The following is an 88,298-nucleotide window of genomic DNA, read 5'->3' as shown; positions in this document are numbered from 1 at the left end:
GACCTCGACTTCGCGGCGGGCGGGCTGACGAGCCCCCTCACCGCGAGCCTGCTGGCGCGCGGCTACGCGGTCGGCTGACCGCCCTGAACACTCACGACCGAGCCAGCCACTCCTCGCGGGTGATGGCGTACTCGACCTCGCCGTGCTCGCTGCCGGGGGCGCGCTCGTGCTCCGGGAACTCCTCGGAGTACGAGCGGATGAACCGCATCCCCAGTTTCTCCATCACCCGGCGCGACGGCTTGTTCACCGCCATGGTGGACGCCGTCACGCGGGTGACCCCCAGTTCGGTGAAGCCCTTGGCGAGCAGGGCCGCCGAGCCTTCGGTTCCGTAGCCCTTGCCCCACGCCTTCCGGTGCAGCCGGTACCCCAGTTCCGGCTCGTCGGGCGGGTCGTGCGGGCGCGGGCGGAAATGGAACCACCCCAGGAAATCGCCGGTGCTCTTCTCGATCGCCGCCCAGAACCCGTAACCGGGGAAACGCTCGTAGTAACCGAGGAACGCGGGGAGATCCAGGGTGACGATCTCGGTGCGGTCCGCCGGCCGTCCCCCATTGAGGTACTTCATCACGGCCGGGTCGTCGTAGAGCTCGAAGAGTGCGTCGGCGTCGTTCTCGGTGAACCGGCGGAAGATCAGGCGCTCGGTTTCGAGGAATACGTGCATCGGGTGATGCTGGCAGTAACCCCAGTGCGTGGCAACGCGATTACGCGGCGACGGCGAGGACCTCGCCCAGCGCCAGCGAGCCGGCCTCGGTGAGGACGGCGGGGACGCGCTCGCCGCACTTGCCGGGGCTGGCGGGTGCGATCAGGCCGAGCCGCGCGAGACGGTGCACGGTGGACTGGTCGCAGCAGCTCAGGCCGTCGATGAACAGGTCGGGCTCGCAGCTGCAGCTGATCTCGGCGTGGCCCTCGGCCACGGCTCTCAACGTGGCCCGCTCACGGTGGTTCAGTTCGGTGATCATGGCGGAGCCTCCTTCCCGTCGTGACCCATTAGACCGCCGACCACCGACAGTTTTCGCCTCTCAGCGTGCGAACAGGGGGATTTCGAGGGTTTCACTTAGGGGTGTGTCGCGTCCTTTCCGGGTGATACCCCGGGATACCCCGGGGCGAGCGGTTCAATCGTCGTCTTGCGCAGGTGCCGGAAAACGATCGACGTGCGGAAGCCGACGATCTCCCGGCGCAACGCCAGCCGGTCGGCGAGAAACGCGTGGAGCGCGTCGATGTCCGGGGTCGTGACTTCGATCAGGAAATCGTCACTCCCCGCGGTCACGTACACCGAGAGCACCTCCGGCAGTTCCGCGATCGAGCGCTGGAACTCGTCGATGACGGCCCGGCTCAACGGCCGCACCTGCGCCGCGACGAGCGCCCGAACGCCGCGGTTGAGGCTCGGCAGGTCGATGTCGGCGTGGTAGCCGCGGATCACGCCGCGTTCGCGCAGCAACCGGATGCGCTCGAGGCACGTCGAGGGCGCGATGCCGACCTTCCTGGCGATGTCCCGGTTGGTCTGGCGCGCGTCCTCCTGCAGGTGCCGCACGATCGCCGAATCAAGTTCGTCCAGCACCGCGTCCTCCGCGTCGTCGCCGAATTTCGTTCGGCGGTGCGCCGGTACCGCCGATGTTCACTCTAACTTCGGTCGGTATGACCGCACATGAGCAGCTCGTAGCCCGTCGAGGCCGTCGATCCGGCGTCACCACCATGGTCGCGATCCATTCGACCGCGCTCGGCCCCGCCGTCGGCGGCTGCCGCTTCAAGCCCTACGCCACGCTCGACGAAGCCGTCGGCGACGTCCTGCGCCTGTCCGAGGCCATGACGGCGAAGTGCGCCGTCGCGGGGCTCGCGTTCGGTGGCGGCAAGAGCGTCATCGCGCCGGAGCCCGGGCGCGTCCTGTCGCCCGAGGAGCGCCGGGACGTCCTGCTCGACCACGCCGACCTGATCGCCGACTTCGGCGGCACCTACCTGGCCGGGCCGGACGTCGGCACCGGCCCGGCCGACATGCTGGTGCTGCGCGAGGTCTCGGCGTTCGCGTTCTGCACGCCCGAGTCGGCGGGCGGAACCGGTTCCTCCAGCGGCCCGACGGCGGTGGGCGTGCTCGCCGCGCTCCGGGCGGCGCTCGGCACGGCGGACGTGACCGGCCGCCGGGTGGTGATCAGCGGCTACGGCTCGGTCGGCGCCCACCTCGCGGCGAGCCTGCACGCCGGCGGCGCCGACGTCGTGGTGTCCGACATCGACCCGGCCAAGCGGGCCGGCGCGGAGAGCCAGGGCCTGACGTGGGCCGAGCCGGAGAAAGCGCTCACGCTGACGGCCGACGTGCTGATCCCGGCGGCGGTCGGCGGCGTGCTGAGCCCCGAAACGGTGGCCCGCCTCGACACGCCGCTGGTCGTCGGCCCGGCGAACAACCAGCTGACCGACGCCGGCGTCGCGGACGAACTGGCGGCGCGCGGGATCCTGTGGGTCCCGGACTACGTGGCGAGCGCGGGCGGGATCCTGTACACGCTGTCCCGCGAGGCGGAGGGCCTCGACCACGAAGCCGCGCTGGCCCGCGTCGAGACGATCGAGCGGACGGTCCGGGACCTGTTGACCGCGGCGAAGGCCAACGCGACCACCCCGCTGCAGGAGGCGGCCGCGCTGGCCGGACGTCGGCTCACTTCTGGTGCGGCGCCACGTACTCCTTGGCCTCCGGTGCCTCGAACAGCGGCTTGACGTACTTGACGCCGCCCTCGGCCGACGCGTCCGGGGTGGCCGCGTACACCTGGCGCGTCGCCGGCGTTCCCGGCTTCGAGAAGTCGAGCGCCGCGACCAGGTTGTCCGTGTTCGCCGATGTCGTCTGCTTCAGCGCCGCGGAGATGCCGTCGCGGGTGAGGTCCTTGTTCTCGCACGCCTTCTTCAGCACCGCGCCCCACACTTCGCCCACCGCGTAGCCGTACGGGACCCCGCCGTTCGGGGTTTCCTTGTACGCCGCCTTGTACTTCGCCGCGACATCCTTGGCCTTCGGCAGATCCGCCGAGAACGGCACGCTGCTCGCGACGACCGTGAGCTTGTCCAGCGCGCCCGCGGCGGGGCTCTTCAGCAGCGCCGGGTCGAACGTCGGGTTGTTGCCCAGCACCGGCACGTTCAGCCCGAGCGCCTTGTTCGCCGCGACCGCCGACCCGGTCTGGGCGGGCGTGGTGGTCAGTGCGATCAGCTTGACCCCGGCGCCCTTGAGGCCGGTGACGACGTTCGTGAGGTCGCTGTCGGTCGAGGTGATCTTCACTTCCTTGACCGTCAGGTTGTGCTTCTTCGCGTAGAACTGCGAGCCGCGCAGGCCGTTCTTGCCGTACTCGCCGTCGATGTAGACGTGCCCGATCGTGTCGCCGTCCTTGAGCAGCCCCTGCTCCTGCAGGTACGAGAGGCCGTCGATCATCTCCACGTCGTAGGTGGTGCCGACGATCATCACGTACGGGTTGTCCAGCAGCTCCGAGGACCACGACGCGGGCGCGGCGACGGCCTTGTCGGTGGCCAGGTTCTGCTTCAGCGCGGCCACCACCGGCGAGCCGAGCAGCTGCACGAACCCGAGCACCTTCGGCTCGATCTGCGGGTACAGCGTCTTCGCCGTGTCGGCCTTGTAGCCGTGGTCGACCTCTTCGAGCTTGACCTGGCGCCCGCAGACGCCGCCGGCGGCGTTGAAGTCCTTGGCCCACAGCTCGTTGCCCTGCGTGACGCCGAGGCCGAGGTTCTTGAAGACGCCGGACTTGTCGGTCATCACGCCGAGCGTCACCTCGCTCGCCGTGACCCCCTTGCCGGTCTTGACGCCGGAGCTGTCCGCGCCCGAGGAGCCCGAGTCGCCCGCTTTCGTGCTGCACGCGGAGAGGAAGACGACGGCCGCCAGCGCCGCCGCCAGGTGTGTGCGTTTCATGGTTCCTCCGGGGGTTGACGGCGAGAACGGGTGATCCGGCGGCCGATCGCGGCGAGCCCGCCCGGCTCGAACAGCACTACGAGGATGATCGCGGCGCCGTAGACGAACGAGCTGACCAGGATCGGGGTCAGCGCGCCGTCGCCGGTGCCGGAGAACCAGCCCAGGTCGGCCGAGTACAGGGCGAGGACCTGCGGCAGCCCGTTGACGATCAGCGCGCCGACCAGCGCGCCGGGGACCGAGCCGAGCCCGCCGATGATGACCATCGCGAGGTAGGCGATGGACACGTTGATGCCGTACGTGCCGTATTCGCTCTCGTCCGGCTTGAGGATGTCGAACCACAGCACGGTCATCGCGCCGGCGAGGCCGCCGTAGGCCGACGAGACGGCGAACGCGCCCGCCTTCGCGCGCAGCACGCTGACGCCCATCACCGCGGCCGCGGCCTCGTTGTCGCGCACCGCCCGCCACGAGCGGCCGACGCGACCGCGGACGGCACCGCGCGCGATCACGAACGCCAGCACGGTCAGCAGCAGGAACAGGTACCACGTGCGTTCGGCCTGCCGGATCGGCACGCCGAGCAGGGTGATTTCGGGGCTGTCGCCCGCGAACGGGAAGCCGAACAGCGAGAACGGCGCCGGCGCGCGCCCGGTCGACGTCCCGCCGGTCAGCTCCTCCGCGGACTGTCCGAAGTAGAGGCCGAGGAACACCAGGGCCAGCGAGGCGACGCCGAGGTAGATCCCGCGCAGCCGGCCGGCGACCGGCGCGAAGGCCAGGCCCAGCAGGGCCGCCACGACGACCGCGCCGAGCAGCGACAACCCCGGGTCGAGGCCGAAACCGACCACGCGGTCGTCGCCGGTCGGTCCGGACAGGACGGTGTAGGCGGTGCCGCCGGCGAGCAGGAAGAACGCGTGGGCCAGGGAAAGCTGCCCGGCCTGCCCGACCACCAGGGTCAGCCCGATCGCGCCGACCGCGCCGATCATCATGTACTGCCCGGCTTTCAGCCAGGCGGCGTCGAGGTAGAGCGGCAGGGCGAGCAGGACGACCAGGAGGGCGAGCCAGGCCGCGGTCCGCACGAGCTTCCCCCAGTCGCGGCGCGGCGGCGGCGTCGCCGCGACCGCCGGTCGGCTGTCCACTTCGGACACGGCGCTGTCAGACACGGGTTCGCTCCCTCGTGCCGAACAGGCCCGAGGGCCGCACCACCAGGACCACCAGCATCACCAGGAACACCGCGCTCTTGGAGAAGTCGAACGAGACGTACTGCGCGGACAGCGCTTCCACGATCCCGACGACCAGGCCGCCGACCACCGCGCCCGCCGTCGAGTCGAGGCCGCCGAGGATCGCCGCGGGGAACGCGGCCAGCGCGATCGAGTGCGTCCCGCGCGACAGCCCGGCGCCGGAGAAGTCCTGTGTCGCGATGAACAGCACGGCCACCCCGGCCAGCAGCCCCGCGACCAGCCAGGCGGTCGCGGTGACCCGCGAACTGCGGATGCCCATCAGCGCGGCGGCCTCGCGGTTCTCCGCCTGCGCCCGCATGGCCACGCCCCAGTTCGAGTACTTGAAGGCCAGCCAGAACGCCGTGATGAGCACCGCGGCCACCACGAGCGCGACCAGGTGCGTGCGGAACAGCGTGATCCCGCCCAGCTGGAACGGCTTCGCGTCCCAGGCGTCGCCGAGGAAGGGCAGCGTGACGCCGAGGCGGCGGACGATCTCCTCGGTGACGATCACGTCGACGCCGATGGTGAGCAGCGCCAGGCTGTTCGCGTCGGCGTGCCGGGACCGCGACAGCAGCAGCCGCTCGACGACCAGGCCGAGCACCCCCGCCGAGACGATGCCGACCAGCGACGCGCCCACCCAGCCCAGCGCGTCCCGCGTCACGACGACGAGGTAGCCGCCGAAGAGCACGAGCGAGCCGTGCGCGAAGTTGACCACCTCGGTGGCCTTGAAGATGATCACGAACCCCAGCGCGAGCAACGCGAACACCGCGCCCTTGCCGAGGCCGTTGACCGTGAGCTGCAGGAAGGTGTTCACGCCGCCTCCGTGCCCAGGTAGGCCTTGATGACGTCCGGGTCGGCCTGGACCTGCGCCGGCGTGCCGTCGGCGATGCGGCGGCCGAAGTCGAGCACCGTCACGCGGTCGGCGATGCCCATCACCAGGCCCATGTCGTGCTCGACGAGCAGGATCGAGATGCCCAGCTCGGCGCGGATCCCGCTGATGGTGCCGGCCAGCTCCGCGGTCTCGGCCGCGTTCATCCCGGCCGCGGGCTCGTCGAGCAGGAGCAGCACCGGCTCGACGGCGAGCGCGCGGGCCAGGTCGACGCGCTTGACGACGCCGTAGGGCAGCGCGCCCACCGGGGCGTCGACGACCGCCCCGAGGCCGAGGAACGCGCAGATCTCGCGGGCGCGTTCGGCGTGCCGCCGTTCGGCGCGGACCGTCCACGGCAGCCGCAGCCCGACCTCGAGGAACCCGCCGCGGGTCAGCGCGTGCCTGCCGAGCATGACGTTGTCCAGCACGGTCGAGCCCACCGACAGCGCGGCGTTCTGGAACGACCGGCCGACGCCGAGGCGGGCGAGCTTGTGCGGCGCGAGCCCGGTGAGGTCGGTGTCCCCGAGCCGCACGCGCCCGGCGTTGGCCCGGTAGAGGCCGCTGATCACGTTGAAGCAGCTGGACTTCCCGGCGCCGTTGGGCCCGATCAGCGCGTGCAGCGACCCGGGCGCGACGGTGAAGCTCACTTCGTCGAGTGCCCGGATGCCGCCGAACCGCAGGGAAACGTTCTCGACACGCAGTTCCGGCGGCGTCATCCGGCCCACCTCGACAGCGTCCGGCCGGCCAGCTGCTTGCGCGCCTGCTCGGCTTCCGCGTCCGCGGTCTCCTGCGACTCGGCGTGCCCGCCGAGGTACAGCCGCCGGACGTCCTCGCTGGCGGCCAGCTCGGCGGCCGTCCCGGCCAGCGCCACCCGGCCGACCTCCAGCACCACGGCGTGGTCGGCGACGTTCAGCGCCATCACGGCGTTCTGCTCGACCAGCACCACGGCGGTGCCCTGCTCGTGGATCTCCCGGATGGTCCGGCCGATCTGTTCGACGATCTTCGGCGCGAGTCCGAGCGACGGCTCGTCGAGCAGCAGCAGCTTCGGCGCGGACATCAGCGCCCGGCCGATCGCGAGCATCTGCTGTTCGCCGCCGGACAGGAGGCCGGCCCGCTGCTTGGCGCGTTCGTTGAGGACGGGGAACAGCTCGTCGACCCGCGCGCGTGCTTCGGTCCGCTCGGCGGCGGTCCGGGCGCCGATGCCGCCGGCCCGCAGGTTCTCCTCGACGGTCATCCGCGCGAAGACCTGCCGCCCCTCGGGCACGCCGACGACGCCGAGCCGGACGATCCGAGCGGGGTCGAGCTTGCCGAGCGCGTGGCCGTCGTAGCGGATCTCGCCGGCGTCGACGGCTCCCCGGTGCATCCGGAGCGTGCCCGAGACGGCCCGCAGCAGGGTGGACTTCCCGGCGCCGTTGCTGCCGAGCACGGCGAGGACGCCGTCGGCGGAAACGTCGAGGTCGACGCCGTGCAGGGCGGGGGTCGACCGGCCGTAGCGCACCCGCAGGCCACGCACGGTCAGCACGGACTCGCTCCAGGACGCAAGAGGCCTCCTCCACTCGTGTGACGTGAGTCACGGTCGGTGGCGGTCATCCTGCGTTCGGCGGGAGTGATCCGATACCCCCACGTGGAGACCCCGCGGGCTACGAAACGGACACGGCGGAGCGGAGGGCGGCCAGGACCTCGGGGGAAGTCGTGCATTCGCCCAGCCGGACCGGCTTGCGGTCGCCGTGGAAGTCGCTCGATCCCGTCGCGAGCAGCCCCAGGCCCGCGGCCACTTCCCGGAGCCGGGCGCGGACGTCGGGTGCCTGCTCCGGGTGGTCGGCCTCGATCCCGGCGAGCCCGGCCGAAGCGAGCGCGGCCAGCTGCGAGTCGGAGACCGAAGCCCGCCGCTTGACCGACCGCGGGTGCGCCAGCACCGCGACCCCGCCTGCCGCGCGGACCAGCGCGATCGCGTCCACAGTGGACAGGACGTGTTTCGGCACGTCCGCCCGGCCGCCGTCGGCGATCCAGTCGGCGGTGAAGGCGTCGGTGATGCCCACCGCGGCCAGCGCCGCCGCGATGTGCGGGCGCCCGAGCGGCGCGCCCGCGGCGATCTCCCGCACCCGCGCGAGGCTGATCGGCGCGCCCAGCTCCCGGCAGCGCTCGACCATCCGCACCGCGCGCCGCTCCCGGTCGGTGCGGATCAGCTCCAGCTCGGCCGCCAGCGGGGCGAACAGCGGGTCGACGAAGAGGCCGAGCAGGTGCACCTCGGCGTCGTCGAGCCGGCACGAGATCTCGACGCCGGGGACGATCTCGATGTCCGAGGCGGCGGTGGCGGCCGCCAGGCCCGCGAAGGTGTCGTGGTCGGTGAGGGCCAGCACGGTCAGCCCGGCTTCGGCGGCCAGCCGGGGCAGCTCCGAAGGCGGCGTCGTCCCGTCGGAGGCCGTGCTGTGCGCGTGCAGGTCGATGGTCACCCGGCCGAGGATCTCACAGCAGCCCGGCCTCGCTGGCCTTCCCGATCGCCTCGACGCGGTTGCGCGCGCCCAGCTTGTGCAGCGCCGACTGCAGGTACGTCTTGACGGTGTTGCGCGCGAGTCCCGTCGACTCCGCGATCTCCGGGTTCGTCTGGCCCTGCGCGGCCAGCCGCAGCACCTCGTACTCGCGGCGGGTCAGGCCGCTGCGGGCCAGCGCGTCCGACCGCCGGCCGGCGTCGGGCAGGATCCGCGGGTCGACGACGCGCTCGCCGCGCAGCACCCGCCGCAGCTCGGTCACCAGCTGCGCGCCGGCGGCGTCCTTGAGCAGGCACCCGTGCGCCCCCGACTCCAGTGCGGCCAGCACGCCCTGGTGGTCGCCGTGCGCGGTGAACACGACGATCTTGCCGTCCGGGTGCACCCGGCGCAGCTCGGTGACGACCTCCGGCGCGAGCATGTCCGGCAGGCGCAGGTCGAGCAGGATCACGTCCGGCGCCAGCGCCGCGACCCGCTCGATCGCCAGCCGCCCGGACTCCGCGGAGCCGACCACGCTCAGGCACGGGTCCGAGCGCAGCAGCAGCGTCACGCCGTCGCGGACCACCGGGTGGTCGTCGACGACGAACACGGTCGCGGGCGTCGTGGGGGTCACCGTCGCACCAGCGGCACCCACGCGCGCAGCGTGCAGCCGTCGTCCTCGTCCCGGACCAGGCTGATCCGCCCGCCGAGCCGCAAGGCCCTCCCGCTCAGCGTCCGCAGGCCCATCCCGGTGCCCGGGACCGGCTCGCCGCCGGTGCCGTCGTCGGCGACGACCACCTGGACGCCGTCTTCGCTGGGCAGCAGGCTGACGATCACCGACGACGCCCCCGCGTGCTTCTCGACGTTGAGCAGCCCTTCGCGCACCGCGGCGACCAGCAGCGCGGTCCGTTCGGCGTCCAGCGGCGGCACCGCCGCGAGCTGCACGAACCGGGCCGGGACGCCGCAGCGGGCCTGGAACGAGCGGCAGTGCTCGGCCAGCTCCACCGGCAGCGCCCGCTCCGGGCTCGACTCCGACAGCGCCAGCAGCGACTCCCGCAGCGCGCCGGCCGCCGCCGAGACGTCGCCCTCCAGCCGGCGCAGCCGCGCCTCCAGCGCGGGGTTGCCGTGGGCGTCGGCGTGCAGGTCGCGCACCTGGACGCCGATGGAGAACAGCAGCGCGCCGACCGAGTCGTGCAGCGCGCTCTGCATCCGCAGGCGTTCGCCGGCCACCGCGGCCGTCCGGTCGGTCTCGGCGACCTTAGCCAGCTGCAACGCCGTCCCGGCCTCGCAGGCGACCTCCTCCATCCGCCGGACGGCGTCGTCGCCGAAGTCGGCGGGCTCGCGCATGGCCGCGTAGGCGATGGCGACGGTTTCGCCGCGCGCGACGATCGGGACGGCGAGCATCGCGGCCAGGCCTTCGCCGCGCACCTGGGCGTCGAACTGGTGGGTGATCGCGGGCGAGCTGACGTAGTCGGTGACCCGCACCGGGCGGCCCAGTGCCAGCACCCGCCCGCCGATGCCCTGGCCGACGGGCACTTCGAGGTCCTGCAGCGAGTCGGTCCGGGTGCCCGACATCCAGCGGATCACCGCCAGCCCCGGCTGGTCGAGCTCGGCGACGAACCCGGCCTTCGCCCCGACGGTCTCCCGGACCAGGCGCGCGGTCCCGTGCAGCGCGGCGACGCGGTCGAGCGTGCCGAGCAGCTTCTCCCGCTCGCGCAGCAGCTCGCCCAGCACGGCGCTGTACTCGGCGACGTGCTCTTTCGCCGTCACGCGCCCACGATCGCACACGGACTGTGGTTTCGGACATACCCGGCTGGAGAGGTACGGGAGCGCCCGGTCGACTTGAATGGGGTCGTGGAGATCCTCACCGACGCCGCCACGCTCGCGCTGTACACGACCGACGCGTCCAACTACCGGCACGTGCCCCGCGGGGTCGTGCTGCCGGAGAGCGTCGACGACGTCGTCGCCGCGGTGGCGGCCGCCCGAGACCGTGACCTGCCGGTGATCGCCCGCGGTGGCGGCACGAGCGTCGCCGGGAACGCGTGCGGGCCGGGCCTGGTGATCGACACCTCCCGCCACGTCGGCGGCGTGCTCTCGCTGGACCCGGCCACGCGGCTCGCCCGCGTGCTGCCCGGGACCGTGCTCGACGACCTGCAGGCGGTCGCGGCGCCGCACGGGCTGCGGTTCGGGCCGGACCCGTCGACACACAGCCGCTGCACCATCGGCGGGATGATCGGCAACAACGCCTGCGGGTCGCACTCGGTGGCGTGGGGGCGCACGGTCGACGTCGTCCGCTCGCTGGACGTGCTGCTCTACGACGGCACGCGGCTGCGGGTGGGCCGGGACGAGCCCACCGAGGGCCGGATCTTCGACGAGCTGCGCGCGCTCGTGCGCGACAACCTGGCGTTGCTGCGCAAGGAACTTTCGACGTGGCCGCGGCGCGTGTCCGGCTACGGGCTGGAACACCTGCTGCCGGAGAACGGGTTCGACGTCGCGAAGGCACTCGTCGGCTCGGAGGGCACCTGCGTCACCGTGCTCGAAGCGGAGGTCGAGCTGGCGGAGCTGCCCCGGCGCCGGGTGCTGGCGGTGCTGGGCTTTCCGTCGGACATCGCCGCCGCGGACGCCGTGCCGGCCATCCTGCCGTGGTCGCCGCTGACCGTCGAAGGCGTGGACGCCGAGCTGGTCGCGATGCTGCCCGGCCGCGCGGGCGACCTGCCGCCGGGCGGGGCGTGGCTGTTCGTCGAGCTGGCGGGGGACGACCCCGCTTCGCGCGCAAGGGACCTGGCCGCGTCCCTGGAGCTGACCGGCTTCACGATCGTCGACGACCCCGCCGCGCAACGCGGGCTGTGGCGCATCCGCGAGGAGGGCGCGGGGCTGGCGACCCGGCTCGCGGACGGCTCGGAAGCCTGGCCCGGCTGGGAGGACGCCGCCGTCCCGCCCGAACGGCTCGGCGCGTACCTGCGCGAGTTCAAGGACCTCATGCGGGCGCACGGCCGGCGCAGCGTCGTCTACGGCCACTACGGCGAAGGCTGCCTGCACCTGCGGCTGGACTTCGATCTGCTGTCCGGTTCCGGCGTGGCGGACTTCCGGCGGTTCCTGGAGGAGGCGGCGGACCTCGTGGCCGCGCACGGCGGATCGCTCTCCGGCGAGCACGGCGACGGTCAGGCGCGGTCGGAGCTGCTGTCCCGGATGTACAGCCCGGAGATGCTGGCCGTCTTCGCCCGGTTCAAGGCGATCTTCGACCCGGCGGGCCGGATGAACCCCGGCATCCTGGTGGCGCCGCGGGCGATCGACGCGGACCTGCGCGTCCGGGCCACGTCGAAGTCCTTTGAGGACAGCGTGTTCCTCGGCTACCCGGAGGACCGGGGGAGTTTCGGCCAGGCGATGCGGCGCTGCGTCGGCGTGGGGAAGTGCCGCAACACCAGCGGCGGCGGCGTGATGTGCCCGAGCTACCGCGCCACCCGCGAAGAGCAGCACTCGACGCGGGGGCGCGCCCACTTGCTCGCCGAGATGATCAACGGCGAGGTCGTCACCGACGGCTGGCGCTCGTCCGAAGTGCACGACGCCCTGGATTTGTGCCTGTCCTGCAAGGGATGCCTGTCGGACTGCCCGGTCGACGTCGACATGGCGACGTACAAGGCGGAGTTCCTGCACCAGCACTACCGGCGGCGGCTGCGACCGGCGTCGCACTACTCGATGGGCTGGCTGCCGCTGTGGCTGCGGGTCAGCGCGCGGATGCCGCGGCTGGCCAATCTGGTGGGACGGTCCCGCCTGGCGGGTCTGGTGAAACGGCTCGGCGGGATCGCGCCGGAGCGTTCGCTGCCCTCGTTCGCCCCTTCGCCGTTCACGTCGTCGCGGGCGGATCTCCGGCGGAAGGCGTCGGGGGAGCGCCGGGTCGTGTTGTGGCCGGACTCGTTCAACAACTACCTGACGCCGTCGGTGCTGGAGGCCGCCCACGAAGTCCTGACGGCGGCGGGCTACGACGTCGTGCTGCCGGACCGCGGAGTCTGCTGTGGACTGACGTGGGTGTCGACGGGCCAGCTCGGCGTCGCGCGCCGCGTCCTGGAGCGGACGCTTTCCGTGCTGGCGCCGTACCTCGAGGAAGGCTACGAGGTGGCGGGGCTGGAACCGAGCTGCACGGCGCTGTTCCGCGGCGATCTCCCGGCACTCATGCCCGGCGACGCGCGCGCGGAACTGCTGGCGTCTCGGACGTTCACGTTCGCGGAGCTGCTGGCGCACGCACCGATCCCGTTCGCGGCCTTGGACGTCGACGCGATCACCCAGGTCCACTGCCACCAGCACGCGGTCCTCGGTTTCGGCGCGGACGAGTCGGCCCTCGCGGCGGCCGGGGTGCGCAACACGACGCTGGACTCGGGGTGCTGCGGTCTGGCGGGCAACTTCGGCTTCGAACGCGGCCACTACGCGGTGTCGAAGGCGGTGGCGGAGGACCGGATGCTCCCGGCGATCCGCGCGGCGGCTCCGGAGACGATCGTGGTTTCCGACGGCTTCAGCTGCCGGACCCAGATCGAGCAGGAGTCCGGGCGCCGGCCGGTGCACCTGGCCGAGCTACTGCGCCGCGCGTTGCCCTGAGCCCCACCAGGCGGTCGCGAGGGCGTCGAGGGTCGGTTCCGATGGCGCGGGTCGATCGACCGCCCGTAACCGTCCAGGGAGCGGCGTAGGAGGTCGCCGTCGGCGCGCGAGACGAACAGGCCGACCGCGACGAAGTCGTACTCCGCCGCGCCGCGCATCGCGGGCTCGAAGTCGAACACGCCAGCGATGCGGCCTTCGGCGATCATGACGTGCTCGCGCATGAACTCCGTGTGCAGCGGCACGACCGGGGGCGTCCCGAGGTCGACGGCGTCGAGGAACGCCGGGATCTGCTTGATCCAAGCCTCGTCCAGGCCGGTCTTCCGGTGGTGCTCCACGACCTTTTCGCGTTGCGCCGCCACGAACTCCGCCCAGTCCGCGGGCGCCAGGGCGGCCAGCCGCGGGTCGTCGACCGCGTGCAGGGTGGCCAGCAGCTCGCCCAGCTCGCGCACCAGCCGCCGGCTGTCCTCTGTGGACAGTGCGGGCCACGCCTCGGCGAGCGTCCGCCCGGGCAGGCGTTCCATGAGCAGCCAGGCCCAGCCGTCCCGCTCGCCCGCGTCCTTCACCGCCGGCGTCGGCAGGGTGCCGTGCAGTGCTTCGAGGACCGTGCGCTCGGTCGCGCTCTCGGCGCGGTACACCGGCGGGTACCGCTTGAGCACCAGGTCGTCCCGACGGCGTACACCGGCAGCGAACCCTCGGCGAACGGGACGACGTCGGCCCGCCCCAGGAGGGTGGTGACGGCGGGGAGCAGCGCCGCGCGGGTGAGCGCGCGAAACTCCGCCTCGGTCGCCGCGGACGGGAAGGTCGCCATGACCCCGACCGTAGGGCGGGTGTCGAGCGGTTATTCCGTGCGCTCCAGCAGCGTCCTGGTCGCGGTGACGACGAGCCGGCAGATGTCGTCGGGGTCCGCGCTGGCCAGCGGTTCCTTGCCGCTGACCTCGCGGACCAGCGCGATCCCCATCAGCCAGGCGAGCGCGAGGTCCGCGCGCAGCTCGGCGTCCGGGGCGTCGGTCAGCGTGGCCAGCACGCGCGCGTACTCCTCGCCGATCTCCTGGCGGATCGCGGCGGCGGCGCCGTCGCTGCCCGAGGAGCGCAGGTAGGTTTCGAGCGTCCGGTTCCGCGGCCCCTCGGGGGCCAGCATGCTGCGCAAGGACGCGCTGAACAGCCGCTCGGGCGGCGTGCCGGCCAGCTGCTCGCGCCCGTCACGGGCGATCACCGCTTCGAACAGCGCTTCCTTGCTGCCGAAGTAGCGGAACAGCAGCGCCTGGTTGACCCCCGCCTCGCCCGCGATGTCGCGCACCGTGGTCCGGTCGAAGCCGCGCTCGGCGAACAGCTTCGCGGCGGCGTCCAGCAACGCCTGCTGCGTCGCCGCCGCGTCCCGCCGCCGGCCGGCCTGTTCCGTCATCGGTGCAGGCTAACCCGGCAAACGGGACGCGGCGCGGCGGCCCTAGGCGCCGGTGACCCGGATCGCCGCGGCCGGGCAGGTCAGCTCGGCCTGGCGGACCGCGTCCTCCTCGCCCGCCGCCGGTTCCGCGGCGAGGAGGACGACCGTGCCGGAGTCCTCGTCCTGGTCGAACGTCCCCGGCGCGAGCAGGACGCACTGTCCGGACGCGACGCAGGCTTCGGTGTCGGCGGTGATCTTCACGGGGCTCACCACGTCACCGGAACGGCGTCGACCCCGCCGGCGACGCGGTTGACGCGCACCGGGATCTCGTCGATCCCGGTCGCCAGCCGCAGGCCGGGGAACCGGCGGAACAGCTTGGGGAACACCGTCCGCAGCTCGGTCCGGGCGAGGTTCGCGCCGATGCAGACGTGCGCGCCGGTGCCGAAGGCCAGGTGGACGTTCGGCGTGCGGCCCGGGTCGAACTCGTCCGGGTCGGCGAACACCGACGCGTCGCGGTTGGCCGCGTCGCTGGAGATGAGCACGGCGTCGCCGCGCCGGATCCGCGTGCCGGCGATCTCGACGTCCTCGTGGGCGTAGCGCAGCAGGCCGGTGCCGCTGGTCGCGGTCAGCCGCAGGATCTCCTCGACCGTCTGGTTGACCTCGCCGTCGGGGTCGGCGGCGAAGCGGTCGCGGCGGGCGGTGTCGCTGAGCAGGAACAGCGTGCCCATCGCGATCCGGGTGGACGTCGTCTCGTGGCCGGCGAACAGCAGGCCCGCGCCCATCCGCGCGAGGTCGTCGTCGGTGAACGCCGGGTCGTCGGCCTGCACGGCGACCATGTCGGAAATGACGTCCTGTTGCGGGTCCGCGCGCTTCGCCTCGGCCAGCTTCAGCATGTAGGCCTTGAACTCGGCCATCGCCGCCTGCGCGTCCTCGCCGCCGTCCATCAGCGCGATCCGCTCGGACAGGCCGCGGAAGTGCTCGCGGTCGGCGTAGGGCACGCCGAGCAGCTCGCAGATCACCAGTACCGGCAACGGAAAGGCGAGGAAATCGGTGAGGTCGACCGGTTCGCCGGGGTTCGCGTCGTGGGCGGCCTGCAGGTCGTCGAGGCAGCGGTCGGTCAGCTCGGCGATCCGGTCGCCGAGGGCGCGCATGCGGGGCGCTGAGAACGCGGGCGCGAGCATCCGGCGCATCCGCTTGTGCTCGGCCTCTTCGGTTTCGAAGTCCCCGCTCGGGCCGTCCTGGATCGCGGCGTTCGAGATCCGCGACGCCTGCTCGGGCGCGGGGTGCGATCGGCCGAAGCGCCTGTCGCGGAACACTTCCTTGGCCTCTTCGTACGACGTCACCAGCCACGCCGGATCACCGGCCGGGGTCAGCACCCGGCTGATCGGCGCCCGGCTGCGGAGTGCTTCGTAGTCCGGGGCGATGGCGAGCGCGTTCGCCCGGGCGAACGGGAGGCGAGGCGTCTCTTCGGTGGTGGTCATGCGTCTCTCCTCAGTTCGGTTTCGAGGTCGGCGAGCCAGCGGAGCTCGGCGTCGAGCCGGCCGATGGCGTGGTTCAGCGCCGTGCGGCCCCACGGGTCGGCCTGCTCGGCGGCGAGCGCGGTGAGCCGCGCGTGCTCGGCGGTGAGCGCGCGTTTTCGCACGTCGAGCACGCGGGCGCGCTCAGCCGCGGACAGCCGGCTGAAGCTGCCGACGCGCGCGAGGAACTCCTCCGCGCTGAGCGCCAGCTCGGCCGGGAAGTCCGCGAGCATGTCGTGCAGCAGCTCCCGCCCGACGTCGGTGATCGTGTAGACGTGCCGCGGTGGTTTGGCCTCCTGCTCCTCCGCGCTGCGGCTCACCGCGCCGGCGTCGACGAAGCGCCGCAGGGTCGGGTAGAGCGAGTTGTTCGACAAGGTGTGCCCGGTCGACGCTTCGACCGCTTTGCGCAGCTCGTAGCCGTGCATCGGTTCGCGGTCCAGCCTCGACAGCAAGAGGATCTCGATCCACACCTAGGTCACCGTAACCTAGTATTCGGTGACCGGGCAATGGCGGATCGTGACAGGTGGGAAGAAACTGTGTAGCGTTGTAAGCAGCTGCTTACAACCGAGCACGGGGGTTCCGCATGACCGTCACCCACACCGAGCCGCTCTCGTACCCCTTCAACGAGGAGGCGGGCCTCGACCTCAACGAGGCCTACGCGGCGGCCCGCGAAGCCGAGGGCATGGTCCGGGTCAAGATGGCGTACGGGGAGCCGGCGTGGCTGGCCACCCGCTACGCCGACGCCCGGCTCGTGCTCGGCGACCGCCGGTTCTCGCGGGCGATGGAAAAGGAGAAGGACGCGCCGCGCCGCTCGCCCGTGCAGCGCGAGGGCGGCATCCTGCAGATGGACCCGCCCGACCACACGCGGCTGCGCACGCTGGTGGCCAAGGCGTTCACCATGCGCCGCGTCGAGCTGCTCCGCCCGCGCGTCGCTTCCCTGGCCTCGGGCCTGATCGCGGACATGAAGGCCGCCGGCCCGCCCGCCGACCTCGTCGACCGCTACGCGCTGCCGATCCCGGTCGCGGTGATCTGCGAGCTGCTCGGCGTCCCGGTCGCCGACCGGCCGAAGTTCCGCGTCTGGAGCGACGCCGCGCTGTCCACCAGCGGACTGACACCGGAGGAGTTCGAGCGCAACCGCGAAGAGCTGCGCGACTACATGCGCGGCCTGATCGCCGAGCACCGGGCGCAGCCCCAGGACGATCTGATGACGGCGCTGATCGAGGCGCGCGACACGCGCGACCGGCTCACCGAACTGGAGCTGGTCGACCTGTGCGTCGGCATCCTCGTCGCCGGCCACGAGACCACCGCGAGCCAGATCCCCAACTTCGTCTACGCGTTGCTCGACCAGCCCGGCCAGTGGCAGCGGCTGGTCGACGACCCGGACCTGATCCCGGCGGCCGTCGAGGAACTGCTGCGGTTCGTGCCGCTGGGCGCCGGCGCCGGCTTCGCGCGCTACGCGACCGAAGACGTCGAGGTCGGCGGGGTGCTCGTGAAGGCGGGGGAGCCGGTGCTGGTGGCGGTCGGCGCGGCCAACCGCGACCGGCTGCAGTTCGACGACGCCGACAAGCTGCGGTTCGACCGCGGCGACATCCACCACCTCGGCTTCGGCCACGGCGTCCACCACTGCCTGGGCGCGCCGCTGGCCCGGCTCGAGCTGCAGGAGGCGCTGCGCGCGTTGGTCACCGAGCTGCCCGGCATCCACCTGGCCGGCGATATCGTGTGGAAGACGCAGATGCTCGTCCGCGGACCGCGGTCGATGCCGATCGGATGGTGAGCATGACCTGGCACGTGGAAGTCGACGAACACACCTGCATCGGCTCGGGGATGTGCGCCGCGCTGATGCCGGAGGTGTTCGTCCTGGAGGGCGCGGTCGCGCAGACGGCGGTACCGGACGTGGAAGCCGACGAGACGGTGCTGGACGCGGCGGACTCGTGCCCGGCGATGGCGATCACGGTGACCGACGGCGGCCGCGAGATCGGCCCGCGTCCCTAGGGCGCGAAGCGGCCGTGTTCGGTGACCACGGCCGTGACGAGCTCGTACGGGGTGACGTCGAACGCGGGGTTGAAGACGTGCGCTCCCTCCGGCGTGGTCGGGGTGCCGGCGTAGGCGGTGAGTTCGCGGGCGTCGCGCTCTTCGATGGCGATGCCCGCGCCCGTCTCGAGGGTGTTGTCCACAGTGGACGAAGGGGCGACGACGACAAACGGCACCCCGTGGTGCTTCGCGGCGATGGCGAGGCCGTAGGTCCCGATCTTGTTGGCGACGTCGCCGTTGGCGGCGATCCGATCGGCCCCGACGAGCACGCAGTCGACCATCCCCCTGGCCATGGCGGCCGCGGCGGCGCCGTCGGGCTGGACGCGGTAGGGGATCCTTTCCTGGGCGAGTTCCCACGCCGTCAGCCGGGCGCCCTGGAGGAGCGGGCGGGTCTCGTCGACGAGGACTTCCTCGACGAGCCCGCGCTCGTTCAGGTGCCAGACGACACCGAGGGCGCTGCCCCACCCGACGGTGGCGAGCCGCCCGGCGTTGCAGTGGCTGAGCAGCCTCAGCGGCCGGCGCGGGCACGCTCCGAGGACGACTTCGGCGGCGTGCTTCGAGGCGGCCTTGTTGAGTTCTTCGTCCTCGGCGAGCAAGGCCATCGCTTCCGCCAGGACGGCGTCGGCGCCTTGGCCGAGTTTCGCGAGGGCGCGCTCGACGCCCCAGGCGAGGTTGACGGCGGTGGGCCGGGCGGTGGCGATCAGCCGGGCATCGGCCTCGACGTCCCCGCCGGTCCGGGCCGCGAGGGCGACCCCGAGGGCACCGGCGGCCCCGAGGGCGGGCGCCCCGCGGACGGCGAGCCGCTTGATGGCGTCGACGAGCTCACCGACGGTTCGCAGGTGCAGCAGCCGGAACTCCCCGGGCAAGGCGGTCTGGTCGATGACGACGACGGCGCCACCGTCCCAGTCGATGGTCCTGCGCACGTGCCCTCCCTGGCTAATCGGGTTGCGCGCCCGGCGAAGATGCGGTGGTGACCATTGAACGGCAGAACCCGCCCGGCCTGCACACCCCACCGGGCTACCACCACGTGGTGTCGGTGACGGCGGGACGCACGGTGTACCTGGCGGGCCAGTGCCCGCTGAAGCCGGACGGCACGGTGGCAGAGGGGTTGCTGCCCCAGGTCGACCAGGTAGCGGCCAACACGGCGGAGGCGTTGAAGTTCGCGGGAGCCACGCCGGCGGACGTGGTCCGAACGGTGATCTACGTGGCAACGAACGACCGCTCGAAGCTGGCCGAGGTATGGGACCGGTTGACGGGTTCGGAGATCGCCGAGGCATTCACCTCGGCAAGCACGCTGCTGGGGGTGGCCCAGCTGGGGTTCGAAGGTCAGCTGGTGGAACTGGACGTAACGGCAGCTCTGGACTGAGAGGGCACCGGCGAAAACGGAGAGCCGGCAACCGAACAGAACCCCCCGCGAGCCATCCTCTCCCCGGCCCCCGGCCCCCGGCCCCCGGCCCCCGGCCCCCGGCCCCCGGCCCCCGGCCCCCGGCCCCCGGCCCCCGGCCCCCGGCCCCCGGCCCCCGGCAGCCCCTACAACCCAGCCATCAAGTCCGTCTCCGTGATCCCCGGCCCCTGCCCCGCCCGGATGAACCACTCGGTCCCGAAGGCGAAAGCGAAAGCGTCATCGGGCATGGCCAGCATGAACATGTCCTCGCTGATCTGGCTCGGGTGGGCCCGCATGGCCGCCCGCTTCAGCCCCAGGTACTTCGACACGTCGACCGCCGCCGTGATCTCGGCTTCCGGCTTCCCGAACTCGACGTTCTCCGGTGGCTTCGGCGCCGCCTCCTCGGGCATCAGCCCCTGCTCCACCGCCTCCTCGAAGCCGCGCTGCATGAACTCGCGGTTGAACGTCGCCTGGAACACCCGCTTGGTGCCCGCCAGCTCGGCCGCGCGCATGCCGACCCGGTGGACCTGGATGTGGTCCGGGTGGCCGTAGTCGCCGTTGTCGTCGTACACCGTCAGCACGTCGGCCGACTCCGCGCGCAGGATCTCCGCCAGCTGCGCGGCCGCCTTTTCGACGTCCGCCTGCCAGAAGCACGCCGGGTCGTCGTTCGTGGGCTCGCCCATCATCCCGGAGTCGCGGTAGCCCAGGAACTCGACGCGGGCCACGCCGAGGATCTCCGCGGCCGCGTGCGACTCCCGCACGCGCCGCTCCCACAGCTGCTCGCCCTCGGCGAGGAAGCCGTCGGGGACCTCGCCGACCTCGCCCTTGGTGGCGACGACGAGCACGACGCGGTGTCCCTCGGCGACGGCTTTGGCCATCACACCGGCGGTGCGCAGGCATTCGTCGTCCGGGTGGGCGTGGAAGGTGACCAATGTTGCCATGTCCGCCAAGCTACCGAACACCACCGACAAAAACCGCCCGCCAAGGTGCGCACCTGCCGCTAGGGTCCCCGGTCGTGGCCGACGAGAAGAGCACCCTGCTGTCGTTCCTGCACGCCCAGCGCGCGGTGGTCCTGGCGATCCTCGACGGGCTCGGCGAAGCCGCGCTGACCACCGCGGTCCTGCCGTCCGGCTGGACGCCGCTGGGCATGGTCGAGCACCTCGGGTACGCCGAGCGGCACTGGTTCCAGGAGATCGTCACCGGCAGCGCGGACCCGGTGTCCTGGCCGGACGACGACCACGAGCCGCTGCGGACACCGCGTTCCCCCGAAGTCGTCTTCGCCTTCTACCGCGACCAGTGCCGCCGCTCCGACGAGATCTTCGCCGCGACGCCGTTGTCCGCGCCACCGAAGCTGCGCCACTCCTCACCGCTCGCGGACGAGATCGCCGACCTGCGCGGGGTGGTCCTGCACATGATCGAAGAGACGGCCCGGCACGCCGGCCACCTCGACGTCGCCCGCGAGCTGATCGACGGGCGCACCGGGCTCGGGCCGCGCTAGGCCTGTTCCTTCGCGCACCACCAGGTCGACCGGCCGCCGACCGTGCCGTGCGCCATCTCCGCGCCGCAGCGCGGGCAGTGGTCGCCCGCGCGGCGGTGGCCGATGATCTCGCCGGTGTGCACGCCGCCGTGCCTGATCGCCGCGCGCAACGACTTCCGCAGCGCCTTGTGCAGGTCCGTGAGCTCCGCTTCGGTCAGCTCGTGCACCGGGCGGGCCGGGCTCACCGCCGCCTGCCACAGGGTTTCGTCGGCCAGCAGGTTCCCGATCCCGGCCAGCACGGACTGGTCCAGCAGCCGCGCCTTCACCGGGGCCCGGCCGCGGCCGACGCGCTCGCGGAAGTCCCGGCGCGACACCTCGCCCGCGTCCGGGCCCAGCGCGTCGAGGTCGGGGTCGAGCCGCACCCGGCTGAGCCGGCGCGTGTCGAAGAGGCGCAGCTGTTCGCCGTCGGCGAAGGTGATGCCGAACCGGAACCACTCGGGCTTTTCGTCGCGGCCGCGGAACCGCCGCGGCCCGGGCGGCCCGCTGCGGCCCGCGAACCGCAGCTGCCCGGCCATCCCCAGGTGCAGGCCGAGGTTCGGGCCGGGCTCGCCGTCGCCGTTCTCCGTCTCGCACCACAGCGTCTTGCCCCGCCGGTGCGCCTCGGTGAGCCGGCCGCCCCGCAGCGCGGCGGCGATGTCCCCGGGTGCGTGCGGGCGGCAGACCCAGTCGTCGTGGTCGTCGACGTCCCGGATCTCCCGGCCGAGCGCGTCGGCGAGGACCTGGCGGGCGAGCTCCACTTCGGGCAGTTCCGGCACGCCGACCAGTCTGACTCCTCCGGTGCCCGGCCGCAGATCACTCCGGCCGCACCCATTCGTAGAGCCGGTGCTCCGGGTTGGTGAGGTCCGGCGGGGCCACCATCCGGTCCATGACGATCGCCCTCGCAACGAACCCGAAGTGGAGATTTGCGCCGACCGTGCGGCGCAGGTAAGCCTGGTTCGCCGGTCCGAGTGCCGGATGGGTCAGGCACCGGGCGGCGGCCAGGGTGCCGCGGGCGTACATGCCGGCACAGATCGTGATGGTGCGCCGCCGGTCGGCCGGGTTGACGCCGCGAAAGAACAGGATCACGTCCTCGTGGAGGATGCGCGCCCCGTATTCGTGGCCGAGAACGGGGCTGAACCGCTGCGTCTCGTCCCCGTTGGCGACCTCCATGCCGAGCCAATCCGTCTCCGGCAGCCGTGGCGACATCTTCACCGGCAGGTGCAGGGCCGAGAACAAGTCACGCGTCAGCATGTTGAAGTCCGATCCGCCGATCACCACCAGATGGCTGGCGTAGTCCCCGGGTTGCAGCTCGTTCGTCGTCGCGAACTTCACCTCGTTTTCCGGGTTCAGGGCGCGAATGTGACCGAACAGGTGGATCAGCGCGTCGGGATCGGCGTACGTCGCCAAATCGACGTAGTCGGGATCTCGGGGATCGCTCGGCGTGAGTTCGCTGATCTCCGATTCCGGGATCCGTCCGCAAGTGATCATCACCGGCTCGTCCGGCGGGAAGCGCCAGATATCGTCGTCCGGCTCGGCGGCGAATTCGGCGGGCTCCCCGGCGACGGCTCTTTCCCAGGCATTCGTCCACGCCGCCCGGTCTTCTTCGGGAATGCCGAACGCGGTCAGCAGGGCCAGGAAAAGATCGCGCCGCGGCCCGCGCCGGCCGGCCAGGACCCCGGCCACGGTGGAGCGGGGCAGCACGTGTCCCTGTTTCTCGCCGAGCCGCTCGATGTCGCGCAGCGACGGGTTCCCGGCGCGCACCCGGCATTGCCGGAGCAGCGCGGCCAACTGGGTGAGCGTCGTGACCCCGGACGGGTCAAGGTCACCGAATGGTCCGGATCGGGAAAGCGGCATGAAGACATCGTGTCCCATCCCGGCCGGTTTTGTCCCACATCGTCTCATCCCTTCGCGTTCGTCTTCGTGTGTCCGCGAACGTGGTGCGTAAACGGCGCGCGCCTGTTCAATCGGCTCAGGGACATCGGCTCTGCCGAGGGGACGGACAATGCTTCACGAAGGTCAGCTCGTTTACGGGCTCGTCATGGCCGTGGACGTCGAAGGGTTCTCGCGCCTGGGGATCCTCGACCAGACCGCGGTGCTGTTCCGGCTGGCGGAGGTGCTCGACCGGGCCGCCGAACGCGCCGGGCTCGTCCGCGCGGAATGGCTCCGGCAACCGCGGGGCGACGGGGAACTGGCGGTGCTGCCCGCCGATTCCGACGTTTCCCGCGTCGTCGCGGATTTCGCCCACGAGGTCGCGGAAGAACTGCGCCGGGGGAGCCGGCCCCGGCTGCGGTTGCGGATTTCGATGCACCACGGCGCCCTGACCGCGGGCGTGTTCGGGCCGATCGGGGACGCGTTGATCGTCGCCTGCCGGTTGCTCGACGCGGAGGCCGCGCGGGAAGCGCTGGCCCGGCACGCCGGTGAAGACGTCGTGGTGGTCGTTTCGCAGCGGTTGTACGAAGACGTCGTCGCCACGCGGTTCCGCGGGCTGCGCCCCGACCGGTTCCGGCCGGTGACCGAGCAGGTGAAGGGGCGCACCTACCGCGGCTACCTCTGCGTCGGCAGCCCCAAAGCCGTGCCCGAACCGGACGACGCGGTCGCGGTCGGGCACGGCACCCTGATCGAGCTGCCGGGCGGCTGACCCGCGCTCAAGCGTCGAGTGACTCGTGCGTGGTGACTTCCCAGGCGAACCCGTCCGGGTCCGTGAACGCCCCGGCCGCGTGGTTGACGGCGATCCGGTGCGCCCCACTGCCTTCGGGTGCGACGCCGGCCTGCTTGGCGAGCGCCTTGCGCCGGTAGAGCGCCAGCTTGACGGGGCTCTCGCCGCCCTCGAACTCGACGTACATGCGGCCGAAGCTCTTCGCGACGGCGAGCCCGTGCTCGACGTAGAACTTCTTGCTGGCGGCCACGTCGGCGACGCCGAGCAGCAGCACGATGGCGTCGAACTCCCGCGTGACGGGGCCGGTGTCCTTCTTGTTCGAGGTGGCGAGGGTCCAGATCGCGCCGTCGGGGGCCTGGACGGCGCCGCCGTAGCCCCACATGGACTTGGCGGCCGGCTTGAGGGTGGTGGCCCCGGCCTCGACGGCGCTGGCCATGAGCGAGTCGACGTCGCCGGGCTGGGCGACGGTGAGGGAGAGGGTGTAGCCCCGGAACCCGCTGGACGGCTGCTGTGCGGTCCGGAAGCGGAGCCGGCCGGTGAGGCCGAAGGCGTCGGCGTAGAAGCGCTCGGCCGCCGCGGTGTCGGTGACCTCGAGGGTGAGGGAGTCGATGTTCGTCATGCCGGTAACGCTAGGTCCGGCGCGATGACCAGCGCTTCTCGATTCCTGATCGGTTCGGGCGGGTGCGCGCTAGCCGGCGGCGCGGGCGGCCCGCCGCTTCGCCAGCGCCATCCGGGCCAGGTACTTCGGGGTGGGCGGGATCCAGCCCAGCTGCTCGGCCAGGCCCAGGTCGTCGCGGTTCGCCCAGTGCTCGACGACCTTGCCGTCCGCCACCCGGAACCAGTGGGACTGCGTGACGCTGAAGGGCTTTCCGTTGGGCGGCATCGCCTGCTTGACCGCGGCGCGCTCGTCGTAGGTCACGAACGGCCCGGTCTGCCGGCCGGCCATGCTGGTGTGCAGCACCACCAGGTCGCCGGCGTGGACGGCGTCGTGGATTTCCCAGTGCAGGTCCGAGTAGGCGGCGCGCAGCCACAACGCCGTCGCGTAGAACGCTTCGGCACCGCGTCCGCGGCAGGCCGCGGGCTCGTCCTTGCCCTCCCGGTTGGTGGCGTCGGGGTGGATGACGGTGCGGAGGTCGGCGAGGCTGCCGGTGCCCATCAGGTGCATGGCGCGGACGCAGACCGCGATGGCCTCGTCTTCGGAGGTGGTGGATCTTTCGGCGGAACCGCGGGTCGTGGTGTCCATGACACCCCTCCTTGGTTATAGTGGAGATAGATTGAATCTAAGGGGACTATAAGCAATGTCACACGAGGGCGTCAAGCCACGCCGCTACGACAACTCGACGCGCGCTGAGCAGGCGAGAGCCACCCGGCGGCGGATCCTCGACGCGACCTACCGCCTGCTGCTGGAGAACGGCTACGCGGCCACCACGATCAAGGCCGTCGCGGGCGCGGCCGGGGTGTCGATCGACACGGTGTACAAGGCCTTCGGCACCAAGGGAAACCTGATCAAGGGCGTCTACGACGTGGTGCTCGCGGGCGACGACGAGCCGACCCCGCTCATGGAGCGTCCGGTCTGGCGTGAGTTCGCCGCCGAGACCTCGGCCGTGGAGAAGCTGCACAAGTACGCGGCGGTGTGCCGCATGCTGTCGGCCCGCCTCAGCCCCCTGCTGGCGCTGCTGCTGTCGGCGGCGCGCTCGGGAAACCCCGAGCTGGCGGCGTTCGCCGACACGATCGAGGGCGAACGGCTCGTGGGCGCCGGTGCGGTGGTCCGGGCGCTCACCGAGATCGGCGGGCTGCGCCCCGGCCTCGGCTTCGAGCGCGCCCGGGACATCGTGTGGACGTTGAACTCGCCGCAGGTCTACCAGCTGCTGGCGGGCGGGCGCGGGTGGACCGACGACGAGTACGAGGAGTGGCTCGCGCACACTCTGACCACGCAGCTGCTCGGCCCGTCACCCCGGTAGGAAGCCGGTGATCGCCTCGTCCGGAACGGAACCCGGCACGCGTGGTCGCGCCCGCCGCCCGCGAAGGCTGACGCGGCTACAGCTCCATCAGTGCGAGGCTCGCCGCGGTGTTCCGCTCGCCGATGACCTCGCCGGGGTGGATGGCCTCGTCGAGTTCCTTGATCTGCGCCGCCGACAGCACGACGTCGACCGCCGCGGCGTTCTCCTCGACGTGCCGGCGCCTCGTCGTGCCGGGGATGGGCACGATCCCGTCGTCCTTCGCGAGCAGCCAGGCCAGGGCGAGCTGCGCGGTGGTGCAGCCCGCCTCCCGCGCGACCGCGCGCACCCGCTCGACGAGCGCGAGGTTGCGGTCGAGGTTGCCCCGCTGGAACCGGGGCTGCACCCGGCGCAGGTCGTGCGGTTCCAGACCGTCCAATGTGGTCAGTCCGCCGGTGAGCAGCCCGCGTCCGATCGGCGCGTACGCGACGACACCGACGCCGAGTTCCTTCGCCGTGGGCAGGATCTTGGCCTCGAGCTGGCGGCTGAGCAACGAGTACTCGCTCTGCAGCGCGGTGATCGGATGGACTTCACCGGCTCGCCGCAACGTCTCGGCGCTGACCTCCGACAGGCCGAGGTGCCGCACCTTGCCGGCCTGGACCAGGTCCTTCATCGTGAGGATGACGTCCTCGATCGGCACGTGCGGGCTGCGCCGGTGGAGGTAGTACAGATCGATGTGGTCCGTTCCGAGGCGGGCCAGCGACTCGTCGACCGAGCGGCGGATGTACCCGGGCGAGTTGTCCACGACGCGCTCGTTCCCGCTGCGGACGAAGCCGCACTTGGTCGCCAGGACGACCGAGTCCCGCCGGCCGCGCAGGGCCCGGCCGACGAGCCTTTCGTTGGCGGACTCGCCGTGGTGTGGCGCGCCGAAGGAAGGCGCCGTGTCGATCAGGGTCATCCCGCGGTCGATCGCCCGCCGGATGGTGTCCACGGTCGCCGGTTCGTCGGCCCGGCCGTAGAACTCCGACATGCCCATGCAGCCGAGCCCGATGGCGGAAACCTTGAGGCCCGACTCCCCGAGTTCACGTCTCTGCATCGACCGCGTCCTCAGCGGTTCGCCGCGCGCTCGATGAAGGCGCGCGACTCGTCCGGGTCCAGCGCCATCGAGCTGAGCAGTTCGAACTCCTGCACGTACTGGTGCACCTCGGTTTCGGTGTCGATGAAGAAGAACCGGGTCTTGTTCTCCAGGTAGGCGACGTCCGGCGTGTTGGTCGCCAGCGATTCCAGGATGGAGAACGAGCCGGAGGTCACCGGCGGGATCCCGGACTTGAAGAGCAGCACCTGGATGGTGATGTGCGGCCACGCCGAAAGGTCGGCCAGCCGCCGGAACTGCGCGCGGGTGACGCTGTTGTCGATCCGCCCGTCGGGGGTCCGGATGTGCCGCCGGAACGCGCCCTCGTCGATCACGGCCGACAGCCGCATCGGCGGGTTCTCCCGCCGCAGGACCGCCTGCCGGCGGCGGGCGATGTCGATGCGCCGGTCGATCTCGGTCGGCGCGGGGACCTGCAGGGTCGACTGGATGACGTGCCGCGAGTATTCCGGCGTCTGCAGCAGCGCGTGGGGGACCAGTGCGCAGTAGCACCGGAGCGCGGCGGAGCCCGCTTCCAGCTTGATCAGGCTCGAATAGCCGGAGGACAGGTTGTTCGCGTACGCGTCCCACCAGCCTTGCGCCCGGGCCGAGGCGGCCAGCCTGCGCAGGTATTCGGCCTTGTCGTCCAGCACCTCGTAGAGGCCGAACAGCGACTCGAGGTCGTCCTGGCCGATGCCGATCCGGCCCGTCTCGATCCGGGAGACCTTCGACGTCGACCAGCCGAGCCGCTCGGCGACGTCCTTGCCCGTGAGGCCGACCGTCGAACGGAGCAGCCGGAGCTCGCGCGCCAGCTGACGCTCGCGCGCCGACGGTGCGTCCTGCGTCATGGGCCGGCCGTCCCCTTCTCCGGAATGCTGCACGTCGAGTTTCGCGGCACTCTTCGCGAGATCATACGGCAGATCCTGCACGGTGTTTCCCGTGCAATATTGCAATCCCGCTATCCCGCCTCCGGGCCCTGACCCATCCTGTTAGAGGAAACCCCCGGTACCCCGAAGTCCCGCAGGCCCGCGCGGGCCGTTGATCGTTCCTCGGGAGGAGGCCCGCTCATGGTCGAAGGCTGTCCGGAGGTCGTCGAAACGCGGGAAGCGGTCTTCGGCGCGTCGTCGCCGGTACGGGCCATCCGGTCGGTGGGCCCGCGGCCGGCGGTGCACCGCACGATCCTCATCGTGGACGTCGAGGGGTTCGGGCACCCGCAGCGGACCAACGGCGACCAGGTCGCGGTGCGGAGCGGGATGTACCGGGCGCTGCGGGTCGCCTTCGAGGCGGCCGGCATCCCGTGGGACAGCTGCGACGTCGAGGACCGCGGCGACGGCGTGTTCGTCCTCGCCGGGGCGGAGGTGCCCAAGGCCGCGTTCGTCGAATCGCTGCCGCGGGCCCTGGCGACCGCCCTGCGCCGCCACAACAGCACGCACCTGGGCCCGGAGCGGATCCGGCTGCGGATGGCGCTGCACGCCGGTGAGATCACCTACGACGACTTCGGGGTCACCGCGAAGTCGATCAACCTCGCCTTCCGCCTCCTCGACGCACCGCCGCTGAAGTCGGCGCTGGCCGGCTCGCCGGGCGTGCTGGCGCTCATCGTCTCGTCCTGGTTCTTCACCGAGGTCGTCCGGCACAGCTCGATCGAGGACGCGACCACCTACCGGCAGGCCGACGTCACCGTCAAGGAGTCCGCCGTCCGGGCGTGGATCTGCCTGCCCGATCGCCCCTACACGCCGGACGAAGCGCCCGGTGCGGCCGCCGTGCCGGTGCCCCGGCTGCCCGCCCGGCCGCGGTCGTTCAGCGGGCGGAGCCGGGAACTGGCCGCGCTCACGAAGTCGTTGCCCGCCGAGGACGGCGCCGGCGCGATCATCGCCGTCGTCGGCATGGGGGGCATCGGGAAGACGTGGCTCGCGCTGCAGTGGGCGCACGAGAACGCCCACCGGTTCCCCGACGGGCAGCTGTACGTGAACCTGCGCGGGTTCGACCCGTCCGGCGCGCCGGTGGAACCCGCCGAGGCGATCCGCGGGTTCCTCGACGCGCTGGGGCTGCCACCGGGGCCGGCCCCGCTCGACGCCGAGGGGCAGGCGGCCCGGTACCGGGCGGCGGTGGCGGACCGGCGGATGCTGATCGTGCTGGACAACGCCAGGGACAGCGTCCAGGTGGCGGCGCTGCTGCCCGGCAGCCCGGCCTGCACCGTGCTGATCACCAGCCGCAACCAGCTGACCGGGCTCATCACCACCCACGACGCCAGGCCGCTGACCTTGGACGTGCTGGACGTCCCGGAAGCGACCGAACTGCTCGCCAAGCGCCTCGACCCCGAGCGGGTCGCGACCGAACGGGCGGCGGTGGACGAGCTGGTGACCTCCTGTGCCGGCCTCCCGCTCGCGCTGGGGATCGTGGCGGCGTACGCGGCGACCTACTCGCACCTCCCGCTGGCATCGCTGGCCGCCGAGCTCGGTGAAGCGTCGGCCAGGCTGGACGCGCTCGACGGCGGCGAGCTCACCGCCAACCTGCGCGCCGCGCTGTCGTGGTCCTACGAGACGCTCGAACCCGAAGCCGCCCAGGTGTTCCGGCTGCTCGGCACGGCGCCGGGCCCGGACATCGGGTTGCCCGCGATCGCGGCGCTGACCGGGCTGCCCGCCGGCCGGGTCACGGCGCTGGTCCGGCAGCTCGAGAACGCCCACCTGGTGCAGCGCCAAGGCGCGGCCCGCTACCGCATGCACGACCTCATCCGGCTCTACGCGGGTGAGCGGGCGGCCGAGCCGCACTCCGGCGCGATCCCGGCGTTGCGGCGGTTGGTCTGCTACTACGTGCACGCCAGCCACGCGGGCGAGCGGCTCCTGTACCCGGACCGGAAACCGATCGACGTCGGAGGCGGGCAGCGTCCGGCCGCCCTCCCCGACTTCGCCGACGACGCCTCGATCCTCGGCTGGTTCGACACCGAGCACGCCGGTCTGCTCGCCGCGCAGCAGGCGGCGGTCCGGCACGACTGGCCGGAGCTCGCCTGGCAGCTCGCCTGGACGTTGCACGGCTACCTGCTGCGGCGGGGGCACCTGCACGAGCAGCTGACGACCTGGGGTGTCGCGCTCACCGCCGCGGAGGAACTGGAGGACCCCGAACTCGAAGGGCACGCGCACCGCCTGCTCGGCCAGGCCCACGCGCGTGCCGGACGGCGGGCCGAGGCGTCCTGCCACCTGTACCGCGCGCTCAGCCTGGCCAGGGAGACCGGTGACACGCACGGCGAAGCCCGCGCGTACTACGACCTCAGCGGGGTCTGGCGGCAGCTGGACGCCCGGCTGGCCTTGGACTACGCCGACCTGGCGCTGCGCCTCTTCCGGATGCTGGGCAACCCGGTGTGGGAAGGGGAAGCGCTCGGCACGATGGGCTGGTACCAGGCGCTGCTGGGCGACTTCCGGGAGTCCACGACTTCCTGCGAAGAGGCACTCGCCCTCTTCGTCCGGCACGGCAACCGGCAGGGCCAGGCCGTCACGCTGGACTGCCTGGGCTACATCGAGCACCACCGGGGGCGGCACGACCGGGCGCTGGCGTGCTTCCGCGAGTCCCTCGACCTGTGCCGCGACCTTGGTGCCACCTACTACGAGGCGGACACCCTGGACCACCTGGCCCGCACCCACGCCGCGCTGGGGCAGCGCGCCGAGGCGCGGGCGGCCTGGCGGCGCGCGCTGGCCCTGAACCGCGCCCAGCACCGGGTCGCCGACGTCGACCGCATCACGCGGCAGCTGGCGGACCTCGACGACGCGACGGCCTGGAGCCTGACGTCCTGAACCCGCCCGGGGTTCAGTACTCGCCCTTGATGACGAAGTACGAGCCGCGGATGGTGCCGGCCAGTTTGGACTTCTGGCGGGCGAACTTGAACGCGGACAGTTCCGCCGGCACCTCCATCCCGTCGGACAGCTTGAACCCGACCGCGCGCTTCCCGCCGTCGTCCACTGTGTACATCACGTTGACCGACAGGCCGCTCTCGTAGAACACGTACGCCATCCGGATGTTCTCGACCTGGAACGCCGTCGCCTCGAGCGGGCGGGACGCGATGACGATCCCGCGTTCCTCCTCGAGGATCCGGTGCACCCAGTCGACGGTCTGTTGCGCGTCGCCGGCGGGCTCGACGGTGAACACGTGGTCGTACTTGTTCTTGAAGTACCGGGCCTCGTTCGCCCGCAGGCCGGCGAGCGCGGCCGCGACCGGCGACGACTCCAGGCCCGCGGTCGAAACGGTGGTGAAGTCCACGGCGTGGGACATGGCGTTACTCCTTCGTGGGTGGCCCGGCTTCGCGGCGACCGGAGCGCAGGGTAACCCAGGGAACGCGCAACCGCACCGGCTCGCCACGGCGATCGAAACGGCCAGCAGCACGACGCTGCCCACGACGTCGAGCACGTAGTGGTTCCCCGTCGTGAGCACGACCGCCGCCATGACCAACGGGAACACCCACGGCACCAGCGCCCATCGCGAGCCCCGCAGCGCGGTCCACGCCGCATACGCGCACCACAGCGACCAGGCCACGTGCATGCTCGGCATCGCCGTGTAGTGGGTCGGATGCACCCAGCTCTCCTGGTGGAACAGGTCGTACCGGGCCACGATGTCCACCGCACCGGGCAACGCCGACCGCGGTGGCGCCATCGGCACCGCCCAGTACACCGGCAGGACCAGGACCATCATCGCGACCATCACTCGCCGGACCCGGCGGTACATCTCGGCGTGCCGGACGAACACCCACACCAGCACGCCCGCGACCACCAGGTAGTACCCGCGGTACACGTACACCGCCGGCCGGGCGAGGACCGGATGCCCGGCCAGCCACCGGTTAGCGCTCAGCTCGACGTCGAGGTGCACCGCGTGTTCCGCCGACTGGAGGGCCGAAGCATGCGCGTCGGCGGCCGCCAAGTCCGTGCCCAGCAGAGCCGCGATGCGGGCGAAGAGCACGAACCACAGCAGCAGGAGGACTACCTCGACGACCACCGCACGCCGCCCGCCGAAGGTCACGCCGGCAGGGTGCGCCGCAGGAACTCCGTGGTCAGGTCCCAGGCGCGGGCCGCCGCTTCCGGGTGGTGGAACATCGGGGCCACGTTGTTGTGGAACGCGTGCCCCGCCTCCTCCTGCACGTGGATCTCCGCCCCCGGGTGCCCGGCCACCGCCGCCTCGACGACGGCCACGTCCGCACGCGGGATGTACGGGTCCCGCCCACCGAAGTGGAACTGGATCGGGCACCTCACCCGCGCCAGGTCCGCGATCTGCCCGGCGACCGTCGAGCCGTAGAACGACACCGCCACGTCGGGGTCGCCCGCGGCCGCCGCCGCGAACGCCAGCGACCCGCCCAGGCAGAAGCCGAGCACGCCCACCCCGCCCGTGACCTCGGGCGAAGACCGGAGGTGGGCCACGGTTTCCAGCACGTCGGAAAGCCCGAGCGCCGGGTCGAACTTCGCCGACACCTCCATCGACGCCGCCACCCCGGCCTCGTCGTGCGTCGACGACCAGCCGGGTGCGGTGCGCCAGAACAGCTCCGGGATCGCCACCACGTACCCCGCCGAAGCGAGGTCCGCCGCCACCGAGCGCAGGTAGTCGTCCAGGCCGAAGATCTCCTGGATCAGCACCAGGCCCGGGCCGCGACCGGACGGCGGGTGCCACACCGGGAGGTCCGTCAGCACGCTCTTCATCGGAAGGTCCTTTCCACGATGTCGGCGACCGGCCCGGGACTGTCCACACCAGACACGTAGGCCGGGTCGCGGCCGGTCATGATCGCCGGGTCTTCACCCGGTCACCGTACTGGCTCCGCGGCCCGGAGCGTCCTAAGTTGAGGTGCCGACCAAGGAGGCTCGATGGCTGAGAAGACCAAGTACGTCCTGGACGAAGACGATCTGCCGACCCAGTGGTACAACGTCATCCCCGACCTGCCGGAGCCGCCGCCACCACCGCTGCACCCCGGCACCCGGGAGCCGGTCGGGCCGGACGACCTGGCGCCGCTCTTCCCGCAGGCGCTCATCGCCCAGGAAGTGACGACTGATCGGTATGTCGACATCCCGGAGGAGGTCCGGGAGGTCTACCGGCTCTGGCGGCCGTCGCCGCTGTTCCGGGCGCGCCGGCTGGAGAAGGCGCTCGGCACGCCGGCGCGGATCTACTACAAGTACGAAGGCGTCAGCCCGGTCGGCTCGCACAAGCCGAACACCGCCGTGCCGCAGGCGTTCTACAACGCGGCCGAAGGCGTCACCCGGCTGACCACCGAGACGGGCGCCGGCCAGTGGGGGAGCGCGCTCGCGTTCGCCTGCGCCCAATACGGGCTGGAGTGCGAGGTCTGGCAGGTCCGGGCCTCCTACGACCAGAAGCCCTACCGCAAGCTGATGATGGAGACCTTCGGTGCGACCGTCCACCCGAGCCCGTCCGAGCTGACCGAGTCCGGCAAGGCGATCCTCGCCGAGCACCCCGACTCCACCGGCAGCCTCGGCATCGCGATCAGCGAGGCCGTCGAGCAGGCGGCGCAGGACCCGGACGCGCGGTACGCGTTGGGCAGCGTGCTCAACCACGTCCTGCTGCACCAGACGATCATCGGCGAAGAGGCGCTCAAGCAGTTCGAGCTGGCCGGGGACACCCCGGACGTGCTGGTCGGCTGCACCGGCGGTGGCTCGAACTTCGGCGGGCTGGCGTTCCCGTTCCTGCGGGAGAAGCTGGCCGGCCGGATGGACCCGGTGATCCGCGCGGTCGAGCCGGCCGCGTGCCCGTCACTCACGCGGGGGAAGTACGCCTACGACTTCGGCGACACGGCCGGGCTCACGCCGCTGCTCAAGATGCACACGCTCGGCCACGAGTTCATCCCGGACCCGATCCACGCGGGCGGCCTGCGCTACCACGGGATGTCCCCGCTGATCTCGCACATCTACGAGCTCGGCCTGATCGAGGCGATCGCGATCGGGCAGCAGGAGTGCTTCGCGGCGGGCGTGCGGTTCGCGCGGGCCGAGGGCATCATCCCGGCACCGGAGCCGACGCACGCGCTCGCGGCGTGCATCCAGGAAGCGTTGCGGTGCAAGGAAACCGGTGAGGAGAAGGTGATCCTCACGGCGCTGTGCGGGCACGCGCACCTGGACCTGCCGGCCTACGGCGCCTACCTGGCCGGCGACATGGTGGACAACGAGCTGTCCGCCGCCACGCTGGAGAATTCGCTGGCGACGCTGCCGTAGAACCCGGCCCGCCCGGAGCTCAGAGGACGTCCGGGATCTCCGGGCGGGCCAGCTCGGTCCGCGCCCCCGCCAGGACGACCCGGTCGCGGCCGGCCGCCTTCGCCGCGAACACCGCGTCGTCCGCCGCCTGCAGCAGGATCGTGTACTCCTGCGCCGTTTCCGGGTACACCGCCGCGCCGATCGACGCCGTCAGGCCGTCGATCACCTCGGGCTTGCCCGGGCGGACCACCGGGACCGGCACCTCGATGCGGGCGATCGCCGCGCGGATGCGGTCGGCGATGGACACGATCTCCGCGCTCGTCGCGCCCGGCAGCAGGACCACGAACTCGTCGCCGCCGAAGCGGCCCACGTAGTCGCCGCCGCGGACCGAGTGCTGGATCGCCGCCGCGATCGCGCGCAGGACCTCGTCGCCCGCCAGGTGGCCGTTGCCGTCGTCGATGGCCTTGAAGTGGTCGATGTCGATCATCAGCACGCCCGCCGTCGACGCCAGCTCGGCGGCGCGGGCCAGCTCGTTGCGCGCCAGCTGCACCCAGAACTCCGGCGCCAGCAGCGCCGTCTTGGAGTCGGTGCGCGCGGCGGCCTGGAACTGCGGCAGCAGCAGGCCGATGTGCAGCGCCACCGGGGTCACCATGAGCACCGGCAGCAGCCACGGCCGGACGGTCATCACCAGCGCGATCCCGCAGCCCACGCCGACCGCGGCCAGCACGATCAGCACGTCCGACGGGTTCCCGAACGCCTGCCGCGGCGGCTTGCCCGGGTTGCTCATCAGGATCGCCAGGATCACCAGCACGTAGTTGAGTCCGAAGTAGACGATCCCGGACAGCAGCAGCGCGGTCATGCCGCCGAACCCGTCCAGGTACGGCACGTACGGCGCCAGGTGCCCGGTGCCTGCCGACAGCACGGCGCCCGCGGCGAAACAGGCGAGGATGACGGTGGCGCCGGAGAACACTTTCCGGTGAATCACGCCGCGTCGTTTGTAGACGCGCACCCAGGAATGGGCATAGCTGACGACGATGACGAGCGTGGCCAGCGGCGGGGGCAGCAGGAGCAGCCCGGCGAAGATCCAGATCGACTGCAGGTGCATGTGCGGCCGGCCGTCCGCGGCCAGCTCGCGGATGCGCTCGATGCGTTGCGCCGCTTCGAGGTGCACGATCTCGCCCGCGAGGATCAGTCCACACCAGAGCACCGCCTGGGTGGTCACGGGCACGAGCGCGGCCGTGGCGACGACCGCGATCACCGCCAGCGCGTCGACGATGAGGACGTAGCCCAGCACCGGAGTGCCGAGCTTCCACATCGCCCACGTACGGAGACCTGATCGTGGACGTTCTGAGCTGGGCTTTCGCCCTGGGGACCCGGACAATCCCACGAAACGCCCCTCTTCTCAGGACGGAACTCTTCGCGGAAATCGTCACTGTAATCGAATGAACGCGGTGTGTCACTAGGCTGGTCGGGCTACCGTCCGGTCACGCACCGTGCAAGATCCCTCACGAACAGGAGAAACCATGTCGCACTTCCTGCCCACCGCGAACATCGTCCCGTCCCGGCGTCGCGCGCAGCGGCCGACCGACTGGACCCGGCAGCTCCCCACCGACTGGACCCGCGCGATCCCGACGGACTGGACCCCGCGGCGGCTGCCGACCGACTGGACGGCCCGCGAACTGCCGACCGACTGGACCGTCCGCGAGCTCCCGACCGATTGGACCCGCCCCGGCGTCTCGCCAGCGCTGCCGCAGTGCCCGACCGACTGAGGCTTGTTCTGGTCAGGCCGCCGTGGCCCGACCGCACGCCGCCGGGTTCGAGCGAAAGGCATACGGCGGCCGACGGCTGAACAAGCCTCACCGGACCCAGTCCTGACCAGTGCCCGGTGACCGGCCGGCAAAGCCGGTCACCGGGACTCCGGTTGCGCCCGCCGCCACAGCAATCCCGCCCCCGAGGCGGCCACCACGCCGATCGCGCCCGCGCCGGCGACGACGCCGTGCGGAGCCACGCGCTCGGCCGCGAGCCCGGCCAGCACGACCCCCAGCCCCTGCGACACCCGCAACGCCGTCAGCGCGAACCCGAACGCCTGCGCGCGCTGGGCCTCCGGGGTCAGCTGGACGAACGTCGTGTTCGCGATCAGGTTGTACGAACCGGCCACTCCGGACAGCGTCAGCAGCGCCAGCGTGCCCTCCAGGTTCGGCCGCAGCGCGCAGCCGAGCAGCGCCGCGCACGCCAGCACTGCCAGCGGCCCGAGCAGACGCGCCCGCTGAGAAGAGGGGATCCGCGACAACGCCGCCATCCCCACCACGTTCCCCAGCGCGTACGCCCCGAGCAGCAGGCCGACGACCACTGCGCCGCCACCCAGCTCCGCCGCGTACGGCGCCGCGATCGCTTCGCCCGCGATGTAGATCCCCGACACGCACCCCAGCGCGACCAGCGCGAGCCGGCGCCGGTCGCCGGCGACCACCGTCCAGCCCGCCCGCACGTGCCGCCACCAGCGGACGCCGGACGACTCGCGCGGCGGCCGGGACCGGACGCCGGCCGCCAGCAGCAGCGCCGACACCGCGAAGCTCGCCGCGTCCACGAGCAGGGCGCCGCCGGTACCGGTGGCCGCCACCAGGAGCCCGCCCAGCGCGAACCCGGCGATCTGGCCCGCCTGCACCAGCATCATCAGCAGGCCCATCCCGGGCACGAACGCCTCGCCGGGCAGCACCTGCGGCAGCAGGGCCGCGCGGGCGGAGTTCCACACCGGGTTGAGCAGCTGGACGCCGATCAGCAGCGCCGCGACCGACGGCAGCGGCAGGCCCGGCCACGCCATCACGGCGACCGCCGGCGCGCGCAGCACGTCGGCGGCGACCAGCACCGCCCGCGGCGGGTGCCGGTCGGCCAGCCCGGACAGCAGCGGCCCGCCCACGAGGTCCGGCAGGAACGTGAGCGCGTACGTCAGCGCGGCCCAGCCCGGTGAGTTCGTGCGGTCGTAGACCAGGATCGACAGCGCGACGCGCGCGAGCTGGTCACCGGTGACCGAGACCAGCTGCGCGGAGAACAGCGCCCGGAACTCGGCCACCGCGAGGACGTCCCGGAAGCCCGCCGCGCGCGTCGCCACGGTAACCCACGGTACCTCCGCGGGCGCGTTGCGTGAACGGCCGTTAGGAGGGGCCGCAGGTGATTTTCGGCTGCGGGTTGTAGTGGACGGTCCGGGTCGAGCGGCTCACCTCGCGGCCGGTGGCGACGTCCTTCAGCACGCGGGTGTCGGTCGTGGTGAACCCCGGCGCGCCGTTCGACGCGTGGCAGTTCTCCGCCGGGCCCGGCTTCGGCTGCGGGTCGCTCGGGTTCGAGCGGGCGCCGGGGATCGACTCGACGGTGTAGCGCTTGGTGCCCCACAGCTTCACGGTGATCGACGACGGCGTCCAGATCGCCTGGATCGCGATGCCGGTCGGCGCGTCGTTGGTGAACTTGAGGTCGATGACGCTGGCGCCGTTGGGGTTCTGGAACACCGTCGCCTCGCGCGCGGCGGGGTAGCGGCTGATGTAGTAGCTGTGTTCCTTGTGCCCGGCGTCCTTCATGCCCGCGAAGTAGGCCGCGTTGTACAGCGTCGTCGCGAACTGCGAGATGCCGCCGCCGACTTCCCGGCCGGGGGCGCCGTCCTTGATCACGCCCGCCTCGACGTACCCCTGCGCCTTGCCGCGCGGGCCGGTGAACCCGTTGAGGCTGAAGGTTTCCCCCGGCTTCACGATGGCGCCGTTGACCTTCTGCGCCACCACGCGGATGTTGGTGCCGGAGTCGGGCGCGAAGCCGCCGGTGGTGAACTCGCCGACGACCTCCTTGACGCCCAGCTGGTTCGCCTGCTCGGTCGTCACCTTCGCCGGGGCGTCCTTGTAGATCGCCGGCACCTCGCGGCCGTCGGTCTTCTTGAGGACCTCGGGCAGCGGTTTGAGGCTCGGGTCCCAGTCGATCGTCCGGCCGTCGGTGGAGGGGTCGACCGTGGGCTTGCCGCCCTCGAAGACGATCGTCGCCTCCTTGCCCTCCTTCTCGGTGGACTTCAGCTGCGGCCCGGCGGCTTCGGCGATCTTGGCGTTGTCGATCTTCGGGGTCAGCCCGCCGCCCTCGGCGGGCTCGAAGCTCAGAGCGGCGGCGATCGCCTCCGGTTTCACGGTGGCGTTCTTGCCTTCGCCCTTGACGACCAGCGGGCCGGAGACGGCGGGGCGCGCGAACTGGTCCAGCGCGGCCTGGACGCCTTCGGGGGTCGTGCGGACCGGCGTGCCGGTCACCGGCAGGGACAGGGTGCCGCCGCTCGCCCACTTCTCGACGACCGCGGCCCTGGCGGCGCCGACGTCGAGCTTCTGCCCGGGCTTCGGCGGCACGGCGACCGGGTTCGCGCCCTCGAACTTCACGGTGCCCTCGGCCGGCTCGCGGTCGACCTGACCGCGCAGGCCCTCGAGGGCGGCGGCCAGCTTGGCTTCGTCGGCGTGGCTGACGACGCCGACTTCGCGGCTGGAGAACAGCGACGCCAGGCGCGTGAACGGGTTCAGCGGCTGCTCGCCGGCCTGGTCGAGGGTCTTCGGCCAGTCGAGGCCCAGCCCGGCGGCCGTCGGCGAGAGCGTGCCCTGGACGTCGCCCGCGGTGACGGCGAGGGGCCGCGTCAGCCGCGGCTCGATCTGCCCGCGCAGCTCCTGCTCGGCCGCGGCGCGGTCCATCCCGCCGACGTCGACGCCGGCGACGGTCACGCCGCGCGGGACGCTGCCCTGGCTCACCAGCAGGTCGACGCCGTAGACCACGACGAGCAGGCCGAAGACCCCGCCCGCGATCCAGCCGGCCTTGCGCAGGTCGCGCTTCTTGGGGGGTCGCGGGTCCGGTTCGGGCCGGACGACCGGCAGGACGTCCGTCTGCTCACCGTGTGACTCGGGCCAGCGCGGTTCGTACGGCAACTCTCCACCCCTTCAACGCGGCACCGGAGCGCGCCGGTGACGGCCTCAGCGTACGGGGCACCCGGACAAGCCGTACGACTCGCCCTAACGGGGGATGAACCGGTCACGCTGTGGTCATCGGGCGTCGGGTTCCGGGTTGTGGCCGGCCCGCGCGAGGAAGTCGAAGTCGCAGCCGACGTCGGCCTGCGTGATGTGTTCGCTGTAGAGCGCGCCGTAACCGCGCTCGAACCGCGGCGCCGGCGGAGTCCACCCGGCACGCCGTCGCGCCAGTTCCTCGTCGGGCACCTCGAGCCGCAGGGTCCGCGAAGGAACGTCCAACGTGATCGGATCGCCGTCGCGGACCAGTGCCAGCGGGCCGCCGACGTGGGACTCCGGGGCCACGTGCAGCACGCACGCGCCGTAGCTCGTGCCGCTCATCCGGGCGTCGGAGATCCGGACCATGTCGCGCACGCCCTGTTCGAGCAGGTGCTTCGGGATCGGCAGCATCCCGTACTCGGGCATGCCGGGGCCGCCGAGCGGGCCGGAGCCGCGCAGCACCAGCACCGAGTCCGCGGTGATCGACGGGTTCTCGATCCGCTTCTTGAGGTCCGCGTAGTCCTCGAACACCACGGCCGGGCCCGTGTGCGTCAGCAGGTGCCGCTCGGCGGCGATGTGCTTGATCACCGCGCCCGACGGCGCCAGGTTCCCGTGCAGCACCGCGACCCCGCCCTCGGCTGCGACCGGGTTGTCGCGCGGCCGGATGACGTCGTCGTTGTGCACCCGCGCGGCCTCGAGGTCGGCGCCGAGCGTGCGGCCGGTGACGGTCACCCGATCGGTGTGCAGCAGGTCGGTCAGCCGCGACAGCAGGCCGGGCAGGCCGCCCGCGTAGTAGAAGTCCTCCATCAGCCAGTCGCCGCCCGGACGGACGTTCGCGAGCACCGGCACGCGCCGCGCGATCGCGTCGAAGTCGGCCAGGCTCACCGGGATCCCGCTGCGCCCGGCCATCGCGATCAGGTGGATCACGGCGTTGGTCGAGCCGCCCAGTGCCAGGACGGTGGTGATCGCGTCTTCGTAGGCGGTCTTGTCCAGGATCCGGCCCGCCGTCAGGTCCTCCCAGACCATGCCGACGATCCGCGCGCCGCTCGCCGCGGCCATCCGGTGGTGGGCCGAGTCGACGGCCGGGATCGACGCCGCGCCCGGCAGCGTCATGCCGAGCACCTCGGCGGCGGACGTCATCGTGGACGCCGTCCCCATCGTCATGCAGTGCCCCGGCGAGCGGGCCAGGCCGCGCTCCAGTTCGGACATTTCGGCGTCGCCGATCAGCCCCGCGCGCTTGTCGTCCCAGTACTTCCACATGTCGGTGCCGCTGCCGAGCACCTCGTCGCGCCAGTGGCCCCGCAGCATCGGCCCGGCCGGCACGAAGATCGCGGGCAGGTCCGCGCTCGCCGCGCCCATCAGCAGCGCCGGGGTCGTCTTGTCGCAGCCGCCCATCAGGACGGCGCCGTCGATCGGGTAGGACCGCAGGATCTCCTCGGTCTCCATGGCGAGGAGGTTGCGGTAGAGCATCGGCGTCGGCTTCTGGTAGGTCTCCGACAGCGTCGCGACCGGGAACTCCAGCGGGAACCCGCCGGCCTGCCAGACGCCGCGCTTGACCTGCTCGGCGCGTTCGCGCAGGTGCATGTGGCACGGGTTGATGTCCGACCAGGTGTTGAGGATGCCGATGACCGGCTTGCCGAGGTGCTCTTCCGGGTTGTAGCCGAGCTGGCGGCTGCGGGCGCGGTGGCTGAAATTGCGCAGTTCGTCGCCGCCGAACCACCGGTGGCTGCGGAGTTCCTCGGGAGTTTTCATGGGATCCAGTATGGCATCTGATATACGATCGGAGCGGCCTGGTTGAATGGTCTCGAAAAGAGTGAGGGAGCGCATCATGACCGGGACGTTCAGCCTGCCCGCTTCCCGGACCGAAGTGGTCCTGGAGGAGATCCGCCGCGGCATCCTGACCCGGGAGCTGGTGCCCGGCCAGCCGCTCGTCGAAGCGGAGCTGGCCGCGCGGCTCGGCGTGTCGAAGACGCCGGTGCGCGAGGCGCTCAAGGTGCTGTCCAATTCGGGCCTGGTGACGTTCAGCCCGTACAAGGGCGCCTCGGTGGTCACGGTCGACGCCGAACTCGCGAAGTCCGTCTACGACGTGCGGACGGTCCTGGAGCCGGAAGCCGTCCGGCGGACCGTCGAGCGCCGCGACCCCGAACTGCTGGAAGACGCCGCCGAGGCGCTGAAAGAGGCGTCGACGGCGATCGCGGACAAGGACCAGGCCGCCCTGAGCCTGCTCAACCGCCGGTTCCACCGCGCCCTCTACCGCGGCTGCGGCAACCCGCTGCTGGTCAGCATCCTCGACGACCTCAAGGACCGCGCGGCCCTGATCAGCGTCGTCGGCTGGGAGGCCAACCCCAGCTGGAAGAAGGAGTGGACCGAGCACAAGGCGGTCCTCGCGGCGGCGAAGAAGGGCGACGCCGAGGGCGCCGCGGCGCTGCTGAAGGACCACATCGGCGGCTTCCTCGAGCGGGTGCTCAAGGCCATCGGATGAAGCTGCTGCTCATCTCCGACACCCACTTGCCCGCGCGTGCCCGCGAGCTGCCCGCGCAGGTGTGGGCCGAGGTCGACGCGGCGGACGTCGTCGTGCACGCCGGCGACTGGGTCGAGGCCGGCCTCCTGGACGAGCTGGAGAAGCGCAGCAAGCGCCTGATCGGCGTCTACGGCAACAACGACGGCGCGGACCTGCGGGCGCGGCTGCCCGAGATCGCACGCGCGGACCTCGACGGCGTCCGGCTGGCCGTGATCCACGAGACCGGCTCGAAGCAGGGCCGCGAACAGCGGTGCGACGCGCGGTTCCCGGACACCGACGTGCTCGTCTTCGGGCACAGCCACATCCCGTGGGACACCACGACCCCGGCCGGGCTGCGGCTGCTCAACCCCGGCTCGCCGACCGATCGCCGCCGGCAGCCGTACTGCACGTACCAGACGGCCCGCGTCGAGAACGGCACGCTGACGGACGTCGAGCTGCACGAACTGCCCCGGAGGGGGTAGGAAGAGTCCATGGATCCGGCATGGGCGTTGCGGGAGATCGCGTTCCAGCTCGAACGCGCGGGGGAACCGACCTACCGCGTCCGCGCGTTCCGGAACGCGGCCGCGACCGTCGACAAGACCGACGCTTCGCAGCTGGCCTCGATGGCGGAGAACGGCACGCTGACCTCGTTGCCCGGCATCGGGAAGGCCACCGCCGGCGTCATCGAGGACGCGCTGGCCGGCCGCGATCCCGCGTACCGGTCGAAGATCGTCGAGAAGAAGCTGCCGGACGGCGAACCGCTGCGGTCGGCGCTGCGCGGGGACTGCCACACCCATTCGGACTGGTCGGACGGTGGCAGCTCGATCGGCGAGATGGCGGTCGCGGGCCGGGACGTCGGGCACGAGTGGATGGTGCTGACCGACCACTCGCCGCGGCTGACCGTCGCGAACGGGCTCTCGCCGGACCGGCTGCGGACGCAGATGCAGATCGTCGCCAAGGCCAACGAGCTGATGGCGCCCTTCCGGCTGCTGCACGGCATCGAGGTCGACATCCTCGACGACGGCGCCCTCGACCAGGAAGAGCAGCTGCTGGGGCAGCTGGACCTCGTCGTCGCGAGCGTGCACTCGAAGCTGCGGATGCCGGCTCGCGATATGACCCGGCGGATGCTGGCGGCGGTCCGGAACCCGCACGTCCGGGTGCTGGGGCACTGCACCGGACGGCTCGTCGTCGGCCGGGGCCGGCCGGAGTCGGAGTTCGACGCCGAGGCGGTGTTCACCGCGTGCCGCGAGAACGGCGTCGCGGTCGAAATCAATTCGCGCCCCGAGCGGCTCGACCCGCCGATGCGGCTGCTGAAGCTGGCCGCCGAGATCGGCTGCGAGTTCGCCATCGACAGCGACGCGCACGCGCCGGGCCAGCTCGACTGGCAGCCCTACGGGTGCGAACGCGCGGTCAAGGCGGGCATCGGGCCGGAGCGGATCATCAACACCCGCACGGCGGAGGAGCTGCTCAGCCGCTGATCTCGATGACCGGGTGCTCGGCCGGGTCGAGCCAGCCCAGGAGCGCCTCGAGGTCCGCGCCGGCGATCGCGACGCAGCCCGCCGTCGGCTTCCCGTCGGTGACGTGCAGGAAGAACGCCGAGCCCGCGCCCGGCACCACCGGCGTCCGGTTGTAGTCGATGACGACGGCCCGGGCGTAGACCGCGCCCGCCGCGCCGAGGTTCTCGCCGGCGGCCTCGTCGAACGGGCACGTGCCGGGGGCGCACGAGAAGTGCGTGTTGTAGTAAAGGGAACCGACGTCGGAGACCCACCAGTCCGCGGTGGTGACCTCGCGGTAGGGCAGCCGGGTCCGCGCGGGCCGGGTGCCGAAGGCTTCGGTGAGCGGCCAGACACCGGCCGGGGTGTGGGACGTCGACTCGCTCGCGGTGCCGACGCCGTTCTTGCCGACGTGCGCCGGGATCGGGCCGTACGCCCTCGCCCAGGCGTCCCCGGTGCGCTGCCACGCCGTGAGGACGGCGGTCGTCGCGCCCGCCGAGTCGGCCTGCACGGTGATCCGCTGCCGCGGCTCCGGCTGCTCCGGCTCCGGCGAGGCGGCCCCGCTGGTCAGCAGCGCGGCCGCGGCCAGCGTGGCACCGAGGGATCTCCTGCGCATGCCGGAGAGCCTAACGGTGCCACGCCGTCGGTGCCTCAGTTGATGGTGTAGGAGTCCCCGTAGACCTTCCACTTCAGCGGGGTGTGCAGGTCGAAGTTGCCTTCGCTGAGGAACTTCGCCTGCTCGGTGTCGACGCGCGAGGTGTCGGCGTGCGCCTCTTCCTGCTTCATGATCACCTTGCGGGCGGCGAAGAACGCCTTGAGGTAGGTCGCCTCGTCGCCGCCCTGGGCCGGGGTCTTCGCCTTCTTCATGGCGGCCTTGCGGATGCCGCCGAAGCTGTCGGAGCTGTCGCCGGGGCCGTGCATGACGATGGCGTCGTAGTAGGCGAACTGGCCGAGGTTGCTGAGACCGTCGGACTTGCCCTGGCTGACCGCGGGGTTGAAGTAGACGCGGTCGCGTTCGTTGTTCTGCGCGGTCTGGAACGCCGTGGTGGCCGCGGCCTGCTTCCAGGCGCTCTCGAACGCCGAGCCGAGGCCGGCGTGGGAGTCGGTGCCGTTCACCTTGCGCAGCGCGGGAAGGAACTTGGCCAGGGGGTTGTTCGGGACGGAGTTCGTGTAGGCCTCGACGAGCTCGAGCATGTCGCCGGTGCCGGAACAGAACCCGATGATGCCGGCGGTGTACCCACGGCCGTCGCCGATGTCCTCGATGTACTTGTACTGCGCTTTCCAGTCCAGCGACGAGTTTTCCGCGCTGGAGACCAGCTTCATCGCGATCTCCTTCTTCGCCGGGGCCGACAGGTCGCCGACGGCGAGGGCGGTCGCGCTGGTCGCGGCCAGTGGCGCGGGTGCCGCCGAGGAGAGTGCGGGGGTGGTGATCACGAGGGCGGCGACGGAGGCCGCGCCGAGCGCGCCGATGACGACCGGCCGCAACTTCTTGCTCATGGGTGGAGACCCTTTCCGCGGGGTGCGCCGTGGGGGATCACGACGGGTACGGGTGATGCGGGTGGAGCTGCGGCGTAGCGACACGGTAGCGAAGGGTCAGCGCGCTCCACAAGAGGCGGAATCCGTTCATGTTCGTGAACGGTCCAGACCACCACGGCGGGTCCTTTGAGGACGGTCAGCGGGCCCCGGTGAAGATGCGGATGACGTCCGGCAGCACGTTCACCGGGATCGACGGGTCGATCGCCCGCTGCACGCCGAGGCCGATGCCGAGGCTGAGCAGCGCCGTCGCGGCGTCGTCGGCCGACATCGGGAGCGTGATCCCGAACCGCTCGGCGTACCCGCTCAGCAGGCCGGCGATGCTGTCGCGGATGGCCTTGTCCCGGGCGGCCAGCTCGGCGCGCACCTGGGGGTTGCGCCGCGCGTTCGTGGCGAACTCGACCTCCAGGGCCGTCCAGGCTTCGTCGCCGATGCTGCGCTCGGCCCACGTCCGGAACGCGGCCAGCAGGTCGTCCACGCCCTCCGCGCCGACGAGCGCCTCGGCGATCAGCGCGACCTGCTCGTCGTGGATCCGGTCGAGGACGGCGAGGCAGAGCTCGTCCTTGTTGCGGAAGTTCGAGTACACCGCGCCCTTCGAGTAGCCGGCCTCGTCCGCGACCTTCTCCAGCGACGTCACCGAGTAGCCGTCGCGCAGGAAGAGCAGCTTGGCGGTCTCGATCAGCTGTTCGCGGGTGCGCGCCTGGCTTTCCGCGCGGGTGAGTCGGGCCATGGGGCCACTCTAGCCAGGTCCGGAATCGGGGTACCGGTGGTATTGAGATACTGATAGTCTCCGAAAATGGAACAACGCCACTTCGCGGTCCTCGTCGTCGGCGCCGGGGCGTCCGGGCTCGGGGCCGCCATCCGGCTGGGCCAGGCCGGCGTCGAGGACCTCGCCGTGCTGGAGAAGGCCGGCTCGCTCGGCGGAACCTGGCGCGACAACACGTATCCCGGCTGCGCCTGCGACGTCCCGTCCGCGCTGTACTCGTACTCGTTCGCGCCGAATCCGGAGTGGACACGGGCGTTCGCCGGGCAGGCCGAGATCCGGGCGTACCTGGCGGACACGGCGTCACGCTTCGGCATCACGCCGAAGATCCGCTACGACGTGGAGGTGACGCGCGCGCAGTGGAATCCTCGCGAGTCCGTTTGGGAGCTGGAGACCACGCGCGGCCCGTATTCGGCGCGGGTCCTGGTCGCCGGCACCGGGCCGTGGCACGAACCGCTGATCCCGGAGCTGCCGGGGCTCGCCGAGTTCCCGGGCGAGGTCTTCCACTCCGCGCGCTGGAACCACGGCTACGACCTGGCGGGCAAGCGCGTCGCGGTGATCGGCACGGGTGCGTCGGCGGTCCAGTTCGTCCCGCGGATCGTGCCCTCGGTGGGCAGGTTGCACCTCTTCCAGCGCACGGCGCAGTGGGTGCTGCCGAAGCCGGACCACCCCGTTCCGGGTGTCGAACGGTTCCTGCTGCGGCGGTTCCCGGCGCTGCAGCGGGCGTTGCGGAGTGTGGAGTACGGCGCGATGGAGACGCTCGGTTTCGGGTTCCGGCACCCGTGGCTGCTGCGTCAGGTGCAGAAGATCGGGCTCGCGCACTTGCGTGTCACTGTGCGGGATCCCGCGTTGCGCCGCGCGTTGACCCCGGACTACACGCTGGGCTGCAAGCGGTTGCTGATGTCGAACACGTACTACCGGTCATTGACGCGGTCCCATGTGGACGTTCACGCGACGGCGGTGCGTGCGGTCTCGGGCAACCGGGTCCTCGGCGCGGACGGCTCTGCCGCGGAGGTCGACGCGATCATCTTCGGCACGGGCTTCCACATCCTCGACATGCCGGTGTCGTCGCGCGTTTTCGACGGCGACGGCCGGAGCCTGGACGACCACTGGAAGGGCAGCCCGCAGGCGTACGCGGGGACGACCGTGGCCGGGTTCCCGAACCTGTACCTGCTGCTGGGCCCGAGCCTGGGGACCGGGCATTCGTCGGCGTTCATGATCCTGGAGGCCCAGCTGCGGCACACGGTTTCGGCGGTGACGCGGACGCTGGGCTCGGGGTGGCGGTCGGTGTCGGTGCGGCCGTCGGTGCAGGAGGCGTTCAACGCGGAGGTCCAGGCGGCGCTCCCGGGGACGGTGTACCAGGCGGGCGGGTGTTCGAGCTACTACACGGATGTCAACGGGCGCAACAGTTTCAGCTGGCCGTTTTCGACCGGTCGGCTGCGGACGCGGGTGGGGTCGTTCGACGAGGCGGACTACGAGGTCGTGAGTCAGTCCCACTCCCAGCAGAGCCCGTAGACCCCCGGCTGGGCGTCCAGCACCGCGATGTGGCTCGTGGAACTCGGCCCCACCGGCAACTCGGGCCGCTCGACCGAAGACTCCCCGTCGTAGCGGTAGCACCGCACCGGCACCGCCGCCGGGTCGAAGCACGCCTGCAGCACGATCTGCCGCGCCGGCGCGCGCACCCCGAACTGCAGGTAGCTCGTCTCCGGTGGCGTTCCGTCGTAGGCGAACTCGAAGTCGAACACGTACGTCTCGCCCGCCCGCAGCGGGTAGTCGAACCGCAGCTCCAGCGCCACCAGCTCGGACGCGGCGTCGCGGCGGACGCGGCCCGGGCGGCAGCAGCGCGCCGACCGCAGCACCGGCCGGTGATCGCCGCCCGTCTGGGGCCGGAAGAACGACACCCAGCGGTCGACGCCGTCCTCGCGGCTGGTCACCACCAGCTCCGTGCGCACCGACCGCTCGGTGCGGTCCGCGCCCAGCGTCGCCCGCTGGTGCACCGACGCGAGCGCCAGCCGCGCGTTGCCGTCGAGGTCGATGCCGTCGCACGACGCCAGTTCCGTCGGCTCGGAACCCAGCGCGCCGGCCAGGGTGACCCCGCCCGGCCACGGCTCCGCCCGGCGCACCCGGGGCCGCGCCACCAGGCTGGTCAACGCGGCCGCGGGCAGGCCGAGGCACCCTTCGGCGACGCCCACCGCGTGCAGCGAGCGCGCCCCTTCGGGATGCCGGCGGCCCCGGCGCCAATAGCTCAACGTGGCCAGGCTGACCTGGGCGCCCCGGATCGCCATCCGCCGCTGCAGCGCCTCCAGGCTCAGCCCGCGGTGCCGGATCGCCAGGTCGAACGCCACGGCGAACGGTCCTTCCCGGACCGCGTCGGCGACGTCGGTGTCGTTCTCGGAGAACGCTTCCATTCGGGTAAGCATGAATACCGGACGCACCGGACGCAACGAGGCCTGCCACCAAAGTAGGTGGCAGGCCCCGCGGGGGTCAGCTGACGGTGACCCCGGTGTCGTCCACGGCGAACGACGTCTGCAGCGACTGGTCCTCCGTGCCGGCGAACGTCAGCGTGACCGTCTGGCCCGCGTACGAAGACAGGTCGAGCGTCTTCTGGACGTAGGCCGAATTGCGGTCGAGGTTCGAGTACGTCGCCAGCGTCGTCGAGCCGGCGGACACGACGAGCTTGTCGTAGGCGACGTTCTCGGTCTCGGCCGTCCACACGCGCAGCCAGAACGTGAGGCCCGCCTTGCAGCCGGCCGGGATGGTGACCGGTTGCGACAGCGTGTCGGTGTGCGCCGAACCCCAGCCGCCGAGCCAGGAGTCGTAGCTGCCCGAGCGCGCCGGCGCCTGGCCGCCCCACTGGCCGATGGTGGTGTTCGGGTCGGTCCACGACGCCTTGCCGGACTCGAAGCCCGGGTTCTGCACCAGCTGCCCGCTGCACCCGCCCGGGGGAGTGGTGGGCGGGGTGGTCGTCGTGGTCGGCGGGGTGCCCGTGCACGTCGGGTCGCCGGACTGCGCCGGGACGCTCACCGCGTTCCACGCCGCCTTCACGGCGTCGAACTCGGCGCAGCTGTCCGGGTACAGGTTCTTCGCGGCCTGCAGCGTCCACGTGCGGTAGCGCAGGTAGTTGCTGCCGGACGTCTTCAGCTGCACGGCGCCGTGCATGATGTTGATCGCCTTGCGGATGCCGATGCCGGCCACCGTGCTGTTGTTGCACGTCGAGCTCGTCGGCTGTCCGTTGGTCGGGTTGCTGCCTTCGGCGAGCAGGTAGAACCAGTGGTCGCCGGGCCCGGCCGCCTTGTGCACCTCCGCGTTCGGCGTCGAGCTGGAGTAGCAGCTCGGGTCGCCGACCTTCGACGGGTCGTACATGTACCGGATCGCGCCGGTGCCGACCAGGTTGACCTCTTCGCCGATCGCGTAGTCCGGCGGGTCGTACTGCGCCGGCTCGTTCGCGTAGAACTCCGTCGCCGTCCCGAACGTGTCCGCGATGAACTCCTGCGTGCCGCCGCCGGAGAACCCGCCGGAGCCGGAGTAGTCGTCGATGCCGTGGCCCATCTCGTGGCCGAGGATGTCGAGCGAGCCGACCCACTCGCCGCTCGGGTTGTGGCCGAGGTTCACGTACGCGGGCCGCGAGTTGTAGTAGTAGGCGTTCTCGTCGTCGAGGCCGACGCGGATCTTCCACGCCCCGCCGTCGCCGGTGAACCCGTTGCGGCCCACCCAGTCCGAGAGCATCTTCTTCTCGGTCTGCGCGACGAACAGCGCGTCCGCGCAGCCGGTCTCGATGTTCGTGCCGGTGCCGTTGCCCCAGCTGTCGTCCGGCCCGGTGAGGACCGAGTCGCTGCTGTAGTTGCGGCAGTCGAGGTTCGGCGTGGCCGGGTCGGCCATCGAGTACGTGCTGCCGGACTTCGTCGTGTTCAGCGGCAGCGGCGCCGGGCCGTTCCACTTGCCCGTGCCGGTGCCCGCGGCGAGGTGCTGGACGGTCCGCAGCACGCGACCGTCCACGGCGTCGACGTAGACGCTCAGGCTGCTCGGCTCGCCGTGTTCGTCGGTGCCCTCGACGTTGCTCTCGTAGGCGAGCCGTCCGGCGCCGTCCGCGACGACGACGAGCTTTCCGCCCGGCAAGCTCTTCGGCCCGCGGACCTGCTTGCGCGCCACGGTTTCGGCCTGCTGCGCGGTGAGCTTCGCGCCGTGGACGTCGAGGTCGCCGAGGGCCTGCTGCTGCGCGACGGAGGTGGTCTTGACGGTGCCGGCGGAGTCGGTGGCGATGACGAGGTCGCCGCCGATCACGGGCAGGTCGTCGTAGGTGCGGTCGTAGACGACGTACGACAGGCCGTTGGCCGATCGCACGTCCCGCTGGAGGAACTTGTCGTGCTTCCCGGCGTGCAGCGCGGCGGACCGGGCGTTGACCAGGTTTGCCGCCGCGGCCGTGGCGTTGGCCTGGGCCTGCGCGGCGGACGGCGGGGGTGCGGGGACGGGCTGCGCGGGCGCGGCGACGGCGATGCCGACCACCACCATGCCCGCCGCCGTCGCGCCGCCGAGCGCGGCGAACCGTTGGGGCAATCTCATGACGCTCCTTGCGAAAACGCGATGGGGGAAGGGAGAACCCGATCGACGTTAAGCGCGGCGCGGGAGCGGCAGAAGGTTCATCACAGCGGCAAACTTTCACGCCGCGGTGGTGTGAAATCGGTCAGAGCGTGTGGAACCGCAGGCCGGCTTTGGTGAGCCGGTCGATGAGGGCGTCGCCCATCGCGGTCGCCGTGGTCACCTGGCCCGCCGTTTCCGGCAGGGTGTCCGTCGCCAGGCACAACGCCGATTCGGCGAGCATCTTCGCCGTCTCGTCGTAGCCGGGGTCGCCGCCGGAGACCTCGGTGACGACGCGCTCGCCGCCACCCTCGCCGACGAACCGCACCGAAAACCACGACCGCGCCCGGCGTTCCGGGCTGGGGCCGTCGCCGGGTGCCAGCAGCCGGGAGAGCCCGCGCCGCGCGGGCGGCACCTGCGCCGCGGCGAGCAGCGCGCCCGCGCCGAGCACGCCGCCCGCGAGCACGGGCAGGTGCTTGACGGCGGCGAAGTGCCGGTAGGTGAAGTCGGGCCCGTAGCGGTCGTTCGCGGCCGCCGACCGGCGGACGACCTCGGGGTCGATGGTCGGCAGCGGCACCGCCCACCAGCCGGCGTCGGCCACGCGGTGCGGACGTCCGAGCGGCGCGCGGGTGAAGCGCCCGGCGGGCCGCGGTTCGGCGGCCGCGCGTTCCTTCGCGACCCGGGCGCCGGCCGGGAGGCGGGACATGATGGTCAGCGCGCTGAGGAACGTGCCGCCCGAGGGCATCCCGCTGGCCCGGACGTAGCCGTCGACCTTCAGGGGAACGCCTTCGGGGAGCTGCTTGACGGTGAAGTAGGCGCCGAGGTCGTGCGGGATGGAGTCGAACCCGCAGGCGTGCACGAGCCGCGCACCGGTCTCGCGGGCGAGCCGGTCGTGGGCGAGGTACATCCGGTCGACGAACTCGGGCTCGCCGGTGAGGTCGACGTAGTCGGTCCCGGCCGCGGCGCACGCGGCCACCAGCGGCTCGCCTTGGGTGAGGTAGGGGCCGACGGTGGTGATGACGACTTTGGTGGCCTCGGCGACGGCGCTGAGCGACGCGGGCTCGCCGGAGTCGGCGACGAGCAGGTCGAGGGAGGCGAAGCGGTCGTCGACGGCCGCGAGTCGCGCACGGACGGCTTCGAGCTTCTGCCGGTTGCGTCCGGCGAGGGCCCAGCGCAGGCCGGCGGGCGCGTGCCGGGCGAGGTAGTCGGCGGTGAGGCCCCCGGTGAACCCGGTGGCACCGAAGAGCACCACGTCGTACGCGCGCATGTCTCCTCCAGGGAACGTCGACGGCGGACGGGCTCAGGTTACCCGCGAGTACGGAAGGGTGCCGGGTCGCGGCGCGCGGCGGTCGCCTCGGGGGGCGCTGCCGGGTGGTGGCGGGTGGTGGTCGGCTCGGCTGGGTGGTGCAGTGTTCGCCGGGGGTGGCGAGTTGCGCCGGGTGTGGGTGGGCGGCGGCCTCGGAGCGCACCCTGCGGCCGAGCGCAGCCGCCGCAGGGTGCGCAAGTCCAGCAGCGGCCGCCGCGGGGACCACCACCCGCGCGACCCCCGCCACGCTACCTCCGGTCTCCCGTGTAAACCACCGCCGCCGCCACGGCGGCCACCCCCGCGATCACGTCCGCTATCCGGCGCGGCATCGCGTGGTGCGTGTCCTCCATCCACGCCCGCACCCGCGCCCGGTCCAGCTCCGGCTCGCACAGGTCGTCCACTCCCGCCGTCCACGCCAGCAGCGCCAGGCATGCCGCGTGCGGGTCGGGCCGGTCGATGCCGAACACCGCCGCCCTCGCCTTGCTGCGGGCCGCCGTCGAGACCAGCAAGTCCGCCGGTGGGTAGCGGAATCGGCGCAACAACACCGGCGTCCGCCGGACCAAGCCCTGCGCGACCAGATTGTCCGCGGCGATCGAGGGCAGTTCCCCGCGCAGGTGGTCCACCCAATCGCGGACGCGGTACGTCCCCGTTTCCGAAACAATTTCGGAAAACACGTGATCGGCCGTCGGAATGCCCGGCGGGCGCGTGGCGATCGCGCGCACCCTGCCGGCCTCGACCGTGATCCGGTCGGTGAACAGCAAGTCGCACAACGCCGCGCCGGCCAGCCCGATGCCCAGCGACGTCCGGCTCAGCACCGGGCGGCCGGTGAACTCGTCGTGGCCGAGGAAGAAGAAGGAATCCACCAAGGTGAGCCGGCGCATGACGGAAAACGGCCCCCCGGGCGGTCGCGGTGAGGATGCCGAAGATAGCGGTCCCGCTGCACAGCGCTTTCGGTGACGTCTCGGTTTACCCCGAACGGACGTACCGTCGCACCGCGCACACCCCCTACTCTGGGGCGCCGCCGACCAAGATCACCTAGGCGCGGGGAAAGGTCCATGGGAACCCAGACGCCGGGGCGCGGCCTCGGCACCAGGCGGCTCGGCGCCGTCCAGATCGTCTTCTTCGTCGTCGCGGCGGCCGGCCCGCTGTACGCGATCGCCGGCGGGGTCTCGGCGACGTACGCGGTCACCGGCAGCGTCGGCGTACCGCTGTCGTTCGTGCTGCTGGCCCCGGTGCTCGCGCTGTTCGGCGTCGGGTACGCCGCGATGAGCCGGTACGTCACGAACGCCGGCGCCTTCTACCCCTATGTGGCGCACGGGATCGGGCGCTCCGCGGGCACCGCCGTCGCCTACGTGACGGTGCTCGCCTACAGCTCCATCCAGACCGGCGTCTTCGGCCTGTTCGGGTTGTCGGTGTCCACCTGGCTGAACACCACGTTCGGGTGGCACCTGCCGTGGTGGCCGGTCGCGCTGCTCATGGTGCTCGTCGTCGGCGCCGGCGGCGTGCTGCGCGTCGACCTCAACGCGAAGGTCCTCGGCGTCGCGCTCGGCCTCGAAGTCGCGGTGCTCGTCGTGCTGAACGCGGGGATGTTCAGCCACCCCGCAGGGAGCGCGCTCACCCCGCTGGCGCCGTCGAGCCTCTTCACGGCGGGGGTCGGGGCCGTTTTCGCATTCTCCATCGCGGTTTTCCTCGGCTTCGAAGGCGCAGCCACCTACGGCGAGGAGTGCCGCGACCCGCGCCGGACCGTCGGCCGCGCGACCTACATCGCGATCGGCCTGACCGCCGTGCTGTACGTCGCGTCTTCGCTCGGGCTGGCGGTCGCGGCTGGTCCGGACCACGTCGTCGAGCGCGCCGCGGCCGAAGGACCGGGACTCCTGTTCGGGCTCGGCGGCCAGTACTACGGCACGGCCTTCGCCGACACCGCGTACGCGCTCTTCCTGACCAGCCAGTGCGCTGCGCTGCTGAGCCTCCACAACGCCGTCGCGCGGTACTTCTTCGCGCTGGGCCGCGAAGGGCTGCTGCCGGACGGCCTCAGCCGGACCAGCAAGCGCACCGGCGCCCCGATCGGCGGCTCGCTGGTCCAGACCACGATCGGCCTGGTCGTGGTCGCGGTGTTCGCGCTGGCCGGGCGCGATCCGTTCACCGACCTGTTCACCTGGACGGGGGTCACCGCGTCGACCGGCGTCACGATCATCATGGTCGCGGTTTCGCTGGCGGTCATCGGGTTCTTCCGCCGCCACCCCGGCCGGGAGACGTGGTGGCGGCGCGCCGGTGCGCCCACGCTCGCGGCGGTGACGCTGACCGCGGTCCTGGTGCTGATCATCGTCAACTTCGGCGTCCTGCTCGGGCCGGCGGGCTCACTCCCGTGGTTGCGCTGGGGCCTGCCGGGGCTGCTGGTGCTCGCCGGCCTGGCCGGATTCCTGCGGGCCGAGGCGCTGCGCACCCGGCGGCCGGAGGCGTACGCGGCGATCGGCGGCCCGCTGCGCGAAGAACTCGTGGAGACGCGGTGAGCGACGTCCGCGCCGCGGAACCGGCCGAGCTGGACGCGGTCGTCGCCATCCTGGTCGCCGCGTTCCAGGACGACCCGATGAGCCGCTGGGTGTTCCCCGGCGACGAGCGCCGCCGGGCCGTCGCGCACCCGGCGTTCTTCCGGGAGCTGCTGCGGGCCGGGTTCGCCGTGGGCAGCGTCGACGTCACCGACGACCACTCGGCGGCGCTGATCTGGCTGCCCGGCAGCGCGGGCGACGACGAGCCGGTCGCGGGCCTCGACCCGGCCGAGCAGGACCGGCTGGACGTCCTGCTCGGCCTGATGGCGGCCCGCGAACCCACCGAGCCGCACTGGCACGCGCAGTTCATCGGCGTGCTGCCCGGCCGCCAGCGCGAGGGCATCGGCGGGCGGCTGCTGAGCCACGGCCTGGCCCGCTACGACGCCGAGGGCGTGCCGACTTACCTGGAGGCCAGCTCACCGGACAGCACGCGCCTCTACCGCCGGCTGGGGTTCCGCGACCACGGGCCCGCGTTCCGGCCGCCGGGTGGGCCGCCGATGCAGCCGATGTGGCGGGCTCCGGCTTGAGTCCGGGTGGCTGGTGGTGCGACGGAGATGGTTCGCCGGGGGTGAGCCCTCCGGCGGCTCGGGCCCGCGTTCCGGCCGCCGGGTGGGCCGCCGATGCAGCCGATGTGGCGGGCTCCGGCTTGAGCCGGGGGGTTGGTGGTGCGGCGGCGGGTGCGTGCTCGGGGTGAGTCCGTCGGCGGCTCGGGCCCGCGTTGCGGCCGATGTGGCGGGCTCCGGCTTGAGTCCGGGTGGCTGGTGGTGCGGCGGAGGGGGCGTGCCCCGGGTCGAGTCCTCCGGCGGCTCGCGCCCGCGTTCCGCCGCCGGCGCCCAGCCGATGTGGCGCGGCCCGGCCTGAGCCCGTTACCGGCGAGTACAGTGCCCCCTCGAACGCGAGGAGGAAGCCGTGACCGAACGCTTCGGCAGCTACCAGAACGAGCTCTACCTGCAGGGACTCGGTGGGCAGCTGCCGCCGTGCTCGACCGACGCCACCCAGCTCGAAGCGTCGGCCCGCGAGGTCATGGCGCCCGGTCCGTTCTCCTACGTCGCCGGCTCGGCGGGCTCGGGCGCGACCGCCCGCGCGAACCGCGAAGCCTTCGACCGCTGGCGCGTCGTGCCCCGGATGCTGACCGGCGCGACCGACCGCGACCTCTCGACGACCGTGCTCGGCACCCGGCTGGCCGCGCCGGTGGCCGTCGCGCCCGTCGGCGTCCAGTCGATCGTCCACCCGGACGCCGAGTCCGCGACCGCCCGCGCGGCCGCGTCGGTGGGCCTGCCGTTCATCCTCTCCACGGCGTCGTCGACCGGCATCGAGGACGCCGCCGCGGCCAACGGCGACGGCCCGCGCTGGTTCCAGCTCTACTGGCCCGGCGACCCGGACGTCTGCGCGAGCCTGCTGGCCCGCGCGAAAGCGGCCGGCTACACGGCGCTGGTCGTCACGCTCGACACGTGGACGCTGGCCTGGCGACCGTCCGATCTGGACCAGTCGTACCTGCCGTTCCTGCAGGGGGAGGGCCTGGCCGTCCCGTTCACCGACCCGGTGTTCCTCTCCCGGCTGGCGAAGACGCCGGAGGAGGACCGCGGCACGGCGATCCTGACCTGGATCGGCATGATCACCGGCACCGACCGGACGTGGGACCAGCTGCCCTTCCTGCGTGAGCACTGGGACGGCCCGATCGTGCTGAAGGGCATCCAGCACGTGGCGGACGCGCGCCGCGCGGCGGAGGCCGGGATGGACGGCGTCGTCGTTTCGAACCACGGCGGCCGCCAGGTCGACGGCGCGATCGGGGCGCTGGAAGCGCTGCCGGGCATCGTCGCGGCGGTGGGCGACCGCGTGGAGGTGCTGTTCGACTCGGGCGTGCGCACGGGCGCGGACGTGCTGAAGGCGATCGCACTGGGCGCGCGGGCGGTGCTGGTGGGCCGCCCGTGGGTGTACGGCCTGGCGCACGCGGGCGAGGACGGCGTGCGCCACGTGCTGCGGAGCCTCTTGGCGGACTTCGACCTGACCATGGGACTTTCCGGCCACCGCACCCTCGCCGACCTGGGCCCGGACTCGCTCCAGCGCACGTGAGGTAACGAATCGGGAACGCGGGGGACAGCCCGGGAACCGGCGGCTACTGTTCGAGTCCCATTGCGGGCCGTCGGGGCGGCCGGCTCCTGTTTCCCTTTTCCCGTTGGGGGTTTCCCGTGTCTTCCATCATGATGCGCATCGGCATCCTGTTCGCCGTCCTCGGCTTCGGCTCGCTCGTGCTCGAGCAGTTCGACATGGAGTTCCGGCTGCTGTCCTGGGCCAGCGACATGCAGCCGACCTTCGGCATCGGGCTGGGCGTCCTCGGCCTCGTGCTGATCGGCGGTTCGGTGGCGATCAGCCGCACGAAGTCCGCGCCGCAGCCGCAGCAGCAGTTCGCCCAGCAGCCGCCGGCACCCGGCCAGCAGTTCCCGGGCCAGCAGCAGTACCCGGCCCAGGCGCCGCAGCAGCAGTACCCGAACCAGCAGGGCTGACCCGCCTCAAGCGTCCCAATGTGGCCTTGGTTGCGTCTGACGCACCCAAGGCCGCCTTCGGTGCGTTGAATCAGCACTGCGGCGCGGAGCGCCTCCGTTGAGGGTGGTGGTGGGGGCATCGGTGGAGCACCGAAGGCCACATTGGGGCGCTTCGAGCGTGCGCCCGGTCACGCGGCGGGGATATTCGGAGGCCCGGTTCGTCACGCACGGCTATCCTTGGACCGAGCATGTCCACGTCATCCCCCTTCGAAGCGCTGCGTGCGCGCCTGCCCGAGCTGATGCCGCGCGACGAGCACCGGCTGCGCCGGCGGCTCGACGGTGCCCGCAAGGCTCGCCACCGCGATGCCGCCCTCGCGCAGATCGCCGCCGACGTCGAGAAGGCCGAGCTGCGGATCCAGTCGCGCCGCGAGAGCGTGCCCAAGATCGAGTACCCCGAAGAGCTGCCGGTCAGCAAGCTCAAGGACGAGATCGGCGCCGCGATCGAGAAGCACCAGGTCGTCATCGTCGCGGGGGAGACCGGCTCGGGCAAGACCACCCAGCTGCCGAAGATCTGCCTCGAGCTCGGCCGCGGCATCCGCGGCCAGATCGGCCACACCCAGCCCCGCCGGCTGGCCGCGCGCACGGTCGCCGACCGGATCGCGAGCGAACTCAAGACCGAGCTCGGCGACGCCGTCGGGTACAAGGTGCGGTTCACCGACCAGTCCGGGCAGGACACGCTGGTCAAGCTGATGACCGACGGCATCCTGCTGGCGGAGATCCAGACCGACCGCTCGCTGCGCCAGTACGACACGCTCATCATCGACGAGGCCCACGAGCGCAGCCTCAACATCGACTTCATCCTCGGCTACCTCAAGCAGCTGCTGCCGCGCCGGCCCGACCTCAAGGTCATCATCACCTCGGCGACCATCGACCCCGAGCGGTTCTCGAAGCACTTCGACGACGCGCCGATCGTCGAGGTCTCCGGCCGGACGTACCCGGTCGAGGTGCGCTACCGGCCGCTGGTCGACCCGGACGACCCCGAGGGCGACGACGAGCGCGACCAGACCCAGGGCATCCTCGAGGCCGTCGAGGAGCTGTGCGCCGAGGGCCCCGGCGACATCCTCGTGTTCCTCTCCGGCGAGCGCGAAATCCGCGACACCGCCGATGTGCTCAACCGCGCCAACCTGCGGGGCACCGAAGTCCTGCCGCTGTACGCGCGGCTGTCGGCGGCCGAGCAGCACCGCATCTTCCAGCCCCACACCGGACGCCGGGTGGTGCTCGCGACGAACGTCGCCGAGACGTCGCTGACCGTGCCGGGCATCAAGTACGTCGTCGACCCGGGCACCGCGCGGATCTCCCGCTACAGCCACCGCACCAAGGTGCAGCGGCTGCCGATCGAGCCCGTGTCGCAGGCGTCGGCGAACCAGCGCAAGGGCCGCTGCGGCCGGACGTCCGACGGCATCTGCATCCGGCTCTACTCCGAAGAGGACTTCGAGAGCCGGCCCGAGTTCACCGATCCGGAGATCCTGCGGACCAACCTGGCCTCGGTCATCCTGCAGATGACCTCGCTCGGCCTCGGCGACATCGCGGCGTTCCCGTTCGTCGAGCCGCCGGACCGCCGCCAGGTCACCGACGGCATCGGGCTGCTGCAGGAGCTCGGCGCGTTCTCGAGCACCGGGTCCGACCGCACCCTCACCGACATCGGCCGCAAGCTCGCGCAGCTGCCCGTCGACCCGCGGATGGGCCGGATGGTGCTGGAGGCGGCGAAGAACGGCTGCGTCCGCGAGGTCATGATCATCGCGGCCGCACTGTCCATCCAGGACCCGCGCGAGCGGCCGGCCGAGAAGCAGCAGGCTGCGGACCAGCAACACGCGCGCTTCGCCGACCCGACGTCGGACTTCCTCGCCTACCTCAACCTCTGGGAGTACGTCGCCGAGCAGCAGAAGGCGTTGTCCGGCAACCAGTTCCGGCGCATGTGCCGCACCGAGTACCTGAACTACCTGCGCCTGCGCGAATGGCAGGACATCTTCAGCCAGCTGCGTCAGCTGGCGAAACCCCTCGGCATCTCCCTGAACACGAACGCGTCCCCGGTGGACCCGCAGCGCGTGCACACGTCGCTGATCGCCGGCCTGCTGTCGCACATCGGGCTCAAGGACCCGGCGAAGGGCGACTACCTTGGTGCGCGCGGGGCCCGCTTCGGCATCTTTCCGGGGTCGGCGCTGTTCAAGAAGCAGCCGCGCTGGGTGATGTCGGCCGAACTGGTCGAGACGTCCCGGCTCTGGGCGCGGGTCAACGCGCGCATCGAGCCCGAGTGGGTCGAGCCGCTCGCGCAGCACGTCGTCAAGCGGAACTACTCCGAGCCGCACTGGGAACGCAAGCAGGGCGCGGTGATGGCGACCGAGCGGGTGACGCTGTACGGCGTCCCGCTGATCGCCGACCGGCGCGTCAACTACGGCCGGATCGACCCGGAGCTGTCGCGCGCGCTGTTCATCCGGCACGCGCTCGTCGAGGGTGACTGGCAGACGCGCCACCACTTCTTCGCCGAAAACCGCGCGCTGCTGGAAGAGGTCGAGGACCTCGAGAACCGGGCGCGGCGGCGCGACATCCTCGTCGACGACCAGACGCTGTACGAGTTCTACGACGCCCGCGTCCCGGCCGACGTCGTCTCGGTGCGCCACTTCGACACGTGGTGGAAGAAGGCGCGCCACGAGCAGCCGGACCTGCTCTCGTTCGAGAAGTCCATGCTCATCAACGAAACCGCGGGCGGCGTCCGCGAGGGCGACTACCCGGACTCGTGGACGCAGGGCACGCAGGTCTTCGCGCTGACCTACCAGTTCGAGCCGGGCGCGGATGCCGACGGCGTCACGGTGCACGTCCCGCTGCCGGTGCTGAACCAGGTGACGCCGGACGGCTTCGACTGGCAGGTGCCGGGTCTGCGCGCGGAACTGGTGACGCAGCTGATCAAGTCGCTGCCGAAGGCGTTGCGGCGCAACTTCGTCCCGGCGCCGGACACGGCCCGGGACGTCCTTTCGCGAGTGTCGCCTTCGGACGGTCCGCTGCTGGAGGTGCTCGGCCGCGAGCTGCGGGCGCTGCGCGGGGTCACGGTTCCCTATGCGGACTGGGACCTTTCTTCGGTGCCGGAGCACCTGAAGATGACGTTCCGGGTGGTCGACGAACGCGGCAAGCGCGTCGCCGAGGGCAAGGACATCGAGGAGCTGCAGCGCCGGCTGGCCCCGAAGGTCCGGGCGACGATTTCCAAGGCGGCCAACAGCATCGAGAAGGCCGGGCTGACGAAACCGGCGTTCGGCTCGCTGCCGCAGGTGTTCGAGTCGCGCCAGCGCGGCCACGACGTCAAGGCGTACCCGGCGTTGGTCGACGAAGGCGCGTCGGTCGCGGTGCGGTTGCTGGACACGCCGGGCCAGCAGGCACACGCGATGTGGGCGGGCACGCGGCGGATGCTGCGGCTGAACCTGAACTCGCCGATGAAGTTCATCACGCGGTCGCTGTCCAACTCCTCGAAGCTGGTGCTGAACCGCAACCCGCACGGCAGCGTCGCGGCGCTGCTGGAGGACTGCGTCGACTGCGCGGTGGACGCGCTGATGACGGCGGGCGGCGGCCCGGTGTTCGACGAGACCGGCTTCAAGGTGCTCCTGGAGAAGGTCCGGGCGGGCCTGCACCCGGAAGTCCTCGCCGTGCTGACGGACGTGGAGAAGATCCTCCGCGCGGCGAACGACGTCGAGGTGGCGCTGCCGTCGGCTCGTGGTCCCGCGGAGTCCCTGTCGGACATCCGCGCCCAGCTGACCGGCTTGGTGTACCCGGGTTTCGTCACGGCGACGGGTGCTTCGCGGCTGCGTCACGTGGTGCGGTACCTGCAGGGGATCTCGCGGCGGCTGGAGAAACTCCCGACCGAGCCGACGCGCGACCTGCAACGGACGGCGGACATCGCGTGGATCCAGGGCGAGTACGCCGATGCAGTGGCCTCCCTGCCGCCGGGGACGTCGTCGCCGGCGTTGAACGAGGTGCGGTGGATGATCGAGGAACTGCGGGTGTCGTTCTTCGCCCAGACGCTCGGCACCGCGCACCCGGTTTCGCTGAAGCGGATCACGAAGGCCATCGACGACGCGCTGGCCTAGAGGAAGACCCGGGCGACCTCCAGCCACTTGCGCGCGTCTTCGCCCACCGCCGTGAGGCCGGTTTCGGCCAGGGAGCGGCGCTGGGTGATCCGGAGGCAGAAGTCGAGCGCGCTGCCGCGGATCCGTTGCGCGGCGGTTTCCGGGCCCCACGCCCAGGGTTCGCCGCCGGGGCCGGTCAGTTCGACGCGGAACGGCTGCTCCGGGATCGGGAGCCCGGCCGCGTGGAACGACAGCGTCCGGCCCTCGACACCGAGGGAGGCGATGTGCCGCAGCCGGCCGGTCGGCCGGTGCGCCACGCCGAGCGTGTCGAAGACGTCCTGCCCGTGCGCCCACGTCTCCATCAGCCGCAGCGGCACCATCAGCGCCGGGGTCACGTCCGAACCGTGCCACGGGAACGCCTGGTCCAGCGGCCGATCGCGCAACGCCGCCGCCAGTTCGGCCCGGCCGGCACGCCAGCGCTCCAGCAGCTCCGCGCGCGGTTGCGCGGCTCCCGCGGCGGCCTCGGCGTCGGCGTCCGTCGACACCGCGGCGAAAGCTTCCGGCGTCCGGACGGCGACGAGCGCGTTCGCGTCGGCCGCGGCGAGGTGCGCGATCTGGTGGGCGATCGTCCAGCCCGCCGCCGGGGTCGGGCGGGTCCAGTCGGGCTCGCCCGCGACGAGGGCGTCGAGTTCCGCACCTTCCGCCACCAGGTCGGGCAGCGCGCGGTCGTGCTCCACCGAGGACAGGTCGAGGCCGTAGTCGATCATCGTGCCACGCTACCGAAAAAGCCGGATGTCCGGATTCGGACTTCCGTCGGTTGACCGGGGCCGGAGCGGGGTCAAGCCTGGATCGGCTGGAGCTCCTCTGGGAAAGGCTTTTCCGATGTCCTTGGGTGTTTCGTCTGCTAGGCGAAGAATCGTCGCCGCCTGTACCGCGCTTCTCCTGCCGCTCGCCGTCGTGCTCGCGCCGGCCGCGCACGCCGCCGGCGGCGGGGGATCGCCGCTGCCCGTGGATCCGCTGCACGGCAGGCACAAGATCGCCGCCGAGCCGCGGCACGACGTGCCCAACCCGCTGCTCAAGGAGCGGTTCGCCGAAGAGGAAGAGGAGGACGGCGACGACCCGGCGCTGTCCGCGCTCTGCCAGACCTACATCGGGAAGCCGAACCCCTACCGGCCGCTCGCGCCGAACACCGACGTCATCGACGGCGACACCATCGTGCCCACCGGCAGCCAGACCGGCTGCAGCACCGCCCAAAACGAGACGACCATCGCGGTCAACCCGGAGAACCCGCGTAACATCGTCGCCGGCTCGAACGACTACCGGCTCTACAACACCCGCGAGGCCCGCAACGACTCCGGCGGCTTCGCCTACACGTCGTTCGACGGCGGCCGCACGTGGGCGAACGTCCAGCTGCCGCACCTCGACTTCCCGACCGGCGCGCCCGCCCCACTGTCCTACATGGACGCGGCCGGTGACCCGGCGGTCGCGTTCGGACCGCACAACACGGTCTACTACGCCACGCTCCTGTTCAGCCGGGCGGCGGTCCCGGACGACCAGCAGCTCGCCAGCGGCATCGCCGTGTCGGTGTCCCACGACGGCGGCCGCAGCTTCGGGGACCCGGCGATCCTGCACCTCGACGGCGTCACGCCCGCGGGCACGCCGACCCCGACGAACATCTTCAACGACAAGGAGTGGATCGCCGCCGATCCCGTGACCGGCGACGTCTACGTCACCTGGACGCAGTTCACCTACGACGCTTCCGGCGCCTTCGTCGAATCGCCGATCGTGCTGTCGAAGTCGGGCGACTTCGGGCGGACGTGGTCGCCGATGCGCCGGATTTCGCCGTCGCTGACCGGGTTCCACGGCGGGATCACGCCGTACGGCAGCGGCTCGAATCCGGTCGTCACCCGCGACGGGACGCTCCAGGTCGCGTACGAGACGTCGGTGTGCGCGACGGCGGCGTGCGACCAGCCGGCCGACCACGACGCGGTGGTGGTGGCCACCTCCCGCGACGGCGGCCGGACGTTCCGGCACACCGAGGTGGCGCTCGACTTCGACTTCCCGGTCGACGAAGACGTCGCCAACAACGCGTTGACCGGCGAGAACTTCCGCGTCAACAGCTTCCCGCAGCTGACCTACGACCGCGTGACCGATCACCTGTGGGTGACCTGGGCGGACGACCGCAATGGCACCTACCGGGACGGCGAGTCGGTCAAGACGAACGGTGACGCGTTCCTGAGCGGCTCCGACGGCCGGCACGGCTGGTCGAAGCCGGTGAAGATCGGCACGGGCGCCGACGAGGTGTTCCCGGCGGTCGCGGCCCTGGCCGGCCGGGTCGCGGTCACGTTCTACACGCGCGCGTACGACCCGCACGGCATCGGGCTCGACTACGCGTACGCGACCGGCTGGGGCGACGGCATGGGCCCGCTGCGCCGGATCACGACCCAGACGGCGAACCCACAGGTCCAGTTCGTCGGAACGGGAGCGGAGACGGGCAAGGAGCTGCAGGGGGTGTTCATCGGCGACTACACGGCGGCGGCGGTGGGCACGGACTTCCGGCTGCACCCGTGCTGGACCGACTTCCGCGGCAACCCGGGCCGGACACTGCCGAACCAGGACGTGGGCACCCAGACGCTGGCGATGTTCCCGTAGGGGGCCGGGCCGTGCCGGGCGACCGGCACGGCCACCCCGCCGAGCCGCGCCGGCCACGGCCTGCCTCGCGACCGGCCCGGCTCACTTCGCGTCGGCGTAGGTGTCGACCACCGCGACCTGCATCGGGAACCGGACCGGGCATGCCGGGCCGAACAGCATTCTCGCCGCCTCCGTCACCGCCTCCGTGATGGCGGACGACACCTCCTCGGCCTGCGCGGCGGGCGTGTGCACGATGACCTCGTCGTGCTGGAAGAACACCAGGTGCGCCGGCCCCGGTAACCGGCGGCGCAACGTCGCCAGCATCACCGCCGTCATGTCGGCCGCGCTCGCCTGGACCACGAAGTTGCGCGTGAACCGGCCCCAGCCCCTCGATGCGCGGCGGGCCTTCAGCTCGCCTGCCTCGTCCGAAGCCAGCCCGCCCGTCAACGCCCGCCACGCCGCCGATGGTGCCGGTGACGTCCGGCCGAGGCGGGAGCGGACCCGCTCGCCGCGCTCGCCCGCCTGGGCCGCACGCTCCACATAGGACACCGCGTCCGGGAAGCGCTGGCGCAGCAATCCCAGCAGCGGGCCCGCTTCGCCGGACGTGCCGCCGTACATCGCCGACAGCATCGCGATCTTCGCGCGCGCCCGGTCGTCGCGGTCGTCGTCCGCCGCCGGGACCCAGCGGGCGCCCGAGAACAACGCCTCGCCCAGCCGCGCGTACAGATCCGTCGCCGCCGCGACGTCGGCCAGCCGACGGTCGCCCGACAGCGCCGTCAGCACCCGGGGCTCGAGCTGGGCCGCGTCCGCCACCACCAGCTTCCAGCCCGGGTCCGCGCGGACGCACGTGCGCAGCACCTTCGGGATCTGCAGTGCCCCGCCGCCGCGGCTGGCCCAGCGGCCGGACACCACGCCGCCGACGACGTAGTGCGGGCGGAACCGGCCGTCGTGCACCCACTCGTCGAGCCACGCCCAGCCGTTCGCCGCGTACAGCCGGGACAGCTCCTTGTACTCCAGCAACGGCCCGACCGCGGGGTGGTCGATCCCCTTCAGCAGGTACTTCCGCGCCGCCGGAACCTCGATGCCCGCCCTGGCCAGCGCCCGGACCACGCTCGGCGGCGAGTCCGGGTTGACCGGCCGCCCGCCGAACGCCTCGCTGATCTTCGCCGCCAGCTCGACCAGCACCTTCGGCCGCTCGCCGGGGCGGACCCGCGGCCCCAGCCGCGAGATCAGCAGCTCCTCGTGCAGGTCGGCGCGCCACGGCAGGCCGTCGGCCGACATCTCCGCCGCGGCCAGCGCGCTCGCCGACTCCGCCGCGAGCAGCAGCCGCAGCCGCTCCGGGTGCTCGGCCGCGGCCACCCGCCGCTCCTGTTCCGCCAGCACGCGCCGGACCGCCGTGACGACCGTCACGCCGTCGGGCAGCGTCGGTGCCCGGGTCTCGAACAGCGTCGGCTGCGCCAGCTCGACGGCCGCCGAGTCGGGTGGCGGTTCTTCGCCGTTCGCCCTGGCCCAGGCCGCGCGCAGGCTCTTCGACTGCCCGTCGGCGCCCTCGTACGCCAGCAGCAGCCCCTCGGCCAGCGCGAGGTCGTAGCAGCGGTCGACCCGCAGTCCGGCCGCCACGAGCACCGGGTACACGCCCTCGACCGACGGGAACACCCAGCGCGGCCGCAGCGACGCCTCCAGCTCCCGCGCCACCGCCGCGAAACCGGCCTCGTCCAGGCCGTTCGCCGTCGACGACGGCGAGTGCACGGTGAAGCTCCCGTCCTCCTCCCGCCCGGCGATCACCTGCACGAAGACATCATGACGGCCACCACCGACAAAACCGGGCCGTGCGCTCGCGGCGCGGTTGGTTTACTCTCCAGTAGCCCCCATACCGCCGGTACGCCCGCCGTCGGCATGGGCTCGTTCCCGCAGCAACGGAGGTGCCTGGATGAGCCTGGTCGAGCTCGCCACGCAGGTGGCGGACAAGGTGGCCGAGACGGCCCGCAGCGTCGACGTGATGCGGCGGGCGGGACTCGTTCCCTTCCCCCGGCTCGACGAGGGGGTCCGCTCACTGGTCGCGCTCCGGAAGTTCGGGCCGTTCGCCGGCGCGAACCACATCTCCGCGCGCCGCGACCCGACCGCCGTCGGCATCGTCGACGAGCTCGGCCCGCTGACCTACAAGCAGCTCGACGACCAGTCGAACGCGCTGGCCAGGGCCTGGTCCGAGCGCGGGATCCAGCCGGGCCAGGTCGTCGCCGCCCTCTGCCGCGACCACCGCGGCCTGGTGCTCACGATGGCCGCGTCGGGCAAGCTCGGCGTCCGCCTGCTGCTGATGAACACCGGGTTCGCGAAGCCGCAGCTGGCCGACGTCGCCAAGCGCGAAGGCGTCACCGCGCTGGTGTACGACCAGGAGTTCACCGGCCTGCTCGACGCCATCCCGGCCGGCGTCGACCGCTACCTGGCCTGGGTCGACCCGGACACCGACCTCACCGACCGCGACACCCCGGTGCTGTCGGAGATCATCGCCAGCACCGACGACCGGCCGTGGCCCGCGCCGGCCAAGCCGGGCGGTTTCGTGCTGCTGACCAGCGGCACCACCGGCACGCCGAAGGGCGCGCCGCGGCCGCACACCTCGGCGCTGGCCTCGGCGCAGTTCCTCGACCGGATCCCGCTGCGGTCCAACGAAGCCACCTACATGGGCGCGCCGCTGTTCCACGGCACCGGCCTCTCGCAGTTCATCCTGTCCTTCGCGCTCGGCTCGAAGGTCGTCATGCGCCGCAAGTTCACGCCGGAGGAGGCGCTGCGCGGCGTCGCCGAGCACAAGTGCACCGCGCTCGTGCTGGTGCCGACCATGCTGCAGCGGATCGTCGACCTGCCGAAGGACGTCCGGGAGAAGTACGACACGTCGTCGCTGCGGATCATCTTCGTCGCGGGCTCCGCGCTGTCGCCGGACCTGGGCAACCGCGCGAACGAGGCGTTCGGCCCGGTCGTGCACAACCTCTACGGCTCGACCGAGGTCGCGGTGGCGACGGTCGCGACGCCGGAAGACTGGGCCAAGGCGCCGGGCACGGTCGGCCGCGCGCCGGTCGGCTGCAAGGTCGCGCTCTACGACGAAAAGGGCACCAAGATCACCGAGCCGAACGTCACCGGCCGGGTGTTCGTGGGCAGCGGCCTGAGCTTCGGCGGCTACACCGACGGCCGCCACAAGGAGATCATCGACGGCCTGCTCTCCAGCGGCGACGTCGGCCACTTCGACGAAGACGGCCTGCTCTTCATCGACGGCCGCGACGACGAGATGATCGTCTCCGGCGGCGAGAACGTGTTCCCGATCGAGGTGGAGAACCTCCTGGTCGAGCGCGAGGACGTGGTGGAGGCGGCGGTGATCGGCGTCGAGGACCCGGAGTTCGGCCAGCGGCTGAAGGCCTTCGTCGTGCGTACGGAGGACTCGAAGCTGGACGTCGACGGCGTCCGGGAGTACGTCAAGGCGAACCTGGCGCGGTACAAGGTGCCCCGCGACGTCGAGTTCCTGGACGAGCTGCCCCGCAACGCGACCGGAAAGGTGCTGCGGAACAAGCTGCTGTGACAACCGAGGCTCCGCCTCGGGCCGGGGGCTTCGCCACCCGGACCCCCGAAAAGCGCTGTCATGACCCGCGCTGGACGTTGACGATCAGCCAGCGTCCCTCCCGCACGGCCGCCACGACGGTGCACCCGGTGCCGTCGCGGTGTCCCGTAGCCACGCCGACCGACGGGGTCACCCGCAGGTGCGTCCAGCGGAACGCGCCCGCGGGCGCCCGGCCGGGCCAGGTGTCCCGGTCGAGCACGCGCCCCTCCGGGCCGTCGCCGCGGAAGTCGGCGGCCAGGAGCGGCCGCCAGACACCCGCGTCGCCGCGCGCCTCGGCGTCGCGCCAGCGGGTCAGCAGCTCTTCGAACGTCTCCACTCCCGAAAGGTCGCAGCCGCGGGTTGCCGCAACATCGGCCACCTGGCCGAGATCCGCTGGCAGACTGGCCGGGCCATGACCGAGACGAAACTCCTCCCCGCCGGTACGGTCACGATCCTGTGTGCCGGCGACGCGCCCCCGGCCGTCTTCGCGACGCCCGGGGAAGCCCTCGCGACCCTGACCGGCGAGCCTGCCGCCCTGCACACCGGCGACGCGCTGGTCCGCGACGACGGCACGCCCACCGGCCCCGCCGTCCGGCGCTGCGAACAGCTGCGCGAACTGGCCGACGGCCGGACGCTGGTTTCGGCGTCCGCGGCCGCGGCGCTCGAGGGGGTGACGCTGCACGACCTCGGCGTCCACCGGCTGCCCGACCTCACCGCGCCGGAGCGGATCTTCCAGCTCGGCGGGACGCCCGCGCCGCTGCGGTCGCTCGACGCCGTCCCGAACAACCTCCCGCTGCAGCTGACCGGGTTCGTCGGCCGCGCGGCCGAGACCACCGAGGTCCGCGGCCGGCTGGCCGGCGGCAGGCTCGTCACGCTCGCCGGACCGGGCGGCAGCGGCAAGACCCGGCTCGCCGCGCAGGTCGCGGCCGCGGCGGCCCGGCAGTGGCCCGACGGCGTCCGGTGGGTCGAGCTCGACGCCGTCACCGGCCGCGAAGAGGTCGCCGAGCTGGTCGCCGCGACCCTCGGCGTGCCGGTCGAGCCGCACGCCGGTGCCGCCCGCTCGATCGCGACCGACCTGCGCGACCGGCGCGTCCTGCTCTGCCTCGACAACTGCGAACAGGCCCTCGACGGCGTCGCGGACCTCGCCGTCGAACTGCTCCGGTCCTGCCCCGAGGTCGCCCTGCTGGCGACCACCCGCGAACCACTCGGCGTGCCGGGGGAGACGGTGTGGCGGCTGCCGCCGCTGGCCGTCGAGGAGGCGGTGGCGCTGTTCGTCGAACGGGCGGGCGCGGTCCGGCCACTGTTCACTTTGGACACCTCCAGCGCGGCCGCCGTCCGGTCGGTGTGCACCCGGCTCGACGGCATCCCGCTGGCCGTCGAGCTCGCCGCCGCGTGGCTCGGAACCCTTACCCCGCACCAGATCGACGCCGGCCTCGACGACCGCTTCGCCCTCCTCACCCGCGGCCCGCGCGGGGTGCCGGCGCGGCAGCAGACCCTCGCGGCGTCGATCGCGTGGAGCCACGACCAGCTCGACGACGAAGACCGCGCGGTGTTCCGCCGGCTCGCCGTCTTCGCCGGCGGGTTCACGTTGGCCGCGGCGGGCGGCCCGGCCGCGCTCGGCAGGCTCGTCGACAAGTCCTTGGTGGTGGCCGAAAACGGCCGCTACCGCATGCTGGAGACCATTCGCGAGTACGCGGCGGCCCGGCTGGCCGAGGCGGGGGAGACCGAGGAGGTCCGCGACCGCCACCTCGACCACTTCCTCGCCCTCGCCGAGGCCGCCGAACCCGACCTCGACCGCGACAAGGACGCGTGGCGCGCGCGGATGGAACCCGAGCGCGACAACCTGCGCGCGGCCCTGGAATGGGGGCTGGCACGGGAAGATCCCACGCGCGGCCGCCGGCTCGCGGCCGCCGTCGCGTGGCTGTGGAACCTGCGCGGGCGTGGCCACGAGGGGCTGGCGTACCTGAAGCGCGCGGTCGCCCGGTGCCCGGACGAGCGGTCGACGCTGCAGGCCCGGCTGCTCACCGGGATGGGCCTGGTCGCGGACACGACGGCGCCGTTCGACCTCGAAGCCGCGCGGCTGGGCCTGGAGATCGCCACCGAACTCGGCGAAGCGGGCCTGCGCGCGCGGTGCCTGGCGCTGACCGCGCTCGGGCACCTCTACACGGACTTCGACGCCGCTTGGGCCGTCGCCCTCGAGGCCGAGCAGGCCGCGGGCACGGACGGCTTCGCCCGCGACAGCGCGTTGATGCTGCGGGGGATCGTCCTGCACGCGCGGGACCGGCACGACGAAGCCGGGCCGTTGCTCGCCGAAGCGGCCGAAGGGCTGCTTCGCCGCGGCGATCGCGGCCTCGCGTCGACGGTCCTCAGTGCCCAGTCGGCGAGCGCGCTCGCGGCGGCGGACCTGCCGCGGGCGCGGGAACTGGCCGAGCGGGCCGTCGAGGTCGCCGCGCCGCTCGGGGACTTCCACCGCGTCAACACGACGTTGTGCCGGCTGGCGATGGTGCACTGCCTGGCCGGCGAGGTCGACGCCGGCTTCCGCGTGATGGAGCCGTTCCTGCGGCTCCTCGAGACCGCCGGCGACGTCTTCGTGCCCGGCATGGCCGGGGTGATGGGCGAGCTGCACCGGCGTCGCGGTTCTCTCGAGGAGGCCGAGCGGTGGTTCGCCCGCGAGGCCGTCCCCGGGACGTACATGGCCTCGCAGGGGCTGGCCGAGCGCGGGGCGGTGCTGCGCGCGCTGGGCCGGACGGCGGAGGCCGAGGGGGTGGTGGCCACCGCCGTCGACCTGACCCGGCGGTGGGGCCTGCCGTCGGCGCTGGCCGCCGCGCTGGACGAGCAGGGGTACCTGGCGGCGCCGGAGCAGGCCGCCGAGCTGCACCACGAGGCCTTGACGCTGCGCCTCGACCACGGCCTCCGCCTGGGCGTCCTCGACAGCCTGGACGCGCTGACGACGCTGCTGGCCCGCACCGGCCGCGAGGCCGACGCGGCGCGGGTGTTCGTCTCGTGTTCTCGCGCACGGGCGGAACTGGGCTTCCCTCGCCGGCCGGCCGAGCAGGAGACGTTGCAGGCGCTCACGACCGAGGACGAGCCGATGAGCCTCGACGACGTGGTGGCGTTCGTCCGCCGGACCCGCGGCGCGCGCGGCCGCCCGTCGAGCGGGTGGGGCAGCTTGACGCCGACCGAGCTGGAGGTCGTGAAGCTCGCGGCCGAGGGGTGCACGAACCCGGAGATCGGCGCGAAGCTGTTCATGAGCCGCGGAACGGTGAAGACGCACCTCGCGCACGTGTACGCCAAGCTGGGCATCGCCAATCGCACGGAGCTGGCGACCGTCGCGGCCGCCCACCTTGCGTGAGGCTCAGTCCCAGTCGATGCCGAAGACGCCCGGTCCGAAGTCCAGCGCCACCGCGTGCACGCCGTCGCCGCCGTCGAGCTTGAGGGGGCGGCGGGTGTTCGTCGTGCCGTTGCGGGCGTACTGCCAGCAGCGGTCCGGGGCCGTGCCCGGGGCGAACCGGACCTCCAGCAGGTACTCGCGCACCGGACGGCGGAACTCGCGGTAGTACGTGTTGCGGCACTCCGGGTACGGCGGCCCGCCGTTGGTCAGCGTGTACTCGATCAGGTGCGTCTCGCCCCGGTCGATCGGCCGGTCGAACACCAGCTCGGCGACGATCAGCCCGTGCGCGACGTCGACCTCGGCGCGCCCGATGCGGCAGTTGCGCACCGCGTGCAGGTCCGGCGGGCCCGCCGCCGGGTCGTCCTGGGTGTACACCAGCAGCCAGCGGTCCTGGCCGTCCGCGCCCGCCTGGAACACCGCCCGCGCGGTGACCGCGCGCTGGCCGCCGTCCGCGGCGATCTCGCACAGGTCGTGCAGCCCCACCAGCTTCAGCGGGTGCTGGCGCTCCAGCGCGTCCGGTGCGCCGACCTTGTCCAGCAGCGGCTGGAGGACCTCGCGGGGGAACGTCATCGGCTCGCCGCCGGCGTGGCGCTTTCCCGCGCCGCCGCGGGGGCGGGGCGGGGGCAGCAGCCCGAGCAGGGACCCGGCGGGCACGTCGAGGATTTCTTCCAGCGTGCGCACGGCCGACAGCGAGCTCTGCCGCTCCGGCTGGCGCTTGCCGGACTGCCAGTAGCTGAGGGCGGTGACGCTGACGACGACACCGCGGGCGCGCAGCCGCGCCTGGATCCGGTCGAGGGACAGGCCGCTCGTCGCGATGGCCGCGCGCAGGTGGGTGGCGAACGCGGTGCGCTCACCCTGCTGACCGCCCGCCGTGCTGCCCGCCATGGCCGACCCGCCCCGTAACGTCCCCCGACGATCCCCGACACGGTGCACGTTAGCAGTGCCCGCCACCCCCGTGGCCGGGGCGGGCGGCGGCCGGGAGCCGCGCCGCCACTCGGGCGAACGGGCTAGTACTGGCAACTGTGAACCATTGCCCCGGCCTGGGCGGACGCGCTTGTATGACTTGCCCGCGCCGGTGGCTCCGCCTCCCCCTCACGGCCCATCCGCGTGCGGGCCGCAGCCGTGGACGAACGGCTCCGGCTCACCCGGCCGCGTTGTGCGACCGGCCGGGGTGGCCGCGCGATGACCGGTGGCCCGGCGACGCCCCCAGCGCCGGGCCACCGGTCTTGTTACCAACGGGTAGGCTCCGGGGCATGACGGTCCGGAAGAACATCCTGATCACCGGCGCTAGCAGCGGGTTGGGCGAGGGCATGGCCCGCCAGTTCGCGGCGAAGGGGCGCAACCTGGCGTTGTGCGCGCGCCGCACCGACCGGCTCGAGAAGCTGGCGGGCGAACTGACCGCGGCGCACCCCGGGATCACGGTCGTCACGCGCAAGCTCGACGTCACCGACCACGAAAGCGTGTTCACCGTCTTCGAGGAGTTCCGCGCCGAGCTGGGGTCCCTCGACCGGGTGATCGTGAACGCCGGGCTCGGCAAGGGGCAGCCGATCGGCAAGGGCCGCTTCGACGCCAACCGGCAGACCCTCGAGGTCAACTTCGTCGCGGCCGCCGCCCAGATCGAAGCCGCCGCCGGGATCTTCCGCGAGCAGGGCGCCGGGCACCTCGCCGTCGTCTCCTCGTTCAGCGCGATCCGCGGCCTGCCGGGCAACCTCACCGCGTACGCCGCTTCGAAGGCCGGCATCTCCGCGTTCGTCGACGGCACCCGCCTGGAGCTCGGCCGCAAGGGCATCACCGTCACCGACGTCCGGCCCGGCTACATCGAGTCGGAGATGAACGACCGGATCGGCCGGAACCCCTTGCTGGCCAAGGCCGAGAGCGGAGCCCGCGCACTGGTCAAGGCCATCGAGGCCGAACCGCGCCGCGCCTACGTCCCGGCGTGGCCGTGGGTGCCGCTGAGCGTCGCCATGCGCGTCGCGCCCGTCTCCGTCCTGCGGAAGTTCGCATGACCACCATCGAGGTCCGCGAGGAGGACGCCTTCGACGCCGCCGCGGTGCACGCCTGGCTGGCCGCGCGCGTCGAGGGCCTCGGCGCCGAGCCACCGCGCGTCCGGCAGTTCCCCGGCGGCGCGTCGAACCTGACGTACCTGCTGACCTACGCGGACCGCGAGCTGATCCTGCGCCGCCCGCCGGCCGGGCACAAGGCGGCGTCGGCGCACGACATGCGGCGCGAGTACCGCGTGCAGCACGCGCTGAGGCCGGTGTTCCCGTACGTGCCGCGGATGCTGGCGTTCGGCGACGACGAGAGCGTGCTCGGCGGCGACTTCTACGTCATGGAGAAGCTGGACGGCCTGATCCTGCGCGGTGACCTGCCCGACGGGCTCGACCTGAGCCCGGACCAGGCCCGCGAGCTGTCCGGCAAGGTCGTCGACCGGCTGGTGGACCTGCACGCCGTCGACGTCGAAGCCGCCGGGCTGGGCGACCTGGGCAAGGGCGCGGGGTACGTCGAGCGGCAGATCCGCGGCTGGTCCGACCGGTACGTCGCGGCGCGCACGGACAACGTCGGCGACTTCGCCGAGGTCCGCGCGTGGCTGGCGGCGAACCAGCCGGCCGAGGTGAAGATCTGCCTGATCCACAACGACTACCGGCTCGACAACCTGGTCTTGGACGGCCCGTCGACGCTCAACATCACCGGCGTCCTCGACTGGGAGATGGCCACGCTCGGCGACCCGCTGATGGAGCTGGGCAGCATGCTCGCCTACTGGGTGCAGGCCGATGACGACGACGTCATGAAGGCGAGCCGCCGCCAGCCGACGCACCTGCCGGGGATGTTCACGCGCGAGGAGTTCGTCGCGCGGTACGCGGAGAAGACCGGGCTGGCGATCGGGGACTGGCGGTTCTACGAGGTCTACGGCCTGTTCCGGCTCGCGGCGGTGCTGCAGCAGCTGTACCGGCGCTACCACGACGGCGCCACCCGCAACCCGGCGTTCAAGGACTTCTGGCAGTTCGTCGGGTACCTCGACTGGCGGTGCCGCGAAACCATCGCGAAGGGAAGTGCCTGAGTGGGCGCGATCTACCTGGTCCGGCACGGGCAAGCGTCCTTCGGCGCGTCCGACTACGACGCGCTCTCGCCGCGCGGGTTCGAGCAGTCCACTGTGGTCGGTGCGGAACTGCTGCGGCGCAACGTCTCCTTCAGCCGGATCCGATCGGGGACGCTCGCGCGGCAGCGGGACACCGCGGCGACGGCGCTGAAGGTCCTCGGTACCGACGTCCCGGTGGTCGAGGACGCGCGCTGGAACGAGTACGACCACGTGGACATCGCGCTGCACCACGCCGGCGGCGCCCCGCAGGAGGATTCCCGGGCGTACCAAGGGGTGCTGGATGCGGCGCTGACGGCGTGGACGTCGGCGGGCGCGGAGGGGCCGTGCGCCGAGACGTGGCCGGCGTTCCTCGCCCGCTGCCGGGCCGCTCTGGAGGACCTGGTGGCGTCGCTGGGCAAGGGCGAGCACGCGGTCGTGTTCACCTCCGGCGGCGTGATCGCCACGATCTGCGGGCTGCTGATGGGCACGCCGGAAGCCGGGCTGCTGAAGCTCAACCGCGTCACGGTCAACGGCGGCATCACGAAGCTGGTGTCCGGCCGCGGCGGCGTGACCCTGTTGTCGTTCAACGAGCACCCGCACTTCGAGGCCGACGCGGCTTCGCTGCTCACCTACCGGTAGGAGGCACCCGATGCGGTTCGGCGAGGTCACGGTCATCCCGGTGGACGGGCACGGCCCGGAGGACGTCGTGGTCGACGGCGAAGGCCGGATCTACACCGGCGTCGACGACGGCCGGATCCTGCGCGTGTCGCCCGACGGGCGGCACATCGACGTCATCGCCGACACCGGCGGGCGCCCGCTGGGGCTGGAGCTGTACGGCGAGGACGAGCTGCTGGTCTGCGACGCGCGGGCCGGGCTCCTGGCGGTCCCGCTGTCGGGCGGTACCCCGTCGGTCCTGGCGACTTCGGCGCTGGGGCTGGACTTCGTGTTCTGCAACAACGCGGCGGTGGCGGGCGACGGGACGATCTACTTCACGGACTCCTCGCGCCGGTTCGGCATCGACAACTGGCGCGACGACCTGATCGAGCAGACCGGCGGCGGCCGGTTGCTGCGCAGGTCCCCGGACGGGTCCATCGACCTGCTGCTGGACGGCCTGCAGTTCGCGAACGGCGTGGCGCTGGCCCCGGACGAGTCGTTCGTGGCGGTCGCGGAGACGGGCGCGTTCGGCGTGTCCCGGGTCCGCCTTTCGGACGGTCACGTGGACGCGCTGGTCGAGAACCTGTGGGGCTTCCCGGACAACATCGCGACGGGCTCGGACGGGCTGATCTGGATCACGCAGGCTTCCCCGCGCGTGGCGGCGCTGGACGTGGTCCGCCGCCTGCCGGCGTTCTTGCGGGCGGGCGTCCGGGCGTTGCCGACGTCGTTGCAGCCTCGGCCGGGTCGCGAGGTGGGCGTTCTCGGCGTGACGGCCGACGGCGAGGTGGAGCGGGAGTTCCGCGGGGAGATCGACGGGTTCCACATGCTCGTCGGGGTCCGCGAGTGGCAGGGGAAGCTGTACTTCGGCTCCCTCGAAGAGAACGCGATCGCGGTGACGGCCCGCTAGCGGCCGGTCCAGCGGGGTTCGCGGCCCGCGGTCCACGCCGCGTAGAACTCCTTGTGGTCCTTCGCCGTCATCAACAGCGCCTGGGTCATCGCCTCCAGCTCGATCGCGCTGCCCAGGTCCATGTCCAGCTCGCGGGTCAGCAGCACCTTCGTCGTCGAGTACGCCAATGCCGGGCCGTCGGCCAGGCGGCGGGCCAACGCCGACGCCGTCGAAGCCAGTGAAGCGTCCGGCACCACTTGGGAAGCCAAGCCGATTTCGGAAGCGCGCGCGGCCGTGATCTTGTCTCCCAGCATCAGCAGTTCCGTGGCGCGACCCAATCCCACGAGCCGCGGCAGCAGGTACGCCGAGCCCATGTCCGCCCCCGCCAAGCCCACCTTCGTGAACAGGAACGCGAACTTCGCCGACTCCGCCAGCAGCCGGAAGTCGCTGGCCAGCGCGATCACCGAGCCCGCGCCCGCCGCCACGCCGTTGACCGCCGCGATCACCGGGAGCGGGCACTCGCGCAGCGCCTTCACCACCGCGCCCGTCATGCGCGTGAACTCCAGCAGCTGCGCCGTGTCGAACTTCTGCAGCTCGCCGATGATCTCCTCGACGTCGCCGCCGGAGCAGAACCCGCGGCCCTGCCCGGTGATCACCAGCACCCGCACGTCCTCGTGCTGCGGCAGTTCCAGCACCAGGTCCCGCAGGTCGGCGTAGACGTCGAACGTCAGCGCGTTCAGCTTGTCCGGCCGGGTGAACGTCACCGTGGCGACGCCGTCGTCCACAGTGAACTCGAAGTGCTCCCACTCCTTCGTCAGCGGTGCGGTCGCGCGGAACGGGCTCATGACTGGATTCCTCCGCCGTCGAGTACGAGGGTCTGGCCGTTGATCGCGGCGGCCTCCGGGGCCGCCAGGAAGGCGACGGCGAACGCCACCTCCGAAGGTTCCAGCAGCCGGCCGAGCGGGGACGCCGCCGCCAGCGCCGACTCGGCGTCGTCGACGGAACGGCCGGTGCGCTCCCGGATCCGCGCCACCGAGGAAGCCGTCATGTCGGTACGGACGAACGCCGGGCAGACCGCGTTCGCCGTGACGCCGGTGCCGGCCAGCTCCGCCGCGACCGCCCGCATCAGGCCGGTCGCCGCGTGCTTCGACGCCGTGTACCCGGCCGTGTAGCGGTAGCCGACGTGCGACGCCGTCGATGCCACCGTGACGATCCGGCCGCTGTCCCGGGAGCGCATCCCCGGCAGGACCGCCCGCGTGCACAGGAAAGCGCCGGTCGCGTTCACCTCGATCTGGGAGTGCCAGTCGGCGAGCGAAGTCTTCGAAAGCGGTGCGCTGGAGGAAATCCCGGCGTTGTTCACCAGCACGTCCACCGGTCCGGCCGAAGCGAAGTACGCCGCGACGGCGTCCTCGTCTGTCACATCGCAGTCGGCCCGGCCGGGCGCGAGCACCGTGTCGCCCGCTTCAGCGAACCGGGCCGCGATCGCCGCGCCGATCCCGCGGGTGCCGCCGGTGACGACGACCAGCCGGCTCACGACCGGCCCGCCAAGGCGCGGCGGTCGAGCTTTCCGTTGGCGGTACGGGGAAGTTCCGTCATGAACACCACTTCGCGGGGGTACTTGTGCTTGGCCAGGTGGGCTTTCGCGTGGTCCTTCAGCTCGTCGGCGGACGCGGTCGCGCCGGACCGCAGCACGACGTACGCGCGCGGCACGACCAGGCCGTCGACCTCCTGGCCGACGACCGCGCAGTCCACGACCGCGGGGTGGCCGAGCAGGCAGTCCTCGATCTCGCCCGGCGCCACGAACACGCCGCCGACCTTCAGCAGCGCGTCGGCGCGCCCGTGGTGGCGGAAGAAGCCGTCGGACCGGCTGAAGAGGTCGCCCGACGTCAGCGTGTCGCCGTCGAACGTCTTCGCGGACTTCTCCGCGTCGCCGTGGTACTCCAGCGCGATCGTCGGCCCGGTGACCCGCAGCGGCCCGATTTCCCCGTCCGGCAACGGGTTCCCGAGCTCGTCGACGACCTCGGCGGTGTAGCCGGGAACGGGCGTGCCGAGCGTCCCGATCCGCGCCTGCCCCGGCCGGTTCGACAGGTAGATGTGATACGCCTCCGACGAGCCGATCCCGTCGACCACCGGCACCCCGAAGGCCGCGTCCCACTTCCGGTGCAGCTCCGAGGGCAGTGCCTCGCCGGCGGACGTCGTGATCCGCAGGCAGCTCAGGTCCTGCTCGGCCGCGGCCGGGTGCGCGACCATCGCGCTCATCATGGTGGGCACGTTGACCAGCACCGTCGGCCGGTAGCGGGCGATCAGCCCGAACATCAGATCCGCGGTGCTGCGCTCGGGGAACGCGATCCCCGCCGCGCCGACGCCGAACGGGAACAGCGCCACCAGATCGCGCGCGTAGCCGAAGAACAGCTTGGGCACGGCGAGGATCCGGTCGTCCTCCCGCAGTCCCAGCACCTGCACCGCGTACCGCTCGAAGCTCTCGATGGGACTGCGCAACGGATGCACGCACGCCTTGGGCGCGCCGGTGCTGCCGGTGGTGAACTTCCAGATGCCGATGTCGTCGCGAGTGGTCGGCGCGGCTTCCAGGGTGTCCGGTGCGGCGTCCACCAGGGACCGGAAGGGACGCTCGCCCAGCCGCAGCTCGCTTTCGGGTACGCCGGTGACCAGCAGGTTCCGCGCGCCTGCTGCACGCAACGCGGGCAGCGTGACGGCGTCGGCGATCACCGCGACGGCCTCGGTGTAGCCGAGGTAGTACGCGTAGTCCTTGGGCTGCAGGAACGGGTAGACCTCGGCGGTCACCGCGCCGATCTTCTGCGCGCCGTACCAGGTCGCGACGAACTCGTCGCCGTCGCTCAACGCCAGCAGCACGCGCTGTCCTTTTCGGACACCCGCGTCGAGCAGCACGTTGCCGGCGCGGTTGGCCAGCCGCGCCAGCTCGGCGTACGAAGCCGACCGATCGCCGACGAACAGCGCGGTCCGGTCGCCGCGGCCGGCAGCCACGTGCCGGTCGAGGAAGTACGTGGCGAGGTTGAACGGCTCACTCACGGGCCAGCTCCCGGATCGCTTCCACCAGCAGGTCGGTCAACGTCGAGAAGGTCTCTTCCCCTTCGGCCGCGGTCGCCTCGGCGGGCGCGCCGCAGTACGCGTCGGACATGCCCATCGCGAGGAAGCCGCCATCGGAAGGAGCCGAAGCCAAGCTGATGGGCACGTGCGGCAGCGTCCGCATCAGCGGCTGGTCGACCAGCTCGGGCCGGTCGGCGAGCACGAGCGACGTCTCGTAGCGCCCCGCGTGGCACTCGCCGGACTTGAACTCCTCGGTCAGCCGCTGCGCGTGCCGCCGCCGGACCAGGTCGAGCAGCGCGACGCGACCGTCGTAGGCGAAGTTCAGCGTCTCCACCGCGCGCCGCAGCGTGACCAGGTGCGCGGGCTCGAAGTGGTTGTTCACCAGCAGGATCCGGCGCAGGCGCTGCCCGATCAGCGCGGACCCGATGTCGACGAGCAGCGAGTGCAGCGTCTCCTCGCCGATGTGGACGCCGCCGGCGAACCCGGCCGCGAACCGCGTCACGCCGTAGGGCACCTCGGGCAGCACCAGGACGTGGACGTCCTCGTCGGCGGCCAGCCGGTCGGCCGCGCGCTCGCACATCCCGCGCGAGATCAGCGGGTCGGTGCCCAGCGGCGCGTGCGGCCCGTGTGGCTCGACCGCGCCCAGCGGGAGCAGCAGCACCGGCACGCGGTCGCCGTCCACCAGCGAAGCGACCTGCGGCGAGCTGAGGTCCGCGAAGTACGTCACGCAAATCAAGCTACACCGCAGCGGCCTGAGGTGTATAGAGTTGCGTTCATGTCCGGAGACGCCTTCGACACCAGCCCCCAGGAGCTGGTCGTGACGCTGCTGGGCAGCTACGTGCACCCGCGCGAGACCCGGCGGGTGTGGTCGGGCGGCCTGGTCGCGGTGCTCGCCGAGCTGGGCTTCTCCGACGGCGCGGCCCGCATCGCGCTGACCCGCCTCGTGCGCCGCGGCCTGCTCCAGCGCCACCGCGAGGGCCGCACCGTGCACTACTCGCTGACCCGCCGCACGATCGCCCTGCTCGCCGACGGCGACCACCGGATCTTCTCCCTCGGCCGCCGCGAGCGCGCCGCCGGCGAGTGGACCGTGCTCTGGCAGAGCATCCCGGAGAGCCGCCGCCAGGCCAGGGAGCGCCTGGTCCGGCGGCTGCGGTTCCTCGGCTTCGGGCCGTATCAGGACGGCACCTGGATCGCCCCGCACGACCGCGAGGCCGAGGTCGTCGCCCTGCTCGGCGAACTGGACGTCACCGAGCACGCCGGCCTGCTGCTCGGCCGCCCGTCGGCCGCGCTGGACGTGCGCCGCTTCGCCGGCCGGGCCTGGGACCTCGACGACCTCGCCGCGCGCTACACGGCGTTCGTCGAGCAGTTCGGCGGGTACCCGGGCCAGGAGATCCCGGACGCCGAGGCGTTCGAGGTGCACGCACGCCTGGTGCACACCTTCCGGGCGTTCCCGTCGCTCGACCCGGAACTGCCCGACGGCCTGGTGCCCGCACCGGATCGCCGGGCGGCCGCGGTCGAGTTGTTCCACGATCTGTACACCGCGCTGGCTCCGGCCGCTCAGCGCCATTTCGACGAGGTGACCAAGGGATGACCGAACCCAGCCAAGCAACGCAGGAAGCCCTGAGCTACACGTCGTACCTGGCGCTGGACGAAGTGCTGAACGCGCAGCGGACGCGTTCGGACGAACACGACGAGCTGCTGTTCATCGTGATCCACCAGGTGTACGAGCTGTGGTTCAAGCAGATCCTGCACGAAGCCGAGTTCCTCCAGCGGAACCTCGTCGCGGGCAACACCGCCCACTCGATCCGCGTCCTGCGGCGGATCCTGACGATCCTCAAGGTCGCCGTCGCGCAGATCGACGTGCTGGAAACCATGACCCCCAGCCAGTTCACGAGCTTCCGCGCCCGTTTGGACGCTTCGTCCGGCTTCCAGTCGGCCCAGTTCCGCGAGCTGGAAGCCGTGCTGGGCCGTCGCGACGAGCGCGTGTTCGCGCACTACCCCGAAGGCGGCGAGCAGCGGAAACGCATTGCCGACGCGATGGCGCGACCGTCCTTGTTCGACTCTTTTCTCGCGTACCTCAAGGCTTCTGGCTATTCCGTGGACTGTGACCGAGACGTCACTCGACCGGTGGAGCCCTCCCCGGCCCTGCAGGCGATATTGCTGGACGTGTACAGCGACGACGGCGGACCGTCGGTCGTCGCGGAATGTCTGGTGGATCTCGACGAAGGGATGCAGGAGTGGCGCTACCGGCACGTGAAGATGGTCGAACGCACCATCGGCGACAAGACCGGGACGGGAGGATCATCCGGCGCGACCTACCTGCGTACCACGCTCTTCCAGCCGATGTTCCCGGATCTCTGGGCCGTACGGAGCCGACTGTGACCACTTTGGACGACCTGCGCGCTGACGACAACGCGCTCGCCCCGCACTACTCCCGTTTCGGCGTCGCCGAGCGCCTGCTGCTGTCCGGGCACTCGCACCAGGCGTGGCCGGACGTCGCGGAGGAGGGCCTGCGGGAGTCCTTCGCGGACGCCGCCCGCGACGTCGACGAGAAGTGGGACCGCGCGTTCGCGAAGGCCGACGAGCTGCGCGCGGGTTTCCGCCTGCTGCTCGGCGACCCGCACGGCGAGTACGCGCTGGGCGCGAGCACGCACGACCTCGTGCTGCGGTTCCTCTCGGCGATGGAGCTGCCGCGAAGACCGCGCCTGGTCACCACCGACGGCGAGTTCCACACCCTGCGCCGGCAGCTCGCCCGGCTCGAAGAGGAGGGCGTCGAGGTCGTGCGCGTGCCGCTCGACCCGGTGCCCACGCTCGCCGAGCGCGTCGCGGCCGAAGTGAACGACGACACCGCCGCCGTGCTGGTCTCGGCGGTGCTCTTCGAGACGTCGAGGCTGGTCCCCGGGCTGGCGCACCTCGCCGACTCGTGCCGCGGCCGGTCGATCGAGCTGGTCGTCGACGCCTACCACGCGCTCGGCGTGGTGCCGTTCGCGCTGCACGACCTCGGGCTCACCAACGCCTGGGTGCTCGGCGGCGGGTACAAGTACCTGCAGCTCGGCGAGGGCAACTGCTTCCTGCGGCTGCCCGCGCACGCTCAGGAGCTGCGCCCGGTGATCACCGGCTGGTACGCCGAGTTCGGCGCGCTCGCCGACGAGCGCCACCCGGGCCAGGTCGCCTACGCGACCGGCGGCGACCGGTTCGCCGGCGCGACCTACGACCCGGCCAGCCACTACCGCGGCGTCCGGGTCCAGCGGTTCTTCGCCGAGCAGGGCCTCACGCCGGAGTTCCTGCGCGAGGTGTCCCGCCACCAGGTGGGCCTGCTCGCGTCGGTGTTCGACTCGCTCGGGTTGCCCGAGGACGTCGTCACGCGGGATCGCGAGACGCCGCTGGACCGGATCGGCGGGTTCCTCTCGCTGCGCTGCGCCGACGCGGCCGGGCTGCAGGCGGCGCTGGCCGCCGAGGGCGTCCGCACCGACAGCCGGGGGCCGTACCTGCGCTTTGGACCGGCGCCGTACCTGTCGGACGTCCAGCTCGAAAAGGCGATGCGCACCCTCGGCAAGGTGATCACGGGCTGATTACCGGTCCGTATCGCGGGACCTCCACTGGTCTGGCGATCACCGAAGATCTAAGTTGGTGCCGGGCACCCGGCGGGCGGACGACCTCCGCGCGCGGGGCTCCCGCTCACCCCGTGAAGCGCGTCCCGGCCACGAACCGGGCGCGGATGACAAAGGAGTCACCACCGTGACCGAAGGAGTGTTCGCCCGGGGCACCGGGCACGAACAGGTCGTGTACTGCCACGACCAGGCCAGTGGCCTGAAGGCCATCATCGGCATCTACTCCACCGCGCTCGGACCCGCCTTGGGCGGGACGCGCTTCCACCCCTACGCCACCGAAGCGGACGCGCTCGACGACGTGCTCGCGCTGTCCAAGGGCATGGCGTACAAGAACGCGCTGGCCGGGCTCGACCTCGGCGGCGGCAAGGCCGTCATCATCGGCGACCCGAAGACGCTCAAGTCCGAAGCGCTGCTGCGCGCGTACGGGCGCTTCGTGCAGTCCCTGGGCGGCCGCTACATCACGGCGTGCGACGTCGGCACGTACGTGCAGGACATGGACGTCGTGGCCCGCGAATCCCGGTACGTCACCGGCCGCTCGCCCGAGGACGGCGGCGCGGGCGACTCGTCCGTGCTCACCGCGTTCGGCGTCTTCCAGGGCATGCGTGCCTCGGCCGAGCACCTCTGGGGCAGCCCGGACCTGGCGGGCAAGCGCGTCGGCGTGGCCGGCGTCGGCAAGGTCGGGCACATCCTCGTCGGGCACCTCGTGGAGGCCGGCGCGCAGGTGACGATCACCGACGTCTACGCCCCGGCCGTCTCGCGCACGCAGTCGATCTACCCCTCCGTCCAAGTGGTGTCCGATGTGGACACCTTGCTGCGCACCGAGCTGGACGTCTTCGCGCCGTGCGCGCTGGGCGGCGTCCTGAACGACGAGACGGTGCCGGTGCTCGGCGCGAAGATCGTCTGCGGCGCGGCGAACAACCAGCTCGCGCACGCGGGCATCGACAAGCAGCTCGCCGACCGCGGCGTCCTGTACGCCCCGGACTACCTGGTCAACGCCGGCGGCGTGATCCAGGTCGACGACGAGCGCCACGGGTTCGACTTCGAGCGCGCGAAGCGCAAGACGACGGCCATCTACGACACGACGAAGGCGGTGTTCGCGCTGGCGGACACCGACGGCGTGCCCCCGGCGACGGCGGCCGACCGGCTGGCGGAGCGCCGGATGGCGGAGGTCGGGCGGCTGCGGTCCATCATGACCGTGTGAGTTCGGCTGACATCTTCAAAGCGGCGGGTGTGCGGGGGTTCCTGCACGCCCGCCGTCTCGGTTCTTCCGACGCGGTGGGCGTCGACGCCGATGAGCAGGTCGTGCTGGCGTCGGTGGTGAAGGTGCCGCTGGCGTACGAGTTCGCCCGCCAGGTCGCGGCGGGACTGCTCGACCCGACGGACCGGGTGCGCGCGTCGGCGGCGGACCGCCTGGGCGGCACCGGTTCGGCGGGCTTCGCGGACGACGTCTCCTACAGCCTGCGGGACGCGGCGCTGCTGGCGCTGTCGGTGTCCGACAACACGGCCGCGGACCTGCTGTTCGACCGCGTGGGGGTGGCGAACGTGCGGTCGTTGCTGGCGGAACTGGGCCTGACGCGGACGTCCGTCATCGGCCCGCCGCGCGAGCTGCTGCGCACGATCATGGAGGACACGTCCGCCGGGGTTCCGCTGCGGGCGTTGGATCCACTTCGGACGTCGTCCACCACCCCGCGCGAGATGACGTCCCTGCTGTCGGCGATCTGGGGCGACCCCGGCCCGGGCGCCCAGGTGCTGGCGTGGATGTCGGCGCAGGTGAGCTGGCACCGGCTGACGGCGGGGTTCCCACCGTCGGTGGCGGTGGCGGCCAAGACGGGGACGATGCCGGGAATCCGCAACGAAATCGGCGTCGTGAGATACCCGGACGGGACGGCGTACGCGGTGGCGGTGTTCACGGTGGGCGGAGCGGAGACGCTGCGGCGGCCGGACATCGACCGGGCGATCGGCGACGCGGCCCGCGCGGCGGTGGATCAGCTGCGCTCGTAGAACACGTCCCACGGCCGGGCGCTGTGCGGCTCCGGCACGATCCGCGAGACCCCGTCGTCCTCGAGCACGCCGGCGGCGATCTCCGCCAGCTTTGCGGCCTGCGGGTGCGGACTTGACGGTGGCCAGGCGAAGGCCATCCGTGACCGCAGGACCTCGCCGGTCAGCGGCCGCCACACGACGCGCGGCTCCTTGCGCGGGCCCGGTTCGAACGCCACGCCGTGGCCGGCCAGCACCAGGCCCAGCGCGAACTCCGGGTTGCGGGCGTGCCGGACCGCGGCCGGCCGGAAGCCGTGGTCCCAGCAGGTGCGCAGCAGTGCGTCGTAGCTCCCCGGCGCCGCCGCGCGCGGCGCGTGCACCAGGCCTTCGCCGGCCAAGTCGGCGAGTGCCAGCTCGGAACGGCGCGCGAGCGGCGAGTCGCGGGGGAGCACCACGCCCAGCGGGGTGTCGATCGCGGGCCCGAGCTCCAGGCCGACGACGTCGACCGGCAGTTGCAGGAGTCCCGCGTCCAGGGAACGGTCGGCGAGCAGGCGCGTCTGCTCGGCGGTGGTCAGCTCCTGCAGGTCGAGCCGGACGGACGGGCACTCCCCGGCGAACTTCGTCAGGATCGCGGCGAGGACCGCGCCCGGCAGCTCCGGCGGGACGCCCGCGCGCAGGGCGTCCAGCTCACCGCGTTCGGCCTTCGCGACGAGCGCGGTCATCCGGTCCCAGCGGCTCAGGAGGTCCCGCGCTTCGGCGCGCAGCACCTCACCGGCCTCGGTCAGCGTGACGCGGCGGCCGCGGTCGAACAGCTTCGCGCCCAGCTCCGCTTCGAGCCGCTTCACGCGCTGGCTCAGCGGCGGCTGCGCGATGCCGAGCCGGTCGGCGGCGCGGCCGAAGTGCAGTTCCTCGGCGACGACCAGGAAGTACCGCAGCGAACGGAGGTGGTCCACGCTGCGACGATACGCGTCCGCATATCGACATGCCGGCGTCTCGATCTTGGACAGCCCCGCGGGGTTCGTGGTCTGGTGCCGGGCATGAACACAGGACTCAGCAGACGCGGCCTGTTCGGCGCGAGCGCCGCGGCCGCGGCCATCCTGGCGGGCCCGGCCTCCGCCGCCGCGAGCACGAAGAGCTCGCAGCTGACCTTGCGGTGGTGGGGGAACAACGGCTGGGAGATCCGGGTCGGCACGAAGACGATCCTCATCGACCCCTGGCTCACGCGGTTCAGGACCGGCACCTACACCCCGGCGGGCGCGGACCCGAAGACGCCGCTGTCGGTGAACAAGGCGCTGATCGACGGCTACCTCGACCGCGGCGAGCTGCGCGCGGACCACATCCTCGTCACCCACGGCCACTACGACCACCTCACCGACGTCCCCTACCTGGCCGAACGCACCGGCGCGACGGTCTTCGGCACCGAGACCCATTTGAGTCTCATGGCGGCGCTGGGCGCGCCCGAAGATCAGCTGGCGATCGCGACCGGCGGCGAGGACCTGACCTTGGACGGCTACTCGATCCGCATCCTGCGGTCCCTGCACTCGGCGACCGGCGCCCGGGCCCGGGTGCCGTTCCCCGGCTCGCGCCCGCTGTCCCGCCGCGACCGGCCGCGTGTGATCGAAGACCTCTACGAGGGCGGCACGCTGGCCTACCTGGTCAGCGGCGGCGGCGCGAGCGTCCTGGACTTCGGCGGCTCCAACTACGTCGAGTCCGAGCTGGCCGGCCTCCGCCCGGACGTCGTGCTGGTCCCGGTGGGCGGCGCGAAGGTGACGCAGTACGTCCCGCGCCTGCTGCGCGCGCTGGGCAACCCGAGGTACGTCGCGGCCACCCACTGGGACGACTTCGACCTCCCGCTCGGCCAGGCGAAAGACCCCAACGGCGGCCTGGAAGTCCTGCGCAAGGCGGTGGCGGCCACGTCGAGCGAGTTCGTGGTGCTGGACCACCTCGGCGAGTTCACCCCGTAGGAACGACGAAGGCCCCCACCCAAGTGGTGGGGGCCTTCGAAAGCGCTCAGCCGCTCTTGCGGCGGAACGTCCGCTTGTTGGCCGCCGGGCCGTGGGCGTGCTGGTTCTTGCCCCCGCCGTTCTCGTGGGACGCACCCGACCGCGCGTGGGCCTGCTTGCGCTCCAGTGCCTCGCGGAACTTGCGCTTGACGTCGTCCTCCTCGCCGCTGGGCGACGGGTTCGGCTCACTCATGACTACCTCCGGAACGACGAAAAACGACGACGTGTGACCACTCCAGCCTGTCAGCCGCGCACCCGGTTGGCGAGTCGATTTCAGCGTTTCGGGGACGGAACCCCGCCGAACTGGACCGACTTGCGCGTCAGCGGGCGGCCGCAGTGGTCGCACAGCAGGATCGGGCGCAGCCGGTTGCCGCACTCCACGTGGTGGAGCGTGATGTCCGGCTCCTGGCCCGGCACCTCGAACCCGCGCGACCACTCCGCGATGAACGCCAGCGCCGGGAAGAACGCCAGTCCCTTCGCCGTCATCCGGTAGTCGCGCGCGTCGGTCCGCGTCGCCGCCGTGCCAGTGCGGAGCACACCGACCTCGACCAGCTTGCTCAGCCGGGCCGACAGCACGCTCGGCCCGATCCCCAGCTCGCGCTCGAACTCCGAAAAGTGCCGGCAGCCGAGCAGCGCCGACACCAGCAGGCCCGTCGACCAGCGGTCGCCCAGCAGCTCCATCGTGTCGGGGAAGAACATCAGCGGGTCGCCGGCCAGGGACTCCGCGTCCTTGCGGCGGAAGCGCTTGGACGCCGTCGCCGCCGCGACGCCGGTGCTGTCCAGCCGCGAAGCCCGCACGTCACGCGCGTCGACGCGGCGGCCGCACGCCCCGCAGCCCAGTGGTGCTGATGTAGCCAGCTCGCAGTCGAGGTGGATCAGCGTGGGCAGCACCTCGCGGCGGCCTTCGACCCACTCGCGCTCCCACGCCCAGATCGAGATCAGCAGCGGCCACAGCTCCAGGCCGCGCTCGGTGAGCCGGTACTCGTGCCGCGTGCGACGCGCGTCGCGGTACGGCACGCGCGTGAGCATGCCCGCGTCCACCATGTCCCGCAGCCGTCCGGACAACGCCGTCGGCGAGATGCCCAGCCGCAGCCGCAGCTCTTCGTAGCGGCGGAAGCGCAGGAACAGGCTCTGCAGGATCAGCAGCGTCCACTGGTCGCCGACCAGCTCGAGCGCCCGGCGGAGCGGGTCCCCCGCCGGGCGGATGCGCTGTGACATCCGGGGCTCCGCCCCGGGCCGGGGGCTCCGCCACCCGGAACCCCCGAAAGCTGGCTGTGCAGTCGCCTCGACCACTCAATTCCCCCTCGTTACTAGCAGCCTCAGGGTAGCACCTGACTACACCAAAAGAAGCCTATTGACAGCTGGGTACACAAATCATAGTCTCATCCCCATCAGCCAGCGCGGTGAGCCCGAGAGTCAGGGAGCAGCCCGATGACCAGCACTTCCGAACAGCCGCTGATGGTGGCCCGGACGGCGGACACCGGCGAAGCCAACCCCTACCTGCTCGGTGTCTACGCCCCCGTCGGCACCGAGATCGACGCCGCGGACCTGCAGGTCGTCGGCGAGATCCCGAAGGACCTCAACGGCGTCTACCTGCGCAACGGCCCGAACCCGCGGTTCGCCCCGGAAGGCCGCTACCACTGGTTCGACGGCGACGGCATGATCCACGCCGTCCACCTCGAAAACGGCAGGGCGCGCTACCGCAACCGCTGGGTCCGCACGAAGGCCTTCGAGGCCGAGTCCGAAGCGGGCAAGGGCCTGTGGACCGGCGTCATGGAGGACCCGACCGGCAACCCGTTCGGCAACTCGCACGGGCTGGGGCTCAAGGACAACGCCAACACCGACGTGATCTTCCACCGCGGCCGGATCCTCGCGACCTGGTACCTGTGCGGCTCGCCGTACGCGGTCGACCCGCTCTCGCTGGAGACGCTCGGGGCCGAGGACTTCCTCGGCACGCTGGTCGGCGACATGATGGCCCACCCCAAGGTGGACGAAAAGACGGGCGAGCTCTTCTGGTTCGACTACGGCCCGCGCCCGCCGTACCTGCGCTACGGCGTGATCAGCCCGGACGGCCGGGTCGTCCGGACCACCGAGATCGAGCTGCCGGGCCCGCGCCTGCCGCACGACATGGCCATCACCGAGCACTTCGCCGTGCTGATGGACCTGCCGCTGGTCCAGGACCGGGAAGCGGCGGCGCAGGGCCGGCACAAGCTGCACTTCGACCGCTCGACGCCGAGCCGCTTCGGCGTCCTGCCACGCTACGGAGACGGTAGCCAGATCAAGTGGTTCGAAGCGAGCCCGTGCTACATCTACCACGTCGTCAACGCCTGGGAGCAGGGCGAAGAGGTCGTCCTCGACGTCTGCCGCGTGCGCAAGCCGGCCCCGCGGGCCGACGCGCGCACGCCGCTCGCGAAGATGCTCTCCTACCTGCGCCTCGACGCCCAGCTGCACCGCTACCGCTTCAATCTGCGGACCGGCGTGTGCCGCGAGGCCCCGCTCGACGACGCCAACACCGAGTTCCCGACCGTCGACTCCCGGAGCGTCGGCCGGACGAACCGGTACTCCTACGCGGTGCACATCTCGCCCGAGTCGACGCTGAAGTTCGACGGGCTCGTGCGCTACGACAATCTTGCCGGCGCCAAGACCGAATACCGGTTCGGTCCCGGCCGGTGGGGCAGTGAGGCGCCCTTCGCACCCCGCGATGGCGCAGCCGCCGATTCGGCGGACGGTTATCTGGTGACGTTCGTGCAGGACGAGCGTGAGGGACGCTCGGAACTGGACATCTTCGACGCCGCCGATCTCGCTGCCGGACCCGTGGCCAGGGTCCTGCTTCCCCAGCGTGTCCCGCTCGGTTTTCACGCGACCTGGGTCCGGGCGGACCAGCTGGAAAACCTCCGTTCATGAGGTGCCACCGTGAGGGTCGTGCCCGGGAGTTCCGGGCGCGGGGATGGTGGCGTGCGGAGACGATCGACCAGCTCGTCAAGGAGCGGGTCAGTGCCGACCCGGAGGGTCTCGCGCTGGTCGATCCACCGAACACCGCCGCACTGGTCGGACGCGACCCGGTGCGGTGGACCTGGAACCGGCTCGACGAACGCGTCGACGTCCTGGCCGCGTTCCTGCTCGCCGGAGGGGTGCGAGCAGGCGACGTCGTGGCCGTGCAGCTGCCGAACTGCTCGGCCCTGGTCCAGGCGTTCCTCGCGATCGTGCGGATCGGCGCGATCGTCACCCCGTTCCCGGTGTCCTACCGGGAACACGAACTCGGCCCGATGTGCCGGCGCACCGGTGCCGTCGGGGTGGTGACCGCATCCAGATACGGCGAGCACGAGCTCGCCGGGGCGGCCCTTGGGCTAGTAGGCGCTTCGGCGCCGT

82 protein-coding genes and 2 pseudogenes (1 of these 84 cut by a window edge) are annotated in these 88,298 nt (G+C 72.1%); 35 read left to right on the top strand and 49 right to left on the bottom strand.

Annotated features, from left to right (window positions below; translation table 11 throughout):
- Nucleotides 1–91: 91 nt before the first annotated feature.
- From AB0J40_RS40055 to AB0J40_RS40045, 3 genes are all read right to left on the bottom strand, one after another.
- Complete coding sequence (locus AB0J40_RS40055) at nt 92–658, bottom strand: GNAT family N-acetyltransferase (protein ID WP_364464516.1); 567 nt, start codon at nt 656–658, stop codon at nt 92–94.
- 40 nt (nt 659–698) lie between these two features.
- Nucleotides 699–956 carry a hypothetical protein gene (locus AB0J40_RS40050; RefSeq protein WP_364464514.1) on the bottom strand — a complete coding sequence of 86 codons (258 nt, stop codon included), beginning with the start codon at nt 954–956 and terminating at the stop codon, nt 699–701.
- Nucleotides 957–1,051: 95 nt separating this feature from the next.
- Entirely contained in the window at nt 1,052–1,552 is a 501-nt protein-coding gene (locus AB0J40_RS40045; protein WP_364464521.1) for an Lrp/AsnC family transcriptional regulator, read from the bottom strand.
- A gap of 80 nt (nt 1,553–1,632) precedes the next feature.
- Between AB0J40_RS40045 and AB0J40_RS40040 the strand changes: the two genes are divergently transcribed.
- Entirely contained in the window at nt 1,633–2,694 is a 1,062-nt protein-coding gene (locus AB0J40_RS40040; RefSeq protein ID WP_364464512.1) for a Glu/Leu/Phe/Val dehydrogenase dimerization domain-containing protein, read from the top strand.
- On the opposite strand, the gene AB0J40_RS40035 is transcribed toward AB0J40_RS40040, so the two are convergent.
- From AB0J40_RS40035 to AB0J40_RS40000, 8 genes are all read right to left on the bottom strand, one after another.
- Nucleotides 2,636–3,886 carry an ABC transporter substrate-binding protein gene (locus tag AB0J40_RS40035; protein ID WP_364464510.1) on the bottom strand — a complete coding sequence of 417 codons (1,251 nt, stop codon included), beginning with the start codon at nt 3,884–3,886 and terminating at the stop codon, nt 2,636–2,638. The two genes, AB0J40_RS40040 and AB0J40_RS40035, sit on opposite strands and share 59 nt — an antisense overlap.
- Nucleotides 3,883–5,040 carry a branched-chain amino acid ABC transporter permease gene (locus AB0J40_RS40030; RefSeq protein WP_364464508.1) on the bottom strand — a complete coding sequence of 386 codons (1,158 nt, stop codon included), beginning with the start codon at nt 5,038–5,040 and terminating at the stop codon, nt 3,883–3,885. The genes AB0J40_RS40035 and AB0J40_RS40030 overlap by 4 nt, the downstream gene beginning before the upstream one ends.
- Nucleotides 5,033–5,911: a branched-chain amino acid ABC transporter permease gene (locus AB0J40_RS40025; protein ID WP_364464506.1), complete on the bottom strand. Its 879-nt coding sequence runs from the start codon at nt 5,909–5,911 to the stop codon at nt 5,033–5,035. Before AB0J40_RS40025 ends, AB0J40_RS40030 begins: the two co-directional genes overlap by 8 nt.
- On the bottom strand, nt 5,908–6,681 hold the full coding sequence (locus AB0J40_RS40020) for an ABC transporter ATP-binding protein (RefSeq protein ID WP_364464504.1): 774 nt from the start codon (nt 6,679–6,681) through the stop codon (nt 5,908–5,910). The genes AB0J40_RS40025 and AB0J40_RS40020 overlap by 4 nt, the downstream gene beginning before the upstream one ends.
- Complete coding sequence (locus AB0J40_RS40015; RefSeq protein ID WP_364464502.1) at nt 6,678–7,487, bottom strand: ABC transporter ATP-binding protein; 810 nt, start codon at nt 7,485–7,487, stop codon at nt 6,678–6,680. Before AB0J40_RS40015 ends, AB0J40_RS40020 begins: the two co-directional genes overlap by 4 nt.
- A gap of 118 nt (nt 7,488–7,605) precedes the next feature.
- Nucleotides 7,606–8,418: a PHP domain-containing protein gene (locus AB0J40_RS40010; protein ID WP_364464500.1), complete on the bottom strand. Its 813-nt coding sequence runs from the start codon at nt 8,416–8,418 to the stop codon at nt 7,606–7,608.
- 13 nt (nt 8,419–8,431) lie between these two features.
- A complete protein-coding gene (locus tag AB0J40_RS40005; protein ID WP_364464498.1) occupies nt 8,432–9,064 on the bottom strand; it encodes a response regulator transcription factor in 633 nt (210 codons plus the stop codon).
- Nucleotides 9,061–10,200: a GAF domain-containing protein gene (locus tag AB0J40_RS40000; protein ID WP_364464496.1), complete on the bottom strand. Its 1,140-nt coding sequence runs from the start codon at nt 10,198–10,200 to the stop codon at nt 9,061–9,063. Before AB0J40_RS40000 ends, AB0J40_RS40005 begins: the two co-directional genes overlap by 4 nt.
- 84 nt (nt 10,201–10,284) lie before the next feature.
- Here AB0J40_RS40000 and AB0J40_RS39995 point away from each other — a divergent pair, with 84 nt between their 5' ends.
- Nucleotides 10,285–13,020, top strand: coding sequence for an FAD-binding and (Fe-S)-binding domain-containing protein (locus tag AB0J40_RS39995; protein ID WP_364464494.1), 2,736 nt, complete (start codon nt 10,285–10,287; stop codon nt 13,018–13,020).
- Nucleotides 13,021–13,133: 113 nt separating this feature from the next.
- On the opposite strand, the pseudogene AB0J40_RS39990 reads toward AB0J40_RS39995, so the two are convergent.
- From AB0J40_RS39990 to AB0J40_RS39970, 5 genes and pseudogenes are all read right to left on the bottom strand, one after another.
- Nucleotides 13,134–13,655 (bottom strand): annotated as a pseudogene (locus AB0J40_RS39990) (aminoglycoside 3'-phosphotransferase/choline kinase family protein); the annotation flags it as partial.
- A 203-nt stretch (nt 13,656–13,858) separates the two neighbouring features.
- Nucleotides 13,859–14,422: a TetR family transcriptional regulator gene (locus AB0J40_RS39985; protein WP_364464492.1), complete on the bottom strand. Its 564-nt coding sequence runs from the start codon at nt 14,420–14,422 to the stop codon at nt 13,859–13,861.
- 42 nt (nt 14,423–14,464) lie between these two features.
- On the bottom strand, nt 14,465–14,662 hold the full coding sequence (locus AB0J40_RS39980; protein WP_364464490.1) for a ferredoxin: 198 nt from the start codon (nt 14,660–14,662) through the stop codon (nt 14,465–14,467).
- 5 nt (nt 14,663–14,667) lie between these two features.
- A complete protein-coding gene (locus AB0J40_RS39975; protein WP_364464488.1) occupies nt 14,668–15,882 on the bottom strand; it encodes a cytochrome P450 in 1,215 nt (404 codons plus the stop codon).
- Nucleotides 15,879–16,388, bottom strand: coding sequence for a PadR family transcriptional regulator (locus tag AB0J40_RS39970; protein WP_364464486.1), 510 nt, complete (start codon nt 16,386–16,388; stop codon nt 15,879–15,881). Before AB0J40_RS39970 ends, AB0J40_RS39975 begins: the two co-directional genes overlap by 4 nt.
- A 113-nt stretch (nt 16,389–16,501) precedes the next feature.
- On the opposite strand from AB0J40_RS39970, the gene AB0J40_RS39965 reads away from it, so the two are divergent.
- Both AB0J40_RS39965 and AB0J40_RS39960 read left to right on the top strand, forming a co-directional pair.
- Nucleotides 16,502–17,692 (top strand): cytochrome P450, encoded by a 1,191-nt coding sequence (locus tag AB0J40_RS39965; RefSeq protein WP_364464484.1) that lies wholly within the window; start codon nt 16,502–16,504, stop codon nt 17,690–17,692.
- Between the two features lie 2 nt (nt 17,693–17,694).
- Entirely contained in the window at nt 17,695–17,910 is a 216-nt protein-coding gene (locus tag AB0J40_RS39960; RefSeq protein ID WP_364464482.1) for a ferredoxin, read from the top strand.
- Here AB0J40_RS39960 and mtnA read toward each other — a convergent pair.
- Nucleotides 17,907–18,872, bottom strand: coding sequence for an S-methyl-5-thioribose-1-phosphate isomerase (gene mtnA, locus AB0J40_RS39955; RefSeq protein ID WP_364464480.1), 966 nt, complete (start codon nt 18,870–18,872; stop codon nt 17,907–17,909). The genes AB0J40_RS39960 and mtnA overlap by 4 nt on opposite strands.
- A gap of 47 nt (nt 18,873–18,919) precedes the next feature.
- On the opposite strand from mtnA, the gene AB0J40_RS39950 reads away from it, so the two are divergent.
- The gene (locus AB0J40_RS39950; protein ID WP_364464478.1) at nt 18,920–19,315 is read left to right on the top strand and encodes a RidA family protein; all 396 of its coding nucleotides are present in this window, start codon (nt 18,920–18,922) and stop codon (nt 19,313–19,315) included.
- Nucleotides 19,316–19,479: 164 nt separating this feature from the next.
- On the opposite strand, the gene AB0J40_RS39945 is transcribed toward AB0J40_RS39950, so the two are convergent.
- On the bottom strand, nt 19,480–20,274 hold the full coding sequence (locus AB0J40_RS39945) for a PIG-L family deacetylase (RefSeq protein WP_364464476.1): 795 nt from the start codon (nt 20,272–20,274) through the stop codon (nt 19,480–19,482).
- A gap of 74 nt (nt 20,275–20,348) precedes the next feature.
- Here AB0J40_RS39945 and AB0J40_RS39940 point away from each other — a divergent pair, with 74 nt between their 5' ends.
- Nucleotides 20,349–20,831 carry a DinB family protein gene (locus AB0J40_RS39940; protein WP_364464474.1) on the top strand — a complete coding sequence of 161 codons (483 nt, stop codon included), beginning with the start codon at nt 20,349–20,351 and terminating at the stop codon, nt 20,829–20,831.
- Here AB0J40_RS39940 and AB0J40_RS39935 read toward each other — a convergent pair.
- A complete protein-coding gene (locus tag AB0J40_RS39935) occupies nt 20,828–21,625 on the bottom strand; it encodes a DNA-formamidopyrimidine glycosylase family protein (protein WP_364464472.1) in 798 nt (265 codons plus the stop codon). The two genes, AB0J40_RS39940 and AB0J40_RS39935, sit on opposite strands and share 4 nt — an antisense overlap.
- 37 nt (nt 21,626–21,662) lie before the next feature.
- Nucleotides 21,663–22,637 carry a helix-turn-helix transcriptional regulator gene (locus tag AB0J40_RS39930; RefSeq protein WP_364464470.1) on the bottom strand — a complete coding sequence of 325 codons (975 nt, stop codon included), beginning with the start codon at nt 22,635–22,637 and terminating at the stop codon, nt 21,663–21,665.
- Nucleotides 22,638–22,851: 214 nt separating this feature from the next.
- Between AB0J40_RS39930 and AB0J40_RS39925 the strand changes: the two genes are divergently transcribed.
- Entirely contained in the window at nt 22,852–23,487 is a 636-nt protein-coding gene (locus AB0J40_RS39925; protein ID WP_364464468.1) for a hypothetical protein, read from the top strand.
- Between the two features lie 7 nt (nt 23,488–23,494).
- Here the strand turns inward: AB0J40_RS39925 and AB0J40_RS39920 are convergent, their stop codons facing one another.
- Both AB0J40_RS39920 and AB0J40_RS39915 read right to left on the bottom strand, forming a co-directional pair.
- Nucleotides 23,495–24,124 carry a glyoxalase gene (locus tag AB0J40_RS39920; protein WP_364464466.1) on the bottom strand — a complete coding sequence of 210 codons (630 nt, stop codon included), beginning with the start codon at nt 24,122–24,124 and terminating at the stop codon, nt 23,495–23,497.
- Between the two features lie 69 nt (nt 24,125–24,193).
- On the bottom strand, nt 24,194–24,748 hold the full coding sequence (locus tag AB0J40_RS39915; protein ID WP_364464464.1) for an ester cyclase: 555 nt from the start codon (nt 24,746–24,748) through the stop codon (nt 24,194–24,196).
- A 55-nt stretch (nt 24,749–24,803) separates the two neighbouring features.
- Between AB0J40_RS39915 and AB0J40_RS39910 the strand changes: the two genes are divergently transcribed.
- On the top strand, nt 24,804–25,466 hold the full coding sequence (locus tag AB0J40_RS39910; RefSeq protein WP_364464462.1) for a TetR/AcrR family transcriptional regulator: 663 nt from the start codon (nt 24,804–24,806) through the stop codon (nt 25,464–25,466).
- A 76-nt stretch (nt 25,467–25,542) separates the two neighbouring features.
- Here AB0J40_RS39910 and AB0J40_RS39905 read toward each other — a convergent pair whose 3' ends face one another.
- Nucleotides 25,543–26,538, bottom strand: coding sequence for an aldo/keto reductase (locus AB0J40_RS39905; RefSeq protein WP_364464460.1), 996 nt, complete (start codon nt 26,536–26,538; stop codon nt 25,543–25,545).
- Between the two features lie 11 nt (nt 26,539–26,549).
- Complete coding sequence (locus AB0J40_RS39900; RefSeq protein ID WP_364464458.1) at nt 26,550–27,419, bottom strand: helix-turn-helix transcriptional regulator; 870 nt, start codon at nt 27,417–27,419, stop codon at nt 26,550–26,552.
- A 219-nt stretch (nt 27,420–27,638) separates the two neighbouring features.
- On the opposite strand from AB0J40_RS39900, the gene AB0J40_RS39895 reads away from it, so the two are divergent.
- Nucleotides 27,639–30,356: a tetratricopeptide repeat protein gene (locus AB0J40_RS39895; protein ID WP_364464456.1), complete on the top strand. Its 2,718-nt coding sequence runs from the start codon at nt 27,639–27,641 to the stop codon at nt 30,354–30,356.
- A gap of 13 nt (nt 30,357–30,369) precedes the next feature.
- Here AB0J40_RS39895 and AB0J40_RS39890 read toward each other — a convergent pair whose 3' ends face one another.
- From AB0J40_RS39890 to AB0J40_RS39880, 3 genes and pseudogenes are all read right to left on the bottom strand, one after another.
- Complete coding sequence (locus AB0J40_RS39890) at nt 30,370–30,831, bottom strand: phage tail protein (RefSeq protein ID WP_364464520.1); 462 nt, start codon at nt 30,829–30,831, stop codon at nt 30,370–30,372.
- A 99-nt stretch (nt 30,832–30,930) separates the two neighbouring features.
- Nucleotides 30,931–31,512 (bottom strand): annotated as a pseudogene (locus tag AB0J40_RS39885) (phosphatase PAP2 family protein); the annotation flags it as partial.
- 56 nt (nt 31,513–31,568) lie between these two features.
- Nucleotides 31,569–32,243, bottom strand: a complete 675-nt coding sequence (locus AB0J40_RS39880; RefSeq protein ID WP_364464454.1) for a dienelactone hydrolase family protein — start codon at nt 32,241–32,243, stop codon at nt 31,569–31,571.
- A gap of 162 nt (nt 32,244–32,405) precedes the next feature.
- Here AB0J40_RS39880 and AB0J40_RS39875 point away from each other — a divergent pair, with 162 nt between their 5' ends.
- Entirely contained in the window at nt 32,406–33,758 is a 1,353-nt protein-coding gene (locus AB0J40_RS39875; RefSeq protein WP_364464452.1) for a TrpB-like pyridoxal phosphate-dependent enzyme, read from the top strand.
- Nucleotides 33,759–33,777: 19 nt separating this feature from the next.
- On the opposite strand, the gene AB0J40_RS39870 is transcribed toward AB0J40_RS39875, so the two are convergent.
- The gene (locus AB0J40_RS39870; RefSeq protein WP_364464450.1) at nt 33,778–35,052 is read right to left on the bottom strand and encodes a diguanylate cyclase; all 1,275 of its coding nucleotides are present in this window, start codon (nt 35,050–35,052) and stop codon (nt 33,778–33,780) included.
- A 208-nt stretch (nt 35,053–35,260) separates the two neighbouring features.
- Here AB0J40_RS39870 and AB0J40_RS39865 point away from each other — a divergent pair, with 208 nt between their 5' ends.
- A complete protein-coding gene (locus AB0J40_RS39865; RefSeq protein ID WP_364464448.1) occupies nt 35,261–35,506 on the top strand; it encodes a hypothetical protein in 246 nt (81 codons plus the stop codon).
- A gap of 137 nt (nt 35,507–35,643) precedes the next feature.
- Here AB0J40_RS39865 and AB0J40_RS39860 read toward each other — a convergent pair whose 3' ends face one another.
- The 3 genes from AB0J40_RS39860 to araD form a co-directional block, all read right to left on the bottom strand.
- Complete coding sequence (locus tag AB0J40_RS39860) at nt 35,644–36,843, bottom strand: MFS transporter (RefSeq protein WP_364464446.1); 1,200 nt, start codon at nt 36,841–36,843, stop codon at nt 35,644–35,646.
- Nucleotides 36,844–36,886: 43 nt separating this feature from the next.
- Nucleotides 36,887–38,665 (bottom strand): VanW family protein, encoded by a 1,779-nt coding sequence (locus AB0J40_RS39855; RefSeq protein ID WP_364464444.1) that lies wholly within the window; start codon nt 38,663–38,665, stop codon nt 36,887–36,889.
- Nucleotides 38,666–38,779: 114 nt separating this feature from the next.
- Nucleotides 38,780–40,492 carry an L-arabinonate dehydratase gene (gene araD, locus AB0J40_RS39850; protein ID WP_364464442.1) on the bottom strand — a complete coding sequence of 571 codons (1,713 nt, stop codon included), beginning with the start codon at nt 40,490–40,492 and terminating at the stop codon, nt 38,780–38,782.
- 76 nt (nt 40,493–40,568) lie between these two features.
- On the opposite strand from araD, the gene AB0J40_RS39845 reads away from it, so the two are divergent.
- The 3 genes from AB0J40_RS39845 to AB0J40_RS39835 are packed head-to-tail and all read left to right on the top strand — an operon-like array spanning nt 40,569 to nt 42,718.
- Entirely contained in the window at nt 40,569–41,222 is a 654-nt protein-coding gene (locus AB0J40_RS39845; RefSeq protein ID WP_364464440.1) for a GntR family transcriptional regulator, read from the top strand.
- Nucleotides 41,219–41,722, top strand: a complete 504-nt coding sequence (locus AB0J40_RS39840) for a metallophosphoesterase (protein WP_364464438.1) — start codon at nt 41,219–41,221, stop codon at nt 41,720–41,722. Before AB0J40_RS39845 ends, AB0J40_RS39840 begins: the two co-directional genes overlap by 4 nt.
- 9 nt (nt 41,723–41,731) lie before the next feature.
- Nucleotides 41,732–42,718, top strand: a complete 987-nt coding sequence (locus AB0J40_RS39835; RefSeq protein ID WP_364464436.1) for a PHP domain-containing protein — start codon at nt 41,732–41,734, stop codon at nt 42,716–42,718.
- Here AB0J40_RS39835 and AB0J40_RS39830 read toward each other — a convergent pair.
- The 3 genes from AB0J40_RS39830 to AB0J40_RS39820 form a co-directional block, all read right to left on the bottom strand.
- Nucleotides 42,708–43,349 (bottom strand): L,D-transpeptidase family protein, encoded by a 642-nt coding sequence (locus tag AB0J40_RS39830; RefSeq protein ID WP_364464434.1) that lies wholly within the window; start codon nt 43,347–43,349, stop codon nt 42,708–42,710. The genes AB0J40_RS39835 and AB0J40_RS39830 overlap by 11 nt on opposite strands.
- Nucleotides 43,350–43,384: 35 nt before the next feature.
- A complete protein-coding gene (locus AB0J40_RS39825; RefSeq protein WP_364464432.1) occupies nt 43,385–44,230 on the bottom strand; it encodes a chitosanase in 846 nt (281 codons plus the stop codon).
- 175 nt (nt 44,231–44,405) lie between these two features.
- Nucleotides 44,406–44,996 (bottom strand): TetR/AcrR family transcriptional regulator, encoded by a 591-nt coding sequence (locus AB0J40_RS39820; RefSeq protein WP_364464430.1) that lies wholly within the window; start codon nt 44,994–44,996, stop codon nt 44,406–44,408.
- 66 nt (nt 44,997–45,062) lie between these two features.
- Here AB0J40_RS39820 and AB0J40_RS39815 point away from each other — a divergent pair, with 66 nt between their 5' ends.
- Nucleotides 45,063–46,544, top strand: a complete 1,482-nt coding sequence (locus tag AB0J40_RS39815; RefSeq protein WP_364464429.1) for an NAD(P)/FAD-dependent oxidoreductase — start codon at nt 45,063–45,065, stop codon at nt 46,542–46,544.
- Here AB0J40_RS39815 and AB0J40_RS39810 read toward each other — a convergent pair.
- From AB0J40_RS39810 to AB0J40_RS39795, 4 genes are all read right to left on the bottom strand, one after another.
- The gene (locus AB0J40_RS39810; protein ID WP_364464427.1) at nt 46,517–47,437 is read right to left on the bottom strand and encodes a hypothetical protein; all 921 of its coding nucleotides are present in this window, start codon (nt 47,435–47,437) and stop codon (nt 46,517–46,519) included. The genes AB0J40_RS39815 and AB0J40_RS39810 overlap by 28 nt on opposite strands.
- Nucleotides 47,438–47,513: 76 nt before the next feature.
- Nucleotides 47,514–49,589 carry a M4 family metallopeptidase gene (locus tag AB0J40_RS39805; protein WP_364464425.1) on the bottom strand — a complete coding sequence of 692 codons (2,076 nt, stop codon included), beginning with the start codon at nt 49,587–49,589 and terminating at the stop codon, nt 47,514–47,516.
- Between the two features lie 121 nt (nt 49,590–49,710).
- Nucleotides 49,711–50,871, bottom strand: a complete 1,161-nt coding sequence (locus AB0J40_RS39800) for a saccharopine dehydrogenase NADP-binding domain-containing protein (protein WP_364464423.1) — start codon at nt 50,869–50,871, stop codon at nt 49,711–49,713.
- A 287-nt stretch (nt 50,872–51,158) separates the two neighbouring features.
- Nucleotides 51,159–51,791: a GPP34 family phosphoprotein gene (locus tag AB0J40_RS39795; RefSeq protein WP_364464421.1), complete on the bottom strand. Its 633-nt coding sequence runs from the start codon at nt 51,789–51,791 to the stop codon at nt 51,159–51,161.
- 174 nt (nt 51,792–51,965) lie between these two features.
- Here AB0J40_RS39795 and AB0J40_RS39790 point away from each other — a divergent pair, with 174 nt between their 5' ends.
- The 5 genes from AB0J40_RS39790 (at nt 51,966) to hrpA (ending at nt 60,072) form a co-directional block, all read left to right on the top strand.
- The gene (locus AB0J40_RS39790) at nt 51,966–53,420 is read left to right on the top strand and encodes an APC family permease (RefSeq protein ID WP_364464419.1); all 1,455 of its coding nucleotides are present in this window, start codon (nt 51,966–51,968) and stop codon (nt 53,418–53,420) included.
- Nucleotides 53,417–53,983 (top strand): GNAT family N-acetyltransferase, encoded by a 567-nt coding sequence (locus tag AB0J40_RS39785; RefSeq protein WP_364464417.1) that lies wholly within the window; start codon nt 53,417–53,419, stop codon nt 53,981–53,983. The genes AB0J40_RS39790 and AB0J40_RS39785 overlap by 4 nt, the downstream gene beginning before the upstream one ends.
- A 382-nt stretch (nt 53,984–54,365) precedes the next feature.
- The gene (locus AB0J40_RS39780) at nt 54,366–55,529 is read left to right on the top strand and encodes a lactate 2-monooxygenase (RefSeq protein ID WP_364464415.1); all 1,164 of its coding nucleotides are present in this window, start codon (nt 54,366–54,368) and stop codon (nt 55,527–55,529) included.
- Between the two features lie 116 nt (nt 55,530–55,645).
- Complete coding sequence (locus tag AB0J40_RS39775) at nt 55,646–55,960, top strand: hypothetical protein (RefSeq protein ID WP_364464413.1); 315 nt, start codon at nt 55,646–55,648, stop codon at nt 55,958–55,960.
- Nucleotides 55,961–56,187: 227 nt separating this feature from the next.
- Nucleotides 56,188–60,072 carry an ATP-dependent RNA helicase HrpA gene (gene hrpA / locus AB0J40_RS39770; protein ID WP_364464411.1) on the top strand — a complete coding sequence of 1,295 codons (3,885 nt, stop codon included), beginning with the start codon at nt 56,188–56,190 and terminating at the stop codon, nt 60,070–60,072.
- Here hrpA and AB0J40_RS39765 read toward each other — a convergent pair.
- Nucleotides 60,069–60,818, bottom strand: coding sequence for a TIGR03084 family metal-binding protein (locus tag AB0J40_RS39765; RefSeq protein WP_364464410.1), 750 nt, complete (start codon nt 60,816–60,818; stop codon nt 60,069–60,071). The genes hrpA and AB0J40_RS39765 overlap by 4 nt on opposite strands.
- A 115-nt stretch (nt 60,819–60,933) precedes the next feature.
- Here AB0J40_RS39765 and AB0J40_RS39760 point away from each other — a divergent pair, with 115 nt between their 5' ends.
- Nucleotides 60,934–62,703, top strand: a complete 1,770-nt coding sequence (locus AB0J40_RS39760; protein WP_364464408.1) for a sialidase family protein — start codon at nt 60,934–60,936, stop codon at nt 62,701–62,703.
- Nucleotides 62,704–62,784: 81 nt separating this feature from the next.
- On the opposite strand, the gene AB0J40_RS39755 is transcribed toward AB0J40_RS39760, so the two are convergent.
- Nucleotides 62,785–64,473 (bottom strand): bifunctional 3'-5' exonuclease/DNA polymerase, encoded by a 1,689-nt coding sequence (locus AB0J40_RS39755; RefSeq protein ID WP_364464406.1) that lies wholly within the window; start codon nt 64,471–64,473, stop codon nt 62,785–62,787.
- Nucleotides 64,474–64,612: 139 nt separating this feature from the next.
- On the opposite strand from AB0J40_RS39755, the gene AB0J40_RS39750 reads away from it, so the two are divergent.
- A complete protein-coding gene (locus AB0J40_RS39750; protein ID WP_364464404.1) occupies nt 64,613–66,247 on the top strand; it encodes an acyl-CoA synthetase in 1,635 nt (544 codons plus the stop codon).
- A 58-nt stretch (nt 66,248–66,305) separates the two neighbouring features.
- Here the strand turns inward: AB0J40_RS39750 and AB0J40_RS39745 are convergent, their stop codons facing one another.
- Nucleotides 66,306–66,602: a nuclear transport factor 2 family protein gene (locus AB0J40_RS39745; RefSeq protein WP_364464402.1), complete on the bottom strand. Its 297-nt coding sequence runs from the start codon at nt 66,600–66,602 to the stop codon at nt 66,306–66,308.
- Nucleotides 66,603–66,677: 75 nt separating this feature from the next.
- On the opposite strand from AB0J40_RS39745, the gene AB0J40_RS39740 reads away from it, so the two are divergent.
- Nucleotides 66,678–69,617 (top strand): LuxR C-terminal-related transcriptional regulator, encoded by a 2,940-nt coding sequence (locus tag AB0J40_RS39740; protein WP_364464400.1) that lies wholly within the window; start codon nt 66,678–66,680, stop codon nt 69,615–69,617.
- A gap of 3 nt (nt 69,618–69,620) precedes the next feature.
- On the opposite strand, the gene AB0J40_RS39735 is transcribed toward AB0J40_RS39740, so the two are convergent.
- Nucleotides 69,621–70,541: a hypothetical protein gene (locus AB0J40_RS39735; RefSeq protein WP_364464398.1), complete on the bottom strand. Its 921-nt coding sequence runs from the start codon at nt 70,539–70,541 to the stop codon at nt 69,621–69,623.
- Nucleotides 70,542–70,909: 368 nt separating this feature from the next.
- Here AB0J40_RS39735 and AB0J40_RS39730 point away from each other — a divergent pair, with 368 nt between their 5' ends.
- Genes AB0J40_RS39730 through AB0J40_RS39715 form a run of 4 tightly spaced genes read left to right on the top strand, consistent with a single transcriptional unit; the run spans nt 70,910 to nt 74,293 of the window.
- The gene (locus AB0J40_RS39730) at nt 70,910–71,662 is read left to right on the top strand and encodes an SDR family oxidoreductase (RefSeq protein WP_364464396.1); all 753 of its coding nucleotides are present in this window, start codon (nt 70,910–70,912) and stop codon (nt 71,660–71,662) included.
- Nucleotides 71,659–72,714 carry a phosphotransferase family protein gene (locus tag AB0J40_RS39725; RefSeq protein ID WP_364464393.1) on the top strand — a complete coding sequence of 352 codons (1,056 nt, stop codon included), beginning with the start codon at nt 71,659–71,661 and terminating at the stop codon, nt 72,712–72,714. Before AB0J40_RS39730 ends, AB0J40_RS39725 begins: the two co-directional genes overlap by 4 nt.
- Nucleotides 72,715–73,371, top strand: a complete 657-nt coding sequence (locus AB0J40_RS39720) for a histidine phosphatase family protein (protein ID WP_364464390.1) — start codon at nt 72,715–72,717, stop codon at nt 73,369–73,371. It begins immediately after the preceding gene.
- Between the two features lie 10 nt (nt 73,372–73,381).
- Nucleotides 73,382–74,293, top strand: coding sequence for an SMP-30/gluconolactonase/LRE family protein (locus tag AB0J40_RS39715; RefSeq protein ID WP_364464387.1), 912 nt, complete (start codon nt 73,382–73,384; stop codon nt 74,291–74,293).
- Here AB0J40_RS39715 and AB0J40_RS39710 read toward each other — a convergent pair.
- The 4 genes from AB0J40_RS39710 to AB0J40_RS39695 are packed head-to-tail and all read right to left on the bottom strand — an operon-like array spanning nt 74,290 to nt 78,065.
- The gene (locus tag AB0J40_RS39710; protein ID WP_364464384.1) at nt 74,290–75,117 is read right to left on the bottom strand and encodes an enoyl-CoA hydratase family protein; all 828 of its coding nucleotides are present in this window, start codon (nt 75,115–75,117) and stop codon (nt 74,290–74,292) included. The genes AB0J40_RS39715 and AB0J40_RS39710 overlap by 4 nt on opposite strands.
- Nucleotides 75,114–75,806 (bottom strand): SDR family oxidoreductase, encoded by a 693-nt coding sequence (locus AB0J40_RS39705; RefSeq protein WP_364464381.1) that lies wholly within the window; start codon nt 75,804–75,806, stop codon nt 75,114–75,116. Before AB0J40_RS39705 ends, AB0J40_RS39710 begins: the two co-directional genes overlap by 4 nt.
- A complete protein-coding gene (locus tag AB0J40_RS39700; RefSeq protein WP_364464378.1) occupies nt 75,803–77,320 on the bottom strand; it encodes a benzoate-CoA ligase family protein in 1,518 nt (505 codons plus the stop codon). Before AB0J40_RS39700 ends, AB0J40_RS39705 begins: the two co-directional genes overlap by 4 nt.
- Nucleotides 77,313–78,065, bottom strand: a complete 753-nt coding sequence (locus AB0J40_RS39695; RefSeq protein ID WP_364464375.1) for a creatininase family protein — start codon at nt 78,063–78,065, stop codon at nt 77,313–77,315. The genes AB0J40_RS39700 and AB0J40_RS39695 overlap by 8 nt, the downstream gene beginning before the upstream one ends.
- 48 nt (nt 78,066–78,113) lie before the next feature.
- Between AB0J40_RS39695 and AB0J40_RS39690 the strand changes: the two genes are divergently transcribed.
- From AB0J40_RS39690 to AB0J40_RS39670, 5 genes are all read left to right on the top strand, one after another.
- Nucleotides 78,114–78,929: a PaaX family transcriptional regulator C-terminal domain-containing protein gene (locus AB0J40_RS39690; protein WP_364464372.1), complete on the top strand. Its 816-nt coding sequence runs from the start codon at nt 78,114–78,116 to the stop codon at nt 78,927–78,929.
- Nucleotides 78,926–79,720 carry a tryptophan 2,3-dioxygenase family protein gene (locus tag AB0J40_RS39685; protein WP_364464369.1) on the top strand — a complete coding sequence of 265 codons (795 nt, stop codon included), beginning with the start codon at nt 78,926–78,928 and terminating at the stop codon, nt 79,718–79,720. The genes AB0J40_RS39690 and AB0J40_RS39685 overlap by 4 nt, the downstream gene beginning before the upstream one ends.
- Nucleotides 79,717–80,910 carry a kynureninase gene (locus AB0J40_RS39680; protein WP_364464366.1) on the top strand — a complete coding sequence of 398 codons (1,194 nt, stop codon included), beginning with the start codon at nt 79,717–79,719 and terminating at the stop codon, nt 80,908–80,910. Before AB0J40_RS39685 ends, AB0J40_RS39680 begins: the two co-directional genes overlap by 4 nt.
- Nucleotides 80,911–81,076: 166 nt before the next feature.
- Nucleotides 81,077–82,150, top strand: coding sequence for a Glu/Leu/Phe/Val dehydrogenase dimerization domain-containing protein (locus tag AB0J40_RS39675; RefSeq protein WP_364464363.1), 1,074 nt, complete (start codon nt 81,077–81,079; stop codon nt 82,148–82,150).
- On the top strand, nt 82,147–82,950 hold the full coding sequence (locus AB0J40_RS39670; protein ID WP_364464360.1) for a serine hydrolase: 804 nt from the start codon (nt 82,147–82,149) through the stop codon (nt 82,948–82,950). The genes AB0J40_RS39675 and AB0J40_RS39670 overlap by 4 nt, the downstream gene beginning before the upstream one ends.
- Here AB0J40_RS39670 and AB0J40_RS39665 read toward each other — a convergent pair.
- A complete protein-coding gene (locus AB0J40_RS39665; protein ID WP_364464357.1) occupies nt 82,935–83,879 on the bottom strand; it encodes a LysR substrate-binding domain-containing protein in 945 nt (314 codons plus the stop codon). The two genes, AB0J40_RS39670 and AB0J40_RS39665, sit on opposite strands and share 16 nt — an antisense overlap.
- An 84-nt stretch (nt 83,880–83,963) precedes the next feature.
- Here AB0J40_RS39665 and AB0J40_RS39660 point away from each other — a divergent pair, with 84 nt between their 5' ends.
- Nucleotides 83,964–84,890 (top strand): MBL fold metallo-hydrolase, encoded by a 927-nt coding sequence (locus tag AB0J40_RS39660; protein ID WP_364464354.1) that lies wholly within the window; start codon nt 83,964–83,966, stop codon nt 84,888–84,890.
- Nucleotides 84,891–84,936: 46 nt separating this feature from the next.
- On the opposite strand, the gene AB0J40_RS39655 is transcribed toward AB0J40_RS39660, so the two are convergent.
- Together AB0J40_RS39655 and AB0J40_RS39650 are read right to left on the bottom strand one after the other, a co-directional pair.
- Nucleotides 84,937–85,122 carry a DUF5302 domain-containing protein gene (locus tag AB0J40_RS39655; RefSeq protein WP_004559232.1) on the bottom strand — a complete coding sequence of 62 codons (186 nt, stop codon included), beginning with the start codon at nt 85,120–85,122 and terminating at the stop codon, nt 84,937–84,939.
- An 80-nt stretch (nt 85,123–85,202) separates the two neighbouring features.
- Nucleotides 85,203–86,147: a winged helix-turn-helix transcriptional regulator gene (locus AB0J40_RS39650; RefSeq protein WP_364464350.1), complete on the bottom strand. Its 945-nt coding sequence runs from the start codon at nt 86,145–86,147 to the stop codon at nt 85,203–85,205.
- Nucleotides 86,148–86,360: 213 nt separating this feature from the next.
- Between AB0J40_RS39650 and AB0J40_RS39645 the strand changes: the two genes are divergently transcribed.
- Both AB0J40_RS39645 and AB0J40_RS39640 read left to right on the top strand, forming a co-directional pair.
- Entirely contained in the window at nt 86,361–87,833 is a 1,473-nt protein-coding gene (locus tag AB0J40_RS39645) for a carotenoid oxygenase family protein (RefSeq protein ID WP_364464347.1), read from the top strand.
- On the top strand, nt 87,830–88,298 hold the beginning of the coding sequence (locus AB0J40_RS39640) for a class I adenylate-forming enzyme family protein (RefSeq protein WP_364464344.1). The gene runs 1,223 nt beyond the window's last position; 469 of the gene's 1,692 nt are visible here — the first part of the coding sequence; its start codon is at nt 87,830–87,832; its stop codon lies beyond the right edge, outside the window. The genes AB0J40_RS39645 and AB0J40_RS39640 overlap by 4 nt, the downstream gene beginning before the upstream one ends.

Source organism: Amycolatopsis sp. NPDC049691, assembly GCF_040675005.1.
In the GTDB taxonomy this organism is placed as follows: domain Bacteria; phylum Actinomycetota; class Actinomycetes; order Mycobacteriales; family Pseudonocardiaceae; genus Amycolatopsis.
This window is presented reverse-complemented; position numbering and strand designations above follow the sequence as displayed.

What these genes read in the sequence shown, in the direction of transcription:
- AB0J40_RS39870 (WP_364464450.1), bottom strand. Translation starts at nt 35,052, where the DNA reads ATGTGGAAGCTCGGCACTCCGGTGCTGGGCTACGTCCTCATCGTCGAC.
- AB0J40_RS39960 (WP_364464482.1), top strand. Translation starts at nt 17,695, where the DNA reads ATGACCTGGCACGTGGAAGTCGACGAACACACCTGCATCGGCTCGGGG.
- AB0J40_RS39685 (WP_364464369.1), top strand. Translation starts at nt 78,926, where the DNA reads ATGACCGAACCCAGCCAAGCAACGCAGGAAGCCCTGAGCTACACGTCG.
- AB0J40_RS39690 (WP_364464372.1), top strand. Translation starts at nt 78,114, where the DNA reads ATGTCCGGAGACGCCTTCGACACCAGCCCCCAGGAGCTGGTCGTGACG.
- AB0J40_RS39735 (WP_364464398.1), bottom strand. Translation starts at nt 70,541, where the DNA reads ATGGCGGGCAGCACGGCGGGCGGTCAGCAGGGTGAGCGCACCGCGTTC.
- AB0J40_RS39845 (WP_364464440.1), top strand. Translation starts at nt 40,569, where the DNA reads ATGACCGGGACGTTCAGCCTGCCCGCTTCCCGGACCGAAGTGGTCCTG.
- AB0J40_RS39730 (WP_364464396.1), top strand. Translation starts at nt 70,910, where the DNA reads ATGACGGTCCGGAAGAACATCCTGATCACCGGCGCTAGCAGCGGGTTG.
- AB0J40_RS40020 (WP_364464504.1), bottom strand. Translation starts at nt 6,681, where the DNA reads ATGACGCCGCCGGAACTGCGTGTCGAGAACGTTTCCCTGCGGTTCGGC.
- AB0J40_RS39710 (WP_364464384.1), bottom strand. Translation starts at nt 75,117, where the DNA reads ATGAGCCCGTTCCGCGCGACCGCACCGCTGACGAAGGAGTGGGAGCAC.
- AB0J40_RS39875 (WP_364464452.1), top strand. Translation starts at nt 32,406, where the DNA reads ATGGCTGAGAAGACCAAGTACGTCCTGGACGAAGACGATCTGCCGACC.
- AB0J40_RS39645 (WP_364464347.1), top strand. Translation starts at nt 86,361, where the DNA reads ATGACCAGCACTTCCGAACAGCCGCTGATGGTGGCCCGGACGGCGGAC.
- AB0J40_RS39865 (WP_364464448.1), top strand. Translation starts at nt 35,261, where the DNA reads ATGTCGCACTTCCTGCCCACCGCGAACATCGTCCCGTCCCGGCGTCGC.
- AB0J40_RS39760 (WP_364464408.1), top strand. Translation starts at nt 60,934, where the DNA reads ATGTCCTTGGGTGTTTCGTCTGCTAGGCGAAGAATCGTCGCCGCCTGT.
- AB0J40_RS39820 (WP_364464430.1), bottom strand. Translation starts at nt 44,996, where the DNA reads ATGGCCCGACTCACCCGCGCGGAAAGCCAGGCGCGCACCCGCGAACAG.
- AB0J40_RS39750 (WP_364464404.1), top strand. Translation starts at nt 64,613, where the DNA reads ATGAGCCTGGTCGAGCTCGCCACGCAGGTGGCGGACAAGGTGGCCGAG.
- AB0J40_RS39795 (WP_364464421.1), bottom strand. Translation starts at nt 51,791, where the DNA reads ATGCGCCGGCTCACCTTGGTGGATTCCTTCTTCTTCCTCGGCCACGAC.
- AB0J40_RS39905 (WP_364464460.1), bottom strand. Translation starts at nt 26,538, where the DNA reads ATGCAGAGACGTGAACTCGGGGAGTCGGGCCTCAAGGTTTCCGCCATC.
- hrpA (WP_364464411.1), top strand. Translation starts at nt 56,188, where the DNA reads ATGTCCACGTCATCCCCCTTCGAAGCGCTGCGTGCGCGCCTGCCCGAG.
- AB0J40_RS40050 (WP_364464514.1), bottom strand. Translation starts at nt 956, where the DNA reads ATGATCACCGAACTGAACCACCGTGAGCGGGCCACGTTGAGAGCCGTG.
- AB0J40_RS40035 (WP_364464510.1), bottom strand. Translation starts at nt 3,886, where the DNA reads ATGAAACGCACACACCTGGCGGCGGCGCTGGCGGCCGTCGTCTTCCTC.
- AB0J40_RS39765 (WP_364464410.1), bottom strand. Translation starts at nt 60,818, where the DNA reads ATGATCGACTACGGCCTCGACCTGTCCTCGGTGGAGCACGACCGCGCG.
- AB0J40_RS39835 (WP_364464436.1), top strand. Translation starts at nt 41,732, where the DNA reads ATGGATCCGGCATGGGCGTTGCGGGAGATCGCGTTCCAGCTCGAACGC.
- AB0J40_RS39915 (WP_364464464.1), bottom strand. Translation starts at nt 24,748, where the DNA reads ATGGACACCACGACCCGCGGTTCCGCCGAAAGATCCACCACCTCCGAA.
- AB0J40_RS39840 (WP_364464438.1), top strand. Translation starts at nt 41,219, where the DNA reads ATGAAGCTGCTGCTCATCTCCGACACCCACTTGCCCGCGCGTGCCCGC.
- AB0J40_RS39810 (WP_364464427.1), bottom strand. Translation starts at nt 47,437, where the DNA reads ATGGAAGCGTTCTCCGAGAACGACACCGACGTCGCCGACGCGGTCCGG.
- AB0J40_RS39660 (WP_364464354.1), top strand. Translation starts at nt 83,964, where the DNA reads ATGAACACAGGACTCAGCAGACGCGGCCTGTTCGGCGCGAGCGCCGCG.
- AB0J40_RS39925 (WP_364464468.1), top strand. Translation starts at nt 22,852, where the DNA reads ATGCTTCACGAAGGTCAGCTCGTTTACGGGCTCGTCATGGCCGTGGAC.
- AB0J40_RS39895 (WP_364464456.1), top strand. Translation starts at nt 27,639, where the DNA reads ATGGTCGAAGGCTGTCCGGAGGTCGTCGAAACGCGGGAAGCGGTCTTC.
- AB0J40_RS39800 (WP_364464423.1), bottom strand. Translation starts at nt 50,871, where the DNA reads ATGCGCGCGTACGACGTGGTGCTCTTCGGTGCCACCGGGTTCACCGGG.
- araD (WP_364464442.1), bottom strand. Translation starts at nt 40,492, where the DNA reads ATGAAAACTCCCGAGGAACTCCGCAGCCACCGGTGGTTCGGCGGCGAC.
- AB0J40_RS39945 (WP_364464476.1), bottom strand. Translation starts at nt 20,274, where the DNA reads ATGGCAACATTGGTCACCTTCCACGCCCACCCGGACGACGAATGCCTG.
- AB0J40_RS39825 (WP_364464432.1), bottom strand. Translation starts at nt 44,230, where the DNA reads ATGAGCAAGAAGTTGCGGCCGGTCGTCATCGGCGCGCTCGGCGCGGCC.
- AB0J40_RS39910 (WP_364464462.1), top strand. Translation starts at nt 24,804, where the DNA reads ATGTCACACGAGGGCGTCAAGCCACGCCGCTACGACAACTCGACGCGC.
- AB0J40_RS39900 (WP_364464458.1), bottom strand. Translation starts at nt 27,419, where the DNA reads ATGACGCAGGACGCACCGTCGGCGCGCGAGCGTCAGCTGGCGCGCGAG.
- AB0J40_RS39790 (WP_364464419.1), top strand. Translation starts at nt 51,966, where the DNA reads ATGGGAACCCAGACGCCGGGGCGCGGCCTCGGCACCAGGCGGCTCGGC.
- AB0J40_RS39830 (WP_364464434.1), bottom strand. Translation starts at nt 43,349, where the DNA reads ATGCGCAGGAGATCCCTCGGTGCCACGCTGGCCGCGGCCGCGCTGCTG.
- AB0J40_RS39920 (WP_364464466.1), bottom strand. Translation starts at nt 24,124, where the DNA reads ATGACGAACATCGACTCCCTCACCCTCGAGGTCACCGACACCGCGGCG.
- AB0J40_RS39650 (WP_364464350.1), bottom strand. Translation starts at nt 86,147, where the DNA reads ATGTCACAGCGCATCCGCCCGGCGGGGGACCCGCTCCGCCGGGCGCTC.
- AB0J40_RS39985 (WP_364464492.1), bottom strand. Translation starts at nt 14,422, where the DNA reads ATGACGGAACAGGCCGGCCGGCGGCGGGACGCGGCGGCGACGCAGCAG.
- AB0J40_RS39965 (WP_364464484.1), top strand. Translation starts at nt 16,502, where the DNA reads ATGACCGTCACCCACACCGAGCCGCTCTCGTACCCCTTCAACGAGGAG.
- AB0J40_RS39740 (WP_364464400.1), top strand. Translation starts at nt 66,678, where the DNA reads ATGACCGAGACGAAACTCCTCCCCGCCGGTACGGTCACGATCCTGTGT.
- AB0J40_RS39975 (WP_364464488.1), bottom strand. Translation starts at nt 15,882, where the DNA reads ATGACCACCACCGAAGAGACGCCTCGCCTCCCGTTCGCCCGGGCGAAC.
- AB0J40_RS40055 (WP_364464516.1), bottom strand. Translation starts at nt 658, where the DNA reads ATGCACGTATTCCTCGAAACCGAGCGCCTGATCTTCCGCCGGTTCACC.
- AB0J40_RS39815 (WP_364464429.1), top strand. Translation starts at nt 45,063, where the DNA reads ATGGAACAACGCCACTTCGCGGTCCTCGTCGTCGGCGCCGGGGCGTCC.
- AB0J40_RS39890 (WP_364464520.1), bottom strand. Translation starts at nt 30,831, where the DNA reads ATGTCCCACGCCGTGGACTTCACCACCGTTTCGACCGCGGGCCTGGAG.
- AB0J40_RS39880 (WP_364464454.1), bottom strand. Translation starts at nt 32,243, where the DNA reads ATGAAGAGCGTGCTGACGGACCTCCCGGTGTGGCACCCGCCGTCCGGT.
- AB0J40_RS39725 (WP_364464393.1), top strand. Translation starts at nt 71,659, where the DNA reads ATGACCACCATCGAGGTCCGCGAGGAGGACGCCTTCGACGCCGCCGCG.
- AB0J40_RS40040 (WP_364464512.1), top strand. Translation starts at nt 1,633, where the DNA reads ATGACCGCACATGAGCAGCTCGTAGCCCGTCGAGGCCGTCGATCCGGC.
- AB0J40_RS39805 (WP_364464425.1), bottom strand. Translation starts at nt 49,589, where the DNA reads ATGAGATTGCCCCAACGGTTCGCCGCGCTCGGCGGCGCGACGGCGGCG.
- AB0J40_RS39655 (WP_004559232.1), bottom strand. Translation starts at nt 85,122, where the DNA reads ATGAGTGAGCCGAACCCGTCGCCCAGCGGCGAGGAGGACGACGTCAAG.
- AB0J40_RS39715 (WP_364464387.1), top strand. Translation starts at nt 73,382, where the DNA reads ATGCGGTTCGGCGAGGTCACGGTCATCCCGGTGGACGGGCACGGCCCG.